This is a genomic window from Actinoplanes rectilineatus (genome assembly GCF_000962825.1).
Taxonomy (GTDB): domain Bacteria; phylum Actinomycetota; class Actinomycetes; order Mycobacteriales; family Micromonosporaceae; genus Actinoplanes; species Actinoplanes rectilineatus.
In genome coordinates, this window is the sequence record NZ_JZKF01000001.1 from 1 (window position 1) to 115,343 (window position 115,343).

At 70.1% G+C, this 115,343-nt stretch carries 98 protein-coding genes and 1 pseudogene (1 of these 99 running past the window's edge); 44 read left to right on the plus strand and 55 right to left on the minus strand.

From position 1 onward, the window contains the following. Positions 1-191: 191 nt before the first annotated feature. Entirely contained in the window at positions 192-1,160 is a 969-nt protein-coding gene (locus WH85_RS00005; protein WP_052720014.1) for a glycosyltransferase family 2 protein, read from the minus strand. Between the two features lie 482 nt (positions 1,161-1,642). On the opposite strand from WH85_RS00005, the gene WH85_RS00010 reads away from it, so the two are divergent. Genes WH85_RS00010 through WH85_RS00050 form a run of 9 tightly spaced genes read left to right on the plus strand, consistent with a single transcriptional unit; the run spans position 1,643 to position 10,148 of the window. Continuing rightward, a complete protein-coding gene (locus WH85_RS00010; protein ID WP_045739514.1) occupies positions 1,643-2,662 on the plus strand; it encodes an ABC transporter substrate-binding protein in 1,020 nt (339 codons plus the stop codon). Further along, the gene (locus tag WH85_RS00015) at positions 2,659-3,408 is read left to right on the plus strand and encodes an ABC transporter permease (protein WP_045739515.1); all 750 of its coding nucleotides are present in this window, start codon (positions 2,659-2,661) and stop codon (positions 3,406-3,408) included. The genes WH85_RS00010 and WH85_RS00015 overlap by 4 nt, the downstream gene beginning before the upstream one ends. Beyond that, on the plus strand, positions 3,401-4,150 hold the full coding sequence (locus WH85_RS00020) for an ABC transporter ATP-binding protein (protein WP_045739516.1): 750 nt from the start codon (positions 3,401-3,403) through the stop codon (positions 4,148-4,150). The genes WH85_RS00015 and WH85_RS00020 overlap by 8 nt, the downstream gene beginning before the upstream one ends. After that, positions 4,147-5,070 carry an ABC transporter substrate-binding protein gene (locus WH85_RS00025; RefSeq protein ID WP_045739517.1) on the plus strand — a complete coding sequence of 308 codons (924 nt, stop codon included), beginning with the start codon at positions 4,147-4,149 and terminating at the stop codon, positions 5,068-5,070. Before WH85_RS00020 ends, WH85_RS00025 begins: the two co-directional genes overlap by 4 nt. Then, positions 5,067-6,308, plus strand: coding sequence for a TIGR03618 family F420-dependent PPOX class oxidoreductase (locus WH85_RS00030; protein WP_211275240.1), 1,242 nt, complete (start codon positions 5,067-5,069; stop codon positions 6,306-6,308). Before WH85_RS00025 ends, WH85_RS00030 begins: the two co-directional genes overlap by 4 nt. Continuing rightward, positions 6,305-6,883 carry a nucleoside/nucleotide kinase family protein gene (locus WH85_RS00035; RefSeq protein ID WP_052720015.1) on the plus strand — a complete coding sequence of 193 codons (579 nt, stop codon included), beginning with the start codon at positions 6,305-6,307 and terminating at the stop codon, positions 6,881-6,883. Before WH85_RS00030 ends, WH85_RS00035 begins: the two co-directional genes overlap by 4 nt. Further along, the gene (locus tag WH85_RS00040; RefSeq protein ID WP_045739518.1) at positions 6,880-8,238 is read left to right on the plus strand and encodes an LLM class flavin-dependent oxidoreductase; all 1,359 of its coding nucleotides are present in this window, start codon (positions 6,880-6,882) and stop codon (positions 8,236-8,238) included. Before WH85_RS00035 ends, WH85_RS00040 begins: the two co-directional genes overlap by 4 nt. A 59-nt stretch (positions 8,239-8,297) precedes the next feature. Continuing rightward, positions 8,298-9,272 carry a calcium-binding protein gene (locus WH85_RS46530; protein WP_157410647.1) on the plus strand — a complete coding sequence of 325 codons (975 nt, stop codon included), beginning with the start codon at positions 8,298-8,300 and terminating at the stop codon, positions 9,270-9,272. A gap of 54 nt (positions 9,273-9,326) precedes the next feature. Further along, complete coding sequence (locus tag WH85_RS00050; protein WP_045739519.1) at positions 9,327-10,148, plus strand: SDR family oxidoreductase; 822 nt, start codon at positions 9,327-9,329, stop codon at positions 10,146-10,148. Positions 10,149-10,150: 2 nt separating this feature from the next. Here the strand turns inward: WH85_RS00050 and WH85_RS00055 are convergent, their stop codons facing one another. Continuing rightward, complete coding sequence (locus WH85_RS00055; RefSeq protein WP_045739520.1) at positions 10,151-12,025, minus strand: APC family permease; 1,875 nt, start codon at positions 12,023-12,025, stop codon at positions 10,151-10,153. A 115-nt stretch (positions 12,026-12,140) separates the two neighbouring features. Continuing rightward, complete coding sequence (locus tag WH85_RS00060) at positions 12,141-13,541, minus strand: glycosyltransferase family 39 protein (protein WP_045739521.1); 1,401 nt, start codon at positions 13,539-13,541, stop codon at positions 12,141-12,143. 260 nt (positions 13,542-13,801) lie between these two features. Between WH85_RS00060 and WH85_RS00065 the strand changes: the two genes are divergently transcribed. Together WH85_RS00065 and WH85_RS00070 are read left to right on the plus strand one after the other, a co-directional pair. Beyond that, positions 13,802-15,037 carry a tellurite resistance TerB family protein gene (locus WH85_RS00065; RefSeq protein WP_045739698.1) on the plus strand — a complete coding sequence of 412 codons (1,236 nt, stop codon included), beginning with the start codon at positions 13,802-13,804 and terminating at the stop codon, positions 15,035-15,037. Then, entirely contained in the window at positions 15,027-16,409 is a 1,383-nt protein-coding gene (locus WH85_RS00070) for a hypothetical protein (RefSeq protein ID WP_045739522.1), read from the plus strand. Before WH85_RS00065 ends, WH85_RS00070 begins: the two co-directional genes overlap by 11 nt. Here WH85_RS00070 and WH85_RS00075 read toward each other — a convergent pair. The 8 genes from WH85_RS00075 to WH85_RS00110 all read right to left on the minus strand — a co-directional run bounded on the left by WH85_RS00075 (position 16,402) and on the right by WH85_RS00110 (position 26,400). Next, positions 16,402-17,334 carry a 1-phosphofructokinase family hexose kinase gene (locus WH85_RS00075; RefSeq protein WP_245673751.1) on the minus strand — a complete coding sequence of 311 codons (933 nt, stop codon included), beginning with the start codon at positions 17,332-17,334 and terminating at the stop codon, positions 16,402-16,404. The genes WH85_RS00070 and WH85_RS00075 overlap by 8 nt on opposite strands. Positions 17,335-17,387: 53 nt before the next feature. Beyond that, the gene (locus tag WH85_RS00080; RefSeq protein ID WP_045739523.1) at positions 17,388-18,191 is read right to left on the minus strand and encodes a carbohydrate ABC transporter permease; all 804 of its coding nucleotides are present in this window, start codon (positions 18,189-18,191) and stop codon (positions 17,388-17,390) included. Then, positions 18,188-19,060 (minus strand): carbohydrate ABC transporter permease, encoded by an 873-nt coding sequence (locus WH85_RS00085; RefSeq protein WP_045739524.1) that lies wholly within the window; start codon positions 19,058-19,060, stop codon positions 18,188-18,190. Before WH85_RS00085 ends, WH85_RS00080 begins: the two co-directional genes overlap by 4 nt. Beyond that, positions 19,057-20,328: an ABC transporter substrate-binding protein gene (locus WH85_RS00090; RefSeq protein WP_052720017.1), complete on the minus strand. Its 1,272-nt coding sequence runs from the start codon at positions 20,326-20,328 to the stop codon at positions 19,057-19,059. Before WH85_RS00090 ends, WH85_RS00085 begins: the two co-directional genes overlap by 4 nt. Then, on the minus strand, positions 20,325-21,455 hold the full coding sequence (locus WH85_RS00095) for an LLM class flavin-dependent oxidoreductase (RefSeq protein WP_045739526.1): 1,131 nt from the start codon (positions 21,453-21,455) through the stop codon (positions 20,325-20,327). Before WH85_RS00095 ends, WH85_RS00090 begins: the two co-directional genes overlap by 4 nt. A gap of 74 nt (positions 21,456-21,529) precedes the next feature. After that, positions 21,530-23,755 (minus strand): ATP-binding protein, encoded by a 2,226-nt coding sequence (locus WH85_RS00100; RefSeq protein WP_045739527.1) that lies wholly within the window; start codon positions 23,753-23,755, stop codon positions 21,530-21,532. Positions 23,756-23,792: 37 nt separating this feature from the next. Continuing rightward, positions 23,793-25,118 carry an NAD(P)/FAD-dependent oxidoreductase gene (locus WH85_RS00105; RefSeq protein WP_045739528.1) on the minus strand — a complete coding sequence of 442 codons (1,326 nt, stop codon included), beginning with the start codon at positions 25,116-25,118 and terminating at the stop codon, positions 23,793-23,795. A 127-nt stretch (positions 25,119-25,245) separates the two neighbouring features. Continuing rightward, positions 25,246-26,400, minus strand: coding sequence for a S8 family peptidase (locus WH85_RS00110; RefSeq protein WP_045739700.1), 1,155 nt, complete (start codon positions 26,398-26,400; stop codon positions 25,246-25,248). A 180-nt stretch (positions 26,401-26,580) separates the two neighbouring features. On the opposite strand from WH85_RS00110, the gene WH85_RS00115 reads away from it, so the two are divergent. Together WH85_RS00115 and WH85_RS00120 are read left to right on the plus strand one after the other, a co-directional pair. Next, entirely contained in the window at positions 26,581-28,635 is a 2,055-nt protein-coding gene (locus WH85_RS00115) for an ATP-binding protein (RefSeq protein WP_045739529.1), read from the plus strand. Beyond that, on the plus strand, positions 28,632-29,828 hold the full coding sequence (locus WH85_RS00120) for a GAF domain-containing sensor histidine kinase (protein ID WP_045739530.1): 1,197 nt from the start codon (positions 28,632-28,634) through the stop codon (positions 29,826-29,828). The genes WH85_RS00115 and WH85_RS00120 overlap by 4 nt, the downstream gene beginning before the upstream one ends. 1 nt (position 29,829) lies before the next feature. Here the strand turns inward: WH85_RS00120 and WH85_RS00125 are convergent, their stop codons facing one another. The 3 genes from WH85_RS00125 to WH85_RS00135 all read right to left on the minus strand — a co-directional run bounded on the left by WH85_RS00125 (position 29,830) and on the right by WH85_RS00135 (position 33,108). Further along, positions 29,830-30,396, minus strand: coding sequence for a hypothetical protein (locus tag WH85_RS00125; protein ID WP_045739531.1), 567 nt, complete (start codon positions 30,394-30,396; stop codon positions 29,830-29,832). Positions 30,397-30,422: 26 nt separating this feature from the next. After that, complete coding sequence (locus tag WH85_RS00130) at positions 30,423-31,634, minus strand: GAF domain-containing sensor histidine kinase (RefSeq protein WP_045739532.1); 1,212 nt, start codon at positions 31,632-31,634, stop codon at positions 30,423-30,425. A 205-nt stretch (positions 31,635-31,839) separates the two neighbouring features. Further along, positions 31,840-33,108 carry a pyridoxal phosphate-dependent aminotransferase gene (locus WH85_RS00135; RefSeq protein WP_045739533.1) on the minus strand — a complete coding sequence of 423 codons (1,269 nt, stop codon included), beginning with the start codon at positions 33,106-33,108 and terminating at the stop codon, positions 31,840-31,842. 293 nt (positions 33,109-33,401) lie between these two features. Here WH85_RS00135 and WH85_RS00140 point away from each other — a divergent pair, with 293 nt between their 5' ends. Further along, entirely contained in the window at positions 33,402-33,821 is a 420-nt protein-coding gene (locus tag WH85_RS00140) for a cupin domain-containing protein (RefSeq protein WP_045739534.1), read from the plus strand. Between the two features lie 214 nt (positions 33,822-34,035). Here the strand turns inward: WH85_RS00140 and WH85_RS00145 are convergent, their stop codons facing one another. The 3 genes from WH85_RS00145 to WH85_RS00155 form a co-directional block, all read right to left on the minus strand. Next, a complete protein-coding gene (locus WH85_RS00145) occupies positions 34,036-34,830 on the minus strand; it encodes an alpha/beta hydrolase (RefSeq protein WP_045739535.1) in 795 nt (264 codons plus the stop codon). Continuing rightward, positions 34,830-35,666, minus strand: coding sequence for an alpha/beta fold hydrolase (locus WH85_RS00150; protein ID WP_045739536.1), 837 nt, complete (start codon positions 35,664-35,666; stop codon positions 34,830-34,832). The genes WH85_RS00145 and WH85_RS00150 overlap by 1 nt, the downstream gene beginning before the upstream one ends. A gap of 137 nt (positions 35,667-35,803) precedes the next feature. Next, positions 35,804-38,626 carry a helix-turn-helix transcriptional regulator gene (locus tag WH85_RS00155; RefSeq protein WP_045739537.1) on the minus strand — a complete coding sequence of 941 codons (2,823 nt, stop codon included), beginning with the start codon at positions 38,624-38,626 and terminating at the stop codon, positions 35,804-35,806. A gap of 62 nt (positions 38,627-38,688) precedes the next feature. Here WH85_RS00155 and WH85_RS00160 point away from each other — a divergent pair, with 62 nt between their 5' ends. The 6 genes and pseudogenes from WH85_RS00160 to WH85_RS48345 all read left to right on the plus strand — a co-directional run bounded on the left by WH85_RS00160 (position 38,689) and on the right by WH85_RS48345 (position 45,217). Next, complete coding sequence (locus tag WH85_RS00160) at positions 38,689-39,513, plus strand: alpha/beta hydrolase (protein ID WP_211275241.1); 825 nt, start codon at positions 38,689-38,691, stop codon at positions 39,511-39,513. Positions 39,514-39,914: 401 nt separating this feature from the next. Then, positions 39,915-40,097 (plus strand): annotated as a pseudogene (locus tag WH85_RS52655) (IS5/IS1182 family transposase); the annotation flags it as partial. A gap of 67 nt (positions 40,098-40,164) precedes the next feature. Then, positions 40,165-42,249: an NACHT domain-containing protein gene (locus tag WH85_RS49810; protein ID WP_169792387.1), complete on the plus strand. Its 2,085-nt coding sequence runs from the start codon at positions 40,165-40,167 to the stop codon at positions 42,247-42,249. 1,344 nt (positions 42,250-43,593) lie between these two features. After that, on the plus strand, positions 43,594-43,938 hold the full coding sequence (locus WH85_RS00165) for a hypothetical protein (RefSeq protein WP_045739538.1): 345 nt from the start codon (positions 43,594-43,596) through the stop codon (positions 43,936-43,938). Positions 43,939-43,994: 56 nt separating this feature from the next. Then, positions 43,995-44,597: a DUF7691 family protein gene (locus WH85_RS00170; protein WP_157410649.1), complete on the plus strand. Its 603-nt coding sequence runs from the start codon at positions 43,995-43,997 to the stop codon at positions 44,595-44,597. A gap of 305 nt (positions 44,598-44,902) precedes the next feature. Beyond that, positions 44,903-45,217 (plus strand): Imm53 family immunity protein, encoded by a 315-nt coding sequence (locus WH85_RS48345; RefSeq protein WP_083448670.1) that lies wholly within the window; start codon positions 44,903-44,905, stop codon positions 45,215-45,217. Positions 45,218-45,717: 500 nt separating this feature from the next. Here WH85_RS48345 and WH85_RS00175 read toward each other — a convergent pair whose 3' ends face one another. After that, positions 45,718-46,344, minus strand: a complete 627-nt coding sequence (locus tag WH85_RS00175) for an HAD-IA family hydrolase (protein ID WP_052720062.1) — start codon at positions 46,342-46,344, stop codon at positions 45,718-45,720. Positions 46,345-46,730: 386 nt separating this feature from the next. Between WH85_RS00175 and WH85_RS00180 the strand changes: the two genes are divergently transcribed. The 3 genes from WH85_RS00180 to WH85_RS00190 are packed head-to-tail and all read left to right on the plus strand — an operon-like array spanning position 46,731 to position 50,995. Then, complete coding sequence (locus WH85_RS00180; protein ID WP_045739540.1) at positions 46,731-48,422, plus strand: ABC transporter transmembrane domain-containing protein; 1,692 nt, start codon at positions 46,731-46,733, stop codon at positions 48,420-48,422. After that, complete coding sequence (locus WH85_RS00185) at positions 48,419-50,164, plus strand: ABC transporter ATP-binding protein (RefSeq protein ID WP_045739541.1); 1,746 nt, start codon at positions 48,419-48,421, stop codon at positions 50,162-50,164. The genes WH85_RS00180 and WH85_RS00185 overlap by 4 nt, the downstream gene beginning before the upstream one ends. A 21-nt stretch (positions 50,165-50,185) precedes the next feature. After that, complete coding sequence (locus tag WH85_RS00190) at positions 50,186-50,995, plus strand: siderophore-interacting protein (protein WP_045739542.1); 810 nt, start codon at positions 50,186-50,188, stop codon at positions 50,993-50,995. 488 nt (positions 50,996-51,483) lie between these two features. Here WH85_RS00190 and WH85_RS49815 read toward each other — a convergent pair whose 3' ends face one another. The 14 genes from WH85_RS49815 to WH85_RS46540 form a co-directional block, all read right to left on the minus strand. Then, on the minus strand, positions 51,484-51,621 hold the full coding sequence (locus WH85_RS49815; RefSeq protein WP_157410650.1) for a hypothetical protein: 138 nt from the start codon (positions 51,619-51,621) through the stop codon (positions 51,484-51,486). 101 nt (positions 51,622-51,722) lie between these two features. Next, positions 51,723-53,036, minus strand: a complete 1,314-nt coding sequence (locus WH85_RS00195) for an ATP-binding protein (protein WP_045739543.1) — start codon at positions 53,034-53,036, stop codon at positions 51,723-51,725. Between the two features lie 31 nt (positions 53,037-53,067). Then, positions 53,068-53,970: a type II secretion system F family protein gene (locus tag WH85_RS00200; protein WP_052720020.1), complete on the minus strand. Its 903-nt coding sequence runs from the start codon at positions 53,968-53,970 to the stop codon at positions 53,068-53,070. Positions 53,971-53,974: 4 nt separating this feature from the next. Next, complete coding sequence (locus WH85_RS00205) at positions 53,975-54,943, minus strand: type II secretion system F family protein (protein WP_052720021.1); 969 nt, start codon at positions 54,941-54,943, stop codon at positions 53,975-53,977. A gap of 6 nt (positions 54,944-54,949) precedes the next feature. Beyond that, positions 54,950-56,374: a TadA family conjugal transfer-associated ATPase gene (locus WH85_RS00210; RefSeq protein WP_045739544.1), complete on the minus strand. Its 1,425-nt coding sequence runs from the start codon at positions 56,372-56,374 to the stop codon at positions 54,950-54,952. Further along, positions 56,371-57,543 carry a CpaE/TadZ family protein gene (locus WH85_RS53610; RefSeq protein ID WP_052720022.1) on the minus strand — a complete coding sequence of 391 codons (1,173 nt, stop codon included), beginning with the start codon at positions 57,541-57,543 and terminating at the stop codon, positions 56,371-56,373. The genes WH85_RS00210 and WH85_RS53610 overlap by 4 nt, the downstream gene beginning before the upstream one ends. Then, a complete protein-coding gene (cpaB, locus tag WH85_RS00220) occupies positions 57,540-58,310 on the minus strand; it encodes a Flp pilus assembly protein CpaB (RefSeq protein WP_045739545.1) in 771 nt (256 codons plus the stop codon). The genes WH85_RS53610 and cpaB overlap by 4 nt, the downstream gene beginning before the upstream one ends. 23 nt (positions 58,311-58,333) lie before the next feature. Next, complete coding sequence (locus WH85_RS00225; RefSeq protein WP_045739546.1) at positions 58,334-59,542, minus strand: pilus assembly protein TadG-related protein; 1,209 nt, start codon at positions 59,540-59,542, stop codon at positions 58,334-58,336. Further along, positions 59,530-59,988 carry a TadE/TadG family type IV pilus assembly protein gene (locus WH85_RS46535; RefSeq protein ID WP_052720023.1) on the minus strand — a complete coding sequence of 153 codons (459 nt, stop codon included), beginning with the start codon at positions 59,986-59,988 and terminating at the stop codon, positions 59,530-59,532. The genes WH85_RS00225 and WH85_RS46535 overlap by 13 nt, the downstream gene beginning before the upstream one ends. Position 59,989: 1 nt before the next feature. Next, on the minus strand, positions 59,990-60,172 hold the full coding sequence (locus WH85_RS00235; RefSeq protein WP_045739707.1) for a Flp family type IVb pilin: 183 nt from the start codon (positions 60,170-60,172) through the stop codon (positions 59,990-59,992). A 53-nt stretch (positions 60,173-60,225) separates the two neighbouring features. Next, positions 60,226-60,447, minus strand: coding sequence for a Flp family type IVb pilin (locus tag WH85_RS00240; RefSeq protein WP_045739547.1), 222 nt, complete (start codon positions 60,445-60,447; stop codon positions 60,226-60,228). Positions 60,448-60,570: 123 nt separating this feature from the next. Then, positions 60,571-60,774, minus strand: coding sequence for a Flp family type IVb pilin (locus tag WH85_RS00245; protein WP_052720024.1), 204 nt, complete (start codon positions 60,772-60,774; stop codon positions 60,571-60,573). A gap of 122 nt (positions 60,775-60,896) precedes the next feature. Continuing rightward, a complete protein-coding gene (locus WH85_RS00250; protein WP_245673752.1) occupies positions 60,897-61,274 on the minus strand; it encodes a response regulator in 378 nt (125 codons plus the stop codon). Positions 61,275-61,349: 75 nt separating this feature from the next. Continuing rightward, a complete protein-coding gene (locus tag WH85_RS46540) occupies positions 61,350-63,032 on the minus strand; it encodes an ATP-binding protein (RefSeq protein ID WP_052720025.1) in 1,683 nt (560 codons plus the stop codon). Between the two features lie 138 nt (positions 63,033-63,170). Between WH85_RS46540 and WH85_RS00260 the strand changes: the two genes are divergently transcribed. Both WH85_RS00260 and WH85_RS00265 read left to right on the plus strand, forming a co-directional pair. Beyond that, positions 63,171-64,112 (plus strand): NmrA/HSCARG family protein, encoded by a 942-nt coding sequence (locus WH85_RS00260; RefSeq protein ID WP_045739549.1) that lies wholly within the window; start codon positions 63,171-63,173, stop codon positions 64,110-64,112. A 104-nt stretch (positions 64,113-64,216) separates the two neighbouring features. After that, entirely contained in the window at positions 64,217-65,104 is an 888-nt protein-coding gene (locus WH85_RS00265) for an ion transporter (RefSeq protein ID WP_052720063.1), read from the plus strand. Positions 65,105-66,197: 1,093 nt separating this feature from the next. On the opposite strand, the gene WH85_RS00270 is transcribed toward WH85_RS00265, so the two are convergent. The 4 genes from WH85_RS00270 to WH85_RS00285 all read right to left on the minus strand — a co-directional run bounded on the left by WH85_RS00270 (position 66,198) and on the right by WH85_RS00285 (position 72,634). Further along, positions 66,198-67,508: a DUF4832 domain-containing protein gene (locus WH85_RS00270; protein WP_052720026.1), complete on the minus strand. Its 1,311-nt coding sequence runs from the start codon at positions 67,506-67,508 to the stop codon at positions 66,198-66,200. Positions 67,509-67,648: 140 nt separating this feature from the next. Further along, positions 67,649-70,723 carry an efflux RND transporter permease subunit gene (locus tag WH85_RS00275; protein ID WP_083448671.1) on the minus strand — a complete coding sequence of 1,025 codons (3,075 nt, stop codon included), beginning with the start codon at positions 70,721-70,723 and terminating at the stop codon, positions 67,649-67,651. Positions 70,724-70,799: 76 nt separating this feature from the next. Beyond that, the gene (locus WH85_RS00280; RefSeq protein WP_045739551.1) at positions 70,800-71,477 is read right to left on the minus strand and encodes a response regulator; all 678 of its coding nucleotides are present in this window, start codon (positions 71,475-71,477) and stop codon (positions 70,800-70,802) included. Then, positions 71,474-72,634: a sensor histidine kinase gene (locus tag WH85_RS00285; RefSeq protein WP_045739552.1), complete on the minus strand. Its 1,161-nt coding sequence runs from the start codon at positions 72,632-72,634 to the stop codon at positions 71,474-71,476. The genes WH85_RS00280 and WH85_RS00285 overlap by 4 nt, the downstream gene beginning before the upstream one ends. 176 nt (positions 72,635-72,810) lie before the next feature. On the opposite strand from WH85_RS00285, the gene WH85_RS00290 reads away from it, so the two are divergent. From WH85_RS00290 to WH85_RS00300, 3 genes are read left to right on the plus strand one after another with little or no spacing between them, the layout of a single operon-like run. Continuing rightward, positions 72,811-73,686 carry a polyphosphate polymerase domain-containing protein gene (locus WH85_RS00290; protein ID WP_245673753.1) on the plus strand — a complete coding sequence of 292 codons (876 nt, stop codon included), beginning with the start codon at positions 72,811-72,813 and terminating at the stop codon, positions 73,684-73,686. A gap of 3 nt (positions 73,687-73,689) precedes the next feature. Beyond that, complete coding sequence (locus tag WH85_RS00295; RefSeq protein WP_045739553.1) at positions 73,690-74,367, plus strand: DUF4956 domain-containing protein; 678 nt, start codon at positions 73,690-73,692, stop codon at positions 74,365-74,367. After that, complete coding sequence (locus WH85_RS00300; RefSeq protein WP_045739554.1) at positions 74,368-76,143, plus strand: CotH kinase family protein; 1,776 nt, start codon at positions 74,368-74,370, stop codon at positions 76,141-76,143. It abuts the gene before it with no gap. A 45-nt stretch (positions 76,144-76,188) separates the two neighbouring features. Here the strand turns inward: WH85_RS00300 and WH85_RS00305 are convergent, their stop codons facing one another. Further along, a complete protein-coding gene (locus WH85_RS00305; protein ID WP_045739555.1) occupies positions 76,189-78,684 on the minus strand; it encodes an HAD-IC family P-type ATPase in 2,496 nt (831 codons plus the stop codon). A 282-nt stretch (positions 78,685-78,966) separates the two neighbouring features. Between WH85_RS00305 and WH85_RS00310 the strand changes: the two genes are divergently transcribed. Next, positions 78,967-80,010 carry a glycosyltransferase family 2 protein gene (locus tag WH85_RS00310; protein ID WP_083448672.1) on the plus strand — a complete coding sequence of 348 codons (1,044 nt, stop codon included), beginning with the start codon at positions 78,967-78,969 and terminating at the stop codon, positions 80,008-80,010. Beyond that, complete coding sequence (locus WH85_RS00315) at positions 80,000-81,121, plus strand: glycosyltransferase (protein WP_045739556.1); 1,122 nt, start codon at positions 80,000-80,002, stop codon at positions 81,119-81,121. The genes WH85_RS00310 and WH85_RS00315 overlap by 11 nt, the downstream gene beginning before the upstream one ends. A 737-nt stretch (positions 81,122-81,858) precedes the next feature. Here WH85_RS00315 and WH85_RS00320 read toward each other — a convergent pair. From WH85_RS00320 to WH85_RS00330, 3 genes are all read right to left on the minus strand, one after another. Continuing rightward, positions 81,859-83,352 (minus strand): class I SAM-dependent methyltransferase, encoded by a 1,494-nt coding sequence (locus WH85_RS00320; RefSeq protein ID WP_045739557.1) that lies wholly within the window; start codon positions 83,350-83,352, stop codon positions 81,859-81,861. Next, entirely contained in the window at positions 83,343-84,152 is an 810-nt protein-coding gene (locus WH85_RS00325) for a hypothetical protein (protein WP_045739558.1), read from the minus strand. The genes WH85_RS00320 and WH85_RS00325 overlap by 10 nt, the downstream gene beginning before the upstream one ends. A 66-nt stretch (positions 84,153-84,218) precedes the next feature. Next, positions 84,219-85,091 (minus strand): SGNH/GDSL hydrolase family protein, encoded by an 873-nt coding sequence (locus WH85_RS00330; protein ID WP_083448673.1) that lies wholly within the window; start codon positions 85,089-85,091, stop codon positions 84,219-84,221. Between the two features lie 10 nt (positions 85,092-85,101). On the opposite strand from WH85_RS00330, the gene WH85_RS00335 reads away from it, so the two are divergent. Together WH85_RS00335 and WH85_RS00340 are read left to right on the plus strand one after the other, a co-directional pair. Then, the gene (locus tag WH85_RS00335) at positions 85,102-85,398 is read left to right on the plus strand and encodes an Rdx family protein (RefSeq protein WP_245673754.1); all 297 of its coding nucleotides are present in this window, start codon (positions 85,102-85,104) and stop codon (positions 85,396-85,398) included. 26 nt (positions 85,399-85,424) lie between these two features. Continuing rightward, entirely contained in the window at positions 85,425-86,519 is a 1,095-nt protein-coding gene (locus WH85_RS00340) for a calcium:cation antiporter (RefSeq protein WP_157410651.1), read from the plus strand. A gap of 99 nt (positions 86,520-86,618) precedes the next feature. On the opposite strand, the gene WH85_RS00345 is transcribed toward WH85_RS00340, so the two are convergent. From WH85_RS00345 to WH85_RS00375, 7 genes are all read right to left on the minus strand, one after another. After that, the gene (locus WH85_RS00345) at positions 86,619-87,365 is read right to left on the minus strand and encodes a class I SAM-dependent methyltransferase (protein WP_052720029.1); all 747 of its coding nucleotides are present in this window, start codon (positions 87,363-87,365) and stop codon (positions 86,619-86,621) included. A gap of 156 nt (positions 87,366-87,521) precedes the next feature. Beyond that, on the minus strand, positions 87,522-88,673 hold the full coding sequence (locus tag WH85_RS00350) for an aminotransferase class V-fold PLP-dependent enzyme (RefSeq protein WP_045739560.1): 1,152 nt from the start codon (positions 88,671-88,673) through the stop codon (positions 87,522-87,524). 1 nt (position 88,674) lies between these two features. Beyond that, on the minus strand, positions 88,675-89,988 hold the full coding sequence (locus tag WH85_RS00355; protein ID WP_045739561.1) for a pyridoxal-phosphate dependent enzyme: 1,314 nt from the start codon (positions 89,986-89,988) through the stop codon (positions 88,675-88,677). Further along, positions 89,985-91,400, minus strand: coding sequence for a type III PLP-dependent enzyme domain-containing protein (locus WH85_RS00360; RefSeq protein WP_045739562.1), 1,416 nt, complete (start codon positions 91,398-91,400; stop codon positions 89,985-89,987). The genes WH85_RS00355 and WH85_RS00360 overlap by 4 nt, the downstream gene beginning before the upstream one ends. Before the next feature lie 89 nt (positions 91,401-91,489). Further along, positions 91,490-92,548, minus strand: a complete 1,059-nt coding sequence (locus tag WH85_RS00365) for a hypothetical protein (protein WP_045739563.1) — start codon at positions 92,546-92,548, stop codon at positions 91,490-91,492. After that, positions 92,545-93,234: a TIGR03943 family putative permease subunit gene (locus WH85_RS00370; RefSeq protein ID WP_045739564.1), complete on the minus strand. Its 690-nt coding sequence runs from the start codon at positions 93,232-93,234 to the stop codon at positions 92,545-92,547. The genes WH85_RS00365 and WH85_RS00370 overlap by 4 nt, the downstream gene beginning before the upstream one ends. Then, a complete protein-coding gene (locus tag WH85_RS00375) occupies positions 93,231-94,217 on the minus strand; it encodes a permease (protein WP_245673755.1) in 987 nt (328 codons plus the stop codon). The genes WH85_RS00370 and WH85_RS00375 overlap by 4 nt, the downstream gene beginning before the upstream one ends. A 241-nt stretch (positions 94,218-94,458) precedes the next feature. On the opposite strand from WH85_RS00375, the gene WH85_RS00380 reads away from it, so the two are divergent. Genes WH85_RS00380 through WH85_RS00395 form a run of 4 tightly spaced genes read left to right on the plus strand, consistent with a single transcriptional unit; the run spans position 94,459 to position 97,585 of the window. Continuing rightward, entirely contained in the window at positions 94,459-95,043 is a 585-nt protein-coding gene (locus WH85_RS00380) for a copper chaperone PCu(A)C (protein ID WP_052720030.1), read from the plus strand. A gap of 2 nt (positions 95,044-95,045) precedes the next feature. Then, positions 95,046-96,224, plus strand: a complete 1,179-nt coding sequence (locus WH85_RS00385; protein ID WP_083448698.1) for a Dyp-type peroxidase — start codon at positions 95,046-95,048, stop codon at positions 96,222-96,224. Then, entirely contained in the window at positions 96,137-96,811 is a 675-nt protein-coding gene (locus WH85_RS00390; protein ID WP_083448674.1) for a copper resistance CopC family protein, read from the plus strand. Before WH85_RS00385 ends, WH85_RS00390 begins: the two co-directional genes overlap by 88 nt. An 18-nt stretch (positions 96,812-96,829) precedes the next feature. Further along, entirely contained in the window at positions 96,830-97,585 is a 756-nt protein-coding gene (locus tag WH85_RS00395) for a YcnI family copper-binding membrane protein (protein ID WP_045739719.1), read from the plus strand. Between the two features lie 163 nt (positions 97,586-97,748). Here WH85_RS00395 and WH85_RS00400 read toward each other — a convergent pair whose 3' ends face one another. Then, complete coding sequence (locus WH85_RS00400) at positions 97,749-98,291, minus strand: class I SAM-dependent methyltransferase (RefSeq protein ID WP_045739567.1); 543 nt, start codon at positions 98,289-98,291, stop codon at positions 97,749-97,751. Between the two features lie 51 nt (positions 98,292-98,342). On the opposite strand from WH85_RS00400, the gene WH85_RS00405 reads away from it, so the two are divergent. Beyond that, the gene (locus WH85_RS00405) at positions 98,343-98,744 is read left to right on the plus strand and encodes a MerR family transcriptional regulator (RefSeq protein ID WP_045739568.1); all 402 of its coding nucleotides are present in this window, start codon (positions 98,343-98,345) and stop codon (positions 98,742-98,744) included. Here WH85_RS00405 and WH85_RS00410 read toward each other — a convergent pair. Then, positions 98,710-99,051, minus strand: coding sequence for an MmcQ/YjbR family DNA-binding protein (locus WH85_RS00410; RefSeq protein ID WP_045739569.1), 342 nt, complete (start codon positions 99,049-99,051; stop codon positions 98,710-98,712). The two genes, WH85_RS00405 and WH85_RS00410, sit on opposite strands and share 35 nt — an antisense overlap. A gap of 82 nt (positions 99,052-99,133) precedes the next feature. On the opposite strand from WH85_RS00410, the gene WH85_RS00415 reads away from it, so the two are divergent. From WH85_RS00415 to WH85_RS46545, 3 genes are all read left to right on the plus strand, one after another. After that, a complete protein-coding gene (locus WH85_RS00415) occupies positions 99,134-99,904 on the plus strand; it encodes a hypothetical protein (RefSeq protein ID WP_045739570.1) in 771 nt (256 codons plus the stop codon). A gap of 207 nt (positions 99,905-100,111) precedes the next feature. Next, the gene (locus WH85_RS00420; RefSeq protein ID WP_045739571.1) at positions 100,112-101,074 is read left to right on the plus strand and encodes a sulfite exporter TauE/SafE family protein; all 963 of its coding nucleotides are present in this window, start codon (positions 100,112-100,114) and stop codon (positions 101,072-101,074) included. Between the two features lie 89 nt (positions 101,075-101,163). Then, positions 101,164-102,237, plus strand: a complete 1,074-nt coding sequence (locus WH85_RS46545) for a hypothetical protein (protein WP_052720031.1) — start codon at positions 101,164-101,166, stop codon at positions 102,235-102,237. Positions 102,238-102,311: 74 nt separating this feature from the next. Here WH85_RS46545 and WH85_RS00430 read toward each other — a convergent pair whose 3' ends face one another. Further along, positions 102,312-102,608 (minus strand): hypothetical protein, encoded by a 297-nt coding sequence (locus WH85_RS00430; RefSeq protein WP_157410652.1) that lies wholly within the window; start codon positions 102,606-102,608, stop codon positions 102,312-102,314. Positions 102,609-102,982: 374 nt separating this feature from the next. Here WH85_RS00430 and WH85_RS00435 point away from each other — a divergent pair, with 374 nt between their 5' ends. Then, positions 102,983-104,110: a helix-turn-helix domain-containing protein gene (locus WH85_RS00435; protein ID WP_045739573.1), complete on the plus strand. Its 1,128-nt coding sequence runs from the start codon at positions 102,983-102,985 to the stop codon at positions 104,108-104,110. After that, positions 104,107-105,288, plus strand: coding sequence for a glycosyltransferase family 2 protein (locus WH85_RS00440; RefSeq protein WP_157410653.1), 1,182 nt, complete (start codon positions 104,107-104,109; stop codon positions 105,286-105,288). Before WH85_RS00435 ends, WH85_RS00440 begins: the two co-directional genes overlap by 4 nt. On the opposite strand, the gene WH85_RS00445 is transcribed toward WH85_RS00440, so the two are convergent. The 3 genes from WH85_RS00445 to WH85_RS00455 form a co-directional block, all read right to left on the minus strand. Further along, the gene (locus WH85_RS00445; protein ID WP_045739574.1) at positions 105,209-106,339 is read right to left on the minus strand and encodes an MFS transporter; all 1,131 of its coding nucleotides are present in this window, start codon (positions 106,337-106,339) and stop codon (positions 105,209-105,211) included. The two genes, WH85_RS00440 and WH85_RS00445, sit on opposite strands and share 80 nt — an antisense overlap. A gap of 135 nt (positions 106,340-106,474) precedes the next feature. Then, the gene (locus WH85_RS00450; RefSeq protein ID WP_045739575.1) at positions 106,475-107,398 is read right to left on the minus strand and encodes a diacylglycerol/lipid kinase family protein; all 924 of its coding nucleotides are present in this window, start codon (positions 107,396-107,398) and stop codon (positions 106,475-106,477) included. 25 nt (positions 107,399-107,423) lie between these two features. Then, positions 107,424-108,557, minus strand: a complete 1,134-nt coding sequence (locus tag WH85_RS00455) for a cytochrome P450 (protein WP_045739576.1) — start codon at positions 108,555-108,557, stop codon at positions 107,424-107,426. 101 nt (positions 108,558-108,658) lie between these two features. On the opposite strand from WH85_RS00455, the gene WH85_RS00460 reads away from it, so the two are divergent. Beyond that, on the plus strand, positions 108,659-108,871 hold the full coding sequence (locus WH85_RS00460) for a hypothetical protein (RefSeq protein ID WP_045739577.1): 213 nt from the start codon (positions 108,659-108,661) through the stop codon (positions 108,869-108,871). A 1,157-nt stretch (positions 108,872-110,028) separates the two neighbouring features. Here WH85_RS00460 and WH85_RS00465 read toward each other — a convergent pair. Continuing rightward, entirely contained in the window at positions 110,029-112,059 is a 2,031-nt protein-coding gene (locus WH85_RS00465; protein ID WP_245673756.1) for an ATP-binding response regulator, read from the minus strand. Between the two features lie 74 nt (positions 112,060-112,133). Between WH85_RS00465 and WH85_RS46550 the strand changes: the two genes are divergently transcribed. After that, entirely contained in the window at positions 112,134-115,223 is a 3,090-nt protein-coding gene (locus tag WH85_RS46550; RefSeq protein ID WP_052720033.1) for a PAS domain S-box protein, read from the plus strand. Here the strand turns inward: WH85_RS46550 and WH85_RS00475 are convergent. Further along, a protein-coding gene (locus WH85_RS00475) for a TerC/Alx family metal homeostasis membrane protein (protein ID WP_245673757.1) crosses the window boundary here: on the minus strand, positions 115,165-115,343 show its final stretch. Its footprint extends 814 nt past the window's final position; the window shows 179 of its 993 coding nt (coding positions 815-993); the start codon falls outside the window, past its right edge; its stop codon occupies positions 115,165-115,167. The genes WH85_RS46550 and WH85_RS00475 overlap by 59 nt on opposite strands.

The following is a 115,343-nucleotide window of genomic DNA, read 5'->3' on the forward strand; positions in this document are numbered from 1 at the left end:
GGCGTCCAGCGCGCCCGTATTCACCACACCGCCACGGGTGTGGTGACTTCGGGCGTCCAGCGCGCCCGAAATCACCACGCGGACGGGCTTCGCACCCTGACCACGAAACGTGTCCAGCTTTACCACGCGATCCCTGCATGGAGCAGAAGGGCCCGGCAGCAGCGCTGCCGGGCCCTTCTCCATGAAAAGCGTCAGGCGGCGGTATCCGGAGAGGCGGCGGTGTTGCTCTCGAAGATGCCGGCGACGGTCTCCACGCCGCCGCCGAAGGCGGCGGCGAAGACGGCGGCCACCACGGCGCCGGCGCGGGCGGCGTGCACCATGCCCTGGCCGGTGCCGGCCTGGCCGAGGTTGCGGGCCACCGCGCGGGGTAGGGTGCGCCGCAGGTAGTCCTTCTCGGTGCCCAGCTCCTGGTCCTTCGGCATGAAGGCGGCCATCTGCACCTTGCCCCGGCCCTCGGCGTAGCACCGCTTGATCAGGAAGCCGAACGTCGAGCGTGCCGCCGGGACCTCGTGGTCGATGGTGGCGTGCGGGACGTACACCCAGTGGCCGTTGTTGACCGCGCTCATCCGCAGGCACAGCTCGGTGTCCTCGGGGCGGTTCTGGTCGCCCAGCTTGCCGAATCCGGTGCGGAACCCGCCGACCGCCAGGAACGCGTCCCGGCGCACGATCATGTTGGCGGACCAGACGTTGCGGATCGGCGAGGTGCTGGTCGGCATGCCGGTGTACGAGACGCCGACCGCCCAGAGCAGCTCGTCCGGCCACCAGGTCGGGCGCGGGCCCTCCCACGCCGGGATGATCCCGCCGCCGGTGCCGACCACGGCCGGGTCCTCGAACGGCACGACCTGCTCGGCCAGCCATGCCGGGCTGGCCACGGTGTCGTCGTCGAGGAACGCGATGAACGGGGTCCGGGTGTGGAAGGCGCCGGTGTTGCGGTTGCCCGAGGCGCCGCGCGCGTACGCGTTCTCCAGCACCGTCACGCCGGTGAACTCCTGCTTGACCCGGGCGGCCATCGAGGGGTTGTGGTCGACGACGACGACCACCTCGTCGGCGGGCAGCGTCTGGTTCAGGGCGGATGCGATGGTGCGGCTGAGCGAGGCCCACCGCTTCTCGCTGTGGGTCGGGATGACGATGCTGACAGCGCTGCTGTTATCAGGTTCCAAAGCCGGATACTCCTGGGCTTTTCATGTAAGGCGAGGGCGGGCGGCGCGTTCAGCTTTCCCCGGGTTGAAGACCGGGGAATTACATGAACGTGACGATGGCGATCAACGAGCGGGGGATCCGGCGGGGCAGGGCCGACACTGCGCAGGGCCGGTGATCACGGACTCTCGCCTAGGTTCCTGTGGCCAACCTGTGGTTTCGATAACGGCGGCTCGAGTTTTCGTTATAAGCCCGGAGTTTGTGACGCACGTGACTGGCAGGGCGTCCCGGACGTCCCGATGCGTCGCTTCAGCGCCGTTCTCGCAGTTCACACCAGATCGGCAGGTCTCCCGGAAATCTGAGGGGAGCACGAGTATTCCTATGAACTAAGTCTGACATGTGGGAAAGGTATGTAATGCCGGTCACTTAACTCTGGTGGCCCTCTCCGCGGGACACGTACGTTGCGGATCACTCAAGATCTTCTTCGACCGCAATGGAAGTCCCCATGCATAACGCGATCACCCGGCGCCGCGCCCTCGCCACCCTTGCCGCCGCCTCCGTCGCCCTCGCCACGGCCGCCTGCGGCAACGGTGACGAACCGGCCACCGGCGCGAGGGGCGAAGCCCTGACCAAGGTCCAGATCGCCCTGGACTGGACGCCGAACACCAACCACACCGGGCTCTACGTCGCGCAGGAGAAGGGCTTCTTCGCCGCGCACGGCCTGGAGGTGGAGATCGTCCAGCCCGGTGACGCCGACCCGGCCGCCCTGGTCGCCGCCGACAAGATCCCGTTTGCGATCAGCGCCCAGGAGGCGCTCACCACGGCCCGTGCCGAGGGCGCGCCGCTGGTCTCGATCGCCGCGGTCATCCAGCACAACACCTCCGGCTTCGCCTCGCCGAAGGACCGCAACCTGACCCGCCCCGCCCAGTACGCCGGCAAGACGTACGGCGGCTGGGGCGGCCCGATCGAGGATCCGCTGCTCAAGGCGGTCGTGCAGGCCGACGGCGGCGACCCGTCCACGGTCAAGAGCGTGAACGTCGGCGACGCGGACTTCTTCGCGGCCACCAAGAAGGGCATCGACTTCGAGTGGATCTTCTACGGCTGGACCGGCATCGAGGCCGAACTGCGCGGTGAGCCGGTGAACATCCAGTACGTCAAGGACTACGACCCGGCGCTCGACTTCTACACCCCGATCCTGATCACCAACGAGAAGCGCGTCTCCGGCGACGCCGACCTGGTCAAGAACTTCACCGCGGCGGTCTCCGAGGGGTACACGTACGCCGCGAAGAACGCCGGTGAGTCGGCGGACATCCTGCTCGAGGCCGCCCCCGACCTGGACGCCGACCTGGTGAAGAAGAGCCAGGAGTGGCTCAGCCCCCGTTACCAGGACGACGCCGCGCGCTGGGGCGAGCAGAAGAGCGAGATCTGGACCGGGTTCGCCGACTGGCTCTACCAGCAGAAGGTGCTGACCACCCAGGTCGACGGCACCAAGGCGTTCACCAACGAGTTCCTGCCGTCCGCATGAAGGTGAGGACGGCGCTGCCCCCGGCGATCACCGTCATCGCGCTGATCGCCGGGTGGCAGCTCTACACCACGCTCTCCGGCATCGACGCCTGGCTGCTGCCCAGCCCGGCCGGCATCTGGCAGGCCGCGGTCGAGCAGCGCGCGGCGCTCACCACGCACACCCTGGCCACCGCCGAACTGATGCTCTACGGCTTCGGCCTCGGGGTCGCCACCGGCCTGCTAGTCGCGGTCGTCCTGCACCTGCTGCCGGTGGTGCGCTCGGCCGTCTACCCGCTGTTGGTGATCAGCCAGAACGTGCCGATCATCGCGCTCGCTCCGCTGCTGGTGATCTGGCTCGGCTTCGGCATCGCCCCGAAACTCGTGGTGATCGTGCTGGTCTGCTTCTTCCCGATCGCGGTCGCCACCCTGGACGGGCTGAGCCGCAGCGACGCCCTGATCGCCGACTACATGCTGATGAGCGGCGCGAACCGGCGGCAGCTGTTCACCAAACTGCAGTGGCCGCACGCGCTGCCCACGATGTTCTCCGGCCTGAAGATCGCCGCCACCTACAGCGTCTTCGGCGCGATCATCTCGGAGTGGCTGGGCAGCGAGGAGGGCATCGGCCGCTACATGATCATCCAGAAGTCGGCGTTCCGCGCCGACCGGATGTTCGTCGCCATCGCGATCGTGGTGGCGCTCGCCCTCGTCGTCTTCGGCCTCGTCGTGCTCCTGGAGAGACTGACCGTGAAGGGGCGCCGCCGTGCCTGAGCATGCCTTGACCGTCCAGGCGCTGGACCACAGCTTCGGTGACCTCCAGGTCCTCGAGGGAATCGACCTGACCGTCGGCAAGGGCGAGTTCGTCTCCGTCGTCGGGCCCTCCGGCAGCGGCAAGAGCACCCTGTTCCACCTGATCGGCGGCCTGCTCACCCCGTCCGCCGGACAGATCGCCATCAACGGGGAGCCGTCGGTCGGCCGGCGTGGGCGGATCGGCTACATGCCGCAGCAGCCCGCCCTGATGCCGTGGCGCACCATCCAGGACAACGTGGTCCTGGCCCGGGAGATCAGCCGGAAGAAGGTAGACCGGGCCCAGGCGCGCGAGTGGCTGGCGCGGGTCGGCCTGGAGGACTTCGCCACGGCGTACCCCCATCAGCTCTCCGGCGGCATGCAGCAGCGTGTCGCGTTCCTCCGGGCGCTGCTCGCCGAGCAGGAACTGCTCTGCCTGGACGAGCCGTTCAGCGCACTGGACGCGATGACCCGCACCGAGATGCACCGCTGGCTGCTCGACATCTGGGAGGCCGACCGGCGGGCCATCCTCTTCGTCACGCACAACATCGAAGAGGCGCTGCTGCTCTCCGACACCGTCTACGTCTTCACCCGCCGCCCGGCCACCGTCCTGGAACGGATCACCGTGCCGTTCGGCCGTCCCCGCCGCGACGAGGTGGTCGACGACCCCGAGTTCGTCAAACTCCGCCGCCGCCTCACCGATCTCCTGACAGGTAGCCCCCGATGACCCTCACCCACGTGCGCGTGATGCTCGAGTACTTCCACCCGTGGACCAACGCGGCCGGCCTCTACGTCGCCAGCCGCCAGGGCTGGTACCGCGAAGCCGGACTGGACGTCGAACTCACCGTCTTCGACTCGCTGCGCGGCGACACCCTGGAACACCTGGTCCGCGGCGAGGTGCACCTCGGCGTCTTCCCGACCAACCGGCTCCTGGTGCGCAGCGCCGCCGGCCAGCCGGTCACCGGCGTCGCCTCGATCAACCACCGGGGCATGGAGACCATCCAGAGCGTCGTCGGCCGCGGCATCGAACGCCCGCGTGACCTGGCCGGCAAGCGCCTCGCCCTGAACCCCACCCCACGTGGCGTCGCGATGGTCCGGCACCTGGTCGCGGCGGACGGCGGCGACCCGGACGCGGTCGAACTCGTCGACAGCGGATACCGCGAACTGAGCGTCGACGACATCGCCGACGGTGTGGTCGACGCGACCTTCGGCGGCTACTGGGCGTGGGACGCGCTCTTCGCCCAGCTCCCCGGCGAGCAGCGGATCGTCTGGCCGGTCGACGAGATCGGCGCACCGCCGTACCACAGCTATCTGCTCGGCACCGGCCCCGCGCTCACCGACCCCGGTCTGCTGCGCACCTTCCTCGAGGTCACCGCGCGCGGATACCGGTCCGCCACCGACGATCCGGCGGGCACACTCGAGGTCATGGACCGGGTGATCCCGTACTTCCCGCGCGGCATCCTCGCCCGCTCCCTCGAACTGATCGCGCCGACCTGGTGGCACGGCGACACCTGGGGCTCGATCCGCGAGGAACTGATGACGCCGTACACGTCGTGGCTCGCCGGCAACGGCATCCTGCCGGCGGACTTCGACTGGCGGCAGGCGATCGCCGCGGACACCGCCGGGGTCGGGGCGCTGCCGCGATGACAACGTCGTTCCTCGGTCCCGCAGCCTTGGGGGTACGCCGTGAGCACGGTCCCGTCACGATCCTCGACGCGACGGTCGAGCTGGCGAAACCGGCGTACGACGGCGACCACACGTCGGCGTCCGGCCGTCCCGGCTGGGAGCGGGCGCACATCCCCGGCTCCCGGCACGCCGACCTGCTGGTCGCCCTGAGCGACCCGTCGGCGGCGTTCCACTTCGCCCACCCGTCCCCGGAGACGCTGGCCGCCGCGCTGGTGGAACTCGGGGTCCGGGACGGCGTTCCGGTGGTGGTCTACGACCGGGCCGGCGGCATCTGGGCGTCCCGGCTCTGGTGGCTGCTTGACTGGTTGGGCATCGAGGCCCACGTCCTGGACGGCGGCCTCGCCGCCTGGCAGGCCGAGGGACATCCGGTCGTGTCCGGGGCGGAATCCGCCGCCGTCACCGGCCCTCTGACCATCGAGCCACGGGACGGGCGGTGGATCGGCCGGGCGGACCTGGAGGCGTGGACGGCCGGCGAGCACCAGGCCACCGTGCTGTGCGCGCTGGACCCGGCCTCCTACGCAGGGGAGGTCCCGACGAGGTATTCCCGTCGTGGGCACATCCCGGGCACCGGCAACCTGCCCGCGCGGACCCTGCTCGACAGTGCCGGGCGGTTCCGGCCCGAACCGGAGTTGCGGGCCGTGCTCGGGGACCTCCTCGACGACCCGGCACCGATCTGGCTCTACTGCGGTGGCGGCATCTCGGCGACCCTGCTCGGCCTGGCCCTGCGGTCGCTCGGCCGCGAGGACGTCGCCCTCTACGACGGCTCGCTGGAAGAGTGGTCGGCCGACGCGTCGCTCCCGCTGGAACTCACGCTGCCCGCCGAGGTCCGGGAACTGCTCGACCGGCCCGAGTTCGCGGTGCTGTCCACCACGGACCCCGACGGGACGATCCAGTCGTCGGTGATGTGGGCCGGGCGCGACGGCGAGGAGGTGGTGATGGCCACCAAGGGCGGGCGCCGCAAGGTCCGCAACATCGCGCGGGACCCCCGGGTCACCGTGCTGGTCTACGACCGGCGGTCCCCGGTGCGCTACGCCGAGATCCGCGGCACCGCCCAGGTCACCGGCGAGGACGCGCACGCGCTGGTCGACGAGCTGGCCCGGCGCTACACCGGCGCCGACCACGTGGTGACCGACCCCGCCGAGGAGGCCGACCGGGTGGTCCTGCGGATCACCCCCACCCGGGTGCTGTTCCGCTCGTGAGCGCCGACGTCTGGCTCGCGGACGCCGTCGACCGGGTGCTGACCTGGTCCGCGGACCGCCAGCCGTCGGCCGGCCCGCGCCGGGTGCTCGCCGTCGAAGGACGGTCCGGGTCGGGCAAGACGACCCTTGCCGGGGCCGTCGCCGCACGACTGGACGCGCCCCTGATCCACATGGACGACCTGTACGCCGGATGGGACGGCCTGGACCGCGGCGTCAGCGAACTGCACGACCGGGTCCTCGCCCCGCTGCGGGACGGCCGCCCGGCGGTGTGGCGACGCTGGGACTGGGCGGCCGGGCACTACGCCGAGGACCATCCGGTACCGGACGCCGACTGGCTGGTCGTCGAAGGCGTGGGAGCCGGTGCACGGGTGCTCCGGGCGTACACCTGCGGGGTTGTCTGGGTGGAGAGCCCCACCGCGATGCGCAGGCGACGCGCCCTGGCCCGGGACGGAGCGACCTATCAGCCGCACTGGGAACGGTGGGCGCGGCACGAGGACGCGTTCTACGCGGCCGAGCAGGTCCGCGAGAACGCCACACTGATCATCGAGAACCGGGAACCGGGGAATCAACCATGAGCACCATCCGTCTGAACGGGCTGCGACAGTCCACCGTCGGGCACACCGCGATCGGCCTGTGGCGGCACCCGGACAGTCAGGCCCACCGGTACCGGGACCTGTCCTACTGGGTGGAGACCGCGCAGATCCTGGAACGCGGCCGGTTCGACGCGCTGTTCGTCGCCGACGCCCTCGGCCCCCTCGACGTCTACCAGGGCAGTGTGGACGCGGCACTGCGCGACGGCATCCAGACCCCCACCGACGACCCGCTGCTGCCGATCAGCGCGATGGCCGCCGCGACCGAACACCTCGGGTTCGCGGTGACCGTGTCGTCGACGTACGAGCTGCCCTACGCGTTCGCCCGCAAGATGACCACCCTCGACCACCTGACGAACGGCCGGATCGGCTGGAACATCGTCACGTCGGCGCTGGACAGCGCGGCCCGCAACCTCGGACTGGACCGGCAGCTGCCGCACGACGAGCGGTACGCGAAAGCCGAGGAGTTCATGGACGTCGTCTACAAGCTGTGGGAGGGCAGCTGGGCCGACGACGCCGTGGTCGCCTCCGGTGACCTGTTCGTGGACCCGTCCCGGGTGCGGCCGATCGAGCACCGGGGGAAGTACTACCAGGTGCCGGGCATCGCCCTGTCCGAACCGGGCATCCTGCGCACGCCGGTGCTCTACCAGGCCGGGACCTCGCGGGTCGGTCAGGCGTTCGCCGGACGGCACGCCGAGGGCGTGTTCCTCTCCGCCTACCTGCCGACGATGGCCAAGACCCTGGTCGACGGCGTCCACGCCGCCGCGGCGTCCGCCGGACGGAACCCGCAGTCGGTGAAGACGTTCGCCATCGCCACCGTCATCGTCGCCGAGACCGACGCCGAGGCGCGGGCCAAACTCGCCGACTACCAGCGGTACGCGAGCATCGAAGGCGCGCTGGCCCGCTGGAGCGCCCTGATGCACATCGACCTGTCCGCGCTGGACCTGGACAAACCCCTGGAATACGTGGAGACCGACGGCATCCGCGGCATGGTCGAACTGTTCACCACCCTCGACCCGAACCGCACGTGGACCCCGCGCGCGATCGCCGAGTTCGTCGGTGTGGGCGGCGGCGGCCCGGTGATCGTCGGCAGCCCGTCGACGGTCGCCGACGAACTGGAACGCTGGCAGCAGGAGTCCGGCGTGGACGGCTTCAACATCGCCGACCCCGTCCCGCCGGTCACCTTCCGCGACTTCGTCGACCTGGCCGTCCCGGAGTTGCAGCGCCGGGGTCTGGTGCGGACCGAGTACGAGGGCGCGTCCCTGCGCGAGACCTTCTACGGCCCCGGCGTCACCCGCGTCCACGACGACCACCCCGCGGCGGCGTACCGCTTCCGCTGACCGGTTGCGCACCCCCGCTACCGTGCGCGCGTGAACGACGATGGAACGGGGGAGTGACGTTGTTACGTACATCCTGGAAAGCCGGGGTGGGTCTGACCGTGCTGGCGACGGTGTCGGCCGGGTTGCTCGCCACCCCGGCCGAGGCCGCCGCCAAGGGCGTCGTGTCGACGATGTGGGGCACCCGGGTGGTCTACAAGGCGGCCAAGGGCGTGCAGAACAAGGTGGTGCTGAGCACCAAGGGCCTGACGACGATCGTCGACGACGTCGTCGCCATCAAGGCGGGCAAGGGTTGCAAGGCGGTCAAGGGCGACAAGACCAAGGTTACGTGCAAGCTCAAGCACAAACCGACGACCGTGCTGGTCTACACGTACGACCGTAAGGACCGCATCACCAACAAGACCGGCTCCGACATGCACGCGGAAGGCGGCAGCGGCCCGGACACGATCATCGGTGGCCCGCTCGGCGACGGGCTCTACGGTGGCTCCGGCGACGACATCCTGTACGGCCGCGGCGGCGGCGACGGCCTGAACGGCGAGGCCGGCCAGGACACGTTGTACGGCGAGGCCGGCGACGACTTCCTGAGCGGCGACTCGGGTACCGGAAAACTCTACGCCGACGTGCTCTCCGGCGGCACGGGCTCCGACACGGCGTCCTACAGCGGGTACACGAAGCCGATCACCGTCGACCTGGACGGTGCCGGCCGCGATGACGGCGCCGCCGGCGAACACGACACGGTCCGCACCGACGTCGAGAACATCTTCGGTGGCCGGGGCGCCGACCGCCTGACCGGCAACGCGGCAGCCAATGACATCAACGGCTACTTCGGTGATGACGTCATCCGCGGCGGCGAGGGTGACGACAAACTGACCGGCGGCGACGGCGTGGACCAGATCTACGGCGAGGCCGGTGACGACTTCCTGAACGGTTGGTCCGCGCCGTCAGCGTTGGACCTCCTCGACGGCGGCCCGAACGGCAGTGCCGGCGACTGGTGCTACGGCGAGGACACCGACCGCCGGACGGACTGCGAACGCTGATCCGATCGCGGTCTCTGCCCCTCCCGCACGCCCGGGGAGGGGCAGGATTGAGTCATGAGTGAGCAGACGATCGCGGTGACCGGGAGTACGGGACGGCTGGGCGGGCGGGTTGCCACGCGACTGGCTGCGCTGGGCGTACCCCAGAGGTTGCTGGTGCGGGACGCGGCGCGGGCGCCGCAGCTGGCCGGTGCGGAGGCGAGGATCGCGGCCTTCGGTGACGGTGACGCGGTGCGGCAGGCGCTGGACGGTGTCGGGACGGTGCTGATGGTGTCGGCCTCGGAGACCCCGGACCGGGTGGCACAGCACCGGACGTTCGTGGACGCGGCAGCCGAGGCCGGGGTGAGGCACCTCGTCTACATCTCGTTCTACGGCGCCTCGCCGGAGGCCACGTTCACTCTGGCCCGCGACCACTACGCCACCGAGGAACACATCCGCAACGTAGGAATGGAAGCGACATTCCTCCGCGACAACCTCTACGCCGACTTCCTCCCGGGACTGGTGGGCGAGGACGGGGTGATCCGCGGGCCGGCCGGCGACGGGGAGGTGGCCGCGGTGGCCCAGGACGACATCGCCGACGCCGCGGTGGCGGTGCTGCGCGACCCGGGCGCGCACGCCGGGCGCACCTACGAGCTGACCGGCCCGGAGGCGGTGAGTTTCGACGACATCGCCGACCTGCTCGGCGTCAAGTATCACGACGAGACGGTCGCTGAGGCGTACGCCTCGAGGGCCTCCTACAACGCACCGAGGTGGCAGCTGGACGCCTGGGTCTCCACCTACACCGCCATCGCCGCCGGCGAACTGGCCGGGGTGACCACCCACGTCGCCGACCTGACCGGGCACCCGGCCACCGGCATGGTGAAGCTGCTGCGGGGCTGAGCTCAGCCGACGTGGACGTGGGGGCGCCGGTCGCGTTCCGGTTCGGCCCGGCGGATCATCTCGCGGGTCACCGGCGCCACCTCACCCTGGCCGAAGATCAGGTACCGGACGAAGTTGGCGACCGGCTTGCCCTCGGTCCACTCGAAGTAGACGTGCGGCCGCCGGTGGGTGGTGTCGCGGATCCAGAGCAGCAGAGCGGCCAGCGCGCTCGGCACCGACGACCCCTCCACGCTGAGCACCCGGTACCGGTCGTGCAGCACCTCGCCGTGCAGGTGCAGCTCGGTCTCGAAGTCGGACGCGTCGCGCACGGTCACCTCGACGAAGATGATGTCGCGCTGGTCGGCCATGTCGTTGTCGGTGATGATCTGGGTGATCTTCTCGGAGTACTCGCGGGCGTCGCGGCGGTCCGGTTCGTTGGCGATCAGCCGGATCTGCCGGTCGCCCAGGTCGCGCAGGAAACCGGCGGCGGTCTCGTCGGCGTCGATGGTGGTGACCCGCAGCTCGAAGGAGCGGAAGATCCGGGACAGCAGCGAGACGACGAGGATCCCGGCGATGAAGCAGGCGGCGATCTTCACGCCGTCCGGGCGTTCCACCACGTTGGCGACGGTGGTGTACGCGAAGACCACGGTGATCACCCCGAACGCCCCGGTCCGGGCCCGCTGCCCGCGGCGGTGCGCGGAGAGCGTCACGGCCGTGGCCGCCGAGGTGATCAGCACGAGCACGCCGGTGGCGTACGCGCCGCCCTGCGCGTCCACGTCGGCGTCGAAGATCCAGGTGATCACGAACGCGGTGAGGGTGAAGACCAGCACCAGCGGGCGGACGGCCCGCGCCCAGTCCGGGGCCATGCCGAACTTGGGCAGGTAGCGGGGCACCAGGTTGAGCAGCCCGGCCATGGCGGAGGCGCCGGCGAACCAGAGGATCGCGATGGTGGACAGGTCGTAGATGCTGCCGAACACGTCACCGAGGTATCGGTGTGCCAGGAAGGCCAGGGCCCGCCCGTTCGCCTCGCCGCCGGGCTGGAACTGCTCGGCCGGGATCAGCACGGTGGTGGCGATGCTGCTGGTGATCAGGAAGACGCTCATGATGACCGCGGCCGTGGTCAGCAGGCGTTTGCCGCCACGGATCCGGGCCTGCAGGTCGCCCTTGATGTGCGGCATGACGGCGACGCCGGTCTCGAAGCCGGACAGGCCCAGCGCCAGTTTGGGGAAGACCAGCAGGGCGATGCCGACCATGGCGAGCGGGCTGCCGTGCGAGGTGGTCAGCGTGGTCGTCCAGTCGGTGACCGCGTGCGGGTGGGTGACGACCTGCCACAGCGCGGTGCCGACCACCACCACGTTCAGTCCGAGGTAGACGGCGACCAGGCCGACCGCGATCCCGATCGCTTCGGTGAATCCCTTGAGGAAGACCGCCCCGAGCAGGGCGATCAGCAGTAGCGTGATCAGGACCTCGTAGCCGTGCAGCGACTCCGGCCAGAACGGGTTCTCGTCGATGTGCGCCGTGGCGTCGGCCGCCGACAGGGTGATGGTGATGATGAAGTCGGTGGCCGCGAACCCGAGCAGCACGAGGACGAACAGTTTGCCCTTCCAGAAGGAGAGCAGCCGGACCAGCATCGCGATCGAGCCCTCGCCGTGCGGGCTGTCCGCGGCCACCCGCCGGTACACCGGAAGCGCGCCGAGCAGGGTGACCAGCACCAGGACGAAGGTGGCGAGCGGGGAGAGGACACCGGCGGCCAGCGCCGCGATGCCGGGCTGGTAGCCCAGGGTGGAGAAGTAGTCGACGCCGGTCAGGCACATCACCTTCCACCACGGATGCCCCTTGTCGGGTTTCTCCTCGGTGGAGCCGGTTTCGAGCAGCCAGTCGCGCATGGTGACGGTCATGGGGTGGCCTCCCGGCAGGATGGATCCGGCCGGTCGATTCCCGCCGCTCGTTTTCCGATCCTGACATCGGTCCCGGGCGGCGGGCGGTCCGCGAGGCGTTAACAAAACGTCAAAATCACGGGCGCCTCTCCAGTAGCGCGATGGCCAGCAGCTTGAATCCCCAGCGCTGCTCCACCCGGTACCCGGCCTCGATCCGCTTCCGCTTCGCCGGGGTCATGTCGGTCAGCAGATCCGCCGCGGGACTCACACCGACCACCCAGATCCGGTTCGGGGTGCCCAGGCAGGACGCCTCCGGGCACTCCTCGGCGAGCAGCGTGCCGTCCTCCCGCTGGCCCCGGACCCGCAGCACGTCCGGCGGCCGGGGCGCGGGCAGGTACCGCTCGTAGATGTCGCGCATCGCCCACGGGATGCTGTAGCGCCGGTCGGGGAAGACCACCACGTCACCGGGCTGCCAGCGGGGGCCGATCACCGCGGCGATGCGGGCCGAGTCCTGTCCGTGCCCGTCGGACTCGCGCAGTTCGGTGTGCACCGGGTAGGCCAGCACCGCGGTCAGCGCGAGCACCGCCACCGCCTGCGGCCGTCCGGCCCGGACCGCGGCGGCTCCGGCCAGGGCGGCGAGCGCGGGCAGCGCCACCAGGGCGTACCGGGGCACGAAGATCGGCGTCAGGACGCCCACCACCAGCAGCAGGACCGGGGGCACGAACGCCGCCGCGGCCAGGGCCGTCGTCGGGCGCCGCACACCGAGCACCGCCAGAGCCAGCAGGATGCCACCGCACGCCGCCGACACGAACATGTTCTGCGGCAACCCCTGCACCGTGTTCCAGTCCACCAGGGTGATCCACGAGATCTGCGCGCTCTGCGCCTGCCCGCGCACCGCCAGCAGCAGCGCCGGGACACTGCCGATCCCGGCGCCCAGCATGCACAGCAGCGCTGTGCGCACCTTCCACGGCCGCAGCACCAGCGGCACGGCCACCGCGTGCCCCGCCACCATCAGCATCCCGCCCAGCGGATGGGCCAGCCCGGCACCGGCCACCGCCGCCGTGTAGAGCGCCGTTCTCGTCACGGTCGGGCCTTCCAGCAGCCGTACCAGGGCGAGGAGCGCCAGTGCGGCGAACAGGATCACCAGGGCGTAGGGGCGGGCCTCCTGCGCATAGCGGGACACCACCGGGAGCAGCGCGAACAGCATCCCGGCGGCCAGCCCGGCACGATCACCACCGGCGCGCCGGCCCAGTGCCACCACAGCCAGGGCGGTCAGGGTCACCGCGATCACCGACGGGAGGCGCAAGGCAGTCGTGCCGGTTCCGGCGATTTTCGTGTACGCGTGAAGCGCCCCGTAGTAGGGCAGCAGGATGACATCCACCGACCCGGTCAGCTGGCGCAGCTGATCCCAGGACAGGCGCACGGCGCCCCAGGTGGCCAGTTCGTCGGCCCAGAGCGACGCTCCGGTCAGCCGCCACATACCGAGCCCGGCAGCGGTGATCGCAGGAAGCACCCAGGTCAGTGCACGGGTGGTCACATCTTTGATGACGGTCTCCGGTGATCATGGATGGTGGAGCCCGCCGAGATTAGTCACCGATCGGCGGCGGTGGAAGCCGGTTCAGCGGAACAACGCGTGAATCCTGCCCCCGACCCGGGGTGCGTGTCGCGTCTCGCATGTGTATCGCATTACCGACGTGAAGAAAGGCGAATGGCGCCGGTCGCGAAGCCGTTCGGAGGACGCCGTTCCCCCGATGTCTCCCGATAATCTTTCGCCGAAGAACGGGGAAAGGGATGTCGATGAACCCTCGGGGACTCGGGTTGGGACGGCTGAAGGCGGTCGCCGACGCGGCTGGGCGGCGGGTTGCCGACAGCGCCGGCGCCGTCGGGCAGTTGGTCGCTGACACCGCCGGCGATGTCGGGCAGCGGGTCGCCGATGTGGCCGGTGAGGTCGGGCAGCGGGTGGCCGATGCGGCCGGTGACGCGCAGGACATGGTGAAGCGTTCTGCCGAGCAGGTGAAAGCGAAGGTCGAGGACGTCACGGCCGGCCTGTCGGCGGGATCCTCCCGCGAGGACGCGGACTCCACCGATCTGTCCACGCTCAGCCCTGAGGCGAAGCTGCTCTATTGCCGCACATTGGTGAGCCTGGCGTTGGTCGACACCGTTCTCGATCCCCGCGAGATCGCCAATCTGTACCTTTTCGCATCGACGATCGGTCTCGACGGCGACGCGCGATCGGCGTTGCGCGGTGACATCACGGCGGCGCAACGCGGTGCGGAGACGCCCGGCACCACGGAAGAGCTGGCCCGGCAATTGCACGAGCTCCTCGCGGACGATCGGCGCGAGCCCGTGTTCACCATGCTGATCCGCGATCTGGTGCGCATTTCGCGTGCCGACCGGCATGCCGCCGACGTCGAGCGGGCACAGATCACGCTGGTCGCGGGACTCGTGTTCCCCGCGTCGGCCGGCGAGGTCGTGCATGCGACCGAACGGCTGGTGATCGCCGAGGAGGACTTCGCCGCCGGCAAGGTCACCACCAGCCAGATGGAGACCACCACCAAGGAGATCGTCGCCAAGGTGGCCGCGTTCGGAACCCCGATCGCCGCCGTCAGCCTCGCCGGCAGCGTCTCCGGTCTCGGCGGGGCCGGCATCACCTCGGGTCTGGCGGCACTGGGGTTCGGGGGACTGCTGGGCCTGAGCGCGATGGTCACCGGGATCGGCACGGTGGTGATTCTCGGGGTCGTGGTCCACCAGGGCGCACGGTACGTACTGGCCACCAACGAGCGGGAGCGGGAGAACCGGCGCGAGTTCCTGATCCAGCAGGTCATCATGTGCCACCAGCAGGCGATGGCGGAGCTCACCGACGACATCGCGGGCCTCGCTCACCGGCTGGAGGCCGGCCTCGACCAGACCGTCCGCAACGAGGAACGGCTCATCACGCTCAAGGCCGAACTGGACGCCTTCCAGCAGGCCCTGATGAGTCTGCAGAGCAGCCAGGAAGCCTTCGAGCGGCGGGAACCGCTCAGTGTCGGCTGACCACCTCGCGGCTGCCGCGACGGTCGTGGCCCACCAGTCCGTGACGCTGACCGAGTTGCAGGGTCTGTTCGACCGGATGGACTTCGACCTCAGCGACATCCTCGACCGCGAGCAACGCGTCAGCGACGGCCTGGACACGGTCGAGTCCGAACTCGACGCTGTTCGTGCCCGCCTCCGGGCGTTGGGTGTCCATGTGCCGGCGCCCACGGTGGGAGTCCCGAGTGCCGAACCGTCGGGCCGTCCCCGGTACGCCGTGCCCCTCGTCCCGGCCGGCGGCGACTTCGATCAGCTCACCAGGCTCGCCGAGGCCCGGCTGGATCTGCTGGGTGTCGATCTGACCCGGGACCCGATCCAGCAGGTGATCCCGCACGACCAGATGACCGGCGGCCTGCGCGCGTACGCCGCGGAACACGGCGACGTGAGCTGGGACAAGACCGACTGGGCAGTCGTCCTGTTCGCCGGGGCGGTCGCGACCCTGCTCGACATCGTTCTCGTCCGCATCCCCCGGGACGGAACCTTCCTCGGCAAGGAGCAGAAGGGATCGCCGCTCACCAAGTGGCTCCAGGACCGCGATCGTGGCCGGCAGATCCACAAGCAGTTCTTCAAGAAGTTCGAGAAGCTGGCCAAGGTTTCGTACGACGCCCCCACCACGGCGGCCACCGGAGGCCTGGTCAGCGGGATGCGGCCGGACACGCACCGGCTTCAGAGCTTCGGCCACGACCCCGCCCTCGGGTTCCTCGTCGGCGTGGCTGATCTGATGCACGGCACCGGCACCTACATCGACAGCGTCGGGAACCCGGTGCGGGTCTGGCCCGGGGCCGACCCGGTCGGCCTGATCAGCGCCCTCCTCACCCAGGTACGCCATCTGCTCTCCGACGTCTACACCCCGGCCGGTCTGCAGCCGCCGTTTTTCACCCTGCTCCAGTTGGGGCAGGTCGATTCCCCGTTCGCGCTGGGCCCGTCCGGGGTCAGGGTGCCGTGGACGGACGTCGCCCGGCACATGTACACACACGGCTACGACCTACGCCACTTCTTCACCATGGGCATCACCCCCGGCGTCGTGTCCGCGATCATCCGCGGCTACTGGCTGCTCGACAGCTACGCCACCGGCGGCAACCGGGAGCAGCGGAAACGGGAGCACGCCAAACTCACCTCCATGCTGCTGCTCGGGCACACCATCGCCACCTCGGGCACGCTGCTCAAGACCGGCCTGGTGTTCGGCATGAACCCGGCGGCCCTCAACTACAACCAGCTCCTCGCCATGGCGCCCGCCACCATCGCCTGGGTGAAGGAGGCCGTCGCCCGCGACCACCGCATCAACCGGGCACTGGAGAGGCAATGGGAGGTCCTCCTCGACACAGGCCCTAGCTGATGGGGGTCAGCCGGACCCGGCCGGTCAGCTCCTCGATCGCCTCCCGCCGGCCGGTGCCCAGACCGTGCCGGGTCACGTTCAGCGCGCCCGCCGCCGCCCCGGTCCGGACCGCCTCCCGCAGGTCACCACCGTGAGCCAGCACCGTCGCCACCCCGGCCGTCATCGAGTCCCCGGCACCGCGGTGGTCGACGACCTGCAGGCTGGGCAGGGTGACCAGCATCGGATGGTCCTCGATCAGGGCGATGCCCGGCTGGTCGGCCCGGCTGATCAGCACCGATGTGGCGCCCTCCTTGCGCAGGTCGTGGGCGGCGGCGACCAGGGTCTCCACGCTGTCGTCGGCGGCCCGGCCGGCGTCCAGCAGTTCCTCGTGGCTGACCTTGAGGAAGGCGACGCCGCCGTCGAGGACCGCGGTCAGGTGGTCGCCGGACAGGTCGGCCACCACGGTGCCGCCGTGGGCGGTCAGGTCGGCGGCGAGGCGCCGGTACACCTCGGGGGCCACCACGTCCGGTGCGGCCGGGCCGGACAGGATGCTGACCCGCGAGCGCAGGCCGTCGGCGAGGGCGTGGCCGTACAACTCGTCCAGGTCGTGCCGGCCGAGTGGGGCGCCGGCGTGTTCGGCCACCGGGTCCCGGGAGCCGGTGCGGCGGTCGTGGACGTACCAGCCGCTGGCGCTGGACCGGCGGACGGTGTGTACCTCCAGCCGTTCCTGGGCGAGCAGGGATTCGATGACTCCGCCGATCTCGCCGCCGACCGCGGCGCAGAGGGTCACCGACGCGCCCAGCCCGGCGCACATCCGGGCCTGCCAGATGCCCTGCCCGCCGGGGTGGACGTGCAACTCCTCCTCGCCCGACTGCCGTTCGACGGTGACCGTCAGCTGCGGCACCGGGGCGAAGACCATGACGGTGCCTTTTTCCTGGAGAGCCATGGGTTGGCGTTACCCGGCCCGGCGCCGCGGAACCTGTGTGTTGGCTGAGCACCTCAGCCCTTGACGGCTCCCGCGGTGATGCCCGCGACGAAGTGCCGCTGCAGGAACGCGTACGCGATGATCATCGGCAGTGACGCGACCACCACGCCGGTGAACAGCAGCGGGTATTCGGTCAGGTATTCGCCCTGGAAGTCCAGCAATGCCAGGGGCAGGGTGCGTTTGTCCGGGTCGTCGATGAAGAGCAGCGGATAGAGCAGGTCGTTCCAGTGCATCACGATCAGGAAGATCGCGGTGGCGGCCATCGAGGGGTACGAGACCGGCACGGCGATCCTGGCGAACGACGCCCACGACCCCGCCCCGTCGATCTCGGCGGCCTCGAACAGTTCGCCGGGTAGCGTCCGCATGAACCCGGCCAGGATGAACACCGCCACCGGCAGCGTCACCACGATCTCCACCAGCATCAGCCCGGTCAGACTGTTGCGCAGCCCGAGGCGGTCGAACTGCACGTACTGCGGGATCATGATCGCCTGCGCGGGGACGGCCAGCCCGAGCGCGAAGATCCCGAAGAGGATCCGGGACGGCCACCGGGGCAGCCGGGCCACCGCGAAGGCGACCAGGCTGCCGAGCAGCAGGGTGGCCGGGACCGACACCAGCACGACCAGCACGCTGTTGCCCAGCACCCGCAGCAGGTCCTGCTTGGCCAGCACGGTCGTGTAGTTGTCCAATGTCGGATCGGTGGGCAGCCCGAACGGCGAGGCGAACAGTTCCGGCGTGGTCTTGAGGCTGCCGCCGACGATCACCACCAGCGGGACGACGATCAGCAGGGCGTAGATGCCCAGTACAACGCGTCTGGTCATCTGTGGGCCATCCTCGCGGCTCGGTTCTGCAGGATCGTGACGACCGCGATCACCACCATGAAGACGATCGACTCGGCGGCGGCGTACCCCAGATGGGAGTTCGCGAACGTCGTGTAGATCCGGGTGGCGAGCACGTCGAGGCTGGACCGGGGCGGATTGCCGGCCAGCCCGAGGATCAGGTCGAAGGCCTTGAACGACTGCAGTGTCGTGTACGCGATGACCAGCGCCGTGGCCGGTGCGACCATCGGCCAGGTGACGTGCCGGAACTGCTGCCAGCGTCCGGCGCCGTCGGTCCTCGCCGCCTCGTACAGTTCCGCCGGGATCTGGTTGATGCCGGCGATGTAGATGACCATCATCTGCCCGGCGTGGAACCAGATCTGCGCCACCGCGACCCAGAGGATCGCGGTGCCCTCCTCGCCGAGGTAGGCGGACTGGAACCGGCCCAGGCCGACCGCCTGCAGCAGGGTGTTGGCCAGGCCGAAGTTCGGGTCGTAGACGAACTTCCAGATGAACGCCACCGATACCGACGACAGCACGGTGGGCAGGAAGAACAGCGCCCGCAGCAGTGTCGACGACCGGCTGCGGGCGGCCAGCAGCACCGCGAGCAGCAGGGCCAGCAGGGTCTGCCCGACCACGACCACCAGCAGGAACTTGAGGTTGTTGGTGAGCGCGTTGCGGAACAGGTCGTCGTTGCTCACCACGTCGGTGAGGTTGGCGGCGCCCACCTCGGTGAAGGTGGGGCTGTACCCGTCCCAGTCGGTGGTGGCGTACCGCAGGCCCTGTACGGCGGGCAGCAGGAAGAACCCGCCGTACAGGGCCAGCGCCGGCGCGGCGAACAGATAGAGGCCCAGCCGGTTTCGTTTGATCATTTCTTCTGGTCGACGACCTTCTGTGCGGCCTCGGCGGCCTCTTCCGGGCTCTTGCCGCCGACGACCTGCACCGCCGCGTTCTCCACCGCGCCGCGGACGTCGAGGTTGCTGAACTGGAAGCGCGGGGCGAGGGCGGTCTTCTTGGTGAGCCAGGGCGCGAGGGCCTTGAGGTCGGCGTTGGTGTACTCGACGCCCTTGACCGTGACGTGCTGGGCGGTGCCGTTGGCGTAGACGCCGGCGACCGCGGGGTCGGACAGGTGCTCGAGCCAGGCCTGCGCGGCGGCCTGCTTGGTGGACTTGGCGTTGACGCCGAGGATGAAGGTCGCGTTGAACACGCCCTCGTACTTGGCCTTGTCGGCGGTGGTGGTGATCGGGGCGAGCAGGTCGATGCCGAAGGTGGCGCCGAGCTTGCGGACCCCGGCGACCTGGAACGAGCCGGTGGCGAGCAGGCCGGCCTTACCTTGGGCGAACAGGGCCAGGGCGGCGTCGGCGGAGGTGCCGGTGGAGCCGGTCTGGAAGTAGGGCGCGAGCTGCTGGTACTGCTTGAGGACGGTGAGGAACCAGTCGTCGGTGACCTTGGCCTCGCCGGTCTCGATCTTGCCGAGGGCGTCGTCGGTGGGGGCGTTGTTGACCACCATCACGTTGAGCAGCTGACCGGCGTTGGCCGCGTCACCGCCGGGCCAGGCGATCGGGCTGACGCCGAGGCCCTTGAACTTCTCCAGCAGGGCGAGGAACCCGTCCCAGTCCTTCGGCGCCTCGGTGTACCCGGCCTTGCTCAGCAGTTCGGTGTTGACCAGCGGGGTGTTGAAGACCAGCTGGTACGGGACGCCGAGCTGCTTGCCGCCGTCGGTGCCCGCGGTGATCAGGGCCGGCTCGTACCTGCCGAGCAGGGACTGTCCGGTGAGGTCGGTCCAGACGCCGGCCTTGGCGATCTCCAGGAACTGCGCGCCGCGGAACGCGGTGAACGCGTCGCCGACGCTGCCGCCGCGCAGCTTCTGCAGGGCGGTGCTCTGGTAGTCGTTGGACGGGGAGATGTCCTGCTGGACGGTGATCTTCGGGTTCTTCTTCTGGAAGTCCGTGATGATCTGGGCGAAGACCTCCTTGTCCTCGGCCCGCCAGTGGGCGAACGACAGGTCGCCTCCCGCTTCCTGTTGTGCGGCGGCGCCGGAGTCCCCGCCGCCGGGCCCGGCGCAGGCGGCCAGCAGGGAGGCGGCGCCCGCTCCGGCCGCGAGGCGCAGCATGTCGCGACGGCTGAATGACGACTTCATGAGGGTTCTCCAGGAGAGGAAGGGGTGGGAGCGAGGAGGCCGCGCCGTCGCAGCTCGGGCACCAGGCCCTCGCCGGCGTGGTACGCCTCCTCCAGGTGCGGGTAGCCGGAGAGGATGAACTCGTCGACGCCGAGCTCGTGGTATTCGGCGATCCGGTCGGCGACCTCGGTGTGGCTGCCGACCAGGGCGGTACCGGCGCCGGGGCGGACCAGGCCGACGCCGGCCCAGAGGTTGGGGGAGACCTCCAGGTTGTCGATCGAGCCGCCGTGCAGGGCGAGCATCCGCTGCTGGCCGACCGACTCGGCCTGGCGCAGGGACTGCTGGGCCTTCGCGATCTCCTCCGGGCTGAGGGCACTGAGCAGCGCGTTCGCCTCGGACCAGGCCTGCTCGGCGGTGTCGCGGGTGATGACGTGCAGCCGGATGCCGAACCGCAGGGTGCGCCCGGCGGCGGCCGCGCGCTCGCGGACCGCGGCGATCTTCTCGGCCACGGCGGCGGGTGGCTCGCCCCAGGTCAGGTAGGTGTCGACGTGCCGGGCGGCGACGTCGAGGGCGGGTAGTGAGGAGCCGCCGAAGTAGATCGGCGGCGGGGCGAACCGGCCCGGGGCGACCGCGCCGGCCACCCGGTAGTGCTCGCCCTCGAAGTCGTACGGCCCGGACCAGGCGCCACGCAGCACGCTGAGGAACTCGTCGGTGCGTTCGTAGCGCTGGTCGTGGTCCAGCCAGTCGCCGAAGCGCCGCTGCTCGGTGGCGTCGCTGCCGGTGACGATGTTGAGCATCAGCCGGCCGCCGGAGATCCGCTGGAACGTCGCGGCCATCTGGGCGGCCAGCGTGGGGGAGAGCGAGCCGGGGCGGAACGCGACCAGGAACCGCAGGGTCCGCGTCTCGCGGGCGATGGCGGCGGTGGTCAGCCAGGCGTCCTCGCACCACGTGCTGGTGGGGGTGAGGACGCCGGTGAATCCGTTGCGCTCGGCGGCACGGGCGACGTCCACCAGGTAGTCGATGTCGGCCTCGCGGACGGCGGCGGCGGACGAGGCGGTGTGCGTGCGGCGTCCACTGCGGTCGTCGTCGCCGACGATGGAACGACTGTCACCGGATGTGGGCAGGAACCAATGCAGGACCACGGGCATGGTCCAGGATATTTGCACAACTCCTATAGATCAACAAGGCGAGCTAGAGTATGTGCACGTGAACAGGCAATCCGTCACCGGGAGCTTCCCGCTGGATGGACATCTGGGTCAATCGATAGCGGGGGATTGTCGGAACTGTCCTTCGGCGCGGTCCAGACGGTGAACGCGAAGACCGTGCCGCCACCCTCATGCGGCTCCGCCTCGATGTGCCCGCCGTGGCGTTCCACGATCCGGCGGCAGATGGCCAGCCCCAACCCGGTCCCCGGCACCGCCACCCCGTTGCCGGCCCGGTGGAAACTGTCGAAGACCGCGGCGTGCTCGCCCTCCGGGATACCGATACCCCGGTCCGCCACCCGGATCAGCGCCTCGCCCCGACCGTCCACCCGCGCGGTGATCGTGATCCGCGGGCGCTCGTCCGCCGCGGTGTACTTGATGGCGTTGCCGATCAGATTGTCCAGCACCTGCCGCAGCAGCACCGGATCACCCCGCACCCAGGGCAGCGGACCGATCGCCAGCTCCGGCGCCGACTCCGTGCCCGGCGGCGCGTCGGCCCGGGCGGCCACCACGTCGTCGACCAGCGCCCGCAGGTCCACCTCCTCGATCCGCAGGGTGGCGTCGCGGGCCGCGGTGTAGTCGAGCAGTTCGGTGATCAGCCGCTGCATCCGGTCCGCCCCGCCGATCACCTTGTCCGCGCTGCGCAACGCCCGGTCCAGGAAGGCGGGCTGCCCCTTGCGCCCGGCCCACTCCTCGGTCGCCTTGTACCCCTCGGCCAGCCCCTCCAGGCACTCGGCGACCAGTTCGGCGTACCCGCGGACCGCGGTCAGCGGCGCCTTCAGGTCATGGGCCACCACCCCGGCGAACCCGCGCAGCTCGGTCTCGGCATGTTTGCGGGCGGTGATGTCGTGGAAGACCGCCACCGCACCCCGGCGGCCGGACGCGGTCTCGATCGGCCGGGCCGACACGCTGATCACCCGGCCCTCCGGGTACGCCTCGTTGCGCACCACGATCTCCACGTGGTCGCAGTTCTCCCCGCCCAGCGCCCGGGCCAGCGGCAACTCGTCGTCCGGGAACGGCGTGGCCCCGTCCAGCCGGAAGAACCCGTAGTGCGCCTGCCACGTGCCCATCCCGCCGTCGGCGTCCCGCCGTCCGACGATCCTCCGGGCGGCCGGGTTGACCAGCAGGAACCGGCCGTCCGGCCCGGCCACCGTCACGCCGTCGCTGATCCCGTCGAGCACGGTCCGCAGCAGGTCGGTCTGCCGCTGCGACTCGGCCTCCCCGGCGCGCAGCTCGGCGGTCGTCCCGCGGACCCGGGCGTGCGCGCGTTCCCGGTCGGTGGCGAGCACCCAGATCAGGGCGGTGAGCAGCAGGGTCAGGGCCAGCCCGCCGGCGCCGACCACGAGCGGGAGATCGGTGTGCGCGCCGGACAGGGACGCCGCGTGCGCCGCCAGTCGCAGGGTCCAGGTTCCGTCGGCGACCGGCACCGAGATCGTACGGTGCACATCGCGGAGGCCGGGTGTCGCGGCGCGCAACGCGGCGACGGTGGTCTCGGTCCGGTCCGTCCTGCTGGTCGCCGTCAGGCTCATGTCCAGCAGGCCCTGCCCGGCCGCGGCCATGGTGGCGCCCATGAAGTTCTGGCCGCGCACCCCCAGCATGATCCAGCCGGTGAACGTCTGCCCGGCGCCGGTGTAGACCGGGGCGGTCAGCACGAACGAGTTCTGCCGCCGGTCGGCGGGCAACACCCGGTCGATGATCAACTGGTACGGGGCCGAGACCGACGGCTGCCCGGTGCGGCGTGACTCGGTGAGGGTCGCCGCGGGCGCCTCGGCCAGCATCAGGTCGACGCCGCCCGGGGCGGGAAGGCCGTCCAGCGACGTTCCGAAGATCGAGTAGACCCGGTCGCCCGGCCCGTGCTCGACCAGTTCGAGGTCCGGCACGCCCCGTTCCCGCCAGCGTTGCTGCACCCGCGCGGCCGTGCCGTCGGGCACCGGCACCAGGAAGGCGATCGAGGTCGCCCCGGCCAGTTTCATGGTCCGCAGCGGCTGGGTGATCGCCGAGTACTCGGTGGCGGTGAGCGCCTCCTGCGCACCGGCCGCGGCCGCCGTGGTCCGCAGAGTGTCCAGGTACCGCCGGGTCTCCGAGCTGATCGCCGCGGCCGCGACCGTCGCGTTCCGGTCCATCCGTGCGTCGCCGGCGAGGGTCTCCCGATGGTCGAGCGAGGCGGCGATGCTCATGGTCACCACGACACCGGCCAGCGCGACGAGCGTGCTGACCACCGCGGCGCGACTTCGCTGCCTCCCCACGTTCTCCTATCGGATGGCGGCGCCGGTCGGCTGAGTGTCAGACCTCTGCTGCCGCTCGCTCGGCCTCCGCGCGGCGCAGTGCGCCGCGGGCGGTGATCTGTGCTTCGGTGACGGCCCGCTCCGCGCGGCCCCGGCCGCCGAAGGCGACGGCCCAGCGCACCAGCGAGCTGACCCGGTTGCGGCCCTTCGGCAGGTACGCCCAGTGCACGCCCAGCCAGAGCAGCCAGCCGGCCAGTCCACTCAGCCGCAGGCCGCGCAGGTCGGCGACGGCCGAGAACCGCGCGACGGTGGCGATGTTGCCCTTGTCGAAGTAGCGGAAGGGCCGGCCGTCCGGCTTGCCGGCCAGCCGGCGGCGGATCGTGGCACCGGCATGGCGCCCGCCCTGGATCGAGACCTGGGCGACGCCGGGCAGGCCGTCGACACTGGCCAGGTCACCGACCACGAAGATCTCCGGGTGGCCGGGGACGGTCAGGTCCGGCGCGACCCGGACGCGTCCGGTGCGGTCGGTCGCAGCGCCGGTGGCCTCGGCGATCCGGCGGGCCAGCGGGGCGGCCGCGACACCGGCGCTCCAGATCTTGGTCATCGCCGGGAGGCGTTCGGTGTCGTCGCCGGCCAGGATCTCGACGCCGGTGGCGTCCACGTCGGTGACCCGCGCGCCCAGCCGTACCTCGACGCCGATCTTGCGGAGTCGTTGCGCGGCGCTCGCCGACGACCGCGGCGAGAAGGTGGGCAACACCCGGTCGACGGCGTCCAGCAGGACGATCCGGGCCTGGCGTGGGTCGATCCGGCGGTACTCGCCGGGCAGTGTGCGGTGCGCGATCTCGGCGATCTGACCGGCCAGTTCGACGCCGGTCGGCCCGGCGCCGACGATCACGAAGGTCATCCAGCGGGAGGCGGCCGCGGGGTCGGTCTCCAGTTCGGCCCGCTCGAACGCGGTGAGGATGCGGGCGCGCAGCTCGACCGCGTCGTCCAGGGTCTTCAGGCCGGGGGCGTGCTCGGCGAACCGGTCGTTGCCGAAGTACGACTGCCCGGTCCCGGCCGCCACGATCAGAGTGTCGTAGGGGACCTGGTATGCGACACCGTCCGCGGCGTTCGCGGTGACGGTCCGCGCCACGACGTCGATGTCGGTCACCCAGCCGAGCAGCACCTCGGCGTTGCGCTGGCGACGGAACATCTCCCGGACCGGGGTGGCGATCTCGCCGGGCGAGAGCACGCCGGTCGCGACCTGGTAGATCAGCGGTTCGAAGACGTGGTGGTTGGTCCCGTTGAGGACGGTGACGTGCGCCGGCGCGTTCTTCAGTGCCCGGACGGCGTACCGCCCGCCGAAGCCCGCGCCGACGACGACGACCCTGTGCTCGGTCATGTGGCCTCACGCTCCTTGTTCCGTCCAGTACAACGGTTCAGGGCAGGCCACACATCCCTCCTGAGCTGGGATGATGATCACCGATATGTGGTGTCACATTTCCCGGCGCTCCTTCGTCTGCTGTTTTTTACTGGACGACGAACAGCAGGCGGTTCGGCGAGCCGGTACCCGGGCTGGTCACCACGTTGGGCGTGGCGTTGGTGGTCAGCGCCGACGCGACCTGCGCCGGGGTGTAGGAGGTGTTGCGCGACAGCACCAGAGCCGCGGCCCCGGCGACGTGCGGCGACGCCATCGAGGTGCCGCTGATGGTGTTGGTGGCGGTGTTGCTGGAGTACCAGTCCGAGGTGATCGAGGTGCCCGGCGCGAAGATGTCCAGGCAGCTGCCGTAGTTGGAGTAGCTGGCCCGGGCGTCGGTGTTGGTGGTCGCGCCGACCGTGATGGCGGTCGGCACGCGGGCCGGCGAGTAGCTGCAGGCGTTGGCGTTGTTGTTGCCGGCCGCGACGGCGTAGGTGACACCCGAGGAGATCGAGCTCGCGACCGCGTTGTCGATGGCGGTGCTGGCGCCGCCGCCCAGGCTCATGTTGGCGACCGCCGGCTTGACCGCGTTCGAGGTGACCCAGTTGATGCCGGCCACCACACCGGCCGTGGTGCCGCTGCCGGAGCAGTTGAGCACCCGGACACCGACCAGCTTGACGGCCTTGGCCACACCGTACGTGGTGCCGCCGACCGTGCCCGCCACGTGGGTGCCGTGGCCGTTGCAGTCGACGCCGCCGGTGCCGACCGCGTCGTACCCGAAGGTGGCCCGTCCGCCGAAGTCGTTGTGGGTGTACCTGATGCCGGTGTCGATGATGTAGGCGGTCACGTTGGATGCGGTGACCGGGTACGTGTACGTGGTGCTCAGCGGCCGTGCCCGCTGGTCGATCCGGTCCAGCCCCCACGTCGCGTTCGACTGGGTGGCGTTCAGCCGGACCACCTGGTTCTGCTCCACGTACGCGACGTCGGTGTCGGCGGCGAGCCGCTTCGCCTGGGTCTCGCTCATGGTGGCCTCGAAGCCGTTGAGCGCCGTGCCGAAGCTGCGTCTGACCGCGGCGCCGTACGCCTGGCTGACCTCGGCCTGCTGGGCGCCGGACTTGAGGACCACGATGTAGCTGCCCGGGATCGCGTCCGCGCTGCCGGCGAACCGGATCTGTCCGGTCGCCGGTGCGGCCACCGCGGGGTTCGCCGCGGCCAGGACGGCTGCTGCCGCCACCAGTCCGGCGGCGAGTTGTCGTCGAGTCGCCATGCTCATTCCTCTCCCACGCCTGTAACTATCGATGGGCATGAGCGTATGAGCTGCGGAGATCGTCTTTAAGATATCGAAACAGATATATCAATGACCGGGTATCGGGCCGGATGTTCAGCGGAGCGCCGTCCGTGCCGATGTGAAGGTGAGAAGGGCGGTTCCAGCTGTCGAGGCGGTGCGATGAGTAGTCGGTTGTCCGTTCCCAGCACACTGGTCTTCGCGCCCCTTTACCTGGTGACGGTCCTGGCCGGCCAGCAGACCGTGCTGGACTCGATCGGCGAACCGATGATCTGGCCAGCGGCCGGGGTGGCCGCCGTCTGGCTGGTCGTCCGCGACGACGCCCGCGGCCGCTGGCTGGACATCCCGATCCTCGGCGTCCTCACCGTCGCCGGTCTCGCCGTCACCGGCATGAGCCCGGGCATGGCCGCGCTGCACGGTGTCACCGCCGTGGTCTTCGCGATGGTCTTCGCCGTCGCGGCCGGCCGCTGGCTGCCCGGCCTCTGGGGCGGCGACCAGCTCAGCGGCGGCGGCCGTCCGCTGACCCAGCTCGGCGAACTCTGGGGTCTGGTGCTCTCCGCCGTGCTCGCCTCGCTGGCCTCCACGGTCCTGGAGGTCGGCGGCGAAACCCTGGCCTCCGGGGAGTTCTCCGCCAGCGCGGCCTTCGTCGTCGCCTCCCGGGACGTGGGCGCCGTACTCATCTTCGGCGTCGCCGCGCGGCGCCTCGGCTTCCTGGCCAACGGCCACTGGCGGCGGGTCACCAACAGCCGGCTCGGCCTGGAGTGCATCGCCGTCTTCGGCGTCTCGGTGCCGTCCTACTACTACATCTTCGGCGTCAACCACACCGTGCCGATCGGCTTCATCCTGCTGCCGCTCACCGTGTGGGCCGCGGTCCGCCTGCCCACCACCCTCACCATCCTGCACACCATGGTCTTCACCTGTATCGCCGGGATCTCCACCCTGTCCGGGCGGGGACCGTTCGTGGTGGTCGCCGACGAGGGCACCCGGGCCTTCGTCGTCCAGCTGTACGTCGGCGTGCTCGCCGTGGTCGGCCTGGTGATCGCGCTGGCCCGCGACGAACGCGAGGCGCTGATCCGCAAGATGAGCTCCTCCGAGGAGGAGGCCACCGAGAAGGCCGGGCTGATGACCACCATCGTCAACTCGATGACCGAGGGCCTGGCCATCCTCGACCCGGCCGGCAAGCTGATCCTGCGCAACCCGGCCGGCGGGCGGATCCTCGGCAACCTCAACACCGTCGCCGGCGGTGGATCACCCGGCACCGACCACGGCTTCTTCCACCCGGACGGCACCCCGCTCAAGGACGACGAGCTCCCGTACGCGCGGGCGCTCGCCGGCGAGGACGTCGAACCGATGGACATCATGATCCGCAACTCGGCGGCGCCGGAAGGCCGGATCGTCCGGTTCAACGTGGCCCGGATCGCCGTGCACACCGGCGGCGCCCAGCACGTGGTGGTGGTCTTCCACGACGTCACCACCGACCGCCGGCACCGCGACGAGCTGATGTCGTTCGCCGGCCGGGTCGCCCACGACCTGCTCAACCCGCTCACCACCATCGAGGGCTGGGCCGAGGTGCTCGAACAGGAACTGGCCGGCTACAAACCGGCCGAGCGGGTCAACCGGATCCAGCGGGCTGCGGCCCGGATGCGGACGTTCCTGAACGGGCTGCTCGCGTACACCGCGGCCCGCGACGGCAAACTCATCCTCACCACGGTCAACCTCGCACTGATGGTCGGCGACATCGTCAACAGCCGCCTCGACCAGGCCGACAGCGCCGGCACCGCCCCGCCGTCGTTCGAGGTCGGCCAGCTCGACCCGGTCGAGGCCGACCCGGTCCTGATCCGGCAACTGCTGGAGAACCTGATCGACAACGCCCTCGCCCTGGTCCCGCCGGGCGTCGGCGCGTACGTGAGCATCTCCTCCCAGCAGGCCCCGAACGGCATGCTGCGCATCGACGTGCTGGACAACGGCGTCGGCCTCCCGGAGAACGCCCGCCGGGAGATCTTCACCAACTTCCACCGAGGCGAAGGCATGAGCACCGGCGGCGGCAACGGGCTGGAGCTGGCGATCTGCAAACGGATCGTGGACCGGCACGGCGGCGCCATCGAGGCGATGGCGAACCCGTACGGCAGCGGCACCCGGATGTCGTTCACCCTGCCGGCGGGCCGGTCCGCGTACGCGAGAGCACTCGGTGCGCAGCGCGTCACCCCGGTGCGATGAACCAGACGGGGGAACGCCGGCGCCTCGCGGCCCTGGCCGGGTACCGGGTGATGGACACGCCCGCCGAACCGGACTTCGACGACATCGTGACGCTCGCCGCGCAGGTCTGCGGCACCCCGATGGCCATGATCAGCCTGGTGGACGCCGACCGGCAGTGGTTCAAGGCCCGGATCGGCACGGACGTCACCGAGACCCCGCGGTCGTCCTCGCTCTGTGCCCTCGCCATGTACGCCGACGGCGTCACCCACGTGCCGGACGCCCGCCTCGACCCCCGCTTCGCCCGCAGCCCGCTGGTCACCGGCGCCCCCGGCATCCGCCTCTACGCCGGTGCGCCGCTCGCCGACCCGGAGGGCCGCCCCCTCGGCACCCTCTGCGTCGCCGACCACGAACCCCGCGAACTGACCGAGGCCCAGCAGAACGGCCTGCGCGCCCTCTCCCGGCACGTCGTCTCCCAGCTCGAACTGCGCCGCTACGCCCGGGACATGCGCGAACTCAACGAGCGCCTCCGCGACGCCGAACGGATCAAGGACGAGTTCCTCTCCCGGGTCACCCACGAACTGCGCACCCCGCTCAGCTCGATCCACGGATACCTCGAGGTGCTCGACGACCCGGACCTGTCCAGCACCGCCCGCGCCGGCTTCCTGGAACGCATCCAGCGCAACTCCGACCGGCTGATCACCCTGGTCGACGACATGCTGCTGGCCGCCCGGCTCAGTGGCGAACACGGCGGTTTCGACCGGCACCCGGCCGACCTGGCACTGCTGGTCACCGCGGTGGCCACCCAGAACCGGCCGCTGGCCGAGGCGAAAGGCCTGACCGTCACCGCCGAGGCGGAACAGACGGGCCTGTTCGCCGGCGTCGACCTGACCCGGCTCACCCAGGCCCTCGACCGGCTCGTCCTCAACGCGGTCAAGTTCACCGCCCACGGCGGCATCCGGATCACCGCGGGCCGCCGCGGCGACCGGGTCGAGGTGCGGGTCGCGGACACCGGCATCGGGATCGGCCGGGCCGACCGGGAGCGCGTGCTGCAGCCGTTCCGGCGCGCCGCGGAAGCGGAGAAGGCCGAGGTCCCCGGGGTGGGACTGGGCCTGACCATCGTCAAGGCGATCGTCGAGGGACACGACGGCGCCCTGCGGGTGGAGAGTCTCTCCGGTCAGGGCACCACGATCGTCGTCGAGCTTCCGGCCCTCTGACTCACGGGGCGTCTCCTATCAGATCCAGGACGCCGATGATCAGCGTTGCGGTCGTCGACCGGTCCAGGTGCCGGTCCTGCCAGTCCCGGTCGCGCAGCCCGGACAGCACCCCGTCGAGAGTGCCCCGCACGGTGCGCAACGTGGCCGGCGAGAGCAACACCGCGGCGGTGCCGTCGTCGTGTGCCGCCCGGGCGGCCGCCCCCACCGCGACCAGGGCGGCGGCAGCACCGTTCAGGACCTGGGCCACCAGCAGGCGATCACGATCGAGATTGAACGCGGTGATGTGTACGGCCATGCCGAGCGCCGTGATCACCCGGCCGGTCTCGTCGCCACTGAGCACGGCCGGCATCGTGGCGGCGTCCTCCTCGGCGGCGTCCACCGGCGTACAGAACCCGGTGATCAGCTCATCGGCGACCGCGACCGGAACCCGCAGGACACCCGGGTCCACGCCGGGGAACCGGGCACCCAGCGCCGCCGCCAGCGCGTCCCGGACGAGGTACTCCGGCACCACCCGGTCCTGTTCGGCGAGGCGCCGCAGGATCGCGCCGGTCAGGTCGTCGATGCTCATCGGTGGCGTCGTGATCGGCCCGCTCGTCAGACCGTGCCGGGCAGGCTGATCCGGGCAGTGGACCCGCCTGGCGTACTCGTCACGGTCAGCGTCCCGTCGTGCGTCTCGACGATGTTGCGCGCGATGGTCAGACCCAGACCCACCCCCGGCACCGCATGCTCGCGGGCATGGGCACCCCGGAAGAACCGGTCGAAGACGTACGGCATCTCGTCCGGCGGAATGCCGATCCCGTGATCGTTCACCTCGACGGACGGCCGGCGCCCACCCTGCACCGCGATCAGCACCTGCCGGTCGACCGGGGTGAACAGCAGCGCGTTCCGCAGGATCTGCTCGACCGCGTGCGCCAGCCGGGTCAGATCGGCGCGGATCGGCACGTGATCCACGGCGTGCACCTCCACCGAGGCGGGACGCTGCGAGATCAGCGGACGGCAGGCGTTGACCGCGGCCGCCACCACGGTGACCAGGTCGACCGTGCCGACGTGATCCGGGATCGGGGCGCCGGCCGGCCGGGTGCCCGCCAGGATGTGGTCGACCATCGCCACCAGCCGCTGCCCGTTGCGGTGGATCGGCTCGATCAGCCGCCGGTACGGCGCCAGGTCGTCCTGGTCGCCCAGCAACTCCAGGTAACCCTGGATCGAGGCGACCGGGGTCCGCAGCTCATGGGTGATCGTGGCGACCAGGTCGTCCTCCCGCTGCGAGGCGCGGGCCAGCTCGTCGCCGAGATCCGACATCCGCATCCGGGTCCGGATCGCGGTCATGTGCGTGGCGGCCTGCCCGGCGAACGCGACCAGATTCTCCACCTGCCGGTCGGTGACGTCCCGCGGCTTGTCGTCGATGACGCAGAGGGCGCCCAGGGTGTACCCGTCCTCGTCGATGATCGGCGCACCGGCGTAGAACCGGATCCCGGGCTGCCCCACCACGTTGCTGTACGTCGCGAACCGCTGATCCCGCGTCGCATCCGGCACGATCAACGGCTGCGCCTGCGGGACCACATGCGCGCAGAACGACACGTCGAGCTGGGTCTGCGGCTCACCCAGCCCGACACTGCCGGCGAACCACTGCCGGTCCCGGTCGACCAGCGACACCGCGGCCATCGGGGTGTCGAACATCGACGAGGCGAGCCGGGTCAGGTCGTCCAGCACCGCGGGTTTCGGCCGGTCGAGCAGCCGGTACGACTGCAGAGCGGAGAGCCTCGCCTGCTCGTCGCGCTCGGATCCGCTCCCCTGGGTGCCGTCCACGTCAGTTCATCGGCCCGCCACCTGCACACTTGAGTGAACGGATGACGAGAAAGGCACCGAGGCCCGTGTGGGCCCCGGTGCCTTCGCCCGGTGTTTTCGTGCCGTGTTTCAGTGCGGTGCTTCCATGTCGTGCTTCAGTGCGGTGCTTTCGCCCGGTGTTTTCGTGCCGTGCTTTCGTGCCGTGCTTTCGTTTGCCGGCGGAACGTCAGCTGACCGCGGCCCGGCGGGCGGTGTACTCACCGGTGCGCTGACCACCCGGGTACGGGACGATGCTGTCGGCCTGCTGGTCCTCGTACGACTCGGCCCAGCGACGGTTGCCGGCCGCCTCCATCGGGTCGTCGTAACCGCCGCGGCTGTGGAAACGCTGCCCGTACTCCATCATCCCGTCGACGAGCCGGTCCACGTCGGCGGCGGGACGCACCACGAGACGCATGAACTGGCTGGTCATGCCGAGCTTGTTGCCGCATTCGCGGGTCATGATGCCGTGGTTGGCGACCAGGTAGTCGCGCAGCGCCACGCCGGACCACTCGTTCGGCAGCTTCACCAGGAAGAAGTTGCCCTGCGACGGGAAGACCGTCAGGCCCTGGATCCGGTTCAGCTCCCGGCCCATCGACCGGCGGTCCCGGCTGAGCAGGCGCAGGCTCTCCTCGTACTCCATCTCGTGGTCGGAAATCATGTGGACGACCTTCTCCGCGAGGGAGTTGAGGTTCCACTTCGGCAGCATCTTCGCGATCTTGCCGGAGATCGCCGGGTTGGCCAGCATGTATCCGAATCGGATGCCGTGCAGGCCGAAGTTCTTGCCCAGGCTCTTGAGCACCACGGCGTTCGGGCGGATCACCGCGTCCGGGCCCACCGACGGGTACCGTTCGGCGTCCGAGAAGTCGATGAACGACTCGTCGACGACGACCAGGTCCAGGTCGCTGAGCGCGTCCATGAACCGGATGACGTCCCGCCGCGGGATGTAGTGCCCGTCCGGGTTGTTGACGTTGCAGACCACCGCGACGCGGGACTTGCGCTCCCGGATGAACTGGACGTACTCCTCGAGGTCGAGGCGGAACCCGTCCCGCTCCTGCAGCGGGAACATGTCGACCCGCTTGCCGGTCTCCATCGGCTGGTCGGTCCACCGGCCGAACGTCGGGATCGGGATCGCGACGCTCTCCTTGATCAGGAGGTGGTCGATCCAGGTGATCAGCTCGGTCGAGCCGTTCGCCATGGCGACCGTCTGCGGGTGCAGGCCCAGCACGCTGGCGAGCTTCTTGGTGATCGACGCCGAGTCGCTGGGGTAGTACTTCAATATGCTCTTCAGATCCCGTGAGAGCTCGTCGAACATCTCCGGTGTCGGGAAGTACGGGTTGCACGGAATGCAGAAGTCGACGATCTCCGCACCCTCGCCGGCCGCTCGGGCCAGGTCGAAGTACGAGGCGCTGTGCGCACCCTTGTGCAGGATAGACGTATCGATTCCCGTCCGTGCCACGGTGATCCTCCCGAACCCTCGGTGACGTTGCACCCCCCAGTACGGGTATGGAAGTGGATTCGTTCAGCCTTATCGACCCTGCTTTCCCAGCAACTTGTCAGAATGGCTCGTACGCTGGGAATACTCCGTTGGGTGACGGCGCTCCGGCCGCTCCCGCGCCACCAATGATCAACTTTTTCGTTCTCCCGGTGAGCGCGCTGGGCGGTTCTCCCGGTGAACACGTCGGGCGGCAAGTACCGGTGAGCATGCCGGGCGGAAGTCCCGGTGGACGCGTCAGGCGGGAGGAGGATGTCATGCGAGAGATGATCCGGGTGGCGCTGACCACGGTGGTGGTGTCCGGCGCGGTGGCCACCGCGAGCCCCGCCCACGCGACACCCGGGCACGGGGTGACCACCCGCGAGGTCTGGCACTGGACCGTCGACGACACCGCGTACACCCTGCGCGAGATCACCATCGGCCCCGGCGGCGCCACCGGCTGGCACCACCACCCCGGCCTGGTCTTCGCCACCATCCGCAGCGGCACCCTGACCCACGTCCTCGCGGACTGCGAGATCAACCGCTACCGCACCGGTGACAGCCTGATGGAGGACCCCGACGATCCCCGCTCCCACACCGGCGAGAACCGCGGCAGCACCCCGCTCGTGATGGACGTCGTCTACGCCACCCCCGCCGGCAAGCCCCTGTCGACAGACGCCCCCGCCGCCGACTGCTGACCCGGGCGTCGGACACGGCTTGTCGCTTCCGGTCCGAGCCCGGCATGCCTTCAACTGCCTGGCCCAGCCCTCACCTGTTCACGCGAGGGCTGGGCCAGGCAGTGTCCAACACCCCTGTCCTGGGCCGCCCTGTCTTGGGCCGTCCTGTCTTGGGCCGTCCTGTCTCGGGCTACCGCCGAGTGTCACGTCGCCGGGCGCTGGCTCCGTCGGCGGGTCAGCGTTTGTGCTGCTCGGCCCACTCCAGGGCCTTGTCGGCGACGGCCTCCCAGCCGGGCTCGGCGCAGGTCCAGTGCGAGCGGCCGGGGAACTCGTGGTACTCCGTCAGGGCGGCGGACTTGTGGTACTTCTTTGCGTTCGACTTGTTCACCGAGGCGGGCATGATGTGGTCGGCGCCGCCCGCGATGAAGAGCAGCGGGGCCCGGTCGTCGTTGTCGTAGTCGACCCACGTCTCCTGATGGCCGGGCTTGAAGTTGGCGATCAGACCGTAGGCCCAGATCCAGTTGCCGGGGGCCGGGATCGCATACTGCGCCCACGCCTTGTCGGAGTCCTCCCGGCTGAGCGTGTTGGCGAACGCGTAGTGGAACTCCTCCGGGGTGAAACCGACCGCCTTGTGGAAGTTCGCCGGGTTCTTCAGCGCCGGGAACAACGACCGCACCTGCGAGAGCGGCGTGACGTGCACGCCCTCGGTCGGCGCCGAGTCGATGACCACGCCGGCGCTGCCCAGGCCCCGGGCGAGCAGCAACTGGGTGAGGGTGCCGCCGAACGAGTGTCCGATGATGATCGGCGCCTCGTCGAGGGACGCGATGACGCCGCCTAGGTGATCGACGGTGGCCGGAACGGTCAGGTCGGCGATCACCTCGGGCTTCTCCCGGAGCGCCTCGACCTCGATCTCGAAGCCGGGGTAGGCCGGGGTGATCACCCGGTGGCCGCGCGCCTCGAGGTAGGGCACCCAGGACTCCCAGGAGCGCGGGGTCATCCAGAGGCCGTGGACCAGAACGATGGTGCTCATCAGTGTGTCTCCTCGCGACGCAGGAAGGCCAGGAGGTCGGCGCCGAGCCGCTCCTTGTGGGTGTCGGTGATGCCGTGCGGTGCTCCGGCGTAGACCTTGAGCTCGGCGTCCTTGATCCGGGCGGCGGACGCGCTGCCGCCGACGGAGAACGGCACGACCTGGTCGTCGTCGCCGTGGATGACGAGCGTGGGCACGTCGAAGCTGTCCAGGTCACCGCGGAAGTCGGTGGCGGAGAAGGCGGCGATGCACTCGTAGGCGTTGCGGTGCCCGGACGCCATGCTCTGCAGCCAGAACGCGTCCCGGATGCCCTCGGACACGTCGGCGCCGGGCCTGTTGTTGCCGAAGAACGGCCCGTCGGCGAGGTCGTGGTAGAGCTGGGACCGGTCGGTGACCGACCCGGCCCGGATGTCGTCGAACACCTCCACCGGCACGCCACCCGGGTTGTCGTCGGTGCGCAGCATGAACGGCGGCACGGCCGACACCAGCACGATCCCGGCGACCCGCCCGGTGCCGTGCCGGCCGACGTAGCGGGACACCTCCCCGCCGCCGGTGGAGAACCCGACCAGGGTGAGGTCCCGCAGGTCGAGCGCGTCGATCAGGGTGGCCAGATCGTCGGCGTACGTGTCCATGTCGTTGCCGTGCCACGTCTGGTCGGACCGCCCGTGCCCGCGCCGGTCGTGCGCTATCACCCGGTGGCCGTGCTCGGCCAGGAAGAGCGCCTGCGCCTCCCAGCTGTCCGCGTTCAGCGGCCAGCCGTGGCTGAGCAGCACCGGCGGCCCGCTGCCCCAGTCCTTGTAGAAGATCCGCGCGCCGTCCGCGGCGGTCACGAAGCCCATGATTCCCCTTCGGAGATCGAGTCAGCCCGTTCGTCCTGCGGGCTCGATGCTCCTCCGAAATCCGGCCGCGCGAATCCGGCGAGATGCGTAGTCGGCCTACGTTCAGATGCGTAGTCCGACTACGTTCAGATGCCTATTCATCGAGGTGGGTAGGCGTGCTTCAATTGCCGCCGCGAGCTGATACCGAGCTTCCGGAAGACCTTCCGGAGGTGGTAATCGACCGTGTTCACGCTCAGGTACACCCGTGCGGCGATCTCGCCGTTGGTCGCTCCGTCCCGAGCCAGCGCCGCGATCGTCGCCTCCTGGGGCGTGAGGTCGCCGCCCGCGGAGGCGCCGTTGGTGGAAGTGCCGAGGGCGGAGACAGCTGACGAGGAGGCGGTGAAGGAGAAATGCGACGACGACACGGACGCGGACGGTTCTCCGGCCGCCGCGAGTTCCTGGACTGCTCTCTCCGCGTACCCCATGGCTCCTATCGCGACGAAGGCGTCCCGCGCCGCACGCAGCTGGTCCCGCGCCTCACGCCGGCGTTTCTCCCTGCGCAGCCACTCTCCGTAAACCAGATGTGCCCGCGCGAGATCCGTCCGCGACCCGATGTCCGCGAAGTGGGCGAGGGCCTCGCGATAGAGCTCGTCGGCCGTCTCTCCCCGCGCGAGAAGTGCCCGCGATCTGGCGAGCAACCCGAGCGCGCGAGGCGTGCCGGCCGCCGAGGCCCGCGAGATCAAGATGGTGAGGGTGCGCACCGCGAGCGCCCGGTCCCCCGACCGGATCGCCGCCTCCACGAGGTCCGGCAGCACCCGTGTCTGGGTCCCGAGCGGATCGTCGTCGACAAGCCCGCGCAGGATCTCGCGGGCCTCGTCGTGGTGCCCGCGACCGAGGGCGAGCAGCGCCTCGGCATAACGGGCGAGCGCGACCACCGCGCCGTGCCCGAGCGGCACCGACGCCGCGCCGATCCCGCGGATCCGCTCCGCGAGATGCTCCGCGGTGCCGCGCCACGCCAGCATCTCCGGGAACTGATAGACCTCCCACTGGTCGGTGGTGGCGCCGAGCGCCGACCGGATCTGATGGCTTTCGATCATCAACTGCTCGGCCTCGGCGAGAAAGCCCAGGTCGGCGCGGTTCGTGGAGTAGGCATAGAGGGCCGCGTCGAGTTCCCACAACGCCCCCGTGCGGCGGGCAGTCTCCACCGCCCGCTGCATGACCGCGACACCGTTGGTGACGTCCCAGCGGATCGTGCACGCCGTGACCGCCACGATGTACCGCTCGAGGAAGAGCGCGTCCGGCGTGTCCGGGGACAGCAGCGCCGCCACGCCCCGGCGCAGGATCGGTTCGGCCTGCTCATAGCCGTGCGCGATCAGCGTGGCGAACCCGGTGGCCAGGTCGTCGGCGGGCCCGGCCAGCACCGCCGTGGCGAGGTCGGCCGGGGTGGTGCCGCGCATCAGGTGTTCCGCGTTGATCGCCCACTGCACGCTGCGAAAGAGCGCCGTCTCGGTGGCCTCGGGCGTCCCGTCGCCGAACGCCCGGGCCGCTTCCAGGCAGATCGCCGCCGCGTCGGCCACGGTCCCGTCCCCGAGCGTGATCCCGGCGTAGGCGCGGGCGATCAGCGCACCTCCCCGGTCCGCGTCGTCCAGCCAGGCCGGGTTCAGGCCGTCGAGCAGCGACCGGGCCTGCAGCGGGGCGCCCGCGGTGATCGCGGCCTGCGCGGCGACCACGCGGCGGCGGGCTCGCAGCCGGTCGTCCGGCGTCAGCTCGGCGGCCCGGGCCAGGAAGCTGACCCGCGCGGCATAACCACCCCGGGCGGCCGCCCGCCCGGCACACCGTTCCAGCTCGTCGGCGACCTCCGGGTCCGGTCCGAGCGCGGCCGACGCCAGGTGCCAGGCCCGGCGGTCCGCGTCGACGGCGTCTGTGGTGGCCCCGGCCAGCGCGCGGTGTGCGGCCCGCCGTTCCCCCGGCGTGGCCCCGCTGTAAACGGCGGACCGCACGAGCGGATGCCGGAACCGGACATCGGCCTCGATCGTCACCAGCCGCACGGCCTCTGCGGGCTCCCCGGCGTCGGCGGCGACGCCGAGCACCCCCGCGGCGGCCGTGATCCGGTCCAGCCGTCCCGAGGGTTCGGCGGCGGCCAGCAGCAGCCAGGTCCGGGCCTGCGGCGGCAGCCCGTCGACCTGCCGCCGGTAATGCGCCTCGAGACGGGTGCCGATCGGCAGCGGCTCGGGCAGCTGCCGTCCGCCGAGCAACTGGTCATCGGTCAGCTCGTGACCGAGATCGGTCAGCGCGAGCGGGTTGCCGCCGGTGGCCCGGACGATCCGTGCCGCGACCGCCGGATCCAGCGGCCCACCCACCACCGCCCGCAGCAGCCCACCGGCCGCCTCGTCACCCAGGCCCTCCAGCTCGATCGCCGGAAGGCCGTCCAGCAGGCCGAACCCGTTCCCGCTCCGGACCGTGAAAACGAACCCGACCCCTTCGGCGTGCACCCGCCGCGCCACGAACGCCAGCGCCGCCGCCGACTCCCCATCCAGCCACTGGGTGTCGTCCACGCAGCACAGCAGTGGCCCGTGCGCCGTGGTCGCCTCCGCGAGCAGCCCGAGCGCGGCGAGGCTGACCAGATGCCGGTCGGCCGGCGCCCCCTCGGCTGGCGCTCCTTCGGCCGGCGTTCCTTCGGCCAGCCCGCAGGCGACCAGCAGCGCCCGGTGCTGGGCCGCCGGCAGCCGGTGCGGCAGCTCGAGGAACGGGATCAGCAGCCGGTGCAGCGCCGCGAACGGATAGTCCGCCTCCGCCTCGACCCCCGCCACCCGCAACACCCGCATCCGCCCGTCCGCGGCCCCGGCGGCGTATTCGAGCAGCGCGGTCTTGCCGATCCCCGCCTCCCCGCGCACCACCAGCACCCCGCTGAGCCCACCCGCTACCGCGTCGAGCAGCCCGTCCAGCCGTTCGAGCTCCCGCTCGCGTCCCCACAGCCCCATGCGTTGCTGAATAGGCGAGTCCGCCCCGTCGCGCAACCCCGAAGTCCACAAAGGAGCTCGCCATGAGAATGGTTCTGCTGCGCGGCTTGCCGGCCGTGATCCTGATCGTGCTGCTCCTCATCGCCCTGGCCTGGGTCTTTCAGCGCCGCGTCATCTACTTCCCGGACCGCTTCACGCCGCCGCTGCCGCCCTCCGCTCGCGCTGTGGTTCTGCACACCGTCGACGGACTGGAGCTCGCCGCGTGGTCGGTGCCCCCACCACCGGACGTCACCGACCGCCGGACCGCGGTCCTGGTGGCCCACGGCAACGGCGGCAGTCGATCGGGCCGCATGCCGCTCGCCACCGCCCTGGCCGGCCGAGGCCTGACCGTGCTCCTCCTGGACTATCGCGGCTACGGCGGCAATCCCGGCAGCCCCACCGAGCAGGGCCTGGCCCACGACGCGGACGCGGCCCGCTCCTACCTGATCGGCGAGGCCGGTTTCGCCGCCGACCGCCTGATCTACTTCGGCGAGAGCCTGGGCACCGCTGTAGCCACCGGCCTGGCCGTGCGGCACCCACCCGCCGGGCTGCTCCTGAGGTCACCGTTCACGGACTTGGCGGCCGCCGGAAGCGTGCGCTACCCCTTCCTCCCGTTACGCGCCCTGCTCCGCGACCGTTTCCCGGTGGCCGAGCGGGTCACCCAGGTGAAGGCGCCAACCATCGTGGTCTACGGCTCAGCCGACTCGATCGTCCCGCCCTCCCAGAGCCGCGCCGTGGCCGACGCCGCCGCCAACCTGACGCAGGCAATCGTCGTCCCCAACGCCGGCCACAACGACCGCACCTTCCTGGACGGCCCCGAACTGCTAGCCGCCGTCGAATCCCTGGCCGCCGCGGTCGGCTGTTCCTGATGTCAGGTATGAGGTGCAAAGGAGACCGGCCGTGGCCGATGACCGTCGATTCCGTGCAGCTGTCCAGGAGGTTGTCGACCTGGTTTTCACGGACGACATGGATCTCTTCGACGCCTTGCCTGACAAGGTTCAGGAAGTCCAGGCCTAGCCTTGTCTGTCCTGGGCGGCCCCATGACGGACGGATCCGAAATCGGGCGACTGATATCAGCGGCGATCATCGAGCCACTTTGTCGTGATGGTGCAGGTCGCGGGCCGGGTCGGGACACCGGCGTCGACATAGGACGAGGTTCCCGGTAAGACAGCAGTCGACCAGGATCCGATGCCCCAATTGGGATCCTCTCTGTGTTGTCTTATCGCGCAGCGATTCCGTTGTCCACACGTAAGTGAGGACATCGACCTGCTCTGCTGCCGCCAACGACCTTGATACGGCGATGAGCAGGATCCAGCTTCTCGCCAACGTGATCCTCGACGGCACCCTGATCCCGGTCGACCGGGTCGCCGATCAGAATCCCTACTACTCCGGTAAACACCGCTGCCACGATGTGAACTTGCAGGTCATAGCGGACGCACAGACCGATCTCATTGTGAGCTGGACGGTCTATGCAACCATGGCTATGTCGAGAGCGCAAAATTGCGTACGGAAGGCTCGCAATGAGAAATCCGAAAGGCGGAGTACTTGCTTTCTTGATCGGTTCTGCTCTGACTGGAGCAATCTATGCCAGTCAGGGCTTGGAGAAGGCTGCATTGTGGGCTAACTTGCTTGTGCTTCCTAGCATTATTGTGTTGGGATGGCAGTTGTATGCAGAATATGCATTATTCCGCCGAGTTGAGAAAGATGGAACCTCCACCGGATCGGATGATCTTGAAAAGTGGAAGCTGTACCTGGCGGAGATCCTCAGAGGGCGTTATGGCGACGAATACGCCCGACAGTTGCATGGTGCGAGTGAGATTCGGGCGTCATGGAAGATTGCAGAAGAGAGTCTTCAAGGTGACCGAAGGCCACCGGTGGCAGCGGATGGGGCCTCCTATGGGACGGGCAACCGGGAACTGAAGGTATTCAAGTCTTTACGTTTGCCGCGTATGGTGGTTCTAGGGGCGGTGGGTGCGGGGAAAACCACATTTGCTTTACGTCTCGCCCTGTCGATGCTGGCCGAAGCAGATCGTACTGTGCCCGTAGTGGTTTCTGCAGATTCGTGGCGTGTTGGCCAAGAGGATTTCGAAACCTTCATGGAACGGGAAGTAGTCACAGAATTCCCATCAACTATGGTTGGCCACAAGTCGAGCGCACGCGGTCGAGGACCATTATCCGTCGCTGCCCGGCTGCTAGCGACTGGGCGGGTGGCACCAATTGTTGACGGCTTTGACCGGCTTTCTCTTTCCGGTCAGGCCGTTGCACTTTCCTCAATTAATCTTTGGCTCGGCAGGGATCGCCCCTTAGTGCTCACTTGCGGGGGTGCAGATTACCGGCATCTGGTAGAGAATGAATCATTCACACTTCTCTCGGGATCCACTGCTATCGAGATACAGCCTTTGTCTCCGAAGGCTGTTGTCGGGTATCTCACTCGAAATACGACCGGTCTTGCTGAGGTTCACGCGAAGCGCGGGGGATTATCTGAACTGAGTTCCCTAGCGGCGCACGTATCAAGCCCACTGCTCGCCACGATGCTCCGTGGCGCGCTGACGAACCAAGAATCTCCTCTCACCCGGTTGCACGAGTTCGCTTCGAAATCGGCCGATGACCTCCGGCGTGAGATATTCAGCGTTTTCGTACGTCAGGTGGTTGATTCTGTTTCGGATAGTTTCGGCGTTACGCCGCATACTGCGCAACGGTGGATCTACATGATTGCGCAAGGAGTATCCAAACGCGGTATTACGCGCTTTGGCTGGTGGGGAATTGTATCCTGGTTGCCCCGGCGGGCCCTCGCGCTAGCCTCAGGATTGATAGCAACCATCATGGATTTTGCATTCGGCGTGGCGATCGGAGGAGTCGGTTCTACGGCAATTGTTATAAATTCAGTGAACAGTGCAGTCGTGGGAATAACTGTTGCTCTGGGTGTGGCGTTGGGTATGCGAACGCGCCCCTCGCGAATAGTACTACGTTGGCCAACCCTAAGCGAGCTAGCGCTTGGACTCATCAGTGGCGCCACAATTGGCTTGACGATCGGGTTGGCAATCTATATTTCTCTTAAAATTGGTCACCAGAAAGTGAGCTTGGGTCTGGTTCCTGTAGCGGTATTGATCGGATCTATGATCGGCCTGATCACCGGACTCGCGTCCGCATTCGACTCTGGTCCCGGCAGGCAGGATGGCCTTCCGCCCGAGCTGATCGTGAAAAGAGCGCGCCAGGGCGCTTTGGGATACGCAGCTGTCGTGAGTGGCCTGTCGTTAATCGTATACTTCTGCGGATATTGGCTAGCGCTACCATTTCTCCCGGCATCGGCCGACTGGGGGTCGCCTGCACGTGTAAGTTTCGCCGGTGCAGCGATGGGGGCGTCTAGTACTTTTATAGCTATGGTTGGCCTCAGTCGATGGTCCCAATTCCGAATTTCTCACGCATGGCTGTCGCTTACGCGGTGGATGCCGTGGCGCCTATTTAAATACATGGACGACCTCGTGTCGACGGGTCTACTAATACCGGCCGGACCTCGGCATCGGTTCGTTCATGGCCAACTCCAAGAAGTGATCCTCTTGATGAGACCGGAAAGAATAAGGATCAACATGAAAATAAGGCGATAGTGATCTCGTGATAGGTGGGTGGATCAAGAAGGTGAGCAAAGTAATCTCAGTAGGGCTTGATGTAAATGGCACGTCGTGACATGTCTGATGGTTCTGGGTATGGGTGCGGAGTCGTCGATAGGTGTATTTTTGCGGCATACATAGGCCTTCGGGAGCGCTACACGATCATCCTTTGGCGCCGAGGATAAATTGATTATTTTTCATCCGGGGTAGGTTGGGTTCTCGACCTTCTTCTGTCAGGGGTGGAGTTTCGGCAGAGAGGATCCCGGTTGGGGCATCGGATCTTGGTCGACTGCTGTCTTACCGGGAATCTCGTCCTATTTCGAAGGTGGATGTGAGAAACAGACTCGAGAGTGTCGCGTGGGCGGGACTCGATCACGCATGCGGCGGTGCCGCTGACCTGCCGCCGTTGCTCCATGAGATCTACCGGGCGGAGGATCCCGACTAGATCGTCAGTGAGCTTCGTGCACGGCTGGTTGAGCAAGGCCGTGTTGTGTACTCCGCGTCGGTGGAAGTTGTCCCTGTCCTCGTGGGCATGGTGGTGGAGGTCGGTTGCCCGGCTCGGGCGGCCTTGGTGCGGTTGATCGGTGAGATCGCTCGAGAAGCCGGCCGGGCAGCGGCGACGCAGGGGCCGAAGATCCCATGGCTGCGTATGTGGTGGAAGAACCTGCGGTCTGCTGACTGACGACGACGTCGAGGTGCGGCGCGTCGCCTCGTCGGCATTGGCGTCGGCGGAGTTCGACCAGAAGCAGTTCCTGGAGCGGCTTCTGGAGGCGTGCTCGACGGAGCAGGACGAGGCGGCACTGCTGAGGCAGTTGACAGCCATCGCCGATCTGCTGCGGGTGTCGCCGACTGCCGTCCGAGACTCGGTGGCCGACAGGGTTCTCGGCAACGTGTCGGGAGGTTCGCCGCAGGTGCGGAAGGCGGGCGCCTTCATCTTGCGAGGGCCGGATGACGCCGGAGTCTTCGTGGAGGCGCTTTCCGCCCAAGGCGTCGAGCAGTGGCGGCGAACCTGGTGTGCGCCCGGTCGGCGTCAGTCGATCGTGCTGTGGGCCGACCAACGGTCGGCCGATGATCGAGACCTTCGTCTGAGCCTGGGGACCGGGCTGCTTGAGTCGGCCGATGCGGTGACTGCATTTCCTGGTACGAGCGGACGAGCGCGTCACCGGCCCCGGAGGCGACTGGAACCACATCGATCTGGACGAGAAGCTGGCCGATACAGCCCGCAGTCTTCTCGCCGCGACGGTTGGAGAGCGTCCATCGTGATACCACCGTCGGGTTGCTCCGCGAAACGGGGCGTCAGGCGAGTCCGGGGCCAGGGAGCCGAAGTCGAGGGAGGTTGGATTGAGCAGGGAACATATCCGGATCAACAGATTCGGGTTCGGCGAGTACGAAAGAGACGCGGTGGCGGTTGCAAGCGGGATTGATTCAGAGGCGCTGGTGGCTGTCTTGACATCGATCGTGGAATCGGTTCTCTCGGAGGAGGATGGATTGTTGGAATCTTTGACGGATGAGGCTCAGGCGGATTTTGTTGTCCCGCTTGGTATGTGTGCCAAGATGCTGATCGGTGGCGACTATTCTGAGGTTGAGTTGATTTCTGCCGCGGCTACAGTGCGCTTTTGTGCCGACCCACATGTGGAAGGATTTCCGGACTCGCTGGCGCAGATGATTCTCAAGCTGCCTCGCTGAGCGATGGAGGCCCGGGCCCGGTGCCGGGATGCTGGGGTTGCGGCTAACGTTCAGGCGTGGCAAACGGATTTGTGGGATACCTGGTGGACGCTGACGAGCTGGCGGGGCTGGCCGGCAGCGCGGAGCGGATCGAAGAGCTGATCGCCGAGTCGGCTGACGACATCGCCGACTACGACGAGGAATTGCACGACGACGTGGACGAGAGCGGCGACGGCGGGCAGCCCACGCTGGTCGAGGCCCTGCGGGCGATCCCCGGGGGTGACCTGGATGACGAACATGGTGTCGTCTATGCCGCCGCCTACCGCGTCCTGGTGGAGGCGCTCGGCACCCAGCTGATCGAGGGCCATCTTTCGCCGCTCCCCGGCGGGAAGGCCGGCGTTCTGGAACTCTCCACGGCCCTGCGGGACGCCGGGGTCACCGGGCAGCTGCCGGACGGCTTCACCGTCTACGAGCCGGAGATCGACCTGCCCGCCCCGGACGACTACCCGACCGTCGTCACCCTCAGCGCCGAGCAGTGCGCCAAGGCCGCCCAGGAGTACGAGGCCGCCCTGTCCTCCCTGGCCGTCGGGTCCCGGCTGCGGGCCGCCGCCCAAGACCTGATCGTCTGGTTCCGCACCGCCCGCGACGCCGACCGAGACCTGATCATCTTCTTCGGCTGAAGGAGCCGGGCCAGCCGTGCACAATATGGGCGGCAAGGGTCGGGACAAAAATCTGAGGCCTGATCCCAATGCGGTGGGCCCTCACTCGACATTTTCAATTGACGGGACTACGGGACAGACCAAAAAATACGCGACTTGGGAATTCCAGACAAATCCGCGGAATCCTGCTCCGTGAGAAATGTCCGTGCGGTTCGATCGTCAAGGGCCTGCGCACACAAATGCAGACGGCAAAATAGTTCCGACGCCGCATATCAATATGCCTAACGGCGACGCGCGCACGGCTGAAGCATGGGAGACTCCTGGAAATGGCGGATCTTGTCCTATCTGACGACGAAGGTTTCGGGTATGTCCTGCGTTGGTATTCGGAGCAATGCGACGGCGATTGGGAGCATGAGTTCGGCATTCGTCTCGAGTCTCTCGATAATCCGGGATGGAATCTTCGAATTGATATTGGGGGAACTGATTTAGAAGGCGTGTTGTTGGCGTGGTTCAGGAGGGATTATGAGGTTGGACGATGGATGATGGCTTACTCCGATGGGGTCGTATTTGAGGCGAATTGCGACCCGTCCTCGCTCTATCTCGCCGTTGATGAATTCAAGCGATTAGTGGACACTCGGTAATAAAGCTTCGGGCGGCAACTCGTGAAACGCGGAGATGTCGCCCGAAGTGCTGACAATTTAGGTACGGGGGTGAGTCGGCGGTGAGGGCGGCTCTGCTGCGCGGCACGCCGACCGTGGTGCTGATCGTGCTGCTCCTGACGGTGTTGGCTTGGGCGTTTCAGCGTCGCGTCATCTACTTCCGGACGGGGTGGCGCCGTCGATGCCCTCTGGGGTTCGCGCGGTGGGGCTGCGTACCTCGGATGGGTGGATTTAGCTTCGTGGCCGGTGGCGCCACCCTCCGGTGTGGAGAGTCAGCGGATCGTCGTTCTGGCGGCACGCGGTAATGGGGCAACCGGCTGGGGCGGATGCTGCTTGCCAATGCTCTCGCTCATATGGGGCTTATCGTTCTGCTGCTGGACTATCGGGGCTCGGCTGCGGGCGGCCGTCGAGGATCTGCTCGTCTGGTTCCGCACTGCCCGCGACGCCGACCGGGATCTGATTATTTCTACGGGTGGGAAAGGCTAGGAAGACCGGGACGGCTCCAGCAAGCGGGCCAACTCCTCCAGGCTGGTCACCGTCAGGCCGGCGGCTACGCCTCGGACGCCGACGGTGTGGGCTCCGGCGGCCCGGCCTGCCTGGACGCCTACCTCGGCGTCCTCGACGACCATGCAGCGGGTTGGGTCGACGCCCAGCTTGGACGCGGCCAGCAGGTAGCCCTCCGGGGACGGTTTGCCCTCGGTGATGTCCTCGATCGTCACCGTCAGCGGGGGAGTGATGCCGGCCGCCCCCAGCCGCGCCTTCGCCAACCGCACGTCTGCGCTGGTCACCACCGCCCACGGGATGCCGCGCGATTCCAGCACAGCCAGCAGCTCGTGGGCTCCGGGGATTGCCGTCACGTCGGACAGGTCGTCGTACTGCAGGTCCAGTTGGCGGGCCGCCGCCGCTGCCACCTCGGCGTCGGTCGCCGACGGGAGGAAGCGGCGGGCGGTCGGCAGCGACGGCGAACCGTGTGCGACGGCCAGCACCGCCTCCGGGTCCACGCCGTACTCGGCGGCCCACGTGCGCCACGCCCGCTCCACGGCTGGATGTGACTCGACCAGCGTCCCGTCCATGTCCAGGAGCACCGCCGCCGGTTCAAGCCCCGTCATGAAAGCCTCCACCCTAATTAAGCTCGATACCGAAGCATAATAGAAGGTCGGGCCTTCCTTCGCCTGTAGAAGAAGGCGGAAAGCAGCGCGCCGCGGCGCCCCCGCTTCTGTGATCCGGGTCAGAAGCTGCGCGTCGGCAGGCTGGGGTCGGCAACACGTGGGTAGTTAGGTTAGCCTGTCCTTTCTTTTACGAGGGGCGATGAAGTGCGGTGGATCGGAAGAGGCGCACGCCGCCCACCCGATCACCGATCCTGCCGCCGGCCACAAAAGTCCGAGGGCGGCGCGGTCCGGGTCCGTACCCAGCGCCTGGCCCGCGCCGAGGTGGCTGACCCCAACCCACGAAAGGTGACGAACATGGACACCGTGCTGACCACGCTGGGCACCGCATGAGCCTGGACGCCGGCGGCGTGCTCCGGCGTACCATCCGCGACCAGCGCGGCCGGGTCGCGGCCGGTGTCGCGTTCCTCTGCCTGCACCAGGCCTCCGAGGCGATGGTGCCGGTGGCGATCGGCCTGACCATCGACCGGGCGGTCGCCACCTCGGACACCGGCGCACTGCTGATCGCGCTGGCCGGGCTGGCGCTGCTCTTCACGGTCCTGGCGTTCGCCTGGCGGATCGGCGCCCGGTTCGGGGTCGTCGCCGTCGAACACGAGACGCACCGGATGCGGCTGGAGATCGCCGGGCGGGCGCTCGACCCGCGCGGCCAGCGGTCCGGCATGCGGGACGGGGAGCTGCTGTCGGTCACCGCGTCGGACACCGAGCATGCCGCGCTGGTGGTGCAGGCGTCCAGCATGATCCTCGCCGCCTGCACCGCACTGATCGTTTCCGCCATTGCACTGCTGGTCGTCGATCCGGTGCTCGGCGGGGGTGTGCTTCTCGGCGTACCCCTCGTGCTTCTGGGTCTGCAACGGCTCGGACCACTGATCACCCGGCGCGGAGAGGCCCAGCAGGAGGCCCTCGCCTCGGCCACCGCGACGGCTGTCGATCTGGTCGCCGGCCTGCGGGTGCTGCGCGGTCTGGGCGCGCAGGACCACGCGGCCCGGCGCTACGCGGCGGCCAGCAGTGCCGCGCTGGCCGGAACCCTGCACGCGGCCCGGGCCAAGGGCATGCAGCAGGGTGTGACCACCGCGATCAACGGCCTGCTGCTCGCGGTGATCGCCGGGGTGGCCGGCTGGTTCGCGATTCAGGGCCGGATCACGATCGGCGAGCTGGTGGCCGTTGTCGGTCTGGCGCAGTTCGTCGCCGAGCCGGTGCAGGCGCTGGGCTGGTGCCTGCAGCTGCTGGCGACCGCGAAGGCGTCGGCCGCCCGGGTGGCCCGGGTGCTGGGCGCGGCGCCGCTCGTCGGGTCCGGCTCGGCGGCGGCGCCACCCGCGGCACCGGAGCGGCTGGTGCTGTCCGGGATCGGTCACGGCGGTCTCGACGGTCTCTCTCTGCGGGTCGCCGCCGGTGAGGTGGTCGGCATCATGGTGTACGAACCGAAGCACGCGGAGTCCCTCGTGGCGGTGCTGGCCGGAACCGTGCCCCGTGAGGACTACCGCGGTGAGATCCGGGTCGACGGCGTGCCTGTCGAGGAGCTGGACCTGGCCGCCGCCCGCGGTGTGGTGCTCGTCGAACCGCACGACGTCACCCTGTTCGAGGGCACCTTGCGGGACAACATCGCCGCCGGTGTCCCCGACGAGCGTATCGACGCGGCGGTCCGGGCGGCCGCCGCCGACGACATCGTCGCGTCCCAGCCCGACGGCCTGGACCAGGTGCTGACCGAACGCGGCGCCAACCTGTCCGGCGGGCAACGGCAACGGGTCGCGCTGGCCCGGGCGCTGGCCGCCGCGTCGCCGGTGCTGGTGCTGCACGACCCGGCGACCGCGGTGGACGCCGTCACCGAGTCGCTGATCGCCGAACGGCTGGTCGCCGCTCGTGCCGGGGAGTCCCGGGCCACGGTCGTGGTGACCAGCAGCCCGGCCCTGCTCGGCGTGGCCGACCGGGTCGCCGTGCTCGACGACGGCCGGATCGTCGCCGAGGGCGCCCACGAGGAACTGGCCGCGTCCGACCCCCGATACCGCGAGGCGGTGCTCCGATGAGCCGTGTCCTGCTCCCGGTCGCTTCGGCCCGGGACACCTGGCGGGCCACCCGCGCCGAGTTCGCCGAGCTGCCGGGCCTGAGTGCCACGGCCGCGGTGCTGCTGATCGCCGCGGCGGCGAGTGGACTGGTCGCGCCCTGGGTGTTGGGCCGGCTCGTCGACGACGTGATCGGCGGTGCCGACACCGGCCGGATCGTGGTCCGGGTCGCGGTGATCGCCGCGGCGGCTCTGGTCGGTGGGGTGCTGACCGCGGTGGCCGCGACGGTGTCCGCCCGGCTCGGCGAGACCGTGCTGGCCCGGCTGCGCGAACGCGTGATGGACCGGGCCCTGCACCTGCCGTCCGCCACCCTGGAACGGTCCGGCACCGGTGACCTGGTCGCCCGGGCCGGCGACGACGTGGCGCAGGTGGCGAACGTGCTGACCACGGCCGGCCCGCTGCTGGCCGGGGCGGCGACGACGGTGCTGCTCACCGCGGGTGGACTGTTCGCCCTGGACTGGCGACTGGGCCTGGCCGGGCTCGCTGCCGCACCCGGGTACGCGCTCGCGCTGCGCTGGTATCTGCCTCGGGCGCAGCCGTACTACGCGCGGGAACGGATCGCCGCCGGGGAACGCTCGCAGGCGATGGCCGGGGCGCTGCAAGGGGTGGCGACGGTTCGGGCGTACCGCACCGAGCGGGAGCACCTGGACCGGATCGGTGACCGGTCGGCGGCCGGACGGGACCTGTCCATCGAGGTCTTCCGGCTTTACACCCGTTTCACGGTACGCGGAAACCGCGCCGAGTACTTCGGCCTGGCGGCGGTGCTGGTCGCCGGGTTTGTGCTGGTGCGCACCGGGCAGGGCACGGTCGGCGCGGCCACCGCGGCGGCGCTCTACTTCCACCGGCTGTTCAACCCGATCGGTCTGCTGATCATGCAGGCGGACGTCCTGCTGCAGGCGAACGCGGCCCTGTCCCGGCTGGTCGGGGTGGCGTCGCTGCCGCCGGTGCCGGAAGCCGCCGCCGACGTGCCGGAACCGGACGGGGCGCTGGAGGTGCTGGTCGCCGAACACCGGTACGAGGGCGGCCCGGTGGTGCTCGCCGAGGTCACACTCCGCATCGAACCGGGGGAGCGGGTCGCGCTGGTCGGGGCCTCCGGGGCGGGCAAGAGCACCCTGGCGCTCATCGCGGCGGGAGTGATCATGCCTAGCGACGGCAAAGTGGCGCTTGGCGGCGTACCCCTGAACGATCTCGGCGAGGCACGGACCCGGCGGCGAATCGCCCTGATCAGCCAAGAGGTGCATGTCTTTGCGGGTCCGCTGGCGGAGGATCTGCGGCTGGCGCGGCCGGGGGCGACCGAGCGGGAGCTGCATCTGGCGCTGGAGCGGGCCGGGGCGACCGGGTGGTTGCGGGCGCTGCCGGACGGCCTGGACACGCATGTCGGCGAGGGCGGTCACCGGTTGACGGCGGCGCAGGCTCAGCAGTTGGCTCTGGCCCGGCTGATTCTGGCTGATCCGGATGTCGCTGTTCTGGACGAGGCGACCGCGGAGGCGGGCAGTGCCGGGGCCCGTGACCTGGACCGGGCTGCGACTGCGGCGTTGGAGGGGCGGACCGCGCTGATCGTCGCGCATCGGTTGAGTCAGGCGGCCGGGGCCGACCGGATTCTGGTGCTCGAGCAGGGGCGGGTCGCCGAGGAGGGCAGCCACGAGGAGTTGCTCCGATCCGGCGGTCGGTATCGGCACCTGTGGGATGTGTGGAATGTCGGATAAATCGAATATTTAGGAAATAGCGTGGCTAATTTTAAGATCCGTAAAGCGGTGGATCCGCATGTGCTGCTGCTGGACGTGGTCCGCAGTGCGCGGGTGTCACCGAACGTGATGCGGGTGACGCTCGGTGGCGAAGGGCTGTCGCGGTTCACGCCGCTCGGCTTCGACCAATGGTTCCGGCTGTTCCTGCCGCGGCCCGGCCAGGACGCGTTGAAGCTGCCGACCCGTACGTCCGGACTCTGGTACGCGCAGTACCTGGCCACGGCGAAGCCGAAACGACCGTTCGTGCGCAACTACACGGTCCGGTCCCATCGCCCGGGGGAATTGGACGTGGACTTCATCGTGCACCTGGAGGAGGACGGCAGCTGCGGGCCGGCGACGTCGTTCGCGCTGAACGCCGCCGCGGGCGACCAGGTCGGACTGCTGGACCAGGGCATCGGCTACAACCCCCGGCACGACCATGCGTGGACCTTGCTGGTCGCCGACGAGACGGGGCTGCCGGCCGTGGCGGGGATCTGCGAGTCGCTGCCGGACGACGCGCAGGGCGTGGCGGTCGTGGAGATCCCGGCCGACGAGGACCGGCAGGACTTCCGCGTCCCGGCGGGCGTCCGCATCCTGTGGGTGCCTCGGGGCGACAAGGGTGGCGTACCCGGAGAATCGGCGTTGGCGGCGTTGCGGGAGCTGTCGTTCCCGGACGGTCCCGTCTACGCCTACCTGGTGGGGGAGTCTGCCCTGGTCACCGGCGGCCGGCGGCACCTGGTCACCGACCGCGCCGTCCCGAAGACGAACGTCGACTTCATCGGCTACTGGCGCCACGGCCACGCCGCCATGTGATCCCTCCAGACCGGATCTCGCCGGGCCGTCGTCGGGGGTCAGACCCCAGCCGTCGTCCATGGTTCTCCCGCGCAGCCAGTCGGCCACCAGCGACGGCTCGGGTTGCCCGGCCGTCGTCCACGGTCGTTATCGGCTCATCGAGGGACCGTGGCCGACGGCCCGAGTGGCCGAGCCGTCGGCCACGGTTCATTTTTGGCTGCTGAGGAGCCGTGGCGGACGGCTGGGCGCTCCGAGCCGTCGTCCAGGGTTGGGTTGCGGTGTCGAGGGAGCCGTGAGTGACGGCTGGGTTGCTCGGGCCGTGGTCCAGGGTTCGCATCGGCTGGTCGAGGAGCCATGTGCGACGGCTGCCAGCTCCGAGCCGTCGTTCACGGCTGCCGCACGGAAACCGAGCCGCGGACGGTCGCCACCCACCACTCTCCCCGGGCTTGCCGGTCGACCACCAACGACGGCTCGGGAGCACCAGCCGTCGTCCGTGGTCGCCTTTTCGCTCACGACGGGATCCTGTTGAGGAACGCGGTGGTTTCGATGTCGGCCGCCTCCGACCTGGCGGCGACGACGTTCACCACGGCGGTCGTCGCGAGCAGCAACACCGGAACACTCAGGAGAGCGCCGACGATTTTCAGCATTCTGCGCATGATGCCCGTTCCCCGCGACGGCCCGTCCTCCGCGGCCGTTCCAGTGCATCAGGAGCGCCGTTCTGCGCCCATTCGCCGATGTCACCGGTCCGTCATGACACCTGTCCTGACGTGGGGCGGGGCAGGTGCAGGTGGAAGGCGGCGCCGCCGCCGGGGGCGTCGGTGATGCCGATGCTGCCGTGGTGGCCGCGCATGATCCGCTGACACGTCGACAGGCCGATGCCGTGGCCCTTGCCCGCGGCCGGATCCACCTGGGCGAACATCGCGAACACCCGGTCGCGGTGTTCCGCCGGGATGCCGACGCCGTTGTCGGCGACCGTGACCGTCCAGCCGTCGGCGTCGACCGCGCAGGTCACCTCGACCTGCGGTGCCCGGTCCGGGTGGTGGTACTTCACCGCGTTGTCGATCAGGTTCTGCAGCAGCTGGCGCAGCATCGTCGGGTCGCCGGTGACCTCCGGCAGCCGGTCGCGGACCAGGATCGTCGCGCCGGCGCCGGAGATCGCGGTCCGCAGGTCGGTGGTGACGCTGGACATGATGTCGTTCAGGTCGACCGGCACCATCTCGTAGGTGGCGTGCCCGGCCCGGGCGTAGTCCAGCAACGATGTGACCAGTTGTTGCATGCGGTCCAGGGACCGGACCGCGCCGTCGATCCACCGGACGGCCTGCGGGTCGAGGTCGTCGCCGTACCGGTCGGTGATCATGTCGAGGTAGCCGTGGGCACCGGACAGCGGGCGTACCAGATCATGGCTTGCCGCGGCGGCGAAGCCCTCCAGTTCGTCGTTGCTGCGCCGCAGGTCCGCCACGACGGTGGCCAGCTGGGCCTGACGCTGGGTGAGCTCGCCGTGGATGATCTCCAGGCGGAGGCGCTGGAGTTCGGTCTCGGCGGCCAGGGCGGCGTTGAGGCGGGCCTGGCGGCGGCGTTCGAAGAGGCCGATCAGGACGACGGCGAGGTCTTCGAGGCGGTGCTGCTGGCCGGGGGTGAGGGTCCGGACCGCGGTGTCGAACAGGCAGAGGGTGCCGAGGGCGAAGCCGGCCGGGGTGACCAGCGGCGCGGAGGTGTAGAAGCGGACCTGGGCGCGTCGGCCGTCGACCCACGGGCTGGTGGCGTAGTCGGGGTGCAGCCGCGCGTCCGGCACGTGCACCAGCACGCCGTTGCGGAAGTGCAGGTCGCACATCGACTCGCTGCGGTCGATGTCGCGCCCGGGGAAGCCGACCGTGGTGAGCTGGCACTGCCGGGTCGCGTCGATGAGGTTGAGGGAGGCGGTCGGTACGCCGGCGAGTTCGGCGGCGATCCGGACCACGGCGGTGAGCTCGTCGTCGGCGGGGGTGTCCAGCAGGGCGTACTCGTGCAGGGCGGCGAGCCGTTCCTGCTCGAGGTCGGGAAGGTCGACCAGGAGGGAGGTCACGGACCCTACATCGGTAACCGGCGCCGTCGGCTTAGAGCACCTTGGCGAGCTGCAGCACCGCTGGCCCGATGATCACCACGAAGATCGCCGGGAACATGCAGGCGAGCACCGGGAAGAGAAGCTTCACCGGGATCTTCTGGGCGGTCTCCTCGGCCCGCTGGCGGCGCCGGGTGCGCTGGTCGTTGGCGTGCTCGCGCAGGATGGTGGCCACCGAGATGCCCAGTTCGCCGGCCTGGACCAGGGCGGTGACCAGGCGTTTGAGGTCGCGGACCGTGGTGCGTTCGGTGAGGTCGCGCAGCGCGTCGGCGCGGGAGACGCCGAGCCGCATCTCCTGCAGGACCCGGCGCAGTTCGTCGGACATCGGGCCTTTCATGGCCCGGGTGACCTGGTCCATCGCCGAGTCCAGGCCGAGGCCGGCCTCCACCCCGATGACCAGGGCGTCCATCGTGTCGGGCAGGGCGCGTAGCAGTGCCTCCTGCCGTTTCGCCCCGGCGTTGTAGATGAGGATCTGGGGCAGGAGGTATCCGGCGGCGATGCCGAGTATCAGGCCGAGGACGACGCGGTAGCCGCCGCCCAGGTTGTTGCCGAGTAGCGGGCCGAAGATGCCGAGGCCTAGGACGGTGAGCGGGCGGGTTCGGATCACCCGGGCGATGGGCCAGTCGGCCGGGTTGCCGGCGATGTCCAGGCCGTGGCTGAGCCGTTCCCTGTCGCCGGGCAGGGTGATCAGCTCGCCGATCCGGTCCAGGGTTCCGGCCGCGGTGGTCTCCGGCGTGGTGGTGATCACGGCGATGTCCGCGCCGCCGTTGGCGCGGTTGGTGTAGAGCGCGAGGGACTTGAGCAGTTGTTCCCAGCGGGGCGGGGGCATGGCCACCGCGACCGCGGCCAGCATGATCGAGGCGCAGACGCCGACGACCCCGACGGCGAGGAGTATCACGCTGTCACACCTCCACCCGGACGATGGCCCGGAGCCAGAAGGAGCCGACGATCATCATGAAGATGGCGACGGCGAGCATCGCGATGCCGAGCGGCTCGGTGAACAGCGGTTTCAGGTATCCCGGGTTGCTCACGTAGATCATGACGGCGGCGAAGACCGGAAGAGCGGTCAGCACGTACGCCGAGATGCGCCCCTCGCCGGAGAGCGCCCGCACCTGGCGGAACAGGTAGGCGCGTTCCTTCATGGTGTCGGCGGTGGTCTCCATGACCTCGACGACGCTGCCGCCCACCTCCTTCTGCAGGCGCAGCGCCATCACCAGCCAGGTCATCTCGGTGCTGTTCATCCGCTCGCCGATGCGTTCCAGGGCGTCCTCGAAGTCGCCGCTGATCCGGGTCTCGGCCAGCGCCCGGCGCAGTTCGACCGCGACCGGCCCGTCGTCGTCGCGGACCGCGGCCTCGACCGACTGCTGGAGGGTGAAGCCGGAGCGCAGCGAACTCATCAGCAGTTGCAGGGCGCCGGGCAGTTCGTCGTTGAAGGTACGTTCCCGGCGGGTGATCTTGGAGCGCAGCGCGAGCCGGGCGCCGAGGAAACCGGCCAGGAACCCGATCAGGAAACCGGCCGGGCGCATCAGGAACGGCAGCGGGAGGAAGAACGCCAGCACGGCGCCGAGGATCGCCCCGACGATGGCCCGCACGACCAGCCATTCGCCGGGGCGCAGCACGCCGCCGAGGCGGTCCAGCATCGGGATGTCCTGCTCGGCGATCTTCAGCAGGGCCGGCTGGTCCTCCACCCAGCGCCCGGCGCGGGCCAGTTCCCGGCGTATCAGCGGGGGTTCGGCGTCGTCGCGGCGTACCGAGAACTGGCGCAGCACGGCGAGGCGCCGCTGCATCGGCGTCTTGCCGAAGAACTGCATCAGGATCACGTACGCGATCATGAAAGAGGCCGAGAATCCGGCGAGCAGGCCGATCAGCATCGGGTCTCACCTCCGCCGGGAGGAGAACATCGTCTGGGGGATGTTCACGCCGTACATCGCGAGGGCGTCGGTGAAGAACGGCCGGATCCCGGTCGGCCGCAGGCCGCCGACCCCGCCGGGCATGTCGCTGCCGGACTCGAACAGGAACAGGTCCTGCAGGGTGATCACGTCGGACTCCATGCCGACCACCTCGGTGATGTACGTGATCCGGCGGCTGCCGTCCTTCATCCGGCTCACCTGAATGACCAGGTCGACGGCGGAGGCGATCTGGTCGCGGATGGCCCGGGCCGGCAGGTCCATGCCGGCCATCAGCACCATCGTCTCCAACCGGGCCAGCGCGTCCCGCGGCGTGTTGGCGTGCAGGGTGGTCAGCGAGCCGTCGTGGCCGGTGTTCATCGCCTGCAGCATGTCCAGGGCGGCGCTGTCGCGGACCTCACCGACCACGATCCGGTCCGGGCGCATCCGCAGCGAGTTCTTCACCAGGTCGCGGGTGGTGATGGTGCCGCGGCCCTCGGAGTTGGCCGGCCGGGACTCCAGGCGTACCACGTGATCCTGGGCGAGTTGCAGCTCGGCGGCGTCCTCGATGGTCACGATGCGCTCGTCCGACGGCACGAAACTGGACAGGATGTTCAGCAGGGTGGTCTTGCCGGAGCCGGTACCGCCACTGACCACCACGTTGCGGCGCCCGCGCACACAGGCGTCCAGGAACTCGGCGGCCGGGCGGGTCAGCGTCCCGTACGAGATGAGGTCCCCGACGGTCAGCGGGACCGACGAGAACTTGCGGATCGTCAGGGTCGAGCCGTCCAGGGCGATCGGCGGCACGATGGCGTTGACACGGCTGCCGTCCGGGAGGCGGGCGTCGACCATCGGGCTGGCCTCGTCGACGCGCCGGCCGACCCGGGAGCAGATCCGGTCGATGATGCGCCGCAGGTGCGACTCGTCGTCGAACTCGGCGGCGACCCGTTCGATCCGGCCGAACCGCTCGATGAAGATCAGGTGGGGGCCGTTGACCATGACCTCGGTGACCGACTGGTCGCGCAGCAGCGACTCGATCGGACCGTGGCCGAGCACCTCGTCGATCACCTCGCGGGTGATCCGGGCACGGTCGGCGCCGGACAGCGGGGTCTCCTCGCGGGCCAGCAGGCTGTTGAGCACCTCGCGGACCTGTATGTCCAGGTCCTCGGCCTGGGGGCGGTCGCCGGCGTACAACGTGGGCCCGAGTTCGTCGGCGAGCCGGCGCTGGATGCGCAACCGGACCTCGTTGATGTGGTCCGGCGCCTGATGCGGCCCGCCGCGCGCACCCGGTGCGGCCCGTCTCTCACCGACGTGGGTGGCTCGGTCGACCAGCGAACCCGCCGGCTGCTGTTGCTGTTGTTGCTGCTGGGGCTGCGCGGTGTTCTGGGCGGCGGCGAGGCGTTCGAAGAGACTCATGCTTTGGTCTTCCTGCCGAAGAACCGCCGTTGCTTGACCGGGGGCGACTGGACCCCGGTGCACCGGTCGGCGAGGTCGCTCATCGCGCGACTGACCGGGTGCAACGGGTCGGTGATGGTGATCGGCTCGCCCTGGTTGACCGAGACGATCACGTCGCGGCTGGACGGGACGAGCACGGCGAACGGCATGCCGACCGCCTCCTCCACCTCGGCCGGGCTCAGGCCGACCTGGGTGTTGGCCCGGTTGAAGACGAGCAGGCGGCGGTCCTGCGGATAGTCCAGGAGGTCGAACATCTCCTTGGTGAGGCGGACCGACTTGAGGGTGGGCAGGTCGGGGGTGACGATCGGGACGAAGAAGTCGGACATGTCCAGGGCGGCCAGGACCTGGTCGGTGACCACGGCCGGGGTGTCCACCACGATGAAGTCGTAGAGCGGGCGGGCCACGTCGAGCAACTCCACCACGAACTCCCGGCGCACCTGCTCGCCCTCGGCCGGGCTGGACGGGGCGAGCAGCGTGTCCAGGCCGGGCCGGTACGGCGTGACCAGCGACCGCAGACCCTGTTCGTCGAGCCGGCCGGCCATCGCGAGGCCACCGGCGATGCTGCGTTCCGGGGACAGCTTCATCATGATCGCGACGTCGCCGAACTGCAGGTCGAGGTCGATCACCAGGACACGGCGGCCGGCGCTGGCCAGGGCCACCGCCAGGTTCACCGCGATCATCGTGCGGCCGCAGCCGCCCTTGCCCGCGAAGACGGTGACCACCCGGGCGTACGGGGCGGCCTCGGTCACGCTGCGCATCGTGGTGCCCAGGGCGCGGGAGAGGTCGACGGAGCGTACGGTCGCCGCCCGCAGGCCTTCGCTGTCCGCCTCCTCGACGACCTCACGGACACCCGAGCGCAGGCACTGCACCACCACGCCGGGATCGAGGGTGTAGCGGATCAGCACCACACCTATCAGCGGCCGTTGCAGCCGCTGGTACGCCGTGAACATCAGCGCCTCGTCCAGGTCCACCTGCGCGCCGAGGATCACCAGCAGCGTCTCGGGGTAGCGCGGCAGGTGCGCCTCGAGCTCTGCCATCGTGGTGAGCATCGTGCAGCCCACCTCACGGAACGCGGGTCCCAGCTCCTCGCGGCGGCGCTGATCAGGCTCGACGTACACGTACAGCGTCATTTGAAGAGGTCCTTGAGGTTGACCTGGGGGCCGGGTGTGACGGTGGCGGAGGGACCGAGGAGCGCCAGGTAGAGCAGGCAGGTGCGAGCGGCCATGATCAGCCGCGGCGCGTCCTTCTGGTCGGCGGCGAGGGTGACGACGTACCGGTCGCCGCTGGCGGCGGTGGTCGCCTCGGCCGTGGGTTGCGCCGATCCGGTAGCGGACGGGGTCGTCGGGGCGACCAGCGAGGCCTCGCCGATGGTGATCACCTGGACGCTGGGCATCAGCATCTGGGTGTACTGGTCGTCCAGGGAGGCGGCCGCGGCCGGGCAGGTGCCGTAGACGGTGACCCGGTCGCCGGGCTCGACGTTGCCGGCGACCTGCGGGGCGACGGCCAGCGAGACGGTGACCGCGAGCTGCCCGGCCGGGATGTCGATGCGGCTGGTCTTGGCGGTGGTGTCGGCGGCCGCGAAGAAGGGGCGGAGCAGGAGTTGCTTGGGCTCGACCGCCGCGATCAGGCTCATCGCGTCGAGGGCGGTGTCGAGTTCGGTGAGCGCGCCCTCCGGGACGGTCTCGGCCGGGACCAGGATCCGGTCGCTGAGGTTGCGTGACCGGATGTCCGCGCCGGTGGTGCCGTCCGGGATGCGTTCCTTGGCCACCACCACCCAGATGCCGGCCTTGCCGCTGAGAGCTCGTTTGTCCGCCGAGCGGGCGTAGGAGAGGACAGCGCCTCCGCTGATCACAGCCAGCAGGAAGGCGGCGGCCAGGATAACGATGCGCCGTCGCATGCCACTACTTTCTCAGCTCAGACTCACCCTGTACGGCCGATCACCATTGCTCCGAAATTCTGACTTGTACCGAAAGCCGTGGGCATATGTTCCGGCACCAGCGATTTCGTGAAATATCCATAAATGCACGTTTGCAAGCCGCACAGCAGCGTGGCCACCGCCGGTACCAGGTTGCCGAGTGTGGACAACGCTCCCACCAGCCCGCTGAGCAGCCCGGTGTACCCGGTGACCACGAACGGCGCGAAGCCCACCACGTGATAACGGGCGGGCAGTAGGGCCAGCGCCCCGACCACCTTGTCGAAGATCGGCACCAGGACGGGCTGTTTGCTGGCCCGCGCGACGGCCAGCGCGTTCTGGCAGTTGATCGCGGCGGCGAGATTGAAGGCGTTCAGATCCATCCAGACGCCGGCGGCGGGCGGCGCGATGGTGATCTTGCAGTTGGCGTCCACGCCGTCCAGGAAGGCGTAGCCCGCCGACGACGTCTTGTCCCAGGAGTTCTTGCAGAACGTCAGGATCGGCTGGTTGACCACGACCGCGTTGTCGATCGGCGGTTGCAGGCCCAGCAGGCTGTAGAGGCCGGTCTGCTGCAGCAGCGGATCCAGGCCCGGCAGTGCGTAGAACGTGCTGCCGTTGCCGGTGATCCGTTCCCAGTCGCACTTCGAGATGGCCAGTCCCAGCACGTTCGCGGAGGCGGGCACGCCCCAGGCGACGCGGGAGCAGGCGCCGATCTTCGAACCCTTGTAGCTGCTGTTCCCGGCCAGGCCCTTGGCGAAGACCGGCGGCATCAGCGTGGTGTTGTCCGCGTTGCGGGTCGAGGTCCGGACCTCGGCGTAGTCGTAGTTGCCCGTGGTGACCGGAGCCGGGGGACAGGCCGACGTGGTGTTCCAGGTGGGGCATGCCGTTCCGTTGATGCAGACCTGCGCATCCGCGTAGGTGTCCGCGGCGTTCTTCTGCGCGTACGCCGTGGCGTTGGCACTCTGCAGGGCGTTGCTGCACTTGGTGGTGTCCGCGACGCAGGCCTGGCCGACTTTCCACACCGCGGTGTCGGCGCCGCTCTGCAGCTGTTCCTTCTCGTTGTAGAGCAGCCCGATGTCGATGACGACCGCGCCCATGCCGAGCAGGATGCCGGTGGTCGCGAAGAGGGCCACCATGACCGAGATGGCGCCGTGTTCGCCGTCGGTGCCGGGGCGCCGCCACCGGATCAGGCGCTGGAGGCGGGTCAGCCGACGCACGACATCACCCCCGTGGCCTTGAGCGTGACCGTGCCGGGCGAGCTGGAGCCGCCGTACATCTGCATCATCTTCCACAGCGGTGTCACCGGTGCGAAGGTGCGGGTCACCACCACTGTCGAATCCTGGCCGACGATCGATGCGGCCAGGCAGACCGCGGGCTGCCCGGTGGGGTAGGTGAGGGTGACGTCGGTGCCGACGATGCCGGAGACTTTCGTCTTGACCTGCGCGGCGCTGCCGTTCAGGGCGCCGAGGCGGGCACCCTCACGGGCAGCCTCGGTGAGCTGGATCTGTTGTTGCATGAGACGTCCCATGTCGATGATCCCGAACAGGATCAGCAACAGGAGCGGCAGAACGATGGCCATCTCGACGGCGGCAGCGCCCTCGTCGCTCCGGGCCGGCTCGCGGGCCGGCCCGGGGGCGAGGACGATGCGGTGGCGCGTGTGCATGTCAGCTGATGGCCGTCACCAGGTTGTTGAACATGGTGGTGATCCGCCCGCCGAGTGCGGTGACGGCGACGACGATCACGCCGGCGATGAGTGCGGCGAGCAGTGAATACTCGACGGCGGTGGCGCCCTCGTCGTTGTCGTGGCGCGCGCGCAGGTAGGTGGCGAGGAACGTGAAGATGTTCATGGGGTGGTCCTCCCTCTCGGCGACGGTGTTCTGCCTCAGTGGTGCCGGCAAGATCACGGTGTGCCGCCCAGCGCGGTGATCAGGGTGTTGAACAGGGTGCGGATGCGTCCGCCGAGTGCGGTGACGGCGACGACGATCACGCCGGCGATGAGTGCCGCGAGCAGTGAGTACTCGACGGCGGTGGCGCCCTCGTCGTTCTTGGCGTTCTCGTTGCAGGTGCGCAGGAACGCGATGACGAGCTTGAACGGGTCCAGCGCGCCTTTGAGCTGCTCCACGGTGATGCCTCCCTCTCGGCGATTACCTTCAGTGCTTACCTGGTTGCTATCCGTATCGGCCGAGGCGCGCAGTGCTTGAGTGCGGCGCGGGAAGCCGTCCGGAGCGGTTCGGGTGCGGACCGGTTAGACCGCTGAGCCGCCCATGGCGACGATGATGGCGTTGATCATGGTGCGGATGCGTCCGCCGAGTGCGGTGACGGCCAGGACGATGACGCCGGCGATGAGTGCGGCGAGCAGTGAGTACTCGACGGCGGTGGCGCCCTCGTCGTTCTTGACCTTCTCGTTGCAGGAGCGGATGAAGGCGATGACGAGCTGGAACTGCTCCACGGGTTGTCCTCCCCTGTTGTCGGTCGTCGCGGTCGGCGGCCGTTGCCCTACCTATCGGGCGCCCATGGGAGGGGCCTGAGTTGCGCTCGGGTGCACTGCGGTGGCAGAAAGTGACGACCCGATTACCGACGGGAGCCGGAGTTCTGGGCCAGCACCGAGCGCAGCATCCCGGCCAGCACATCCGCCGAGTACGGCTTCGCGATGAACGACGACCCCGCCTTGATCAGGCCCCGCTTGATCGCGATGTCCTCCGGCACGCCGGACACGTACACGACCTTCATCGTGGGCCGCAGTGCGGCCGCCGAGCGGGACAGCTCACCGCCGGAGACCCCCGGCAGCGCCAGGTCGGTCAGCAGCACGTCGATCGGCCCGTCGTGCACCCGGCACGTCATCATCGCGCTCACCGGGTCGCGCGCCGAGAGGACCACGAACCCCCGCGACTCGAGCATCTGGGCGGTGAGCTCGCGCAGGTCCTCGTCGTCCTCCACGAGGAGGATCACCGGCCCTTGTCCTTGCCGGTCTGTGGCCTTCCACATCGTTCCTCTCCCGCCCCGCGGTAAACGGCAGTACCCACGCTATCCAGGCATTTCGCCGCGCGGCCCGGAATCGCCGAATCGCGGCAGGGCCACGTTGAACCGGGTGCCGCCCGCCGGCCCCGGCTCGGCCGTGATCGTCCCGCCGTGGGCCTCGACGATCGCCTTGGTGACCGCCAGCCCCAGACCGGTGCCCTTGATCTTGCGACTGGTCGCCGTGCTGGCCCGGAAGAACCGGGTGAACAACTGGGCGTACTGCTCGGCCGGGATCCCGATGCCGGTGTCCGCCACGCTGATCACCACCGCCTCGCCGGTCGCGTACGCCGACGCCGTCACCGCCCCACCCGGCGGCGTGTACTTGATCGCGTTGGACAGCAGGTTGTCCAGCACCTGACGCAACCGGGCCGCATCCCCGGGCACCATCGGCAGCGCGCTCATCTCCACGGTCAACGTGACCGGCCGCGCCTCCGCGTGCCGCCGGTGATCCTCCACCGCCTGCCGGATCAGCCGCTCCGGCCGCAGCGGGCGCAGGTCGACCGCGGTCCGCCCGTTGTCGAACCGCGCCAGGTCCAGCAGGTCCTCCACCAGGTGCACCAGATGCGCGCTGGTCCGGGCGATCACGGCCAGCTCCTCGCGGCCGCCCAGCTCCGGCTCCTCCATCAGCTCCGCCGTGTACGCCTCGATGATCGCGATCGGATTGCGCAGCTCGTGGCTGACCACGGCGACCAGCTCGTCCTTCATTCGGTCCAGTTCGCGCAGGCGGCGTACCTGCTGCTGCTCTTGGGCCAGCAACTCCTCCCGCTTGTCCGCCAGCTCCCGGCGCTCGGTCACGTTCGTGGTGATCCCGTCGAAGAACAGCCGGCCGTCCTCCCGCCGCGGCGCGGCCCGCGTCCACACCCAGCGCACCACCTGGTCGTACCCGAGGACCCGGCACTCGAACTGGGCCGGCTGCCCGGACCGGGCCGTCTCGTGGAAGCGCTGGAACTGTTCCCGGTCCTCCGGCAGGATCCGCTCGGCCAGCAGCGAGCCCATGTCCGTGTCGGTCGGCAGCGTCCCGCCGAAGACACCGCCGCCGCCGGGGCTCGCGTACACCGACCGCACCGACCCGTCCGGGCAGATCTCCACACTCCAGAAACAGTCGTTGACCTGCTCGATCACCCGGTCGAAGTCGCGTCGCGCGGCGGCCAGCGCCCGGGTCAGCTCCTCCACCCGGCGGCGTTCCAGGAGCCGGCCGATCTGCCCCGCCGTGTCGTGCAGCATCGCCAGCACGTCGTCGTCGCGGTCCGCCGTGCCGTCGGCGAACAGGGCCAGCACCCCGGCCACCCGGTCCTCGTCGTGCACCGGCGTCCCGACCGCGGTCCGCAGCCCCAGTGTGTGCCCGTGCCGCAGCCGTCCCGGATCGATCAGGTCCCGCAGCAGGTCCGTGCACCAGACGTCGCTGCCGCGTTGCCACACCGCACCGGGGATGCCCTGCCCGCGCCCGAAGCTCATCGGTTCGGCCCCGGTGAACGACGCCAGCGGCGTTCCGGCCCGCGTCCACGAGCTCACCCGGCTGATCCGCACCCCGTCCGGGTCCACCTCCCAGTACTCCGCGCACGCCCAGCCCAGCGCGGAGGCCAGCGCCTCCGTCGCCCGGACCGCCGCCTCCCGCGCCGACGACGCCCCCGAGACCGCGTCCGTCACCGCGTGCCGGCACTGCCGTAACAGCTCCGACCCGTACGCCACAGAGATTTCATCGACCGCCCCGAGGCGTCGCTGAGTGGGGTGACCACCGTCTCATTCCATCGGGAATGACCGATGCCTCGGTGAGGTTGTGCGGGTCAGAACTTACAAATTTGAAAGAATGGCGAAAGGGTGAGTGTCATGACGAAGACCATCGCGGTTGTCGGGGCCACCGGAGCGCAGGGCGGCGGACTGGTCCGGGCGATCCTCGCCGACCCGGCCGGCGGCTACGCGGTCCGCGCGATCACCCGCGACGCCACCTCGGAACGCGCCCAGGAACTCGTCAAACTAGGCGCCGAGGTCGTCGAGGCCGACAACTACGACGAGGAGAGCCTGGTCCGCGCCTTCCAGGGCGCGTACGGAGCCTTCCTGGTCACCAACTTCTGGGCCCACATGTCCGCCGACAAGGAGTTGGAGGAGGCCACCAACCTCGCCAATGCCGCCAAGCGGGCCGGCCTGGAACACGTGGTCTGGTCCACCCTGGAGGACACCCGCGACCACATCCCGGTGACCGACGACCGGATGCCGACCCTCCAGGGCCGGTACAAGGTCCCGCACTTCGACGCCAAGGCCGAAGCGGACCGGCTGTTCACCGAGGCGGGCGTGCCCACCACGTTCCTGCGGACCACCTTCTACTGGGAGAACCTCGCCACCGGCTGGGGCGCCACCCGCGACGCCTCCTCGGGGACGCTGACCCTGTCCCTGCCGATGGGGGAGTCCAGGCTGGCCGGCATCGCGGTCGGTGACATCGGCAAGGTGGCGTACTCGCTTTTGAAAGACCGGGCTCAGATCGGCCGGACCGTCCACATCGCCGGCGACCACCTGACCGGCGAACAGATCGCCGCCGCCCTCACCCGGGCACTCGGCGAGCCCGTCGTCTACCGCCCGCTGACCCACGACGCCTACCGTGAGCTGGGCTTCCCCGGCGCCGACGAGGCGGGCAACATGCTCCAGTACTACACGGAGTTCGAGGACTACTTCACCGGTGTCCGCGACCTGAACGAGGTCCGTAAGCTCAACCCCGAGCTGCAGACCCTCGAGGCCTGGCTCGACGCCAACGGACACACCCTGCCGCGCGACTAGTCCACCGCCGGGGTCGTCATCGGTGGGATGACGACCCCGCAGGGTCGCGGTATGTCATAGGATGTGGCCATTTGCGGGGAAATGGCCAAGGAGACATGCCGCTCATGCTCGTTCGGAAGATCGCCGATCACTGCCTGGTGGTGGTGGGCGCGCCGTGGTTCAACATCACCGGCTTCCTGGTCATCGTCATCAACGCCATGGCCCTCGGCCTGGAGACCTACGACCGCGTCGAGCAGTCCGTCGGCCCCGCCCTCAAAGCCGTCGAAGCCGCCTGCGTCGCCTACTTCGTGATGGAACTCCTCATCCGCTTCGGCGCCAACCTGCACCACCCCAGCGGCTTCTTCCGCGACAAGTGGAACCTCTTCGACATCGCCGTGGTGGCCGCACCCCTGATCCCCGGCATCCGCGAAAACGTCACCCTCCTACGCCTGTTCCGCCTGGCCCGGATCGTCCGCGCGTTCCGCCTCTTCCCCAGCCTGCGCATCATCGTCGTCGGCATCAAACGCAGCCTCCCCGGCCTGGGCAGCTTCCTGCTCATCACCGGCCTGCTCATCTACGGCTACGCCATGCTCGGCTGGATGATGTTCGGCGAGGCCTACCCCGAGAAATACGGCACCGTCGGCCAGGCCATGCTGACGCTCTTCCTGCTGCTCTCACTGGACGGCATCACCGACACCCTGGAAGCCGGCCGCGACGTCACCGGCTGGGCCATCCTCTACTACATCTCCTACATGGTCGGCGCCTGCCTGCTCCTGACCAACATGCTCATCGGCGTCGTCCTCACCGCCCTCCAAGAGGCCGCCGACGCCGAACACGAGGCCAACCAGGGCAAGAAATCCGGCCCGCCCACCCCGATCGAACTCTCACCCGAGGTGCAGATCGCCCGCCTGCGCGCGGCCCTCGACGTCCTCGAGGCCTACGTGGTCCAGCCCGCCACCAAACCCGCTGCTCCTGCCGAGATCGAGGCGACCCGCGAGGCCTCACACCATTGAGGCCCGGGGGTACGCCCACACCTCCAGGCCTTCCGCTACCCGTCCCCACCGGACCCAGGCTTCCACGCGCTCACCACCTGTTCCCGCGAAGCCGCCCACCCGCCGAAAGTTGCTCCCCTTCCGACCCGTCCCACCTCCAGCCCGTGACGGCCCACATCCCGTCGCGGTCCCCGCACAGGGCCCGGCCCCGGCCACGTCGTCGCGCAGTTCCAGGTCCCGATGGAGCCCCGCCTGTCGCCCGTGCAGCCCGTCGCCCGTGGCCTGTCCAGCCCGTGGCCTGTCCAGCCCGTGGCCTGTCCGGCCCGTCGCCCGTCGCCTGTCCGGCCCGTCGCCCGTCGCCTGTCCGGCCCGTCGCCCGTGCAGCCCGTCGCCCGTGCAGCCCGTCGCCCGTGCAGCCCGTCGTCCGTTCGGCCCCGGCCGTCGTAGGCGGTCACTTTCGGATCCTGACCAAGCCTCGTATGACGGCTGGCTGGCTCCGGCCGTTGTTGGTGGTTGGTGTCAGGGTTGGGTTGAGCCTTGTTGGACGGCTGGCGGGGTCGGGCCGTTGTTGGTGGTTCGTTTCGGGGTTGAGTTGAGCCTTGTTCGACGGCTGGCGGACCCCGGCCGTCGTTGGGGGTTCGTTTGAGGGATCAGCTCCGCTCTCACGGACGGCTGGCGAACTCGAGCCGTCGTCCAAGGCTTGCCTCGGGGGCCACGGGACGCCGATGGCTGTTCTCGACGGGCTGATCGGCCGGCCAACTGACCGACCGGCCAACTGACCGACCGGCCAACTGACCGGCCGGCCGGCTGACCGTGGTCGGCTGGCAGCGACTGTGACCGACTGCCAGCCGACCGTCCTAGGTGCTCACTCACTTGGCCTAGCCTCCTAGGACGACCAGTGCGCTGTGACTGGCATCCTGCGCAGAACGTCACGCCCCACGGGAGGCGGCGACCGATGCCAGTTCCCGTGTTGGATGTGGCGGAAGCTTCGGGGAGTGGGGGGTACGGACATGGTGTGGGACGTCGAGTACAAGCCGACGATCAAGGCCAGCTCGCCGAGGTCGCTCGGGCAGAAGCGGGAAAGCTGGAACCGGCGGAAGCGATCAGAAGCGGATCAGCGGGCGACAGTCAGCGTCGCTCCCAGCGTATTCCGGCCGGTGGTCGGGTTCCATACCCCGGGGTTCGCGAGCTGAACCGCATATGCCGGAGTGGACGCAAGCTTCACCGACGGGTCGGGCAGGATTAGCGACAACCCCCACGCCCCGGTCTGTGACGGCGCCTTGAACGTCACGCTCAGAGTCACCGGCTTGCCCGGCGCCCACGTGCGGACGTCACTCTTCACCGTCGTGACGATGCGACGGTTCCCGCTGGTCAGCACGAGTTGTACGGGCCGGTTGCGGGCCGGCGGAGCGTACCCCTCATTGAGGAGCGTGAGCGACGCGGTGACCGTGCCCGACGGTTTGCTCCTGGTGGGCAGGGTCGCGCGGACCAGGCGGATGCGGTACCCGAGCTTCCGTGCCGCGACGGCTCTCCCGGCGGTGCCCCAGGAGTCGAGGACGTCCTGGTTGAAGGTCGGGTTGAGGTAGGTCCAGTGGTAGGCGGCCATCTCCTTGCTCGCGGTGGCCCAGCCGGATCGGGTCGACACCTGGCACGTCTCGCCGCCTACCAGGGCTGATGCCGGCTGGGCGGCGAGCCAGGTGCGGTCGTCCGGTGCGGTGTAGGTGCCGAAGTCGTCGTCGGAGGCGAGGAAGCAGTCGTTGTGGATGCCGATGCGGGCGTCGTTCGGGAAGATCTTTCGCTTGTACGCCGGAGTCCGCACCTGGATCGGCACCGAGGCGGGTACGGCCGTGAGCAGGGCGGCGACCACCTGTTTCCGGTCGGACCAGTCGGCGGCGGTGAAGTTCCGGGTGTAGTACCACTCGCCCCACCGTCCGATGAAGCCCGCCTGCAGGGCCGCGATCACGTCCGCGTTGGCGACCAGGATCGGCTTGAGCTGCGCGATGTGCTTGAGGACGCGGCTCAGCGGAGCGTCGGCGTCCGATGCCGAGGTGTAGGCGAAGCGCATCACGAGGGTGACGCCGGCGGTGCGGGCGGCCGCAAGATCGGCGGAGATCAGACCCAGGTCTGACGCGGTGATGGTGTCCCGCCCGGAATACTCATCCAGGTAGAAGTTCCGGAAAACGAGGCTGTGACTCTCCTTCACCCGGGCGTCGGAGAGCTCGGCCGCTGACAGTGGTTCGTGCTGGGAGAGGTATGTCTCGGTGTATGTGAAGAAGCCCCGCCCCGGGTTGGCGAAGATCGCGTCGGACGCGGCATAGACCTTCGTGACCTTGGTGGGTGCTGTGACCGCGGCTGTGGCCGTGCCCGGCATGAGCAGGGCGAGGGCGGTGGCTGCGGCGACGGCTTTGGCGGGGTACGGGACCACATGCCGATTATCGGCACGGGGACCGGCCGTCTGAGACGACCGGCCCCGTGCGTCGACAACCGAGAAACGATCATCGAAAGCTGATCACCGAGGACTGATCAACGAAGTTGGTCAGCCAAGGCGGGTCACCCAAAATTTGATCATTGAATAGTGACGAGTTCCTTCTCCGCGGGCTGCGGGGGAGCGGCCGGCGCCGGGCCGGACGAGCGGGTGAACATCGTGTAGAGGACCGGGATCAGCACGAGGGTGAGGACCGTCGAGCTGAGCAGTCCGCCGATCACGACGACCGCGAGCGGCTGGGAGATGAACCCGCCCGCTCCGGTGATGCCGAGCGCCATCGGCAGCAGGGCGAAGATGGTGGCCAGTGCGGTCATCAGGATGGGCCGGAGCCGGCGCAGGCCGCCTTCGACGACGGCTTCGGTGACGGTCATGCCGCGGTCGCGGTACTGGTTGATCAGGTCGACGAGCACGATGGCGTTGGTGACCACGATGCCGATCAGCATGAGGATGCCGATCAGGGCGGCGACGCCCATCGGGGTGCCGGTGACCAGGAGCAGGAAGACCGCTCCGACGAAGGCGAACGGGATCGACACCAGCAGGATCAGGGTCTGCCGGATGCTGCGGAACACCGCGACGAGGATCAGGAAGACCAGGGCGATCGCCACCGCGATGGCGAGGAAGAGCTGGGAGAACGCTTCGTCCTGCTGCGAGGCGACGCCGCCCATCTCCCACGAGGCGCCGGCCGGGAGGGTGACGCCGTCGAGGGCGGCTTGCACGGCGGTGCTGGCTGCTCCGGTGTCGTCGCCGACCGGGGTGGCGGTGACGGTGTTGGTGCGGTCGCCGTCGCTGCGGGTGCGCTGGACCGGGCCGTCCGTTTCGGTGACGGTGGCGACCTCGCTGAGTTCGACCGGGCCGGCGGCGGTGGTGATGGTGGTCGCCTTGAGGTCGGCGACGCTGTCCGGGGCGGTGGCGCCGGTGGTGACGACGACGTCGTGCTGGGTGCCGTCGAGGGTGACGCGGGTGGCGGTGGCGCCCTGGACGGCCTGGCGGAGGGCGCCGACGATCTGCTGGTCGGTGAGGCCGTACCGGGCGGCGGCCTCGCCCTTGGTGACGATGCTGATCTGCGGGGCGCTCTCGGACAGGTCGCTGGTGACGTCGGTGACCTCGGTGACGCCGGCCAGGGCGGTGGTGATCTGGGTGGTGGCGGCGGTCAGGGCGGCGTCGTCGTCGGCGCTGACCGAGACCTCGATGCCGCTGCTGGAGAAGCCGCCGCCGCTGCCGAAGGCGAGTTCCCCGGCGCCGGTGAGCGTGTCGAGGCGGGTGCGCAGGTCGTCCTGCACGGTGGTGGCGTCGGCGTCCTCGGCCAGGTTGATCGTGTAGTTGACGGTGTTGCCGCCGCCTCCGCCGCCGAGGAAGTTGCCGGACGAGCCGATAACCACCTGGTAGGAGTCGACCCCGTCGAGGGCGGCCACCTCCTTCTCGACCTTCTGGGCGGCCGTGTCGGTGGTGGTCAGGTCGGTGCCGGCCGGCAGGGTCTGGGTGACGCTGAGGCTGGTCTGGGCGCCTTCGTCGATGAAGCTGGTCTTGAGTCCGGTGGCCATCGCGACGGTGGCGACGAGCAGCAGGGCGGCGGCGCCGAGGACGGTCTTGCGGCGGCGGACCGCGAAGGCGATCACCGGGAGGTAGAGCCGTTGCAGCAGGCCCTGGCGTTCCTCGGCTTCGACCCGTTCCCGGTAGACGTCGGCCGGGACCCCGGCGGCGTCCTGAGGGGTCTTGAGGAACCAGTAGGCGAGGACCGGGATCACGGTCAGCGAGACGAGCAGCGAGGCGAGCATCGCGGCGGTGACGGTGATGGAGAAGCTGCCGAACAGTTCGCCGACCATGCCGCTGACGAAGGCGATCGGCAGGAACACCGCGACGGTGGTCAGGGTGGAGGAGATGACCGCGGAGGACACCTCCCGGACGGCCGTGGTGATCGCGGTACGGCGTTCTTCGCCGTACCCGAGATGGCGTTTGATGTTCTCCAGGACGACGATGGAGTCGTCCACGACCCGGCCGACCGCGATGGTGAGGCCGCCCAGGGTGAGGATGTTCAGGGAGTAGTCCTGGATCCACAGGACGATCAGCGCGATGAGCAGTGACAGCGGGATCGAGACCGCGGTGACCAGGGTGGAGCGGGCGGACCGCAGGAACAGGACGATCACCGCGACGGCCATCAGCAGGCCGAGGGCACCTTCTTCGAGCAGGCCGTTGACGGATTCCCGCACGGACGGCCCGTTGTCCGCGACGACGGTCAGGGTCGCGCCGGCGCCGAGGGCGGTCTCCAGGTCGGGGAGTTGGTCGCGGACGGCGTCGGAGATCGTCGAGGAGCTGCCGCCGTGGTCCATGGTGAGGGAGACGCCGAGGCTGGGTTTGCCGTCGGTGCGGGTGATCGAGGTGGCCGGTGCGTCGGTGAGGGTGACGTCGGCGAGGTCGCCGAGCTGGGCGGGTTTGCCGCTGCCGGTGCTGACCCACAGGTCCTTCACCTGGTCGAGGGAGGTGACCGAGGTGCCGACGGCGAGGCTGAGGTCTTTGCCGTCGCTGGTGATCGCCCCGGCGGAGGAGGTGCCGCCGAGGTTGCCGAGGGCGGCGACGATCGCCTGGGTGGTGGCCGGGGATTCCGGGGTGACGCTGACGATCTTGTCGCGGGTGCCGGAGACGGACACGTCGTTGACGCCGTCGACGCCGCGCAGCGCTGGTACGACCTTGTCGTTGAGGGCGGTGGCGAGCGCGGGAAGGGAGCCGTCGGAGGTGGCGGCCAGCACCATGGTGGGCATGTCGCCGGTGCTGCCGGTGAGCACCTGGGGTTCGGCGTCCTGCGGCAGGCGGGCGCTGAGTTTGGACACGGCCTGTTCGACGTCGCCGGCGGCGTCGTCGATGTCGGTGTCGTAGTCGAACATGAGCAGGACGGTGGCGCTGCCCTGGGCGGAGGTGGAGGTCATGCTCTCCACGCCGGACAGGTTCGCCACGGCGTCCTCGATCGGCACGGTGACCTGCTGTTCGACGACCTCGGGGCCGGCGCCGGGATAGCTGGTGACCACGGTGACGGCCGGGAACGACAGGTCGGGCAGCAGTTGCTGCTTCAGCGAGGTCGCGGCGTACCAGCCGAGCCCGGCGATCAGGACGGCGATGAGGGCCACGAGTTTGCGGTTGGCGATACTGATCCTTGACAGCACGCCAGAAGTGTCGGCCGCCCGGTGGGGGTGGCGCGTCGTCCAGCGGCGGTCCGCGGGGCTACTACGGATGGGGTAGTCAGCCGCGGTGGCTACTCCCGCCGCGGACCAGGCCGCTCTGGTAGGCGACCACGACGAGTTGGGCGCGGTCGCGGACGCCGAGTTTGCCCATCGCCCGGTTGATGTGGGTCTTGGCGGTCAGCGGGGAGAGGAACAGTTTCTCGCCGATCTCCTCGTTGGTGTACCCGTGGGCGACCAGGATCAGCACTTCGCGTTCCCGGTGGGTGAGGTCGTCGAGGGGCACGGCGGTGACGGCCGGGCCGGGTCCGGGCTGGCTGTGCAGGTGGTCGAGCAGGCCGCGGGTGGCCCGGGGTGAGAGCAGGGCGTCGCCGGCGGCCACCACTCGCACGGCGTGGATGAGTTCGTCGGCGCCGACGCCCTTGCCGAGGAAGCCGCTGGCGCCGGCGCGGACGGCGAGCATCACGTTGTCGTCGTTCTCGAACGTGGTGAGGACCAGGATGCGGACTCCGGCGAGGTCGTCGTCGGCGGCGATCCGGCGGGTGGCCTCGATGCCGTCCATGGCGGGCATCCGGATGTCCATCAGGATGACGTCGGCGCGCAGGGTGCGGGCCATCTCGACGGCTTCGCGCCCGTCGATGGCCTCGCCGACGATCTCGATGTCCGGTTCGGAGTCGAGGATGAGCCGGTATCCGGCCCGGATGAGGGCCTGGTCGTCGGCGAGCAGTACACGGATCACGGGCTGTCCTCGGCTGGTAGTTCGGCGGTCACGGTGAAGTTGTCCGCGTCGTGGCGGGTGTCGAGGCGCCCGCCGGCGGCGGCCGCTCGTTCCCGCATGCCCACGATGCCGTATCCGGATCCGGTTCTGCCGCCGGTTGCGACGGTGTTGGTCACGTCGATGCCGAGCCGGTGGGAACCCCAGGTCAGGGTGAGGGTGGCGGTGCCGGTGCCGTACTTGTGGGCGTTGGTGAGGGCTTCCTGGACGATCCGGAAGGCGGCCAGGTCGGCGAGGGCGGGCAGTGGGCGTTCCTCGCCGGTGGTGTGCAGGGTGACGTCGAGTCCGGCCATGGTCAGCAGTTCGGGCAGGCGGGCCAGTCCGGGGGTGGGTTCGGTGCTGGTGTCCGGGTCGTCGGACTGGCGCAGTACGCCGACGATCGAGCCGAGTTCCTTGAGGACCGCGTCGCCGGCCAGCCGGATGTGGTCGAGGGCCGGCCGGACGTGTTCGGGGCGGCGGTCCAGCAGGTGGCTGGCGGCGGCCGCCTGCACGTTGATCACCGCGATGTGGTGGGCGACGACGTCGTGCAGTTCGCGGGCGATGCGCAGCCGTTCCTGGATGACGCGGCGCTGGGCTTCTTCTTCGCGGGTCTGTTCGGCGCGGCGGGCGCGTTCCTCGACCGCGGCCAGGTAGGCGCGGCGGCTGCGGGTGGCGTCGCCGAATGCCGTGGCCATGCCCATCCAGAGCAGCAGCGGGAGGGATTCGGGCGCCCACAGGTGGGTGTGGATCGCCACGTTGCCGACGTAGATGGTGATGCCGCAGCCCAGGGCCAGTTGCAGGGTGGTCCGCCGGTCGGTGCCGGCGGCGACGGTGTAGGCGACGATCGCCGCCGCCATCACCAGCAGCGGATGCCCGTGGCCGGTGATGGTGTGGTACCAGACGAGGGTGGCGGTGACCCCGATCAGCAGGGCGCGGGGCCAGCGGCGGCGCCCGGCGACGGCGAGGAACGCCAGGACTCCGGCGCCGTAGTCGATCGCGGTCAGGGCCGGTGCGGCGAATCTGTTGGCGTTCTCGACGTACCCGGCGGCGGTGAGCCCGGTCAGGACGGCCGCCAGGATGGTGTCGACCACGGTGGGATATCGGGTGAGCAGCGCCCGGAAACGGCGATAAAGAATGACCATGGCGTGATCCACGGTAGTGCCGGGTGCGTGGGTGGGGAGTCGTCCGTTCGCGGTAGGGCGGACTACGACGGCAGGAGTACCGTTGACGCGTACATCTGGAGTTCATTCGGCGTTTTGATCTGATTCACAGGAAGCGCCGAGCTTGCATCGATCTGGACCCCTTCTGATGGGGACCCATGATGCGACTGCCTTTCCTGCGCCGCCGTGATGAACCGCCAGAGCCCGCCGCGACACCTGCGGTCCCGGAGCATCTCAGTGACGACCAGGCGGGGCATGCCCTGCGGGCGCCGAGCAAGCTGCACTCCTTCAACCGGTACGAGATCAAGTATCTGCTTCCGAGTGACCAGGTCACGGTGTTGCGTGAGCACCTGGTGCGCCGCCTCGACTTCGACAGTCACGGCGCGAACGGCGGGTACGGCGTGTGGAGCACCTACTACGATACGCGTGACCTGCGGTTCTACTGGGAGAAGATCGAGGGGCTGAAGTTCCGGCGCAAGTTGCGGGTGCGTCACTACGGCGACCGGTTCAACGTCGGCGACGACACCACCGTGCACATCGAGATCAAGCAGCGGGTCAACCGGGTCACCCAGAAACGGCGGGTCGCCCTGCCGTATCACCTGGCCCGCCAGTTGTGCGACGGGCGGCAGATGGTGGAGCACGACCGGTCGCAGCGGGCGTTCCTCGAGGAGGTCCTCGAGCTGATCCACACGCTTGATCTGCGGCCGGTGGCGATGACCGGCTATCAGCGGGAGGCGTTCGTCGGCCGGGCCGAGGACGTCGGGCTGCGGGTCACCATGGACCACCGCATCCGCGGCCGGGACCGGGACTTCGACTTCGCCGCGGACGCCGACAACCGGCTGATCGTGCCCGCCCGGATGTCGGTCATCGAGTTCAAGGCCAATGAGCGGGTTCCGTACTGGCTCACCGACCTGGCGGCCGAACTGAACATGTCGGTCGTCCGGGTCTCCAAGTACTGCCAGAGCGTCGAGGCGTTCGGTCGCGTCCCGCGTTCGATCTTCCACATTCCCGATCACGAAATCAGTGAGGCCTGAGGCATGCCCTTCGAAGTCCAAGACCTGTCCGGCACGTTCAGCGTCGGCGACATCGCCATCGCGTTGTCGTTGTCCTTCCTGCTCAGCGCGTTCATCGCCTGGGTGTACCGGTTCACGCACCGCAACGTGTCCTACAGCCAGTCGTACGTGCAGACGCTGGTCATCCTCGGCATGCTGATCGCCCTGATCATGTTGGTCGTCGGTTCCAACATCGCCCGGGCGTTCGCCCTGGTCGGCGCGCTGAGCGTGGTCCGCTTCCGGAACGCGATCAAGGAGACCCGTGACGTCGGGTTCATCTTCCTGGTGATGGGCGTCGGCATGGCCGCCGGTACCCGCTTCTACACCCTGGCGATCGTGGCCGCCGTGTCGATCAGCCTGATCATCCTGGTGATGTACCGGTTCAACTGGTTCGCCGCGAACGTCCAGCGTCAGGTCGTGAAGGTGCAGGTCCCGCCGGACGGCAACTACACGCAGAACATCCAGGACGTGCTGATCGCGCACACCAGCGAGTTCGAGCTGGTCAGCATCGAGAGCATCCGGGGTGGGGCGCTGACCGAGCTGATGTACACGGTCCGGTTGAAGAAGGGCACCGAACCCGGTCAGCTGATCGCCGCGCTCGGCGAGCGTACCGGCGGCCAGCGGGTGACGGTCCTGACCGGGTACGACCAGACGGACCTGTAGATGCTGCCCCGCTCGATCGCGCACCGCATCCCGGTCCGGGTGCGGCACTACTGGAAGTTGCTCGCCACCTGCGCCGCCACGCTGCTGGCGTTCGCGGTGGTGTTCAGCACGGTCCGTGTCGCCCCGCTGGTGACCAGCACCAGTGACGAGAACGGCGACGAGGTGACCGTCGACATCGCCGGCACCACCGACCTGTTCGACGCCACGCAGGCGCACACCATTCAGTTGACGTTCCGTGACGAGAACTATCAGGAGATCCTGGACGCGTTCTTCGACGACAACGAGAAGGAGTACCTGGAGGCGGATCTGACGGTCGACGGGACGACGATCCCGAGCGTGGGGATCCGGCTCAAGGGCAACTCGACGTTGCAGAGCCTGAGCCGCAACGGCGAGACCCGTCAGGGCGGCAACCGCGGCGGTGGCGGCGGCCCGGGCGGTGGCGGCTTCCCCGGCGGCGGTCAGGGCCGGCCGGGCGGGCAGCAGGCCCCGCAGGCCCAGGCCAGCGGTGCCCCGTCAGCCCAGGCCAGCGGTGCCCCGTCAGCCCAGGCCAGTGGTGCCCCGTCGACACAGGCCAGTGGTGCCCCCTCGGCTCAGGCCGGCGGTGCTCCGGCACAGGGTGGCGCTGAGCAGCAGGGTGGTCAGCAGGGCGGCCGGATGGGTGGCGGCATGGGCGGTTCCAGCCTCAAGGCCGAGGAACCCGAGGACCTGCCCTGGCTGATCCGTTTCGACGAGTTCGTCGAGGGCCGCCGCTACCAGGGGCACCGGGAGATCTCGGTGCGGGTCGGCGGCAACATGGGCGGCGGCGCGAACGTCCTCAACGAGGCGGTCACGCTCAACGTCCTGGCCGCCGCCGGCCAGGTGGCCCAGCGGTACGCGTACACCAGTTTCACGGTGAACGACCGTCCCGCCGCCGCCCGCCTCATCGTCGAGCACCCCGACGAGAACTTCGCCGACACGATCGGCACGAACGGTGTGCTCTACAAGAGCATGGCGAGCAGCCAGTTCACCGATCAGGGCGACGACCAGACGGAGTACGCCGACGACTTCAAACAGATCAACAAGAAGGGCAGTCAGGACCTTCAGCCGGTCATCGAACTGATCCGGTGGGTGAACAGCGCCTCCGACGCCGAGTTCGACGCGGGCCTGGCCGATCACGTCGACGTCGAGTCGTTCGCGCGGTACGTCGCCACCCAGAACCTGCTGGTCAACTTCGACGACATGGCCGGCCCGGGCCGCAACTACTACCTCTGGTACGACCTGACCACCAAGAAGTTCTCGGTGGTCGGCTGGGACTACAACCTGACCCTGTCCGGCAGCGCCACCCAGGACCCGAAGGAATCGGTCAGCATGGGCGGCGGTATGCGGGGCGGCCAGCAGGGTCAGCAGGGTGGTGGCTTCCAGCTGCCGGAGGGCATGGAACTCCCCGAGGGCATGGAACTCCCCGAGGGTTTCGAGATGCCCGAAGGCGGCCAGATGCCCGGCGGCGGCGCGGGTCCCGGCGGCGGTGGCGGCGGCTTCGGCAGCGGCCACAAGCTGAAGGAGCGTTTCCTGGCCAGTGCGGCGTTCGCCGACGTCTACCAGAAGGCGTATAAGGAGCTGTACAGCAAGATCTACGGCAACGCGTCCGCGCTGAACATCCTGAACGCCATCACCGAGGTGGTCGCCACGGTCGACGGCGCCGACAAGGACGCCCTGGCCACCGAGGCCGAAACGCTGCGCACCTTCCTGCGTGAACGCACCCAGTTCCTCGCCACCAACGAGTTCATCACCGGCTGAGCGCAGGCAGCGGCCGGCTCCGGAGTCCGGGGCCGGCCGTCCCGCTCAGCGCGGTGGGCGCAGGCCGAGCAGGCGGTCGAACAGGCGCAGGCGGAAGACGACGGTCAGTGTCGCGTACCAGAGGACCAGCGCCGGCAGCACGATCGTGAAGACCGGCCGGGACGGGCCGACCAGGCCGAAATAGTCCCAGAGCGCCGGCACGCACACCACCGCGCAGAACGTCACCGTCAAGGCCAGGACCAGGATCGACGGCCGGCGGTCACCGGTCGGTTTCGTCCACGCGGCGAAGAAACGGGACCGCGGGGCCAAAAACAGGATCAGCATGAACGACGCGAAGCAGAAGAACGTCGACAGGCCGGTCTGGGCCAGGATCGTCGCCGACGCCGTGGTGAAGTCGGCGTCCACCCCGTACTGCAGGCCGGTGTACCGCTCGAAGTCGTCGATCACCTCCGCCGGGGTGCGCCGGCCCGACGTCAGGCCGCGGACCAGCATCTCGTACAGCGCGGTGTAGATCGCCGTGCCGAACGTGGCCGTCACCACCGCGGCGGGCACCACGAACCGCACCAGGTTGCGCAGCAGGTGCGGGTCCGGGCGGGTCGGCTGCGCCCAGAACGTCAGGAACACCGTCGGCAGCCCGACCGTGAACATGGTCAGGCCCACCTGCGTCGGCGAGTACGGGAAGTTCAGCCCGAGCATCGTCACCGCCAGGATGACCAGGCCCTGGCTCGCCACCCGGGCCAGGAAGACGTACAGCGAGATCGCGATCCCGTTGATGATCCGCCGGCCTTCGTGCTGGGCCGGGGGCAGTGCGGCGAAACTGTCGTCGACGAGCACGATGTCGGCCACGTCGCGGGTGACCGCGCTGCCCGAGCGCATCGCCACCCCGACCTGAGCCTGTTTGAGCGCGCGGGCGTCGTTCACCCCGTCGCCGATCATCGCCACGTAGTGGCCCTGCCGGCGTAGCGAGGCGACGATGCGTTCCTTGTGTTCCGGCGCGACCCGGCCGAACACCGCGGTGCGGGCGACCAGCCGGTCGAGCGCCGGATCGTCCAGGTCGTCCAGGTCGGCCCCCGGGACCGCCGTGGCCGCGTCCAGCCCGGCCCGGACGGCGATCGCGGCCACCGTCCGCGGGTCGTCGCCGGACAGGACTTTGACGCGTACCCCCTCGTCGCGCAGGCGCACGACGGTCCGGACCACCTCGTCGCGCAGCTCGTCGGCGAGCGCGACCAGGCCGACCGGTTCGAGCATCGGCAGGTCCGGCCGCCCGGACGGATCCCGCAGGCGCGCGTCGCGGCCCGGCGTGTGCGCGAGCAGCAGCACCCGCAGTCCCTGACCGGTCCGTTCGCTGATCTCCGCGGCCGGCGGGTCCCGCAGCAGGCGCGGGCCGAGCACGTCGGGTGCCCCCAGCACCCACACGCCCTGCTCGGTCGCCAGCCCGGACCAGCGCAGCGACGACGAGAACGGCACCTCGTCGTGCACCTCCCACGGCTCGCCGGGCAGGGCCGCGGCCAGCGCCAGCGCGGTCAGGTTCGGCGTGGACACGTGGTGGGCGACACTGCCGAGCGCCGCCGCCACCTCGGCGTATTCATACGCGCCGAGCGGGACGATCGCGTCGACGGTCAGCCGGCCGGTGGTCAGCGTGCCGGTCTTGTCGGTGCACACCACGTCCACGTTGCTGACCGATTCGACGGCGTTGACCTGCTGCACGAGCGCGCCGTGCCGGGCGATCCGGACCGCCCCCGCGGTGTAGGCGAGCGCGATCAGGAAGAACAGCCCGTAGGGCACCAGACCGGACAGCACCGCGGTGATCTGCACGACCCGCAGCAGGGTGAAACCCTCCAGGAACGCCTGCCCGAGGATGGCACTGCTCATCAGCACCGTCAGCGCCATCACCAGCCGCACGATGAAATCGATGCTGCGCTGCAGCGGCGTGCGGTCGGTGCTGTCGCGGCGGGCCTCCGCGGTCAGCCGGCCCGCGTAGCTGCGCGCCCCGACGTCGCGGGCCAGCTGGTGTCCGTCGCCGGCCACGCACACGCTGCCCGAGCGCAGGTCGTCGCCGGGATGTTTGACCACCGGGTCGCTCTCCCCGGTCAGCAACGACTCGTCGGCCTCCAGCCGGCCGCCGTCCAGCAGCGGGCCGTCCACCACGATCTGGTCGCCGGGCCGGACCCGCAGCACGTCGCCGCGCACCACCAGCGCCGGCGCGACCTCGGCCTCCCGGCCGTCCCGGACCACCAGCACGTTCGTCTTCTCCAGCAGCTGCAGCCGGTCCAGTTTGCGTTTGGCCCGGATCTCCTGCGCCGCGCTGATCACCGCGTTGATCAGGCCCAGTCCGACACTGATCAGCGCGTCGCTGTAGCGCCCGAGGATCAGCAGCGCCGCCCCGATCGCGAACAGGATCAGGTTGAAGAACGAGAAGACGTTGGTCCGCAGGATCTCCGCGTAGCTGCGCGACCCGCCCTGCACGGCGGTGTTGGCCTCCCCGCGCCGCCGGCGGGCGTCGGCCTCAGCCCCGGTCAAACCGTCGGCCGGAGCGAGCATCAGGCATTCCGTTCCGTAGAACCCGTCAAGACCTCCATTTCACACGGCCCGGGCGTCCGGTTACGCGTTTTTCTGGTACGCGTGACCGGGAGTCCCGGGGCTACCACCGCGAGGCGCTGCCCGCGCACGGCCGCAGCGCGGGCGCCGGGGCATGCGCGCGGGGAGATGCCTACCGGCTGGCCGCCCACCGGTCGCCCGGCATTAACGGGGCGTCCGCCCGGTCCCTTTATCGTCGGGTCTCGATCGCGCCCGGCCCGCCTCCTCCCGCGAAGAAGAGCGACCATGTCTGCAGAACCGGACGTCAGCGTCATCATCCCGACCCGTGACCGCCCGCACCTCGCCCTGCGTGCCGTGCGCAGCGTGCTGGCGCAGACCCACGCCGCGCTGGAGTGCATCGTGGTGGTCGACGGCCCCGATGCGGCGACCGTCGCCGCCCTCGCCGCGGTCGGGGACCCGCGGCTGCGGGTGGTCGAGCTGCCGCAGCGGGGCAAGGCGCCGCACGCCCGTAACGTCGGCGCCCACGAGGCGCGGGCCCGGTGGACCGCGCTGCTCGACGACGACGACGAGTGGCTGCCCACGAAGATCGCCGCCCAGCTGGAGTTGGCGCTGGCCTCGTCGAAGCCGTCCCCGGTGGTGGCGTGCCGGCTGATCAACCGGACGCCGCGGGCCGACTCGGTGATGCCCCGCCGGCTGCCGTCGCCGGGGGAGCCGCTGAGCGAATACCTGACCGTGCGCCGCGGACTGTTCTACGGTGACGGCTTCATCCAGACGTCGGCGATCCTGGCGCCGACCGAACTGCTGCGCCGGGTGCCGTTCACCGTCGGGCTGCGCCGCCAGCAGGAACTCGACTGGACCCTGCGGGCCGTGCGGGAGGACGACGTCGAGTTGATCTACGCCCCGGAACCTCTCGTGCTCTGGCACCAGGACGAGAACCGGCACCGGATCAGCCTGGAGATGCCGTACGAGCAGCAGCTCACCTGGCTGCGCGGCAGCCGGGAACTGTTCACGCCCCGCGCGTACGCGGCCTTCACCCTCAGCGTGATCAGCTCGATGGCCGCGCCGACCCGGCAGGGCCGGCACTTCCGGGAACTGCTCGCCGAGGCCCGCACGCACGGCCGGCCGGGGCTGCTCGACTACCTGACCCACGCGCAGATCTGGGCGCTGCCCGCCGGGGTCCGCAAACGCCTGCGCGACCTGATCGTCGGCCGTCGTGCCGCGCCCGCGCCGTCCGGTCCCGTCCCGTCTCCGGGGGCCGTCCCCTCAGCCCCCGGCTCGCCGGTTCCGCGCCCGCCCGCCCCCGCCGCCGTGCCGCACGATGCCGGCTGAGCGCCGCGTCGCGATCTGGCGCAGCGCCATGCTGCCCGGATCGGAGACGTTCGTCCGCGCCCAGGGCGACGCGCTGCGCCGCTGGCAACCGGTCTACGTCGGCGCCACCCGGATCGACTCCGCCCTGTCGCGCCCGGACGACGTGATCACCTTCCCGGACGGCGGCGCCGACCTCCTGCGGCTGCGCCTGACCGGCACGTCACCGCGGCTGCGCGACACCCTCACCGGGCTGCGGCCCGGCCTGGTGCACGCCCACTTCGGCGGCGACGGGTGGCTGGTCAGCGCCGCAGCCCGGCAGGCCGGCATTCCGCTGGTCGTGACGGTCCACGGCCACGACGTGACCCGCCAGCCGTCGGCGCCCGGACTGCACGGCATCCGGTACCGCCGCAACCTGCGGACCGTCTTCCAGCGCGCGGCCCTGGTCCTCGCCGTCTCCGGCGTGATCCGCGACCGGGCACTGGCCTGCGGCGCCGGCCCGGACACCGTCCGCGTGCACCACACCGGCGTGCCCGTCCCGGCCGTCCCGCCGATCCTGCCGAAACGCTGGGACGTCGTCTTCGTCGGCCGTCTCGTCGCGAAGAAGGGCGTCGACGACCTGCTCACCGCCCTGGCCGGCCTGCACACCCCGCGCCCGCGCACGGTCGTGATCGGCGACGGCCCGCTGCTCGCCGAGATGCGCGCCCGCGCCGAGACCCTGCGCCTGGACGTCACGTTCGTCGGCGCCCAGCCACCCGACGTGGTCCAGCGGTACCTGGCCGAGTCGCGGATGCTGGCCGCCCCGTCGAAGACCGCCCCCGACGGCGACACCGAGGGCCTGCCGACCACGATCCTGGAGGCCGGCGCGCTGGCCCTGCCGGTGGTGGCGACCCACCACAGCGGCATCCCCGAAGCGGTCGTCGACGGCGACACCGGCCTGCTCGGACCGGAGTCCGACCCGGTGGCCCTGGCCGCGAGCATCGCCCGCCTGCTGGGCGACGCGGACCTGCGCCGCCGGATGGGCACCCGGGCGCACGCCCACGTGGCCGCCCACTTCGACCTGCACACTCAGACCGGACGTCTCGAGCACCTCTACGACGAGCTGGCGGGGGCCTCCGCGCCCGTTCCCACCTGACCCATCCCGCCGGTTCTCGACCTGTCCCACTCCAGCCCACCTTGATTTCGTCAGCAGTGTGGGGAGGCCGCGAGTGACGGAACGGTGCTGCCGCGCGAAGCGTCCGGTGCTGCCGCGCGAAGAGACCGGAAGTGCCGCTCGGCAAGCGCGATGTCAGTCGGTACAAGCCCCGGTCAGACTCTTGATCAACTCGTGCCGAGTGGTATCGGGACCGGCCCAGCCGTCGTTGGCGGTTGTCCTGCAGAGATCGGCAGCCGAGCAGGTCGTAGTTGATCGATCGCCCGCCGCGTATCTGCTGTTTCCGGCGCCCGAAACCTCGGAAACACGGCGGGCGATTGATCAACACCGCGCCGTGGGTGACAAGTCAGCATGAGGGCTGCTTCGGCTGGTGAACGGACCGCAGTCGACGGCAGAGCCGGTCGGGCCGTTGTCCACGGTCGTTGTCGGCTCATCGATGGACCACGGCTGACGGCTCGGTCGGCTGAGCCGTCGTCCACGGTTCGTTTTCGGCTGGTGAGGAGCCGTGGAGGACGGCTGAGTGTTCCGAGCCGTTGTCCACGGCTGGGTTGCGGCCTCGAAGGGGACCACGGGCGACGGCTGGGTTGCTCGGGCCGTGGTCCACGGTTCGCGGCGGCTGGTCGAAGAACCGTGCGCGATGGCGGGGTGACTGCAGCCGTGCGCGGCGGCTGGGTGACGGCGGCTGGTGCGAGGGCTGGGCCGGCCACGACGCGGCGGGGTCAGGGCTGGCGGATCCGGCGCAGGGCGGCCCGGGCGAACGACGTGCCGGTGCGCAGGCCGCCCCGTACGGCGGTCGCGGCCCGGCCGGGCACCGTGCCCTTGAGCAGGGCGATGATCCGGTACGCGCGGGCCAGCTCGGCATCGCGGGACGCGGCCTGTCGCTCGTACCAGATGTTCTGGGTGATCGCCTCGCCCAGCTCCCGCGCCAGACGGTCCCGTTCCGCGGTGAGCTCGCGCAGGGCCGCACCGCCGGGGCGGATCCGCCGGCCGGTCATCACCCCGAAGATCTCGGCGATCTCGGCGGGCAGGCCCTCGTCGCGCACCGCGTCGGCGAACCGGCGCAGCGCCTCCGCCGGTTCGCCCGGGGCGGCCAGTGGCTGGTAGCGGCCGTCCGGGGCGACCAGCACCGCGTCGGCGGGCACCCCGGCGGCCGGGCCGTCCCGCCAGCCGGTCACCAGCGACCGCAGGGCGGGCAGGTCGTGGCCGCGCCCGGCGACCATCAGCAGGTCGTGCAGGCATTCGCCGGCCGGCAGCTCCCGCGGCACCGGCAGCAGGTCCTCGGCCAGGTCCTCGTGCACCCAGCCGCGGCCGGGCGCGGGGGAGAGGCGCCGCAGCACCGGCCCGTCGGCGATCAGCGTCTCCGGCAGGCCGGCGACGGAGCTGGCGACGGAGCTGGCGGCGTTCGACGGCCGCGCGGGCGGGAGCGGGGAGTCGCCGGTCTTGGTGGCGACGACGACCCACCCGGGGGCCATCGCCCCGGCCAGGCCGTGGCGCAGCAGCCGGGCGGCGACCGGCCGCGGATCGGCGAGCAGCGGGCCGGGCGGCGGGGCGGTGCGGCGCAGCGCCGACGACAGGAAACCGGTCAGGGCCGGATCGGCCAGTGCGGCCGTCCCCAGCAGCACGGTCGGGTGGCGGGGGGACGGGAAGACCGCGTACTCCCGCAACGGGTCGAGACCCACCGACCGCAACCGGTCGCGCAGCGCGGCCGCCCCCACCGGCCTGGTCGGATCGTCGCCGGGCGGGCCGGACCACTGCGCGTCGCCGGGGTCCGCCGCCCCGGCCAGCAGGTCGTGGACACCGACCGGGTTGGCCAGCCCGAGCAGCAGCCGCCCGCCGGGGCGCAGCACCGCGAGCAGTTGGGCGAGCCCGTCCGCCCAGCTCGGGCCGGGACTCTCGGTGCTGCCGGTACGCTCCAGCCCGTCCAGTGCCACGACGGTGTCGTAGGCGGGGACCGCCGCCAGCTTCTCCAGGCTTCCGCAGCAGACCTCGAGTCCGGGGCGCCCGGGCAGCGCCTCGCCGTCCGGGACGCCGCGCAGCAGCACCGTCACGTGCCGGGCGGTGATCGCCGCGATCAGTTCCGGGCTGTGCGGGCCGACCACCAGGGTGTCGCCGTGCGCGCCCGCGGCCAGGGCCCGCAGCACCGCGCCGCCGGCCGGTTCCGGGTCGGACCAGTGCGGCATCTCGCCGCCGAGCAGCAGGGGGGTCACGACCATCGGAACAGCTCCCGCATCTCGGCGGCCGGCATCAGCCGGTCCGCGCCCAGTTCGGCCACCGCGATCTGCCGCGCCACCCGGTTGTCGACCGACGCCCCGTGCAGTTCCGGCCATTGGCGGCGGATCCGGGACCGCCCGCCGAACAGGTCCTTCTCGTCGCGCAGCTGCATCGGGTCGCCGTAGACGGCCGGCTCGCACCCGGCGAGGATGCCGTAGAGCAGGGCGCTGCACAGCCGGTTGGACGCCACCCGGGCGTGCCGGCGCTGCTCGGCGAGCTGCCGGTCGAGGAACCCCGGGTCCAGGTCCCGCCACCGGCCGCCGCGGTACCCGTGGCAGATCACCCGGAAACCGGCCCGCTCGTAACGGCGGCGCAGCCGCACCGACCGGTACTCCTGCCAGTACAGGCAGACGGTGACCGGGCCGGGTTCGGTGGCGCGGATCTCGGCGATCAGGCGGTCGTGGTCACCGTGAACGTGCTGGCCCTCCCAGCCGTGGAAGGGATACCAGATGGTGCCTTCCCTCGGCTGATCAAGATCGGGCGCCGCCGCGACCAGATAGGCCCACGGCGCGCCGGTCACGTACACCCCGCGATGCCCCATCGACCAGGCGCGGCGGCGGGTCGTCTCGCTCCACACGAACGACGGGATGCCGGGCACGTACTCGTGGTCGGGGGCGAGGCCGTCACCGATGTTCCAGCCGTGCTGCAGGTATCCGCGGATCCGCGGCGGGCCGGCGCCGTCGAATCCGGCGTACCGGGCCAGTACATGCGAGTGGCCGTAGTAGTGGTTGGCGTGGTGCACGGCCCATCGAAGCGCGCCGAGACGTCCACCACGCGAACACGAGACGTCCCTCAGGCGTCGGGTGGGTCAGCCGGTGACCTTCGCGAGGGCGTCGGCGTACGCCTGGTAGCCCTTCGTGTCGGGGTGGAACGACTCGGACACGTTGTCGGCGAGCGCGTTGATCCACGGCTCGTCCGCGCACGCCTCGTGCCCCTCGAACGCCTTCCGCACGTCCACGAAGGTGAACCCGTCGTGTTTGCCGGTCTGTGTCTCGATCGCCTCGTCGAGAGTGTCCGCGGCCGCGTTGAGCACCTCCCGCCGGGTCGCCGACAGCGCGTCACACCTGGTCTCGGCACCGACCACCAGGTGGGGGTAGCCCAGCACGTACACCTTCGCGTTCGGCGCCCTGTCCCGGATCGTGGTGAACAGGTCACCCAGTTCGTCCGGCATCGTCGCCAGCCCGGTGACCGCCTTCTTCACCGACGACGTGCAGGTCTTCTCGTCGCCGAGCAGGCACTGCTGCAGGGTGGTGGTGAACCCGGCGTCGTTGCCGCCGACCGTCACCGTCACCCAGCCGGTCTTCTTGTCCAGGGCGGACAGCTGTTTCTCGGCCACGTCCGCGATCCGGGCTCCGCTGCACGCGTTGTTGACGACCTCGCCGACCGTGTCGCCGGTGCGCCCGGCCGCCCACAACGCCGGGTACGACCCCGCCGTGCTCACCAGGCAGGAACCCGGGGCGTACCCGCCGCCGCCCAGGCCCGCCGCGTACGAGTCACCAAGCGCGACATAGTCCGTCGCGGCCGGCACCGCCGTCTTCTCGGCGGCGGCGGGGGCGTCGGCGGTCGTGGACGAGCAGGCGGCGGTGAGCAGAACCGCCGTGACGGCCAGGATCGGGTGCGGTTTCAACGAGAACAACTCCTGACGACGGGTGGCGACTGCCCCGATGGTTGCACGCGGCATACTCGTCGGCGTGACCACTGCGCGCACCCCACGTCTCGAGATCGAGTACTGCACCCAGTGCCGCTGGCTGCTGCGGGCCGGCTGGACCGCGCAGGAGCTGCTCACCACGTTCGCCACCGACCTCGGCGAGGTGGCCCTGGTGCCCGGCGTCGGCGGTGTCTTCGAGGTCCGCCTCGACGGCGAGCTGCTCTGGTCGCGCAAGGCCGAGGGCGGCTTCCCGGAGCTGCCGCACCTCAAACGCCTGGTCCGGGACCGGATCGCCCCGGACCGCGACCTGGGCCATTCGGACCGGAAGACCGGCACCTGAGCGCGCCCTTTGGCAGAGTCGGACGGGTGACGGTCAAGAGCGCCCTGTCGAACTGGACGGCGTACACCCCGGTCCTGGCGATCGTGGCGCTGCTCCTCAGCTACGGACGCGTCCTGCCACCGGCCGCGGTGGTGGTCATCTCGCTGTTCCTGGCCGCCGCGGTGCTGGCCGCCGTCCACCACGCCGAGGTGGTCGCCCACAAGGTCGGCGAACCGTACGGCTCGCTGATCCTGGCGGTGGCGGTCACCGTGATCGAGGTGGCCCTGATCGTCACCCTCATGATCAGCGGCGGGGAGAGTTCGCAGTCGCTGGCCCGGGACACCGTCTTCGCCGCCGTCATGATCACCTGCAACGGCATTCTCGGCATCTCGCTGCTGGTCGGAGCACTGCGCCGCCGGATAGCCGTGTTCAACCCGGAGGGCACGGGCGCGGCCTTCGCCACCGTCACCGCGATCGCCACCCTCAGCCTGGTGCTGCCCGCCTTCACCACCAGCAGCCCCGGCCCGCAGTTCACCCCCGCCCAGCTGGGCTTCGCCGCGGTCGTCTCGCTCGGCCTGTACCTGCTCTTCGTCGGTGTCCAGACCCGCCGCCACCGCTACTACTTCCTGCCGATCACCACCTCCGGCGAGGTGATCGACGCCGAGGAGCACCTCGACGCGCCGTCGCGCCGGACCGCCCTGACCAGTCTCGGACTGCTGCTGGTGGCGCTGATCGCGGTGGTGGGCCTGGCCAAGGGCGTCTCCCCGGCGGTCGAGTCCGGCGTCCAGAACGCCGGCCTGCCCCAGTCGGTGGTCGGCGTGGTGATCGCCCTGCTGGTCCTGCTCCCGGAGACCATCGCCGCGGTCCGGGCCGCGTCCCGGGACCGCATGCAGACCAGCATCAACCTGGCGCTGGGTTCGGCGATGGCCAGCATCGGCCTGACCATTCCGGCGATCGCCGCCGCGATGATCTGGCTGCCCGGGCCGCTGCTGCTGGGACTGGGCGGCACCCAGATGGTGCTGCTCGGCCTCACCGTCGTGATCGGCACGCTGACCGTGGTCCCCGGTCGCGCCAACATCCTGCAGGGCGGCCTGCACCTGAGCCTGCTGGCCGTCTTCCTCTTCCTCGCCGCGAGCCCCTGACCCCCGCGTCGGTCCGGCCGGGTCCGCCACGCACTCTTTCCACACATCGGGTACGCCCGGACGGCGCCCGTCTGCGTCCTCGTCCTTATGCTCCGCGGGTCAGGTGCGGCGGCAGGCCAGGGCGGCATGGCGGCCGTCGCGCCACAGCAGGCCGGACTCGGCGAAACCGGCGGCGCGGGCGGCCTGCGCGTGCCAGGCCGGGCCGCCCGCGAACTCGGCGGTCGGACGGTCCCGGAACACCTCGGACCGGGCCGCCAGCAGCGGCGCGAACTCGGCTGCCGCGGTCAGCTCACCCCACCACTGGGTCCAGGCCAGTTCGGCGGTGGCCTCGCCCGGGACCGGGTCCAGCGCGCGCATCACCGTCGGGGCGTGGTCGTCGGGCATCAGGTCGGCGACCACCAGCAGGCCGCCGGGGGCCAGGACGCGGCGGATCGCGCGGTACAGGGTGCGGATCGGCGCCGGATCCAGATAGTGGACCGTCATCACCGCCGTGACCAGGTCGTACCCGCCGCCCGCCGCGGCGGTCCAGGCCGGCGCGGTCAGGTCGGCGTCGATCACGTCCACCGCGCCGGGCAGGGCGGTCCGGGCCAGGGCCAGCAGCACCGGGTCGATGTCGACGAGACCGACCCGGGCGCCCGGCCAGCGGGCGGCCATCCGTTCGGCGAGCAGGCCGGGACCGCCGCCGAGGTCGAGCACGCGGGTGGGCGGCCCCCCGTGCAGGCCTTCGGTGACCGTGCCGATGACGCGTTCCAGGGCGGGCAGGCCGGGGACGAAACCGGTCATGACGGTGTCCCAGGCGGCGCGGCGGCCGGCCACGCCGACGGGGTCGAGAGCGGTGGACGGCATGGGCCTACCTCGGTGCGAAAAGACTAGAAACGACAATCGTTTCTAACCGGGCGCCCTAACCGGAGGACACGCGGGGTGGGTGATCGTCGCGACGGCCGCGCGCGAACCGGCCCGCGGACCCGTGCGGTGCCGGCCGGGCGAGCATGCGGGCGACGGTCACCGGTCGAGGGCGGCCAGCGCGTCCAGGAGACGGTCGATCTCCTCCCGCGTGGTGTAGACGTGCACGCTCACGCGTACCGAAGCGGTCTTCTCGCCCTGGGCGCCCTGGCAGTGACCGTCGGCACGGACCAGCAGCCCGTCCGCGGCCAGGATGAACCCCAGGTCGTTGGAGCCGATCGCCCGGTGCCGGAAGGCCACGATCCCGTGCCGCTGCTGGACCGCCGAGTCCGCTGTCAGGCTGCGCTGGCAGCCCAGGATCTCGTAGGCGGCCATCTTGCTCAGCCCCTCGGTCAGCCGTACGCCGAGCGCCTGGTTCCACTGGGCGATCCGCTCCAGGTCCGCCTCGTCGAGCCAGTCCATCGCGGCGGCGAGGCTGATGATGCCGCTGGTGTTGGGGGAGCCGTTCCAGCCGGCCGGCTGGAAGACCGGGCCGCGCCGGTTGCGGGCCCAGACGGCGCCGGTGCCGGGCAGCGCCATCGCCTTGTGGCCGGAGAAGACGACGAAGTCCACGTCGAGGGCGCCGACCGAGATCGGGAGATGGCCGAAGCTCTGCGCGGCGTCGAGGCAGATCGGGATGTCGGGGCCGGCGAGGGCGCGCAGGCGGTGCACGTTCATGTCGTTGCCGTAGACGTGGTGCACGTGGGTGGCGGCGATCATCCGGGTCCGCGGGGTGATCATCTCGGCGACGCGACCGGTGGCGTAGTCGTGCGCCGCGTCGTAGGGGATCGCCCGCACGGTGGCGCCGGTCAGGGCGGCGGCCTCCTGCCAGGGCAGGATGTTCGCGCTGTGGTCGGCGAACGGGACCAGGATCTCGTCGCCGGGGTGCAGTTGCGGGGCGAGCCAGTCGCGGGCGACGGTACGCAGGCCCTCGGTGGTGCCGCTGACGAAGTGCACACCGGATTCGCCGGGTGCCGGGTCGGCGAGGAAACGGCGGAGCCGGTCGCGGGCGTGTTCGATGCGGGCGGTGGTGCGGTTCGCCCACGGGTACGTGCCCCGGGCGGCATTGGCGTTGCCACTGGTCAGATAGGTCATGACGGCGTCCAGGACGGGTTGCGGCTTCTGCGAGGTGGCCGCGCTGTCCAGATACGCCGTCTCCGGGTTCGATGTGATCTGGGGGAACTGTCCGCGCAGGGTGGACTGCCAGGTCATCTCAGTCACGCACCAGGGGGAGATCGGCGTCCCGCCAGGCGATGACGCCACCGGCGAGCGAATGAACCGCCGGATGTCCCATCTTCTGCAACAAGGCGGCGTAGGAGGCCGATTTCTCTCCCACCGGGCATACCAGGAGGACCGGCTGTCGGCGGCTGAACGGCAACCCCGCCGCCAGCATCTCCCCGAACGCCTCATCCACGATGTTGATCGACCCGTCGATGTGCAGCGCCTGGTAGGCGTAGGGACTCCGCAAGTCGATCACCAGCGCGTCCCGGGCATAGGCCTCGGCGGCCTCGACCGCCACCACCGGGGCCGCGGCGACCTCCGCCGGCGACAGCGACCCCACCGAGTGCGGCCGCGCCGGCTGCCCGAACAGGGCCGGGCGGCGTTCCCGCAGGTAACTCAGGTACGACTCGACGCGGTCGCAGATGATGAAGACCGCGGACCGTCGCTCGGTCAAGGACGCGTCCACCGTACGCAGAAACCGCACCGCCCCCTGATAGGCGCCCCCGCCGGTGGGCCCGGCCAGCATCCCGCACCGCCGGACCAGGGTGAGCAGCCCGTCGATGGCCTCGTCCGCACTGACCGGCTCCACGGTGTCGTAGACGCCCGGGTCGAACAGGCCCACCTCGTGCACCTCGTCGATGGTCCGGATCCCCGGGATGAAGTCGTTCTTCGCCGAGACCAGCCCGATCACCCGGGTGTCCGGGTCGTGCTGCCGCAGCGCCCGGGCCACCCCGGTCGACGACCCCGCCGTGCCCACACACGCGATGAAGTAGTCCGGGGCGTTGCCGTCCAGATCCTTGACGATCTCCGGCCCGGTGCCGTTGAGGTGCGCCTCCACGTTGAGCTCGTTGAAGTACTGGTCGGTGTGCACGAAACCACCGCCGGACTCGGTGAGCCGCCGGTACATCCGGGTCAGCGGGTCGTCGGTGTCCGTCGGGTCGAGGCACTCGGACTGGCCGGGCAGCTCGTCGATCTCCGCGCCGAGCAGCAGCAGCAGGTCCTTGATCTCGGGGACCTTCATCCGGTTGGTGACGCTGCGGAACGGCAGGCCGTGCATCCCGGCGATCAGCGCGAGAGCCTTGGCGGTGTTGCCGCTGGACAGCTCGACCACCGTGTCACCGCGTTCCGCCGCGCCCGCCAGCATCGGGCGGACCATGCTCCAGGCGGCCCGGTCCTTCACCGACCCGAACGGGTTGAGCAACTCCATCTTGGCGTACAGGTCGATGTTGCGCAGGCCGTGCACGGCCGGGTCGATGCGCACCAGGGGCGTGTTGCCGATCGCCTCGGTGATGTCGTCGAATCTCATGGAGCCCCCTCGGGCCAGTAGTTCTCGTCGAGGCACCAGCGCCATCGACCGTCCCGCCGGTACAGCGCGACCATGGGCGTGACCGGCCGGCGCACCGCGGTGGTGGCGACGAAGTCCATGAAGTAACCGGCCGTGTTGACGAACACCAGCAGGTCGCCGGTCCGGGGCGTGCGGGGCAGCCGGACCTGCCGGCGGGTGATCAGGTCCGACTCGAGGCAGAGGTTGCCGAGCAGGTACGCCCCTCTTTCCTCGCCTTCGCCGTCGTTGTCGCCTTCGCCTTCGTCTTTGCCGAGGAGCACCGGATCCATCAGCACGCCGTGCTCCTCGGTGCTCACGTCCCGGGCGTTGGCGTCGACGCGCACCAGCAGGTCGCCGTCCTGCCGGCGGACCTCGACGACCCGGGTCAGGACCAGGCCGCACTGGTCGAGCAGGGCGCGGCCGGGTTCGACGTCCAGGTCGTACATGTGGTCCAGCAGCAGGTCGCCGAGGGGCCGCCGCTGTCCGGGCGCGGGCGTGTCCAGCAACTGGTCGAGGTAGTCGGCGCCGGCCGCCCCGCGGTGCGCCGGATAGACGGTGAGGCTGCCGCGCAGGGTGCCGTTCTCGGCGCGCAGGCCGTACCCGTGACCGTTCCAGGTCATCGGCGGCCGGTTGCCGAGGACCGCCTGCGCGAGGGCCGAGGTGTAACGCTCCCACTGCGCGCCGTCGGCCAGGTAGTTGACGCCGTAGCCGCCGCCGATGTCGAGCGTCCACGGGCGCAGTCCCCGGGCCCGGCACTTGTCCAGGGCGGCCAGGGCGCCTTCGAACGCCACCGCCTTCTCGGCGACCGCGACGGTGTCCAGGTGGTAGGCGAGGCCGACGAGTTCGGCGCGGCCGTCGATCAGGTCGAGGGCGGTGTCGAGGTCACCGACCCGGATGCCGAACCGGCTGCGCCGGCTGACCATCTGCACGCCGTGCGACACGAATCCGGAGAGCCGGATCATGATCTTGGCGTTCCGGCCGGGGATGTCGGAGATCTCGGCCAGGGAGTCCACGGCCACCGTCACCCCGGTCTGGGCGGCCAGCCAGAGGAACGCCCGGTCCTTAGGGCCGGTGGCGAGGATCCGGTCCGGCGGGAAGCCCGACGACAGTGCGTGCTGCAACTCCTCCAGCGACGACACGTCCACCCCGGCGTCGGTCGTGCTCAGCTGCCGCAGCAGCGCACTGGACCGGTTGGCCTTGTGGGCGAAGTGGATCCGCCCGCGCAGCCGCCGCCGGCGGTAGACGTCGAGGAACCGGGCCACGTTGGCCCCGGCGCTCTGTGGCAGGACCACGTTGACCGGTGATCCGAACCCCTCCACCAGCTGTTCGAGGAGTTCCCCCTCATCCAGGACGGATCGAGTGATCGGCGCGATGCGAGGTGTCAAGGGCAGCATGGTGTCGACTCCCGGCGGGTCTCCGGCGCGCCCCCAACGTAACCGACCCCACCACCCTCCGCAAAGGAGTGATTACCGTGAGGAGTGACTCAAGCGGTCCGCAGATCCAGCGTGTGCCAGATCGCCGTCTCCTGATCCCCGGTCGACCACCAGAGCATCCCGTCCCTGGTCGCCGCCAGATCCGCCGCCGCCGACAACGCCACCGTCCGGCCGGTGTCGAGATCGTGCACGATCAACCCGGCCACCCCGGTCAGGTCCGCGTTCGGCCCCGGCTCGGAGAGGATCTCGAACCGGTCCAGCACCGCCACGTCGGTCACCGCCGCCTGCGCCTGTGGACCGGCCACCCGCCGCCGGTCCGAGCCGTCCGGGCGCATCGCGTCGATCCGGACCGGCCCGGACGAGTCCATCACCATCACCCGGCACCACGACGGGCTGCACATGCTCCACTCGGACGCGGCCACCGGCACGGCGACCCGGGAACCGGTCTCCAGGTTGCGCATCGTGATCGCCCCGGTCTGCCCACCGGCCGCGTCGTCGGTCAGCCACGGCCAGGCGGTCAGCGCCCACTGGCCGGCCTCGGTCCGCACCTGCACCGCCCCGCCGGTCAGCGCCACCGACCGGATCTGGGTGCTGCCACTGCCCTCGCCGGCCGTCCAGTGCACCCGGCCGTCCGCGACGACCAGGTCGTACTGCGTGCCGTAGAACAGCACGTTGCCGGTGTCCGCGGTGATCATCCGGGGCGACTCGTCGGCGTGCGCCCGCGCGGTCCAGATCTCGGTCGGCCGGTCACCGGTCGACTCCGTCCACAACAGATCCTCGCCGGACGCGGTCACCGTGTCGAACCGGGCGTCGCCGCCGGCCGGCAGGCGCCGCAACTCGCGCTGCCGCCCGTCCGCCACGATCACCAGCCGCAGCGCATCCCGGTCGCTGACCGTGCCGACCGCGGTGGTCGCGTCCAGGAACAGCAGCGGCTCGATCCCCAGATCCGGCAGGTCGGCCCGGGACGCCGACGGCCACGCCTGCGCGGCGGTGAGCCGCTCGTCACCGGCCGCGACCGGTGCCGGCTCCCGGTCCGGGACCGTCCCGGCGAGCAGCGCCCCGGCCGCCAGCAGCGCGGTGGCCAGGCTGATCCGGTTGCGGAGGGTCATTCGTACTGCTGCTTCGGTGGGGTGACCGGCTGCCACTGCTCGACCTTCAGATACGCGATATCGGCCTGATTGACCGGGTCCTTGCCCAATGTCGTGCTGTACACGCCGGTGATCTGCACCCAGGCGCCGGCCGGTGCGTCGATCACCGGACCGCCCTCCAGCCCCACCTTGATCGGCCGGCCGTCGGCGGCGCAACAGCTCACCACGATCCGGGCGATCATCGGGGCGCCGTTCTCGGCGGTGGTGACGAAACCGGTCAGCTTGAGCCGGCGCCCGGCCAGGCTGCGGCCCTCGTCGTAGACCACCCGCGACGCGTAGTCGAGCAGCCCCACCGCGACCGGGTCACCCTCGGGCAGCGGCGGGTAATCCGACCCGGCGTCGCCGATCGGCAGCGTGCCGGACCGGTCCGCGGTGTACGACCCCAGCGCCGGTGGGGCGACCAGCAACAATCCGAGCACCGGCAGGATGAGCAGCCAGCCCACCCGGGGTTCGTGGTGATGGTCGTCGGAGTTCCGCCAGGAGTACCACAGGGTCATCACGGCGGCGGCCACCAGCACCGCACCCGCCACGATCAGCAACGGGCGCAGGCCCTCCTTGACGTACCGCAGATAGAGATCGGTCAGCGACACCTTGAGGATCGCCCCACCGAAGAGAAGCAGCACCACCGCCTGCGCCTGCCGGTTCACAGCAGCACCACCCCGAAGATCGTGCCGACCAGGACCGCCAGCAGGAACGTGGCCGGGGCGAACCGGACCGCGAACCGGCGACCGAACACCCCCGCCTGCATGGAGATCAGTTTCAGGTCGACCATCGGCCCGACCACCAGGAACACCAGCCGCGAGGTCAGCGAGAACTGGGACAGCGACGCGGCCACGAACGCGTCCGCCTCACTGCAGATCGACAGCAGCACCGCCAGCACCGCCAGCGCCAGCACGGAGAGCACCGGCTGGGCCGCCACACTCTGCAGCCAGGCCTCCGGCACCAGCACGTTGATCGTCGCGGCGGCCGCGGCACCCAGCACCAGGAAACCACCGGCGTGCGCCACGTCGTGCCGGACCGCCGACCAGAACGCCTGGCCGCGCGGCATGCCGTCGAGGTCGGGCCGGTGCGGCAGCCGGATCCAGTCGGCCTTGCCGAGACGCAGCCACAGCCAGCCCATCACCACCGCGACGATCAGGCCGGCCAGGAACCGGGCCAGCACCATCTCCGGATCTCCCGGGAACGCCACCGCGGTCGCGGTCAGCACGATCGGGTTGATCGCCGGCGCGGCCAGCAGGAAGGCCAGCGCGGCGGCCGGTGTCACCCCGCGGCGGATCAGCGAACCGGCGATCGGCACGCTGCCGCACTCGCAGCCGGGCAGCACCACCCCGGCCAGCCCGGCGGCCGGCACCGCCAGCGCCGGACGTCTCGGCAGCGCCCGTGCCCAGAAGTCACGCGGCACGAACACCGCGATCACCGCCGACAGCAGCACCCCGAACACCAGGAACGGCACCGCCTGCACCAGCACCGACACGAAGACCGTCGTCCAGGTCTGCATCCGCGCCCCGGACACCAGCCCGGACAGCGGCCCCCGGAAGATCACCAGCAGGACGAGCAGCCCGGCCAGAACCTCGACCGATCCGATGCCTCCGACACCGCGGCGGTCCAGCGCGCGAGCCTCCGTCGTCACCCCTTCACTCCCCAAGCCGTCCGTAGTCCCGTCGTCGCAGGCTAGGAATCTACCGGCTGACCCCCGCCGGACAAGCTCTCCGGATGCGCCCGTCCGGGTGACAGATTTTTCGGCGTACGCGGGAAAAGGTCCCCAGTGGAGCGACGACCGTCACGACTTCTCCGGAATTCCGGGGAACTCCCGAGCGCCCCGTGGCGACTAACGGGCGTTCCCCGAAGACGAGGAACCGAAGCAAAGGAAGATGATGCAGACAGTCGCGTTCGCCCGCCGTACCCGTCTCGTGGCAGTCCCGGCCCTCTGTGCCGCGCTCGCCCTCACCGGCTGCGGCGGTACCGAGGCCGCGTCCCCGACCGCCGCCGGTGAGCCCGCCGCGAGCGCGAGCGCCGTGACCGCCACCGCCCTGACCGTGCGCGACCCCTGGGTGAAGGCCGCCGACAGCGGCATGACCGCGGCGTTCGCCACCCTGGTCAACAACACCGGCGCGGACGTCACCATCGAGTCGGCCACCTCCCCGGCCTCGCCGCTGGAACTGCACACCATGGTCATGAAGGACGGCGCGATGGTGATGCAGCCCAAGGAGGGCGGCTTCGTGATCAAGGCCGGTGGCACGCACGAGCTGTCCCCGGGCGGCGACCACCTGATGCTGATGCAGCCCACCGCGGCGATCAAGGCGGGTGACGAGGTCACGTTCACCCTCAACCTGGTCGGTGGCGGCACCGTCGACTTCACCGCCGTCGCGAAGCCGTTCGTGGGCGCGCAGGAGAGCTACGACCCGGGCATGGAGATGGGCGGCATGCCGTCGGCGTCGGCGGGCGCACACTCGTGACGATCGGTCGCCGGGCACTGCTCACCGGCGGCGCGGCGGCCGGCCTCGGTGCCGCCGCCGCGGCCGGTGCCGCCCTGTCCCGACGCTCGGACGGCCCGGTCGTCCCGGTGGCCGCGACCACCACCGGCACCGGAACCGACACCGGCACCCGCACCATCGCGTTCCACGGCCCGCGCCAGGCCGGCGTCACCGACGAGCCGCAGGCACACGGCGCGTTCGTCGCGTTCACCCTGGCCAAGGACGTCGACCGGGCCGCCCTGGGCCGGATGCTGCGGCTGCTCACCGACGACGCGTCCCGGCTGACCCGGGGCGAGCCGGCGCTCGCCGACACCGAGGCCGACCTGGCCGTGCTGCCGGCCGGCCTGACCGTGACGTTCGGGTTCGGTCCCGGCCTCTACCGGGCGGCCGGCCTGCCCTCGCCGGTCACCGACCTGCCGAGCTTCACCATCGACCGGCTCCAGGACCGCTGGTCCGGCGGCGACCTGCTGCTGCAGATCTGCGCCGACGACGCACTGACCGTCACGCACGCCCAGCGCATGATGATCAAGGATGCCCGGCCGTTCGGATCGGTGCGCTGGGTGCAGCGCGGATTCCGGCGCAGCCCCGGCGTGCAGGCCGCCGAGTTCACCCAGCGCAACGTGCTGGGCCAACTGGACGGCACGGCCAACCCGAAGGACGCCGCCCGGGACACCGCGGTCTGGAACGCCGACCACAGCACCCAGCTGGTGGTCCGCCGGATCCGGGCCGAGATCGAGACCTGGGACCTGCTCAGCGTCGGCGACAAGGAGAACTCGGTGGGCCGCCGGATGACCTCCGGCGCGCCGTTCACCGGCGTCGCGGAACACGACGAGCCGGACTTCACCGCGGTCGACGAGGGCGGACTGCCCGTGATGCCGGACTTCGCGCACGTCACACGGGCACATGTCACCGACCCGCAACTGAAGATCCTGCGCCGGCCGTACAACTACGACGAGGCGCCGGACTCGTCCGGCCGACCCGACAGCGGGCTGGTTTTCGCCTCGTACCAAGCTGATACCGCCCGTCAGTTCCTGCCCATCCAGCGGCGTCTCGCCGAGAAGGACCTGTTGAACGAATGGACGACACCGATCGGATCCGCCGTGTTCGCCGTTCCACCCGGTTGCTCGGAGGGCGGCTGGATCGGGGAGCACCTGCTCTCCTGACCCGCCTGCTGCTCGGCCTGACCGCCCTGGCCGCGGTGCTGCTGCCCGGTGCGCCGGCCTGGGCGCACAACGCGCTCGCCGAGGCCAGCCCGGCCAAGGAGGCGACCCTGAAGAAGGCGCCCACCGAGGTGAAGCTGCGGTTCCTGCAGAAACTGGACCCGGACTACACGATCATCTCGGTCAGCGACGCCGACAAGCAGAAGGTCGCCACCGACGGCCCGGAGGTGGACGGTGCGACCGGCGTGGTCACCTTCTCCGAGCCGCTCACCAACGGCGTCTACACCGTGGCCTACCAGGTGGTCTCCACCGACGGGCACACCGTGAAGGGCTCCTACAGGTTCACCCTGAACGACCCGTCCGCCACCGAGGCGCCCGCAGCCGCTGAGCCCAGCGCGGCGCCGGCCACCTCCGCCGCCGCGGTGCCCACCTCGTCGATCGCCGAGGCCACCGCCGGCCCGGACTTGACCGCCGCATCCGACAGCGAGGAGAGCGGCGACACCGGCATGATCGTCGGAGTCGCCGTCGCCGCCGTCGTGATCCTGGCCGGGGTGGCCGGCCTCCTGTTCGCCCGCAAACGCAACTCCTGATCCCCCATGAAGGAAGCCATGAAGCTGATGAAGCGTGCGGCCGCCGTCTCCGCCGTCGCGGCCGCGTTCGTCCTCGGAGTGGCCGGCCCGGCCGCCGCGCACGTCACGGTCAACCCGGACAGCGCGACCCAGGGCGGGTACGCCAAGGTGACGTTCCGCGTGCCGAACGAGAGTGACAGCGCCTCCACCACCAAGCTGGAGATCAACCTGCCGACCGACTCGCCGGTCGGTTCGGTGTCGCTCAAGCCGCTGCAGGGCTGGACCGCGGTCGCCGAGAAGACCAAGCTGGCCACCCCGGTCGAGGTACACGGCAGCCCGATCACCGAGGCGGTCACGAAGATCACCTGGACGGCGGCGGCCGGTTCCGAGGTCAAGCCCGGCTTCTTCCAGGAGTTCGACGTCTCACTGGGCCCGCTGCCCACCGCCGACCAGATGGTCTTCAAGGCGCTGCAGACCTACTCGGACGGCACGATCGTGCGCTGGATCGACGAGCCGAACGCCGACGGCACCGAGCCGGAGAGCCCGGCCCCGGTCCTGAAGCTGACCGCGGCCGGCGCCGAGCCCGCCGGTGACACGGCCGAGGGCGCCACCGCTGAGGCCGTGGCCGAGGAGCCCGCCGAGTCGTCCGGCAGCAACACCTGGGGCATCGCGGGTCTCGCCGCCGGCCTGGTCGGCCTGGTCGCCGGACTGCTGGCCTACCGCAAGGCCGCCACGGCCACCCCGCTCACGGTGGCCCCCGCCGCCGCAAAGCCCGCGGCCACCGACGACAAGTAGGAGCCATGGTGACCCCGGCCGTCGCTCACGGCGGTCGTGGTCCCGGCACATCGCCGGCGTGGTGACCCCGGCCGTCGTTCACGGCGGTCGCGGGTACGCACGTCGACAGCAGCGTGGTGACACCGGCCGTTCAGCGCGGCCGGAGTCACCACGCTGCTTCGTGTCAGACCGGGCGGCGGGCGGTCACACGCGTGAACGGGGAGAGCGGGTGCGGTGCTTTTCGGCGTACCCCACAAAGAGCCGCAAGCGCACCGACCAGCGCGCCCACCCGCGCGAAGCGGAAGTCCCACACCAGGAGCAGGCCACCCGGGCGCAGCACCCGGACCAGCTCCGCGGCCGCCCGGCGCTGATCCGGCCACTCGTGCGCGCTCAGCGTCGAGGTGACCACGTCGAACGTGCCGTCCGGCCAGGGCAGATCACCCACGTCGGCGACTCGCAGATCGGCGGGCCGCAGTGCGGTGGACGGCCAGGCCCGGCGGGCGAGGGCCACCATGTCCGGGGACAGGTCGGCGCCGCTGAGCCGCAGGTCGGGCCGGAGCGTCTCGACCGCGTGCAGCAGGCGGCCCGGACCGGTGCCGATGTCCAGCACCGCACCGTCGCGGGGCGCGGCGGCCGCGATCCCGGACGCCGCCCGCCGGTGGAAACCGCCGAGCAGCCGGCCGGCCCGCCGGTCGTAGGCGACACTCCGCGCTTGATCGAAGACCATCGGTTCCTCCCGTGGTTGACAACTCCGTCGACCGTGCCTCTTCATGTCGACATGAGGTCAAGCCCCGGGATGTCCATCGGTGACCTGGCGGCGAGCTTCGGGCTCGCCCCGCACGTGCTGCGCCACTGGGAGGACCGCGGTCTGCTCCAACCGGAGCGGACCGCCGCCGGCCGGCGGGTCTACACCGAGCAGGACCGGGTCCGGATCGGGTTGATCCTGCTCGGCAAGGAGGCCGGGCTCAGCCTGGAGCAGACCCGGATGCTGTTCACCGGTGGCATGGACCGCCGCCGGCTCTACCGCGAGCACGGCGCCGAACTACGCCGCCGGATCGCCGTGGCGCAGGCGGCACTGGCGATCGTCGAGCACGCCGCCGAGTGCCGGGAGGATCACGTGCTGGTCTGCCCCGAGCTGCTGCGGATCACTGGTCCGCTCGCATCCGGTACGCGTCGGTGAGCAGCTCGGTGAGGCGGCCGACGTCCACCGCGGGCAGGCGCAGCATGACCAGCGGCAGACCGTCGTAGCCCGGTGTGGTGAAGAACAGGTCCGGTTCGCCGAGCAGCAGTGCCTGCTTCTCCGCCTCGTCGCCGACGAACAGCACCGCCACGTCGGTGCGGATCACCCGCGGCCTGCCGGGCACGCGTTCCGGATAGGACCAGACGAAGCCCTTGTTCGCGACCCGGAAGTCGAAGCCGTCGCTGTCGATCTCCACCACGTCGGGCAGGCCCAGTGCCAGCCGTCTGACGTCGTCCGCGTCAGCCATCGAGATCCCCCGTTCGAGTGCCGTCGTTCATACCGATGACAGGCTACGGTTCCCGGGTATCGACCGGCGCTAGGATCCGGCGGTGGGCGCGGACGCGGAGATCATCGTCTTCGACTACGACCGGTACCGATCTCAGGTCGTGCCGGCTCTGGTCGAGATGATCCGTGGCCGGGGCGTCGAGCCGTGGCTGGCCGAGGTGTTCCGCAGCGCCGGTGGTTACGAGGCCGGCTGGCGGCGTCTCGCCGAGGAGCTTCGGACCCGGTCCACCGATCTGGCGCGATATTGCACCTGGCTCGCCGACGACCTGCGCTACATCGGCGCCGACCCGGTCGACCGGGAGGCCGGCAAACAGGTCTTCTGTCACGCGCTCAGCTGCCCGGAGCGTCTGCGCTGCCGGTTCCATGCGGACAACGACCGGTTCGCACTGGAAGAACTGAATGCGCTCCACGAGGCGTTGGTGGCGACGCTGTGCCTGGGGCAGTCCCGGTTTTTGGGCCGCAGTGTCACGCCCGGTCTCTATCTGCCGGTCTTCCGCCGGTGCGGTGTCCCGGAGGGCGACCCGCTGTGGGATCTGCTCGGCGCGCTGGCCACCCGCGGTGCGGCGTTCGGCTACCAGTACACGATGGGGACCGACGGCATCCACGGATGGCTGACCCCGGCCGAGGCCGGCGAGATGGCGCGCAGGCTGGGCGAACTGCCGTTGACCGGTGCGGACTGGCCGGAGGAGAGCCTGTCGCGGATCCGGGTGATGGCGGCGAAGGCGTCGGCCGCCGGGTTCGGTGTGCTCTGGGGCAACGACGTGATGCCCGACATGTGGGCGCAGACGTTCGGCATGGTGCCGCCGGTTCAGTGAGCCGCTCCCGGTGTGAGCTGGGCTTATCACCGGCGCAAAGAGTTCGCAACAAGAGGTTGATCACTGGCCGTGAATGGGTTCTTGCCCTGCGGTGCTCCAGGCACTAATCTCCGATCCAATAAATAGGAAATACAGGCTTGGCATAGCAGGTCGGCTTAGCTCCCGCCGGCACGAAAACCACCCCATTCACCCCTGGCGGTATGACGCATGCGAAAACTCATCCTCCTCGCCCTCGTGGGGCTCGGTGCTCAGCTCGTCGACGGCAGCCTGGGCATGGCCTACGGTGTCACCTCCACCACCCTCCTCCTGGCGATCGGCACCAACCCGGCTGCCGCCTCCGCCACCGTGCACCTCGCCGAGATCGGCACCACGCTGGTCTCCGGCTTCTCGCACTGGAAGTTCGGCAACGTCGACTGGAAGGTCGTCGCCAAGATCGGTGTGCCCGGCGCGATCGGCGCCTTCCTCGGCGCGACGGTGCTGAGCAACCTGTCCACCGAGACCGCGGCGCCGCTGATGGCGATCATCCTGCTGCTGCTCGGCCTGTACGTCTTCGTCCGCTTCACCTTCCAGGGCCTGCCCAAGGGCAACCTCGGCAAGCCGCTGCGCAAGCGGTTCCTCGGACCGCTCGGCCTGGTCGCCGGGTTCGTCGACGCCACCGGCGGCGGTGGCTGGGGCCCGGTCGGCACCCCCGCGATCCTGGCCAGCGGCCGCCTCGAGCCGCGCAAGACGATCGGCTCCATCGACACCAGCGAGTTCCTGGTGTCGGTCGCCGCCAGCCTCGGTTTCATCATCGGCCTGGCCGGCGGCACCGAGTCCGTCGACTTCGGCTGGGTCGCCGCGCTGCTCATCGGTGGTGTGATCGCCGCGCCGATCGCCGCCTGGCTGGTCCGGCACATCCCGCCGCGGGTGCTGGGCGCCGCCGTCGGTGGTCTGATCATCCTGACCAACACCCGGTCCCTGCTGCGCAGCGACTGGATCGACGCCTCCGACCCGGTCCGCTACACCTTCTACGCGGTCATCTACGCCGCCTGGGCCGCGGCGCTGGTCTACTCGATCAAGCAGTACCGCGCCAACCGTGCCGAGGACGCCGCGATCATCGCCGAGGCGGAGACGGCTGCCGTGTCCGGCGACCTGCCCGAGGACAAGGACAAGGCCAGCACGTCCGTCTGACCGCGACGAACCAGGAGAAGCCGGCCCGATCCGCTCGGGCCGGCTTCCGCCGTTTCCGGCGTACCCCGGATGATCTTTATGATCTGGCGATGCGATTCCCGGATCTGTGTACGGACCTGAGCAACGGCGTCATCGAACTGGATGCGGAGGAGTCGACGACCGCGCTGCGGGCCATCATCGGCGCGATCGGCGAGGTGAGCCCGGACGAGCTGACCGAGGGCGCCCGGCGGCTGCTCCCGGCGGTCCGGCAGGTGTCGCTGGGCAACGGCGGCCAGCTGGCCCAGGTGACCGCCGGCCTGGTGGAGGCCGGCGCCGACCCGTTCGTCCTGTTTGATGCGCTCGTCGACCGGGTCACCGCGGGACTCGAGCAGGCCGCCCGGTTCCCGGCCCTGGCCGAGAAGTCCGGCGCGCTGTCCGAGCCGGAGAGCCAGGAGGAGGTCGACGACCTGCTCCGGCAGGTGGCCCGGGTCGCCGTCGAGGCGGGCCTGTCCGCGGACGAGGCCGGTGGCGTGGTGCAGGCCTGGTTCACCGTCGAGGACTGGATCCCGGCGCTGCTCCTGCCGTTGCAGCAGAAACGGGTCCGGCAGGCCTTCGCCGACGACCCGGCCCGCCGCGACCGGCTCGTGGTGGCGGCGCTGGCCATGTCCGAGTACGCCGAATCCGCCCCGTGGCTGCTCGGCCTGCTCCAGGTGATCGACGACGTGCCGGTCCTGGTCGTGCACCGCGACTCCGGCCGCGCCTACCGCCTGACCGTCAGCGGGGTCGCCGAGAACTTCCAGCTGAACACCCTGCTGGCCGCCACCCTGATCGGCGACCCGGCGGACGGCCTGATCCCGGGGGAGCGTCCCGAACAGGAGTGGGTCGACGCCGCCACCGACGGCGAGGAACTGCAGCCGGAGGGCGGCATCGTCGCCCGGTTCGACCTGGTCTCCGCCGACGGCGCCCCGACCTGGCCGGAGGGGCAGCTGGCCGACATCCCGGTCGTCGACGGGTACCGGGTGCTGGTGCTCGACACGCCGCGTTTCGAGCGCAGCTGGAACACCGGGCGGGTGTACCCGCTGATGCGCCCGGAGGTGGTGCTGGAGCGGATCCTCCCGGAGTCCGAGGCCGCCGCGTGGATGCAGCGGATCAAGCCGGCCAAGCGTGACCTGTTGGGCGGCTGAACCCCGGCTGAACCCGGCTGAACCCCGGGACGGCCCTGCGGCGACGGATCACCGCAGGGCCGTCGTCGCTCTCGTCAGCCGGTGAGGCCGACGATGCCGATGAGCGACTTCAGGGCGGCGTAGACCAGTCCGGCGAACGCCAGGACGGCCAGCGCCTGCAGGATCATCCAGCGGAGCTTGACGATGATCCGGACAGCGAGATAGAGCGTGAGGGCACTGCCCAACGAGTACGCCATGAGTTCGTAGCGGGAGCTCTCGTCGGTGACCGCGGCGCCGGCGCCGGTGAGCACGACCACCGTCCCGGCCGCGATCACCCCGCAGCGCCGCAGAGACTGGTTTACGGAGATCTTCAGGGGCGGTATTTTCTGCATTACGGACTCCGAGAGTTCGTAGGAGCGGGTGCCCCTCGAGTCGCGCTGGGAATCGGGATCTCGGGGGTGCCTGTCAGCAGAGGTGAGGCACGCGAGCTCGGATCCGTGCGGTGACGCGGCGGGGCACGTGGTGGCCGGGCGGCACCGCGCCAGACTCGTTCCACCGCCATCTCCGCCTCCCTGTAACTTCAGGGAACTTCAATGAAATTCAGGCTAGGTGGGCCGAAGAGACGAAGGCAAGCTGACATTTCGTGAACGCCGTCTTCAGTCACGTTCACTCACGCTCTTGAGGACGGCCTCAGGCGATACTGCTCGTACGGAAGCGACAGACCGGCAGATTGAAGTTGTCTGAAGTTCGGTGAAGGATTCATCTCATGCAGTCGGGAGAGTCCAGCGGCGTGCGCCTGGCCCGCCGTCTGCGGGAACTGCGCGCCGCGCACTGGCCGGGGCTGAAGGTCACCCAGCGCCAGGTCGCCGAGGCGCTCGGCGGCGAGAGTCCCCTGAGCATGTCGTTGATCTCCGCGTGGGAGTCGGTCCGCGACCCGCAGCTGCCACCGGCGCACCGGCTGGCGGCCTACGCGACCTTCTTCGCCAGCCGCCGGTCGGTGGGCGCCGAACCGGCCCGGTTGCTCGGCGAGAACGAGCTGACCGAGGACGAGCGGCGGATGCGCGACGAGTTGCACACCGAGCTGCTCAGCCTGCGGCTGTTCGGGGCCGAGCATCGTGAGGCCGGCGAGCCGGCGTCCTTCGAGCCGCTGCCGCTGCCGCTGGTCGGGCCGACCACCGACACGATCGGCGGCGGGACCTGGTTCTTCCCGGACCAGCGGCCGATCATCATCGTCAGCGGCAGTCTGCCGCGGCGGTTCCGGGAGCGGATGCCGTACACCGATGCCAAGGATCCCGACTACGTCCGGGCGTACAGCCTGGCCGACCTGGACGCGGTGCTCGAGGTGCACGGGCACATCCGGGCGGTGAACCCGGCGGCCGAGGTGCGGATCCGGCGGTCGGAGGAGATGATCGAGGACGACTTCACCTCGCACCTGGTGCTGATCGGCGGGGTCGACTGGAACCCGGTGAACCGGGACATCACCCGGCGGCTCGCTCTGCCGATCAGCCAGCAGATGCGGTCCAGCGACGACGACTTCGGCTGTTTCTCGCACCGGGACGGTGAAACGTTCCAGCCGGTGGTCGACGAGGGCAACGGGTCACTTCTGGAGGACGTGGCCCACTTCTTTCGGGGGAAAAGCCCGTACAACGCCCGGCGAACGGTGACACTGTGTAACGGAATGTTCGGTCGCGGAACGTACGGCGCTGTTCGGGCGTTGACCGACGCGAAGTTCCGCGATCGCAACGAAACCTACATCCGGCAACGCTTCCAAGATCCGTCGACGTTCAGCATATTGATGCGCGTCCGGATCAATCCGAACGGAGCCGTGGTGACACCCGACTGGACCCAGGACGAAGCCCGGCTGCACGAGTGGCCGGCAGTGAGTGAGGCATGAGCAGCGCCAGCCACCATCGCTCGCACCGTGGCCTCATCCAGCGCTCGGCCTCCGGCCCGGAGCGGGCGACTGTGGACGCGGTCATCGTCCCCAGTGTGCGGTCCCCGCTGATCCTCGACGAGGCCGGCCGGATCGCCGGCGAACTGGGCTGCGCGCTGCTGGTGCTGTGCAGCATGGGCTCGTACGCCGCACGGGTGGTCGAACACCTCGCCGGGCGACCGTCGCTGCGGGTGGTGGCGGTCGACTTCCCGCCGGACGGGGTGTCCCGGCTGCCGGTCCTGGAGACGTCGACGGTGCTCGGCCGGTCGCGCCTGCAACGCCGCGCCGACACCAGCGCCAAGCGCAATCTGGGGCTGGCGCTGGCCCGGACGGCTGGCTGGCGCAACGTGGTCTTCCTGGACGACGACATCATCATCCCGGACGCCGCCGACCTGGAACGGGCCGCCGCGATGCTGACCACCCACGACGTCGTCGGGCTGCGGGTCGGCGGGTTCCCGGACAACTCGGTGGTCTGCCACGCCAACCGGGAGACCGGCGCCGAGCAGGACACCTTCATCGGTGGCGGCGCCCTGGTGGTGCCGGCACACCGGACCGAGTCGTTCTTCCCGGAGATCTACAACGAGGACTGGTTCTTCCTGCTCGGCGACACCGCGCTGCGGCGGGTCGGTCAGGTGGGCGTCGCCGTGCAGAAACCGTACGACCCGTTCGCCGACCCGGACCGGGCCCGCGGTGAGGAGTTCGGCGACGTGCTCGCCGAGGGGGTGTTCGCCCGGCTGGACGACGGTCTGCCGATCGGCGCCGACGACGCGTACTGGGCGGAGTTCCTGGCCGACCGGCTGCATCTGATCCGGACGATCGAGGCGCGAATCCCGGCACCGCCGGTCACGGAGCGTGACAGTCAGATGGTGGAGGCGCTGAGCGCGGCCAAGGGCCGGCTGCAGTACATCCAGCCGAAGGACTGCGTCCGCTACATCGAGGCCTGGCAGCGGGACCGGGCCACCTGGCGGTCCTTCGTGACCCGGATCCGCCGGATCCACCGGCCGGACGCGGGCCTGGCCAACGTGATCACCGCGATCGGCCGGTTCGGGCTGACCGCCGTCACCGGCCCGCCTCCCGGTCCGCACTGGCCAGGGCCGGAGCGAGAAGTGCGACAGCCAGAGCCAGCGGCAGCAGGCTGACGATCGCGGTGTGCAGCCCGGCGGCGTGGGCCAGCCGCCCGATGGCCAGCGGGCCGACGATGCTGGCGCTGTAGCCGACCGCGGTCATCAGCGCCACCGCCGACGGTGCCGCCAGCGCGCCGGTCGCGCTGAGCGCGGCCGGGAACACCCAGCAGATCCCGGCACCCCAGCCGAGCGCAGCCAGGTAGAGCCAGATCCCGGTCGGCCCGGCGACCACCAGCACGATGCTGGCCCCGGTCACCAGCGAACCGGCCCGGACCAGGCCGACCGCGCCGACCGTCCGGTGCGGGCGTTCCGCGGCCAGGCGCCCGGCGGCCATCGACGAGACGAACAGGGCGTACCAGAAAGCCGCCCCGGCGTGGGTGAGCAGCCGGTCCTGGTTGAGGTAGACGGCCAGCCAGTCGCCGGCGGCACCCTCCACGACCGCGCCGCAGAACAGCAGCGTGCCGATCGCCGCGAGCCGCCGCAGCGGTGACCGGGCGGGACCGGCGGCGTCGGAGCGTCCCGGCTTGTCCTCGCCGAACACGGTCAGGCCGACCGCACAGAGCACCGCGATGATCAGGACGACGGCGCTCAGGTGGGGGAGCAGGCCGACCGAGAGCGCGGTGGCGGCCAGCCCCAGGCCGGCGCCGGTCATGCTGCCGATACTCCACCAGCCGTGGAAGCCGCTCATCAGGTGCGTGTCGTACCGGCTCTCCAGGGCCGATGCCTGCATGTTCATGCCGGCGTCCCAGACGCCGCCGCCGACGCCCATGCCGAGCAGGGCCAGGGCGAGACCGGTGGGTGACTGCGCCAGCGGGATGGCGAGCAACGACACCAGCGTGCCGGTGAACCCGGCGCCGGCGACCCGGCGGCTGCCGAACCGGGCGGTGACCGGGCCGGTCAGGGTCATCGCGGCGAGGGTGCCGAGCCCCAGCATCGTCAGTGCGGCGCTGAGGCCGGCGACGCCAGTGCCGGTCTGCTCGAGAACGGCCGGCAGCCGGGACATCCAGGACGCCTGCGTGGCGCCGCTGCCGGCGAAGACGAGACTGACCGTCCGAGTCGCCCACACGAAGTCACCCCCGTCGATGACTGTAACGGCGGGGAGCGCCGGACGCGATCCACGAAAAGGACCTCGTGGACAGGGCTTGTATCGAAGTGGAAGACGGCTGGACCCGCCTCGCTCCGCCCCACCTCGATACAGGTCCTAGTGGTCGGGGCTGTCGGCGGCGGCCATGATGCGCAGGGCGTTGGGGTCGACCGCGACCCGCAGCGGCGTCTCGCCGCACGGCTCACCGTCGACCTCGGTCCGGGTCGGACGGTCGGTCTGCAGGAACAACTCGCCGACCGCCAGGAACGGCTGCTCGCGCAGCGTCCGCCGGTGTCCGGTCAGCACGTTGCGGGCCGTCTCGCGCAGCAGCTCCCAGCGGGTGCCGCCACCCACCGGATAGGCCACCAGCAGCCGGTCGTCGGCACCCGCGTCCGCGGTGATCGGGCGGCCCGCGTGAAAACCGCCGTTGGCCACGTACACCTGATGGGTCCGGTAGACGATCTCGCGACCGTCGGCCCGGACCGTCACGGTCAGCGGTCGGTGCCGGGTCAGCAGCCCCAGCGCGGTGATCGGGTAGGCGATCCGCCCGACGACACGCTTCAGCCGGCGCGGGGCGGAGATCATGATCTCGGCGGAGAGACCGACACCGACGTGATTGGTGAACGGCATGTCCCCGGCGACCCCCAGGTCCACGTCGATGACCTTGCCGTCGGTCAGGGTGGCGATCGCGGCGTCCAGATCCGGCGGGATCCCGACGGTCCGCGCGAAGTTGTTCGTCGTGCCCAGCGGCAGCAGCCCCAGAGCCACGTCCCGGTGGGCCAGCATCCGCCCGGCAGTGCTGATCGTCCCGTCGCCGCCACCGGCGACCAGCAGGTCGGGGCCGAGAGCCAGCGCCTCGGCCAGCGACTCCTCCAAGTCACGGTCCACCGCGTACGACCCGAGCACCGTGAACCCGGCCGCCAGGAGACGGGCGTGGGCGTCCTCGTAGAGCTTGCGTCCCCGCCGGGACCGGGCGTTGACCACGAGGACCGCGCGCCGGTCCCGCCGGATGTCGTCGGTCAGCTGCTGCTTCGTCCGCACCCGACGACCCTATCGTCAGTGGTGATCATGAAGTGGTCAGTGGGACGGCCGACCAGCCCCGGAGCACGAACGACGGGTGCCGCACCGGCGGGCCGGCGAACTCCAGGGCGGGCAGGTCGAGCAGCGCCTCCAGCGCGGACTGCAACTCGATACGGGCCAGCGGCGCACCCAGACAGAAGTGCAGACCGGCGCCGAAACTGAGATGCGGGTTCGGGACCCGGCCCACATCGAAACGATCCGGCGCGGCGAACACCGCCGGATCCCGGTTGGCCGCGCCGAGCAGGGCGGCCACCTCGGCCCCGGCCGGGACGGTCACCCCACCGACCGTCACGTCCGCGGCTGCGGTCCGCACGAACAGTTGCGACGGCGAGTCGAACCGCAGCATCTCCTCGACGGCGGTCACGACCAGCGACCGGTCGGCGCGCAGCCGGGCCAGCTGGGCGGGATGCTCCAGCAGCGCGACCACCCCGTTGCCCAGGCCGTTGACCGACGCCTCGTGACCCGCGTTGAGCAGCAGGATCACCGACGCGATCAACTCGTCTCCGGTCAGCCCCACCCCGGTCAGGTGGGTGATCAGGTCGTCGCGGGGATCGGCACGGCGGGCCGCCGCCAGGTGAGCCAGGTAGTCGGCGAACTCCCGGGACGCCTCGATCGCGGCGGCCTCGACGGCCGGGGTGCGCGACACCTCGTACATCCGGACGATCGCCGCGGACCAGGGACGCAGCCGGGGCCGGTCGGTGGCCGGCACACCGAGCAGTTCCGCGATCACGGTGACGGCCAGGGGTTCCGCCACGTCGGAGATCAGGTCGAACTCGGTACCCATGGAAGGGGGTTTGATCCCGGCCCGCAGACGCTCGACGTGACCGCGCCCGAACGCCTGCGCCACCAGCGACCGCAGCCGGGTGTGGACCGGCGGCTCGTTCTCCATCATCTGATGCCGGTGCAGCAGGTTGAACGGCTCGTAGACCGCGGCCGGCTCGAGATCGGTCCAGAACCGGCCCAGCCGCCGGTCCCGCAGGACCGCGTTCGCCGTGGCGTGACTCGAGGCCAGGAACCGCGAGGTGGGCGCGTGCCAGCTGAGCGGGGCGCTCGCGCGCAGTGTCGCCATCATGGGGTACGGATCGAGCACGAACCCCGGGTCGTCGAAGGCGATCTCCACGTCGCCAGGGTATCCACGGCCCGGCCCCGAGGTCAGTCGTCGGCGGCGGATCCGCAGATCGTGCGGGGTCCGCGGCGTACGTCCGGGAGAACCTCTCCCGTTTGACGACCTTGCCGCCGGAGTGGAACAGCCGCCACGCGTCCTGGGTGAACCCGTCGATGCCGCTGGTCGCGATGCCGGCCGGCCCGGCCGTCGAGGTGATCGTCCGCGGCGAGGTGACGTTGCGCTCGGCACTCCGCTCGGTGGTCACCTCGTCTCACACCCGGGTGCTCCACATCGACTGCGCCGTGGAGACGGGCCCGGGAGCCCTTTGATCGAAACCGGTAAACCCTTGATCGAAATGTTCAGTGGCACTGCGCTCGGCCGAGCCGTCGTTCGCGGTTGTTCAGGGGGCGGATTCCAACCGTCTGGGACGGCTGGGTTGGTCGAGCCGTCGTCGGTGGCTGTTCAGAGGGCGGATCTCAACCGTCGGCGACGGCGCGGTCGGTTGTGCCGTCGTTGGTGGCTGTTCGCGAGGCGGAACTCAACCACCAACGACGGCGCAGCAGATCGAGCCGTCGTCCACGGCTACCCAGCGCCGCCGGTGACCTGCAGCAACGGCTCGGGGGCCGCCCGATATCACCTGGTTCGTGTTCGTCGGGCCTCTTGTCGCCGAGCCTCTTATCGTCGGTGCTCGCCGGCCCCGCGCGGTCCTGTCCTGCCCCGTCGCCGTCGCCGTCGCTGTTGCGGTCGCCGTCGCAGTCGGCCAAGCCTCCCGTTGCTGGTGGCTAGACATGTTTCGTCATCAGGGTCCGCGTGGTGACTTCAGGCGTCCAGCGCGCCCGTATTCACCACACGACCGCGGGTGTGGTGATTTCGGGCGTCCAGCGCGCCCGTATTCACCACACGACCGCGGGTGTGGTGATTTCGGGCGTCCAGCGCGCCCGTATTCACCACACCGCCACGGGTGTGTTGACTTCGGGCGTCCAGCGCGCCCGAAGTCAACACGCGGATGGGCTTCGCACCCTGACCACGAAACGTGTCTAGGTCTTGCCTTCTGAACGGCCGTGGATGACGGCTTGGCCGATCGGGCCGTTGCTCGTGGTCGAGGTGGATCTCTGGGGCAGCCATGGACGACGGCTGGGCGGGTTGGGCCGTTGTCCACGGTTGTTCTGGAGGTGGAATTCGGCCACCGGCGACGGCTGGGTCGACGTGGTGGGCCGTCAGCAACGGCTGGGTCGACTTGGTGGGCTGGCGGTGACGGTTGGACCGGATCGGCCGGCCGTCAGCGACGGCTGGGTTGACTCGGCCGTCGTCAGCGGTTGTCGGCCTGCTTGCCGGTGGGCTTCACCCTCGTTTGTGGGCTTCACCCTCGATGGCGGGTTCGCCCTTGGGGCGGGTTTGTTGAGGGCGGGGCCACGAACGTCTGGGTAGGGCCCGGGACGGGGATGGTGCGGTTGAGGGAGTAGTGGCACGTACAAAAGCGGGATTTTTAGGCTTTTGCGGTTTCTAGGGCGGCGCGCACGGTGGCTACCAGCTTTTCGCGCGTGTACGGCTTTGCCAGGATTGTCGAGCCCGGCTCCAGGTTGTTGCCGTGCTCGTCGATCAGGGCCTCGGCGAAACCGGACACGAAGACGATGGTCAGGTGCGGCTTGCGGGCGCTGGCGATCTTGGCCAGTTCGCGGCCGTTGATGCCGGGCATGACCACGTCGGTGACCAGGGCGGCGATGTGGCCGGGGTGCTGTTCGAGGATCTTCAAGGCTTCGGCGCCGTCCGGGGCGGTCAGCACGGTGTAGCCGGCGCTGGTCAGTACCCTGGCCGTGACCTGCAGCAACGCGGCCTCGTCGTCGACCAGCAGCAGGGTTTCGCCGGCCGGGCGGTGATGCGCGGGTTTCACGGCGGGCGGCGGGGGCGGCGGCGCGGCGATGGCCGGCAGCGCGAACGTGACGGTGGTGCCGCGGCCCGGGTCGGAGCGCAGGGTGAGCTGCCCGCCGGCCTGGCTGATCACGCCGTGTGCGGTGGAGAGGCCCAGCCCGGCGGTGCCGCTCGCCGGTTTGGTGCTGAAGAACGGTTCGAAGGCGCGGTCGAGTACGTCCTGCGGCATGCCGGTGCCGGTGTCGCGGATCCGCACCACCACCTGATCGTCTTCGGTCGCCGTGGTGATGGTGACCGTGCCGCCGTCCGGCATCGCCTCGCCGCTGTTGCGGACCAGGTTCTGCAGGGCCTGGGTGATCTGCGCCGGGTCGGCCTGCACGTCGGGCAGTTGCGGGTCGAGGTCGAGGATCAGTTCGGCGTCGCCGGCCGCGCCACGTAGCGCCTCGGCCGAGTTGCGCAGCAGCGTGTTCATGTTGAACGGGGCCGGGCGGATGATCTCCCGGCGGCCGAAGGCGAGCAGTTGCTGGGTGAGGCCCTTGGCGCGTTCGCCACCTTTGACGACGTGGCTCAGGTCGGAGAGGAGCGCGTCGACGGCGTGTGCGGGGATCGTCCCGTCGTCGCGGCCGTCGGTGACGGTCTCGATGGCGAGGGCCGCGTATCCGAGGATCGCGCCGAGGATGTTGTTGAAGTCGTGGGCGGTGCCGCCGGCCATCCGGCGCAGGCTGTCCAGGCGTTCCGCGTCGCGGTTGCGGGCCTCGTCCTGCCGCCGGTGCGACTCCTGTTCGCGGCGGTGTGTCTCCTCGCGCAGGCGTTCCTCGGCGGAGACCAGGTCGGTGACGTCATCGACGATCAGCACCCCACCGGTCAGCGCGCCGTCCTCGTCGGTGATCTGCCGCAGGTGTACGCGCAACCGCCGCACCGTCCCGTCGGACCAGGTCAGCCGGTGGTCGAAGCGTAGTTCGGCGGTGCCGCCGGCCCCGCCGAGGAGGCGCATCGCGGTGTCCTGGGTGGGCGGGTCGACGCACGCGGTCCAGCCTCGTCCGAGCAGTCGCGCCTCGGGCATCTGCAGGATCTCGGCCAGTCGCGAGTTCACGTAGTCGGCGTTGCCCCGGCAGTCGAGGATGCCGATGCCGACCGGTGAGGCGAAGGCCATCGCCTCGAACCGGCGTTCGGTGTCGTGCAACTCGCGTACCTTCTCGATCAGTGTGGTGTTGACGGCCTGCATGTGGGCGTGGACGAATTCCTCGGTGGCGGTCACGTCGACCAGGACCGGTCCGCCGGCCAGGGCGGTGTCGATCGCGTCGAGCAGCGTGTCGGGGTCCTGGGACCGCAGCACCACCTGGCTGACGCCGCACGCTTCGGCGATCGGCCGGGTCTCCGGTTCCAGGTAGTTCGCGGTATAGAAGATCACCGGCGCCTGGGCGGCCAGCGGGTCCGGGTCGGTACGCAGGCGGTGCACCAGTTCCAGGCCGTCGATCCCGGGCATCAGCACGTCGGAGACCACGATGTCGGGATGGTGCACGTGGGCCAGGCGGAGAGCGTCGGCCCCGTCGTGGGCCTCGATCACGTCGTGGCCGCGGAACCCGAGGAGCATCCGCACGATGTCCCGGTTGGCGGCCACGTCGTCGACGACCATCACTGTCGCCACCACGGCTCCTCTGCGCTGAGCGGTATGTCCTGAATAAGGCTAAAGCAGAAAAAGATCACAGGTACCGTGATGCCGTGGGAACGCCGGACCGGAGGGCGTACCGGCTGGTCAGCAGCGTGTTCGCGGCGGCCGGGGCGGTGCTCGGGACAGAGGCCCTGCGGCGGCACGCCCGCCGCCGGCTGGACCAGTACTTCTACCTCGCCGCGATCATGGAGGAGACCGGGACCCCGGCTTTCGTGAAGCACCTGAGCGGACGGTATCGCCTGGTCAGCGGCGCGTACGAGAAGTTGCACGGACTCACTCCGGGGACCACCGCCGGCCGGTACGACCGGGACGTCCACCCGGCCGACTGGCTCGCCGAGATCCGCCGCCGGGACCTGGCGGTGCTGGGGTCCGGGACGCCGATCGCGTACGAGGACGACTTCGAGCACGACGGTGAACTGCGGCGCTTCGTCACCACCATGTACGTGCTGCGCAACCGGCGCGACCGGCCGTACGCGATCTTCGGGGTGAGCAGCGACGTCACCCACCTGCGTCGCGCCGAGTACCACTCGGCGCATCTGAACGCCCGCCTGGCCGCGATCGTCGAGGCCTCCCAGGACGCGATCGTCAGCAAGGAGTTCGACGGCACGATCAAGACCTGGAATCAGGGGGCCGAGCAGCTCTACGGGTACACCGCCCAGGAGATGATCGGCCGGGACGTGACCAGCCTGCTTCCCGACGACCGTCTCGGCGAGGAGCGGGAGTTGCTCGGCCGGGTGCTGGCGGGGGAGCATCTGACCCGGTACGAGACCCGCCGGAGGCGCAAGGACGGCACCGAGATCGAGGTGTCGCTGAGCATGGCGCCGGTCCGCGGCTCCGACGACATGGTGGTGGGGCTCTCCACGGTCGCCCACGACATCACCGCCCGGGTGCAGGCCGACCAGCGCAGCCGGGTGGAACGTGACCAGCTCGAAATGATCATGCACGCGGCCAGCGACCCGTTCTTCACGATGGACGGGCGCGGCCTGATCCTGGAGTGGAACCGGCAGGCCGAGCACGTCTTCGGCTGGCGCCGGGAGCAGATCCTGGGCCGTGGCGTGGACGGCACGATCCTGCCGGTGCGGTACCGGACGGCGCTGACCCGGCTGCTCGTCGGGCGGCTCGAGTGGCTGCTGGACCGGCCCTCCGAGATGACCGCGACCCACCAGGACGGCCACGAGATCCCGGTCGAGTTGACCATGTGGCGGCTCCGGGCCGACGGGGAGATCCACTTCCACGGTTTCGTCCGGGACATCACCGCCCGGCGGCAGACCGAGCAGGCCCTCGCCGAGGCCCGCGACCAGGCGCTCGAGACGGCCCGGCTGAAGTCGCAGTTCCTGGCGTCGATGAGCCACGAGATCCGGACCCCGATGAACGGCGTGATCGGCCTGACCGGGCTGCTGCTCAATTCGCGGCTCGACGCCCGGCAGCGCCGGTACGCCGAGGGCATCAGCACCGCCGGCACGGCTCTGCTCGCGGTGATCAACGACATTCTGGACTTCTCGAAACTCGAGGCCGGCAAAGTCCTCATCGAGGACGCCAACTTCCGGATCCGCCGGCTGGTCGACGAGGTGGTCGCCCTGGTCGCCCCGCCGGAACCGGACACGCGGCTCACCGTCACCGGGCACTGCGACCCGCGGCTGCCCGGCGCGGTCAGCGGCGACCCGGCGAAACTGCGGCAGGTGCTGCTCAACCTGGCCGGCAACGCGGTCAAGTTCACCGCCGAGGGCCGGGTCACGATCACCGTCACCGTCGACGGCGAGCGCCCGGCCGGACCGGACGCGATGCCGGTCCGTTTCGAGGTCCACGACACCGGCATCGGCATCGAGCCCGGCCGGCAGGAGGAGTTGTTCGAGGCGTTCACCCAGGCCGACGCGACCACCACCCGGCGCTTCGGCGGCACCGGACTGGGCCTGGCGATCAGCCGTAACCTGGTCGAGCTGATGGGCGGCCGGATCGGCGTGCGCAGCGTCCCCGGACAGGGCAGCGTCTTCTGGTTCACGGTCGTCCTGCGGGCCGCCCGCGACGAGCTGGGACAGTTCGAACGGCACTGCCTGGACGGCCTGCGGGTGCTGGTGGTGGAGCCTGGCGCCGACGACCGCGGCGCCCTGATCGAACAACTCGTCGCCTGGTCGATGGACGTGGCCGGGGTGCCCGACGCGGCCGGCGCCCGGGCGGCCCTGGGTGAGGCGGCCGCGGCCGGACGGCCGGTCGACGTGGTCCTGCTGGACACCGGCAGCACCACCGGCGAAGAGATGATCCCGCCCGGCTGCCCACGGCCGAAGACCATCCTGCTGACCGGCGCAGACGGGGCGTTGCGCCAGTCCCAGCTCTACGACGCCCTGATCGGGGCGCTCGCCGGCCCGGCCGAGGAGCCGGAGTGCACCGGCGGCCCGGTCACCGGGCGTGGCCACCTGCTGGTCGTCGAGGACAACGACATCAACCGGATCGTCGCGCTGGGCATCCTCGCCAACCTCGGCTACAGCGCGGACGTGGCGGTCAACGGGCGGGAGGCCGTCGACCTGGCCACCCGCCACGAGTACCAGGCGATCCTGATGGACTGCCTGATGCCGGAGATGGACGGGTACGCCGCGACCGCCGAGATCCGCCGCCGGGAACCACCCGGCCGGCACGTCCCGATCATCGCGCTGACCGCCGGCGCGCTCGCCGAGGACCGGGCCCGTTGCCTGGCGGCCGGGATGGACGAGCACGTCGCCAAACCGCTCGTCCCGGCCGACGTCGCCCAGGTGCTCGAGCAGCGGATCACCGGCCCCGAACTGCCGGTCGCCGACATCGAACGCCGCCTCGACCAGCTTCGCGGACCGGATCCGGTGGCCACCGAGAACGCCCTCGGCCGGCTCCTCGCCCACCTCTCCGGCAAGATCCCTGAACACCTGGAGCGGATCTCCCACGCGCTCGCCCTGGAGGACGCGCACGCCCTGCGAATGGAGGCCCACCAGCTCAAAGGGGTGCTGGCGAACCTCGGTGCGATCGCGGCCACCGACGCCTGCGGACGGCTGGAGGACGACGCCCGCCGCGACGACCTGCACACCGCGGTCGCGTCCTACGCCGCCGCGCGACCGGTCATCGAGCTCGCCCACCGGGCGGTGGAGCGGATTCGGCAAGCTCATCCCGTCGGTTAGCGAGCAGGCTCGTGGTGGTGACCACCGCCAGCACGCCGAGGATGACGACCAGGGACGCCATCGTGGGGATGTCCGGCAGCCAGGTCCAGACGCTGTGCGCCCAGTGCAGCACCAGCTTGA

Coding starts and splice junctions, on each gene's coding strand:
- WH85_RS46535 (WP_052720023.1), bottom strand. CDS start 59,988: ATGCACACGCGCCACCGCATCGTCCTCGCCCCCGGGCCGGCCCGCGAG.
- WH85_RS00400 (WP_045739567.1), bottom strand. CDS start 98,291: ATGGTCTTCGATCAAGCGCGGAGTGTCGCCTACGACCGGCGGGCCGGC.
- WH85_RS00145 (WP_045739535.1), bottom strand. CDS start 34,830: ATGAGCACCATCGTTCTGGTCCACGGCCTCTGGATGACCCCGCGCTCC.
- WH85_RS00345 (WP_052720029.1), bottom strand. CDS start 87,365: ATGCCGTCCACCGCTCTCGACCCCGTCGGCGTGGCCGGCCGCCGCGCC.
- WH85_RS00365 (WP_045739563.1), bottom strand. CDS start 92,548: ATGACCCTCCGCAACCGGATCAGCCTGGCCACCGCGCTGCTGGCGGCC.
- WH85_RS00295 (WP_045739553.1), top strand. CDS start 73,690: ATGCCCTTCGAAGTCCAAGACCTGTCCGGCACGTTCAGCGTCGGCGAC.
- WH85_RS00305 (WP_045739555.1), bottom strand. CDS start 78,684: ATGCTCGCTCCGGCCGACGGTTTGACCGGGGCTGAGGCCGACGCCCGC.
- WH85_RS49815 (WP_157410650.1), bottom strand. CDS start 51,621: ATGCTGAAAATCGTCGGCGCTCTCCTGAGTGTTCCGGTGTTGCTGCTC.
- WH85_RS00030 (WP_211275240.1), top strand. CDS start 5,067: ATGACAACGTCGTTCCTCGGTCCCGCAGCCTTGGGGGTACGCCGTGAG.
- WH85_RS00090 (WP_052720017.1), bottom strand. CDS start 20,328: ATGAAGTCGTCATTCAGCCGTCGCGACATGCTGCGCCTCGCGGCCGGA.
- WH85_RS00120 (WP_045739530.1), top strand. CDS start 28,632: ATGAACCAGACGGGGGAACGCCGGCGCCTCGCGGCCCTGGCCGGGTAC.
- WH85_RS00420 (WP_045739571.1), top strand. CDS start 100,112: ATGCGAAAACTCATCCTCCTCGCCCTCGTGGGGCTCGGTGCTCAGCTC.
- WH85_RS00180 (WP_045739540.1), top strand. CDS start 46,731: ATGAGCCTGGACGCCGGCGGCGTGCTCCGGCGTACCATCCGCGACCAG.
- WH85_RS00065 (WP_045739698.1), top strand. CDS start 13,802: ATGAACCCTCGGGGACTCGGGTTGGGACGGCTGAAGGCGGTCGCCGAC.
- WH85_RS00160 (WP_211275241.1), top strand. CDS start 38,689: ATGAGAATGGTTCTGCTGCGCGGCTTGCCGGCCGTGATCCTGATCGTG.
- WH85_RS00265 (WP_052720063.1), top strand. CDS start 64,217: ATGCTCGTTCGGAAGATCGCCGATCACTGCCTGGTGGTGGTGGGCGCG.
- WH85_RS00300 (WP_045739554.1), top strand. CDS start 74,368: ATGCTGCCCCGCTCGATCGCGCACCGCATCCCGGTCCGGGTGCGGCAC.
- WH85_RS00440 (WP_157410653.1), top strand. CDS start 104,107: ATGAGCAGCGCCAGCCACCATCGCTCGCACCGTGGCCTCATCCAGCGC.
- WH85_RS00360 (WP_045739562.1), bottom strand. CDS start 91,400: ATGCTGCCCTTGACACCTCGCATCGCGCCGATCACTCGATCCGTCCTG.
- WH85_RS00320 (WP_045739557.1), bottom strand. CDS start 83,352: ATGGTCGTGACCCCCCTGCTGCTCGGCGGCGAGATGCCGCACTGGTCC.
- WH85_RS00150 (WP_045739536.1), bottom strand. CDS start 35,666: ATGGGCTTCGTGACCGCCGCGGACGGCGCGCGGATCTTCTACAAGGAC.
- cpaB (WP_045739545.1), bottom strand. CDS start 58,310: ATGCGACGGCGCATCGTTATCCTGGCCGCCGCCTTCCTGCTGGCTGTG.
- WH85_RS00105 (WP_045739528.1), bottom strand. CDS start 25,118: ATGACCGAGCACAGGGTCGTCGTCGTCGGCGCGGGCTTCGGCGGGCGG.
- WH85_RS00290 (WP_245673753.1), top strand. CDS start 72,811: ATGATGCGACTGCCTTTCCTGCGCCGCCGTGATGAACCGCCAGAGCCC.
- WH85_RS00155 (WP_045739537.1), bottom strand. CDS start 38,626: ATGGGGCTGTGGGGACGCGAGCGGGAGCTCGAACGGCTGGACGGGCTG.
- WH85_RS00095 (WP_045739526.1), bottom strand. CDS start 21,455: ATGCCCGTGGTCCTGCATTGGTTCCTGCCCACATCCGGTGACAGTCGT.
- WH85_RS00380 (WP_052720030.1), top strand. CDS start 94,459: ATGATGCAGACAGTCGCGTTCGCCCGCCGTACCCGTCTCGTGGCAGTC.
- WH85_RS00435 (WP_045739573.1), top strand. CDS start 102,983: ATGCAGTCGGGAGAGTCCAGCGGCGTGCGCCTGGCCCGCCGTCTGCGG.
- WH85_RS00390 (WP_083448674.1), top strand. CDS start 96,137: ATGGACGACACCGATCGGATCCGCCGTGTTCGCCGTTCCACCCGGTTG.
- WH85_RS00075 (WP_245673751.1), bottom strand. CDS start 17,334: ATGGCTCTCCAGGAAAAAGGCACCGTCATGGTCTTCGCCCCGGTGCCG.
- WH85_RS46545 (WP_052720031.1), top strand. CDS start 101,164: ATGCGATTCCCGGATCTGTGTACGGACCTGAGCAACGGCGTCATCGAA.
- WH85_RS00395 (WP_045739719.1), top strand. CDS start 96,830: ATGAAGCTGATGAAGCGTGCGGCCGCCGTCTCCGCCGTCGCGGCCGCG.
- WH85_RS00125 (WP_045739531.1), bottom strand. CDS start 30,396: ATGAGCATCGACGACCTGACCGGCGCGATCCTGCGGCGCCTCGCCGAA.
- WH85_RS00310 (WP_083448672.1), top strand. CDS start 78,967: ATGTCTGCAGAACCGGACGTCAGCGTCATCATCCCGACCCGTGACCGC.
- WH85_RS00210 (WP_045739544.1), bottom strand. CDS start 56,374: ATGAGTCTCTTCGAACGCCTCGCCGCCGCCCAGAACACCGCGCAGCCC.
- WH85_RS00330 (WP_083448673.1), bottom strand. CDS start 85,091: ATGCCGCGTGCAACCATCGGGGCAGTCGCCACCCGTCGTCAGGAGTTG.
- WH85_RS00050 (WP_045739519.1), top strand. CDS start 9,327: ATGAGTGAGCAGACGATCGCGGTGACCGGGAGTACGGGACGGCTGGGC.
- WH85_RS00025 (WP_045739517.1), top strand. CDS start 4,147: ATGACCCTCACCCACGTGCGCGTGATGCTCGAGTACTTCCACCCGTGG.
- WH85_RS00205 (WP_052720021.1), bottom strand. CDS start 54,943: ATGCTGATCGGCCTGCTCGCCGGATTCTCGGCCTCTTTCATGATCGCG.
- WH85_RS48345 (WP_083448670.1), top strand. CDS start 44,903: ATGGCGGATCTTGTCCTATCTGACGACGAAGGTTTCGGGTATGTCCTG.
- WH85_RS00405 (WP_045739568.1), top strand. CDS start 98,343: ATGAGGTCAAGCCCCGGGATGTCCATCGGTGACCTGGCGGCGAGCTTC.
- WH85_RS53610 (WP_052720022.1), bottom strand. CDS start 57,543: ATGACGCTGTACGTGTACGTCGAGCCTGATCAGCGCCGCCGCGAGGAG.
- WH85_RS00140 (WP_045739534.1), top strand. CDS start 33,402: ATGCGAGAGATGATCCGGGTGGCGCTGACCACGGTGGTGGTGTCCGGC.
- WH85_RS00260 (WP_045739549.1), top strand. CDS start 63,171: ATGACGAAGACCATCGCGGTTGTCGGGGCCACCGGAGCGCAGGGCGGC.
- WH85_RS00235 (WP_045739707.1), bottom strand. CDS start 60,172: ATGAACATCTTCACGTTCCTCGCCACCTACCTGCGCGCGCGCCACGAC.
- WH85_RS00175 (WP_052720062.1), bottom strand. CDS start 46,344: ATGACGGGGCTTGAACCGGCGGCGGTGCTCCTGGACATGGACGGGACG.
- WH85_RS00430 (WP_157410652.1), bottom strand. CDS start 102,608: ATGCAGAAAATACCGCCCCTGAAGATCTCCGTAAACCAGTCTCTGCGG.
- WH85_RS00315 (WP_045739556.1), top strand. CDS start 80,000: ATGCCGGCTGAGCGCCGCGTCGCGATCTGGCGCAGCGCCATGCTGCCC.
- WH85_RS00010 (WP_045739514.1), top strand. CDS start 1,643: ATGCATAACGCGATCACCCGGCGCCGCGCCCTCGCCACCCTTGCCGCC.
- WH85_RS00110 (WP_045739700.1), bottom strand. CDS start 26,400: ATGGCGACTCGACGACAACTCGCCGCCGGACTGGTGGCGGCAGCAGCC.
- WH85_RS49810 (WP_169792387.1), top strand. CDS start 40,165: ATGAGAAATCCGAAAGGCGGAGTACTTGCTTTCTTGATCGGTTCTGCT.
- WH85_RS00115 (WP_045739529.1), top strand. CDS start 26,581: ATGAGTAGTCGGTTGTCCGTTCCCAGCACACTGGTCTTCGCGCCCCTT.
- WH85_RS00080 (WP_045739523.1), bottom strand. CDS start 18,191: ATGACCAGACGCGTTGTACTGGGCATCTACGCCCTGCTGATCGTCGTC.
- WH85_RS00355 (WP_045739561.1), bottom strand. CDS start 89,988: ATGAGATTCGACGACATCACCGAGGCGATCGGCAACACGCCCCTGGTG.
- WH85_RS00055 (WP_045739520.1), bottom strand. CDS start 12,025: ATGACCGTCACCATGCGCGACTGGCTGCTCGAAACCGGCTCCACCGAG.
- WH85_RS00350 (WP_045739560.1), bottom strand. CDS start 88,673: ATGACCTGGCAGTCCACCCTGCGCGGACAGTTCCCCCAGATCACATCG.
- WH85_RS00015 (WP_045739515.1), top strand. CDS start 2,659: ATGAAGGTGAGGACGGCGCTGCCCCCGGCGATCACCGTCATCGCGCTG.
- WH85_RS00285 (WP_045739552.1), bottom strand. CDS start 72,634: ATGGTCATTCTTTATCGCCGTTTCCGGGCGCTGCTCACCCGATATCCC.
- WH85_RS00085 (WP_045739524.1), bottom strand. CDS start 19,060: ATGATCAAACGAAACCGGCTGGGCCTCTATCTGTTCGCCGCGCCGGCG.
- WH85_RS00410 (WP_045739569.1), bottom strand. CDS start 99,051: ATGGCTGACGCGGACGACGTCAGACGGCTGGCACTGGGCCTGCCCGAC.
- WH85_RS00040 (WP_045739518.1), top strand. CDS start 6,880: ATGAGCACCATCCGTCTGAACGGGCTGCGACAGTCCACCGTCGGGCAC.
- WH85_RS00185 (WP_045739541.1), top strand. CDS start 48,419: ATGAGCCGTGTCCTGCTCCCGGTCGCTTCGGCCCGGGACACCTGGCGG.